Origin of the sequence: Hymenobacter sublimis, assembly GCF_023101345.1 — a bacterium.
Classification (GTDB): Bacteria; Bacteroidota; Bacteroidia; order Cytophagales; family Hymenobacteraceae; genus Hymenobacter; species Hymenobacter sublimis.
The window spans coordinates 708,874-824,216 of the sequence record NZ_CP095848.1 but is presented as its reverse complement, the minus strand read 5'-3'; the positions used below and the strand labels follow the sequence as shown (position 1 = coordinate 824,216).

General features: G+C 57.3%; 101 protein-coding genes and 3 tRNA genes (1 of these 104 running past the window's edge). 69 read left to right on the top strand and 35 right to left on the bottom strand.

The window, feature by feature from the left end; all coding sequences use genetic code 11:
* The first annotated feature begins 39 nt into the window (after positions 1-39).
* Positions 40-621 (top strand): DUF6799 domain-containing protein, encoded by a 582-nt coding sequence (locus MWH26_RS03585; protein WP_247976076.1) that lies wholly within the window; start codon positions 40-42, stop codon positions 619-621.
* Positions 622-742: 121 nt separating this feature from the next.
* Here MWH26_RS03585 and MWH26_RS03580 read toward each other — a convergent pair whose 3' ends face one another.
* Positions 743-1,762: a dipeptide epimerase gene (locus MWH26_RS03580; RefSeq protein WP_247976075.1), complete on the bottom strand. Its 1,020-nt coding sequence runs from the start codon at positions 1,760-1,762 to the stop codon at positions 743-745.
* 243 nt (positions 1,763-2,005) lie between these two features.
* On the opposite strand from MWH26_RS03580, the gene MWH26_RS03575 reads away from it, so the two are divergent.
* The 5 genes from MWH26_RS03575 to MWH26_RS03555 all read left to right on the top strand — a co-directional run bounded on the left by MWH26_RS03575 (position 2,006) and on the right by MWH26_RS03555 (position 8,909).
* Entirely contained in the window at positions 2,006-3,427 is a 1,422-nt protein-coding gene (locus MWH26_RS03575) for a dicarboxylate/amino acid:cation symporter (RefSeq protein ID WP_247976074.1), read from the top strand.
* 333 nt (positions 3,428-3,760) lie between these two features.
* Positions 3,761-4,432: a hypothetical protein gene (locus MWH26_RS03570; RefSeq protein WP_247976073.1), complete on the top strand. Its 672-nt coding sequence runs from the start codon at positions 3,761-3,763 to the stop codon at positions 4,430-4,432.
* Between the two features lie 370 nt (positions 4,433-4,802).
* Positions 4,803-5,681 carry a T9SS type A sorting domain-containing protein gene (locus MWH26_RS03565; RefSeq protein ID WP_247976072.1) on the top strand — a complete coding sequence of 293 codons (879 nt, stop codon included), beginning with the start codon at positions 4,803-4,805 and terminating at the stop codon, positions 5,679-5,681.
* A gap of 158 nt (positions 5,682-5,839) precedes the next feature.
* Positions 5,840-6,412: a hypothetical protein gene (locus MWH26_RS03560; protein WP_247976071.1), complete on the top strand. Its 573-nt coding sequence runs from the start codon at positions 5,840-5,842 to the stop codon at positions 6,410-6,412.
* 172 nt (positions 6,413-6,584) lie between these two features.
* The gene (locus tag MWH26_RS03555) at positions 6,585-8,909 is read left to right on the top strand and encodes a GAF domain-containing protein (RefSeq protein WP_247976070.1); all 2,325 of its coding nucleotides are present in this window, start codon (positions 6,585-6,587) and stop codon (positions 8,907-8,909) included.
* 190 nt (positions 8,910-9,099) lie between these two features.
* On the opposite strand, the gene MWH26_RS03550 is transcribed toward MWH26_RS03555, so the two are convergent.
* The 3 genes from MWH26_RS03550 to MWH26_RS03540 form a co-directional block, all read right to left on the bottom strand.
* Positions 9,100-9,768, bottom strand: coding sequence for a phosphatase PAP2 family protein (locus MWH26_RS03550; protein WP_247976069.1), 669 nt, complete (start codon positions 9,766-9,768; stop codon positions 9,100-9,102).
* A gap of 116 nt (positions 9,769-9,884) precedes the next feature.
* Positions 9,885-9,966 (bottom strand) — tRNA-Leu (locus MWH26_RS03545).
* A 131-nt stretch (positions 9,967-10,097) separates the two neighbouring features.
* Positions 10,098-10,814 carry a phosphatase PAP2 family protein gene (locus MWH26_RS03540; RefSeq protein ID WP_247976068.1) on the bottom strand — a complete coding sequence of 239 codons (717 nt, stop codon included), beginning with the start codon at positions 10,812-10,814 and terminating at the stop codon, positions 10,098-10,100.
* Positions 10,815-10,892: 78 nt separating this feature from the next.
* Here MWH26_RS03540 and MWH26_RS03535 point away from each other — a divergent pair, with 78 nt between their 5' ends.
* Both MWH26_RS03535 and MWH26_RS03530 read left to right on the top strand, forming a co-directional pair.
* Positions 10,893-11,537, top strand: a complete 645-nt coding sequence (locus tag MWH26_RS03535; protein ID WP_247976067.1) for a class I SAM-dependent methyltransferase — start codon at positions 10,893-10,895, stop codon at positions 11,535-11,537.
* A 142-nt stretch (positions 11,538-11,679) separates the two neighbouring features.
* Positions 11,680-13,521, top strand: a complete 1,842-nt coding sequence (locus MWH26_RS03530) for a M61 family metallopeptidase (RefSeq protein WP_247976066.1) — start codon at positions 11,680-11,682, stop codon at positions 13,519-13,521.
* 195 nt (positions 13,522-13,716) lie between these two features.
* On the opposite strand, the gene MWH26_RS03525 is transcribed toward MWH26_RS03530, so the two are convergent.
* Positions 13,717-14,448: a Bax inhibitor-1/YccA family protein gene (locus MWH26_RS03525; RefSeq protein ID WP_247976065.1), complete on the bottom strand. Its 732-nt coding sequence runs from the start codon at positions 14,446-14,448 to the stop codon at positions 13,717-13,719.
* Between the two features lie 97 nt (positions 14,449-14,545).
* On the bottom strand, positions 14,546-15,199 hold the full coding sequence (locus MWH26_RS03520; protein ID WP_247976064.1) for a hypothetical protein: 654 nt from the start codon (positions 15,197-15,199) through the stop codon (positions 14,546-14,548).
* A 120-nt stretch (positions 15,200-15,319) separates the two neighbouring features.
* Between MWH26_RS03520 and MWH26_RS03515 the strand changes: the two genes are divergently transcribed.
* From MWH26_RS03515 to MWH26_RS03485, 7 genes are all read left to right on the top strand, one after another.
* Positions 15,320-15,892 (top strand): hypothetical protein, encoded by a 573-nt coding sequence (locus MWH26_RS03515; RefSeq protein WP_247976063.1) that lies wholly within the window; start codon positions 15,320-15,322, stop codon positions 15,890-15,892.
* Positions 15,893-16,067: 175 nt separating this feature from the next.
* Positions 16,068-17,084: an MBL fold metallo-hydrolase gene (locus MWH26_RS03510; RefSeq protein WP_244695256.1), complete on the top strand. Its 1,017-nt coding sequence runs from the start codon at positions 16,068-16,070 to the stop codon at positions 17,082-17,084.
* 133 nt (positions 17,085-17,217) lie between these two features.
* Positions 17,218-18,699, top strand: a complete 1,482-nt coding sequence (locus tag MWH26_RS03505) for a sodium:solute symporter (RefSeq protein ID WP_247976062.1) — start codon at positions 17,218-17,220, stop codon at positions 18,697-18,699.
* 174 nt (positions 18,700-18,873) lie between these two features.
* Complete coding sequence (locus MWH26_RS03500) at positions 18,874-19,365, top strand: energy transducer TonB (protein ID WP_244695254.1); 492 nt, start codon at positions 18,874-18,876, stop codon at positions 19,363-19,365.
* A gap of 84 nt (positions 19,366-19,449) precedes the next feature.
* Positions 19,450-21,276: an ABC transporter ATP-binding protein gene (locus MWH26_RS03495; protein ID WP_247976061.1), complete on the top strand. Its 1,827-nt coding sequence runs from the start codon at positions 19,450-19,452 to the stop codon at positions 21,274-21,276.
* 106 nt (positions 21,277-21,382) lie between these two features.
* Positions 21,383-21,934 carry a hypothetical protein gene (locus MWH26_RS03490; RefSeq protein ID WP_247976060.1) on the top strand — a complete coding sequence of 184 codons (552 nt, stop codon included), beginning with the start codon at positions 21,383-21,385 and terminating at the stop codon, positions 21,932-21,934.
* A gap of 103 nt (positions 21,935-22,037) precedes the next feature.
* Positions 22,038-22,931, top strand: coding sequence for a DUF2911 domain-containing protein (locus MWH26_RS03485; RefSeq protein WP_247976059.1), 894 nt, complete (start codon positions 22,038-22,040; stop codon positions 22,929-22,931).
* Positions 22,932-23,051: 120 nt separating this feature from the next.
* Here MWH26_RS03485 and MWH26_RS03480 read toward each other — a convergent pair whose 3' ends face one another.
* The 4 genes from MWH26_RS03480 to MWH26_RS03465 all read right to left on the bottom strand — a co-directional run bounded on the left by MWH26_RS03480 (position 23,052) and on the right by MWH26_RS03465 (position 28,380).
* Complete coding sequence (locus MWH26_RS03480; protein WP_247976058.1) at positions 23,052-24,761, bottom strand: sodium:solute symporter family protein; 1,710 nt, start codon at positions 24,759-24,761, stop codon at positions 23,052-23,054.
* Positions 24,758-24,901, bottom strand: coding sequence for a hypothetical protein (locus tag MWH26_RS03475; protein ID WP_244695249.1), 144 nt, complete (start codon positions 24,899-24,901; stop codon positions 24,758-24,760). The genes MWH26_RS03480 and MWH26_RS03475 overlap by 4 nt, the downstream gene beginning before the upstream one ends.
* A 41-nt stretch (positions 24,902-24,942) precedes the next feature.
* On the bottom strand, positions 24,943-25,548 hold the full coding sequence (locus MWH26_RS03470) for a phosphatase PAP2 family protein (protein ID WP_247976057.1): 606 nt from the start codon (positions 25,546-25,548) through the stop codon (positions 24,943-24,945).
* 186 nt (positions 25,549-25,734) lie between these two features.
* Positions 25,735-28,380: a PIG-L family deacetylase gene (locus MWH26_RS03465; RefSeq protein WP_247976056.1), complete on the bottom strand. Its 2,646-nt coding sequence runs from the start codon at positions 28,378-28,380 to the stop codon at positions 25,735-25,737.
* 596 nt (positions 28,381-28,976) lie between these two features.
* Between MWH26_RS03465 and MWH26_RS03460 the strand changes: the two genes are divergently transcribed.
* Positions 28,977-30,644 carry a S8 family peptidase gene (locus tag MWH26_RS03460; RefSeq protein WP_247976055.1) on the top strand — a complete coding sequence of 556 codons (1,668 nt, stop codon included), beginning with the start codon at positions 28,977-28,979 and terminating at the stop codon, positions 30,642-30,644.
* Between the two features lie 116 nt (positions 30,645-30,760).
* On the opposite strand, the gene MWH26_RS03455 is transcribed toward MWH26_RS03460, so the two are convergent.
* Positions 30,761-31,108: a DUF805 domain-containing protein gene (locus tag MWH26_RS03455; RefSeq protein ID WP_247976054.1), complete on the bottom strand. Its 348-nt coding sequence runs from the start codon at positions 31,106-31,108 to the stop codon at positions 30,761-30,763.
* A gap of 152 nt (positions 31,109-31,260) precedes the next feature.
* Here MWH26_RS03455 and MWH26_RS03450 point away from each other — a divergent pair, with 152 nt between their 5' ends.
* From MWH26_RS03450 to MWH26_RS03435, 4 genes are all read left to right on the top strand, one after another.
* Positions 31,261-32,226 (top strand): YitT family protein, encoded by a 966-nt coding sequence (locus MWH26_RS03450; protein WP_244695242.1) that lies wholly within the window; start codon positions 31,261-31,263, stop codon positions 32,224-32,226.
* A 319-nt stretch (positions 32,227-32,545) separates the two neighbouring features.
* Complete coding sequence (locus MWH26_RS03445) at positions 32,546-33,379, top strand: MOSC domain-containing protein (RefSeq protein ID WP_247976053.1); 834 nt, start codon at positions 32,546-32,548, stop codon at positions 33,377-33,379.
* A gap of 268 nt (positions 33,380-33,647) precedes the next feature.
* Positions 33,648-34,448 (top strand): DUF547 domain-containing protein, encoded by an 801-nt coding sequence (locus MWH26_RS03440; RefSeq protein ID WP_247976052.1) that lies wholly within the window; start codon positions 33,648-33,650, stop codon positions 34,446-34,448.
* A 99-nt stretch (positions 34,449-34,547) separates the two neighbouring features.
* On the top strand, positions 34,548-35,222 hold the full coding sequence (locus MWH26_RS03435) for a DUF2461 domain-containing protein (RefSeq protein ID WP_247976051.1): 675 nt from the start codon (positions 34,548-34,550) through the stop codon (positions 35,220-35,222).
* A gap of 227 nt (positions 35,223-35,449) precedes the next feature.
* On the opposite strand, the gene MWH26_RS03430 is transcribed toward MWH26_RS03435, so the two are convergent.
* A complete protein-coding gene (locus MWH26_RS03430) occupies positions 35,450-36,073 on the bottom strand; it encodes a deoxynucleoside kinase (RefSeq protein WP_244695238.1) in 624 nt (207 codons plus the stop codon).
* Positions 36,074-36,203: 130 nt separating this feature from the next.
* On the opposite strand from MWH26_RS03430, the gene MWH26_RS03425 reads away from it, so the two are divergent.
* Positions 36,204-36,671 (top strand): hypothetical protein, encoded by a 468-nt coding sequence (locus tag MWH26_RS03425; RefSeq protein WP_247976050.1) that lies wholly within the window; start codon positions 36,204-36,206, stop codon positions 36,669-36,671.
* Positions 36,672-36,836: 165 nt separating this feature from the next.
* On the opposite strand, the gene MWH26_RS03420 is transcribed toward MWH26_RS03425, so the two are convergent.
* Positions 36,837-37,514 (bottom strand): DUF6565 domain-containing protein, encoded by a 678-nt coding sequence (locus MWH26_RS03420; protein WP_247976049.1) that lies wholly within the window; start codon positions 37,512-37,514, stop codon positions 36,837-36,839.
* A 155-nt stretch (positions 37,515-37,669) separates the two neighbouring features.
* Here MWH26_RS03420 and MWH26_RS03415 point away from each other — a divergent pair, with 155 nt between their 5' ends.
* Both MWH26_RS03415 and MWH26_RS03410 read left to right on the top strand, forming a co-directional pair.
* Positions 37,670-38,185, top strand: coding sequence for a GNAT family N-acetyltransferase (locus tag MWH26_RS03415; protein WP_247976048.1), 516 nt, complete (start codon positions 37,670-37,672; stop codon positions 38,183-38,185).
* A 177-nt stretch (positions 38,186-38,362) separates the two neighbouring features.
* Positions 38,363-38,650: a CDGSH iron-sulfur domain-containing protein gene (locus MWH26_RS03410; protein ID WP_262921984.1), complete on the top strand. Its 288-nt coding sequence runs from the start codon at positions 38,363-38,365 to the stop codon at positions 38,648-38,650.
* A gap of 91 nt (positions 38,651-38,741) precedes the next feature.
* On the opposite strand, the gene MWH26_RS03405 is transcribed toward MWH26_RS03410, so the two are convergent.
* On the bottom strand, positions 38,742-38,993 hold the full coding sequence (locus MWH26_RS03405) for an acyl-CoA-binding protein (protein WP_188556845.1): 252 nt from the start codon (positions 38,991-38,993) through the stop codon (positions 38,742-38,744).
* A gap of 158 nt (positions 38,994-39,151) precedes the next feature.
* Here MWH26_RS03405 and MWH26_RS03400 point away from each other — a divergent pair, with 158 nt between their 5' ends.
* Entirely contained in the window at positions 39,152-40,450 is a 1,299-nt protein-coding gene (locus MWH26_RS03400) for an amidohydrolase family protein (RefSeq protein ID WP_247976047.1), read from the top strand.
* Between the two features lie 118 nt (positions 40,451-40,568).
* Entirely contained in the window at positions 40,569-41,096 is a 528-nt protein-coding gene (locus tag MWH26_RS03395; RefSeq protein WP_244695233.1) for a CinA family protein, read from the top strand.
* 190 nt (positions 41,097-41,286) lie between these two features.
* Here the strand turns inward: MWH26_RS03395 and MWH26_RS03390 are convergent, their stop codons facing one another.
* A complete protein-coding gene (locus tag MWH26_RS03390) occupies positions 41,287-42,327 on the bottom strand; it encodes a hypothetical protein (RefSeq protein ID WP_244695232.1) in 1,041 nt (346 codons plus the stop codon).
* A 258-nt stretch (positions 42,328-42,585) separates the two neighbouring features.
* Here MWH26_RS03390 and MWH26_RS03385 point away from each other — a divergent pair, with 258 nt between their 5' ends.
* From MWH26_RS03385 to MWH26_RS03375, 3 genes are all read left to right on the top strand, one after another.
* A complete protein-coding gene (locus MWH26_RS03385) occupies positions 42,586-43,830 on the top strand; it encodes a zinc dependent phospholipase C family protein (protein WP_247976046.1) in 1,245 nt (414 codons plus the stop codon).
* A gap of 350 nt (positions 43,831-44,180) precedes the next feature.
* Positions 44,181-45,086 (top strand): manganese catalase family protein, encoded by a 906-nt coding sequence (locus MWH26_RS03380; RefSeq protein ID WP_247976045.1) that lies wholly within the window; start codon positions 44,181-44,183, stop codon positions 45,084-45,086.
* A gap of 149 nt (positions 45,087-45,235) precedes the next feature.
* The gene (locus tag MWH26_RS03375) at positions 45,236-45,997 is read left to right on the top strand and encodes a peptidylprolyl isomerase (RefSeq protein ID WP_244695227.1); all 762 of its coding nucleotides are present in this window, start codon (positions 45,236-45,238) and stop codon (positions 45,995-45,997) included.
* Positions 45,998-46,007: 10 nt separating this feature from the next.
* Here MWH26_RS03375 and MWH26_RS03370 read toward each other — a convergent pair whose 3' ends face one another.
* Both MWH26_RS03370 and MWH26_RS03365 read right to left on the bottom strand, forming a co-directional pair.
* Entirely contained in the window at positions 46,008-46,448 is a 441-nt protein-coding gene (locus MWH26_RS03370) for a hypothetical protein (protein WP_247976044.1), read from the bottom strand.
* A gap of 110 nt (positions 46,449-46,558) precedes the next feature.
* Entirely contained in the window at positions 46,559-48,670 is a 2,112-nt protein-coding gene (locus MWH26_RS03365) for a M13 family metallopeptidase (RefSeq protein WP_247976043.1), read from the bottom strand.
* A gap of 478 nt (positions 48,671-49,148) precedes the next feature.
* On the opposite strand from MWH26_RS03365, the gene xseA reads away from it, so the two are divergent.
* The 8 genes from xseA (at position 49,149) to MWH26_RS03325 (ending at position 54,553) form a co-directional block, all read left to right on the top strand.
* The gene (xseA, locus tag MWH26_RS03360; protein ID WP_247976042.1) at positions 49,149-50,639 is read left to right on the top strand and encodes an exodeoxyribonuclease VII large subunit; all 1,491 of its coding nucleotides are present in this window, start codon (positions 49,149-49,151) and stop codon (positions 50,637-50,639) included.
* Positions 50,640-50,652: 13 nt separating this feature from the next.
* Positions 50,653-50,871 (top strand): exodeoxyribonuclease VII small subunit, encoded by a 219-nt coding sequence (gene xseB / locus MWH26_RS03355; RefSeq protein ID WP_244695223.1) that lies wholly within the window; start codon positions 50,653-50,655, stop codon positions 50,869-50,871.
* Positions 50,872-50,951: 80 nt separating this feature from the next.
* Positions 50,952-51,335, top strand: coding sequence for a hypothetical protein (locus MWH26_RS03350; RefSeq protein ID WP_247976041.1), 384 nt, complete (start codon positions 50,952-50,954; stop codon positions 51,333-51,335).
* Between the two features lie 11 nt (positions 51,336-51,346).
* Positions 51,347-52,027, top strand: coding sequence for a hypothetical protein (locus tag MWH26_RS03345; RefSeq protein WP_247976040.1), 681 nt, complete (start codon positions 51,347-51,349; stop codon positions 52,025-52,027).
* A gap of 51 nt (positions 52,028-52,078) precedes the next feature.
* Positions 52,079-52,498 carry a hypothetical protein gene (locus MWH26_RS03340; protein WP_247976039.1) on the top strand — a complete coding sequence of 140 codons (420 nt, stop codon included), beginning with the start codon at positions 52,079-52,081 and terminating at the stop codon, positions 52,496-52,498.
* Between the two features lie 74 nt (positions 52,499-52,572).
* Positions 52,573-53,274, top strand: a complete 702-nt coding sequence (locus MWH26_RS03335; protein ID WP_247976038.1) for a hypothetical protein — start codon at positions 52,573-52,575, stop codon at positions 53,272-53,274.
* 44 nt (positions 53,275-53,318) lie between these two features.
* A complete protein-coding gene (locus tag MWH26_RS03330) occupies positions 53,319-54,131 on the top strand; it encodes a sensor histidine kinase (protein ID WP_244695218.1) in 813 nt (270 codons plus the stop codon).
* On the top strand, positions 54,128-54,553 hold the full coding sequence (locus MWH26_RS03325; protein WP_244695217.1) for a response regulator: 426 nt from the start codon (positions 54,128-54,130) through the stop codon (positions 54,551-54,553). The genes MWH26_RS03330 and MWH26_RS03325 overlap by 4 nt, the downstream gene beginning before the upstream one ends.
* Positions 54,554-54,650: 97 nt before the next feature.
* Here the strand turns inward: MWH26_RS03325 and MWH26_RS03320 are convergent, their stop codons facing one another.
* Entirely contained in the window at positions 54,651-55,007 is a 357-nt protein-coding gene (locus tag MWH26_RS03320; protein ID WP_244695216.1) for an MGMT family protein, read from the bottom strand.
* Positions 55,008-55,289: 282 nt separating this feature from the next.
* On the opposite strand from MWH26_RS03320, the gene MWH26_RS03315 reads away from it, so the two are divergent.
* The 4 genes from MWH26_RS03315 (at position 55,290) to MWH26_RS03300 (ending at position 61,605) form a co-directional block, all read left to right on the top strand.
* Complete coding sequence (locus MWH26_RS03315) at positions 55,290-56,465, top strand: efflux RND transporter periplasmic adaptor subunit (protein WP_247976037.1); 1,176 nt, start codon at positions 55,290-55,292, stop codon at positions 56,463-56,465.
* 110 nt (positions 56,466-56,575) lie between these two features.
* Entirely contained in the window at positions 56,576-59,656 is a 3,081-nt protein-coding gene (locus MWH26_RS03310) for an efflux RND transporter permease subunit (RefSeq protein WP_247976036.1), read from the top strand.
* 56 nt (positions 59,657-59,712) lie between these two features.
* Positions 59,713-61,137, top strand: coding sequence for a TolC family protein (locus tag MWH26_RS03305; protein ID WP_247976035.1), 1,425 nt, complete (start codon positions 59,713-59,715; stop codon positions 61,135-61,137).
* A 285-nt stretch (positions 61,138-61,422) separates the two neighbouring features.
* The gene (locus MWH26_RS03300; RefSeq protein ID WP_247976034.1) at positions 61,423-61,605 is read left to right on the top strand and encodes a hypothetical protein; all 183 of its coding nucleotides are present in this window, start codon (positions 61,423-61,425) and stop codon (positions 61,603-61,605) included.
* A gap of 163 nt (positions 61,606-61,768) precedes the next feature.
* Here MWH26_RS03300 and MWH26_RS03295 read toward each other — a convergent pair whose 3' ends face one another.
* Positions 61,769-63,046 carry a zinc dependent phospholipase C family protein gene (locus MWH26_RS03295; protein ID WP_247976033.1) on the bottom strand — a complete coding sequence of 426 codons (1,278 nt, stop codon included), beginning with the start codon at positions 63,044-63,046 and terminating at the stop codon, positions 61,769-61,771.
* A 482-nt stretch (positions 63,047-63,528) separates the two neighbouring features.
* Between MWH26_RS03295 and MWH26_RS03290 the strand changes: the two genes are divergently transcribed.
* From MWH26_RS03290 to MWH26_RS03275, 4 genes are all read left to right on the top strand, one after another.
* Complete coding sequence (locus tag MWH26_RS03290; RefSeq protein WP_247976032.1) at positions 63,529-63,945, top strand: hypothetical protein; 417 nt, start codon at positions 63,529-63,531, stop codon at positions 63,943-63,945.
* Positions 63,946-64,156: 211 nt separating this feature from the next.
* Positions 64,157-67,318: an efflux RND transporter permease subunit gene (locus tag MWH26_RS03285; protein ID WP_247976031.1), complete on the top strand. Its 3,162-nt coding sequence runs from the start codon at positions 64,157-64,159 to the stop codon at positions 67,316-67,318.
* Between the two features lie 223 nt (positions 67,319-67,541).
* Positions 67,542-68,795, top strand: a complete 1,254-nt coding sequence (locus MWH26_RS03280; protein ID WP_247976030.1) for a TolC family protein — start codon at positions 67,542-67,544, stop codon at positions 68,793-68,795.
* A 102-nt stretch (positions 68,796-68,897) separates the two neighbouring features.
* Positions 68,898-70,067, top strand: a complete 1,170-nt coding sequence (locus MWH26_RS03275) for an efflux RND transporter periplasmic adaptor subunit (protein ID WP_247976029.1) — start codon at positions 68,898-68,900, stop codon at positions 70,065-70,067.
* 204 nt (positions 70,068-70,271) lie between these two features.
* Here MWH26_RS03275 and MWH26_RS03270 read toward each other — a convergent pair whose 3' ends face one another.
* The 7 genes from MWH26_RS03270 to mltG form a co-directional block, all read right to left on the bottom strand.
* Positions 70,272-71,540: a PAS domain-containing protein gene (locus MWH26_RS03270; protein WP_247976028.1), complete on the bottom strand. Its 1,269-nt coding sequence runs from the start codon at positions 71,538-71,540 to the stop codon at positions 70,272-70,274.
* Between the two features lie 35 nt (positions 71,541-71,575).
* Positions 71,576-71,935 carry a hypothetical protein gene (locus tag MWH26_RS03265; protein WP_244695208.1) on the bottom strand — a complete coding sequence of 120 codons (360 nt, stop codon included), beginning with the start codon at positions 71,933-71,935 and terminating at the stop codon, positions 71,576-71,578.
* 194 nt (positions 71,936-72,129) lie between these two features.
* A tRNA-Ser gene (locus MWH26_RS03260) sits at positions 72,130-72,214 on the bottom strand.
* Positions 72,215-72,288: 74 nt separating this feature from the next.
* Positions 72,289-72,375, bottom strand: a tRNA-Ser gene (locus MWH26_RS03255).
* A gap of 122 nt (positions 72,376-72,497) precedes the next feature.
* Positions 72,498-73,460, bottom strand: a complete 963-nt coding sequence (locus MWH26_RS03250; RefSeq protein ID WP_244695207.1) for a YihY/virulence factor BrkB family protein — start codon at positions 73,458-73,460, stop codon at positions 72,498-72,500.
* 97 nt (positions 73,461-73,557) lie between these two features.
* Positions 73,558-74,043: an acyl-CoA thioesterase gene (locus MWH26_RS03245; RefSeq protein WP_244695206.1), complete on the bottom strand. Its 486-nt coding sequence runs from the start codon at positions 74,041-74,043 to the stop codon at positions 73,558-73,560.
* Between the two features lie 73 nt (positions 74,044-74,116).
* Entirely contained in the window at positions 74,117-75,193 is a 1,077-nt protein-coding gene (gene mltG / locus MWH26_RS03240) for an endolytic transglycosylase MltG (RefSeq protein WP_247976027.1), read from the bottom strand.
* A gap of 130 nt (positions 75,194-75,323) precedes the next feature.
* Between mltG and MWH26_RS03235 the strand changes: the two genes are divergently transcribed.
* Together MWH26_RS03235 and MWH26_RS03230 are read left to right on the top strand one after the other, a co-directional pair.
* Positions 75,324-76,343 carry a T9SS type A sorting domain-containing protein gene (locus tag MWH26_RS03235; protein WP_247976026.1) on the top strand — a complete coding sequence of 340 codons (1,020 nt, stop codon included), beginning with the start codon at positions 75,324-75,326 and terminating at the stop codon, positions 76,341-76,343.
* Between the two features lie 203 nt (positions 76,344-76,546).
* The gene (locus MWH26_RS03230) at positions 76,547-77,176 is read left to right on the top strand and encodes an L-threonylcarbamoyladenylate synthase (protein WP_247976025.1); all 630 of its coding nucleotides are present in this window, start codon (positions 76,547-76,549) and stop codon (positions 77,174-77,176) included.
* 77 nt (positions 77,177-77,253) lie between these two features.
* Here the strand turns inward: MWH26_RS03230 and MWH26_RS03225 are convergent, their stop codons facing one another.
* Both MWH26_RS03225 and MWH26_RS03220 read right to left on the bottom strand, forming a co-directional pair.
* Positions 77,254-78,171, bottom strand: coding sequence for a lysophospholipid acyltransferase family protein (locus MWH26_RS03225; protein ID WP_244695202.1), 918 nt, complete (start codon positions 78,169-78,171; stop codon positions 77,254-77,256).
* On the bottom strand, positions 78,168-79,052 hold the full coding sequence (locus MWH26_RS03220; RefSeq protein WP_247976024.1) for a hypothetical protein: 885 nt from the start codon (positions 79,050-79,052) through the stop codon (positions 78,168-78,170). Before MWH26_RS03220 ends, MWH26_RS03225 begins: the two co-directional genes overlap by 4 nt.
* Before the next feature lie 250 nt (positions 79,053-79,302).
* On the opposite strand from MWH26_RS03220, the gene MWH26_RS03215 reads away from it, so the two are divergent.
* The 5 genes from MWH26_RS03215 to MWH26_RS03195 all read left to right on the top strand — a co-directional run bounded on the left by MWH26_RS03215 (position 79,303) and on the right by MWH26_RS03195 (position 86,531).
* Positions 79,303-79,950, top strand: coding sequence for a WbqC family protein (locus MWH26_RS03215; protein WP_247976023.1), 648 nt, complete (start codon positions 79,303-79,305; stop codon positions 79,948-79,950).
* Between the two features lie 122 nt (positions 79,951-80,072).
* Entirely contained in the window at positions 80,073-82,697 is a 2,625-nt protein-coding gene (locus MWH26_RS03210; protein ID WP_247976022.1) for an ATP-dependent Clp protease ATP-binding subunit, read from the top strand.
* Between the two features lie 168 nt (positions 82,698-82,865).
* Complete coding sequence (locus tag MWH26_RS03205) at positions 82,866-84,434, top strand: acyl-CoA carboxylase subunit beta (protein ID WP_247976021.1); 1,569 nt, start codon at positions 82,866-82,868, stop codon at positions 84,432-84,434.
* Positions 84,435-84,541: 107 nt separating this feature from the next.
* A complete protein-coding gene (locus MWH26_RS03200) occupies positions 84,542-85,612 on the top strand; it encodes a M42 family metallopeptidase (protein ID WP_247976020.1) in 1,071 nt (356 codons plus the stop codon).
* A 115-nt stretch (positions 85,613-85,727) separates the two neighbouring features.
* Complete coding sequence (locus tag MWH26_RS03195) at positions 85,728-86,531, top strand: helical backbone metal receptor (RefSeq protein ID WP_247976019.1); 804 nt, start codon at positions 85,728-85,730, stop codon at positions 86,529-86,531.
* Positions 86,532-86,607: 76 nt separating this feature from the next.
* On the opposite strand, the gene MWH26_RS03190 is transcribed toward MWH26_RS03195, so the two are convergent.
* Complete coding sequence (locus tag MWH26_RS03190; RefSeq protein WP_311136879.1) at positions 86,608-87,924, bottom strand: 3-phosphoshikimate 1-carboxyvinyltransferase; 1,317 nt, start codon at positions 87,922-87,924, stop codon at positions 86,608-86,610.
* Positions 87,925-87,981: 57 nt separating this feature from the next.
* Positions 87,982-89,010 (bottom strand): 3-dehydroquinate synthase, encoded by a 1,029-nt coding sequence (aroB, locus tag MWH26_RS03185; RefSeq protein ID WP_311136878.1) that lies wholly within the window; start codon positions 89,008-89,010, stop codon positions 87,982-87,984.
* A 136-nt stretch (positions 89,011-89,146) separates the two neighbouring features.
* On the opposite strand from aroB, the gene MWH26_RS03180 reads away from it, so the two are divergent.
* The 7 genes from MWH26_RS03180 to lysS all read left to right on the top strand — a co-directional run bounded on the left by MWH26_RS03180 (position 89,147) and on the right by lysS (position 98,124).
* The gene (locus MWH26_RS03180; protein WP_247976018.1) at positions 89,147-89,602 is read left to right on the top strand and encodes a hypothetical protein; all 456 of its coding nucleotides are present in this window, start codon (positions 89,147-89,149) and stop codon (positions 89,600-89,602) included.
* Positions 89,603-89,898: 296 nt separating this feature from the next.
* On the top strand, positions 89,899-91,089 hold the full coding sequence (locus tag MWH26_RS03175) for a proline dehydrogenase family protein (RefSeq protein WP_247976017.1): 1,191 nt from the start codon (positions 89,899-89,901) through the stop codon (positions 91,087-91,089).
* A 220-nt stretch (positions 91,090-91,309) separates the two neighbouring features.
* A complete protein-coding gene (locus MWH26_RS03170; RefSeq protein ID WP_244695192.1) occupies positions 91,310-91,582 on the top strand; it encodes a hypothetical protein in 273 nt (90 codons plus the stop codon).
* A gap of 193 nt (positions 91,583-91,775) precedes the next feature.
* Positions 91,776-92,615: a hypothetical protein gene (locus MWH26_RS20230; RefSeq protein ID WP_375374029.1), complete on the top strand. Its 840-nt coding sequence runs from the start codon at positions 91,776-91,778 to the stop codon at positions 92,613-92,615.
* A gap of 323 nt (positions 92,616-92,938) precedes the next feature.
* The gene (locus MWH26_RS03160) at positions 92,939-95,086 is read left to right on the top strand and encodes a carboxy terminal-processing peptidase (RefSeq protein WP_247976016.1); all 2,148 of its coding nucleotides are present in this window, start codon (positions 92,939-92,941) and stop codon (positions 95,084-95,086) included.
* A 226-nt stretch (positions 95,087-95,312) separates the two neighbouring features.
* Entirely contained in the window at positions 95,313-96,350 is a 1,038-nt protein-coding gene (locus tag MWH26_RS03155) for a hypothetical protein (protein ID WP_244695190.1), read from the top strand.
* 211 nt (positions 96,351-96,561) lie between these two features.
* The gene (gene lysS / locus MWH26_RS03150; protein WP_247976015.1) at positions 96,562-98,124 is read left to right on the top strand and encodes a lysine--tRNA ligase; all 1,563 of its coding nucleotides are present in this window, start codon (positions 96,562-96,564) and stop codon (positions 98,122-98,124) included.
* A gap of 552 nt (positions 98,125-98,676) precedes the next feature.
* On the opposite strand, the gene MWH26_RS03145 is transcribed toward lysS, so the two are convergent.
* Complete coding sequence (locus MWH26_RS03145) at positions 98,677-99,036, bottom strand: YtxH domain-containing protein (protein WP_247976014.1); 360 nt, start codon at positions 99,034-99,036, stop codon at positions 98,677-98,679.
* 194 nt (positions 99,037-99,230) lie between these two features.
* A complete protein-coding gene (locus MWH26_RS20185) occupies positions 99,231-99,665 on the bottom strand; it encodes a CsbD family protein (protein WP_311136877.1) in 435 nt (144 codons plus the stop codon).
* 251 nt (positions 99,666-99,916) lie between these two features.
* On the opposite strand from MWH26_RS20185, the gene MWH26_RS03135 reads away from it, so the two are divergent.
* The 5 genes from MWH26_RS03135 to MWH26_RS03115 all read left to right on the top strand — a co-directional run bounded on the left by MWH26_RS03135 (position 99,917) and on the right by MWH26_RS03115 (position 104,308).
* Positions 99,917-100,177 (top strand): Kazal-type serine protease inhibitor domain-containing protein, encoded by a 261-nt coding sequence (locus MWH26_RS03135; RefSeq protein ID WP_247976013.1) that lies wholly within the window; start codon positions 99,917-99,919, stop codon positions 100,175-100,177.
* A 181-nt stretch (positions 100,178-100,358) separates the two neighbouring features.
* Positions 100,359-100,730: a cupin domain-containing protein gene (locus tag MWH26_RS03130; protein WP_247976012.1), complete on the top strand. Its 372-nt coding sequence runs from the start codon at positions 100,359-100,361 to the stop codon at positions 100,728-100,730.
* Positions 100,731-100,811: 81 nt separating this feature from the next.
* Positions 100,812-101,672: a dienelactone hydrolase family protein gene (locus MWH26_RS03125; RefSeq protein ID WP_247976011.1), complete on the top strand. Its 861-nt coding sequence runs from the start codon at positions 100,812-100,814 to the stop codon at positions 101,670-101,672.
* A 136-nt stretch (positions 101,673-101,808) separates the two neighbouring features.
* Positions 101,809-102,354: a hypothetical protein gene (locus MWH26_RS03120; RefSeq protein WP_247976010.1), complete on the top strand. Its 546-nt coding sequence runs from the start codon at positions 101,809-101,811 to the stop codon at positions 102,352-102,354.
* Positions 102,355-102,850: 496 nt separating this feature from the next.
* Positions 102,851-104,308 carry a carbohydrate-binding protein gene (locus MWH26_RS03115; protein WP_247976009.1) on the top strand — a complete coding sequence of 486 codons (1,458 nt, stop codon included), beginning with the start codon at positions 102,851-102,853 and terminating at the stop codon, positions 104,306-104,308.
* Positions 104,309-104,553: 245 nt separating this feature from the next.
* On the opposite strand, the gene MWH26_RS03110 is transcribed toward MWH26_RS03115, so the two are convergent.
* A complete protein-coding gene (locus MWH26_RS03110) occupies positions 104,554-106,125 on the bottom strand; it encodes a M28 family metallopeptidase (protein WP_247976008.1) in 1,572 nt (523 codons plus the stop codon).
* A 159-nt stretch (positions 106,126-106,284) separates the two neighbouring features.
* Complete coding sequence (locus MWH26_RS03105; protein WP_247976007.1) at positions 106,285-108,525, bottom strand: xanthine dehydrogenase family protein molybdopterin-binding subunit; 2,241 nt, start codon at positions 108,523-108,525, stop codon at positions 106,285-106,287.
* Between the two features lie 244 nt (positions 108,526-108,769).
* Between MWH26_RS03105 and MWH26_RS03100 the strand changes: the two genes are divergently transcribed.
* Entirely contained in the window at positions 108,770-109,564 is a 795-nt protein-coding gene (locus tag MWH26_RS03100; RefSeq protein WP_247976006.1) for an alpha/beta fold hydrolase, read from the top strand.
* 126 nt (positions 109,565-109,690) lie between these two features.
* The gene (locus MWH26_RS03095; protein WP_247976005.1) at positions 109,691-110,662 is read left to right on the top strand and encodes a proline iminopeptidase-family hydrolase; all 972 of its coding nucleotides are present in this window, start codon (positions 109,691-109,693) and stop codon (positions 110,660-110,662) included.
* 140 nt (positions 110,663-110,802) lie between these two features.
* On the opposite strand, the gene MWH26_RS03090 is transcribed toward MWH26_RS03095, so the two are convergent.
* Entirely contained in the window at positions 110,803-111,282 is a 480-nt protein-coding gene (locus MWH26_RS03090) for a hypothetical protein (RefSeq protein WP_247976004.1), read from the bottom strand.
* 283 nt (positions 111,283-111,565) lie between these two features.
* Between MWH26_RS03090 and MWH26_RS03085 the strand changes: the two genes are divergently transcribed.
* The 4 genes from MWH26_RS03085 to MWH26_RS03070 form a co-directional block, all read left to right on the top strand.
* Entirely contained in the window at positions 111,566-113,377 is a 1,812-nt protein-coding gene (locus MWH26_RS03085) for an ABC transporter ATP-binding protein (RefSeq protein ID WP_247976003.1), read from the top strand.
* 57 nt (positions 113,378-113,434) lie between these two features.
* Complete coding sequence (locus MWH26_RS03080; RefSeq protein ID WP_244695177.1) at positions 113,435-113,929, top strand: hypothetical protein; 495 nt, start codon at positions 113,435-113,437, stop codon at positions 113,927-113,929.
* A 142-nt stretch (positions 113,930-114,071) separates the two neighbouring features.
* Positions 114,072-114,335 (top strand): barstar family protein, encoded by a 264-nt coding sequence (locus MWH26_RS03075; RefSeq protein ID WP_244695176.1) that lies wholly within the window; start codon positions 114,072-114,074, stop codon positions 114,333-114,335.
* A gap of 97 nt (positions 114,336-114,432) precedes the next feature.
* A protein-coding gene (locus MWH26_RS03070) for a hypothetical protein (RefSeq protein WP_247976002.1) crosses the window boundary here: on the top strand, positions 114,433-115,343 show its 5' portion. 94 nt of this gene lie beyond the right edge of the window; 911 of the gene's 1,005 nt are visible here — the first part of the coding sequence; its start codon is at positions 114,433-114,435; its stop codon lies off the right edge, out of view.

Genomic DNA, 115,343 nt, shown 5'->3' with positions numbered 1-115,343 from the left:
CGCGTACATAGCGCAAACCCCTCCTCTACCCTACGTCCCATGAAAAACCTCTTGTTGCTTCCCGCGTTGGCCGTGAGCCTACTAACTGCTTCTCTGGCCACTGCCCAAACTAGCTCCGGATCCACGGTGGCCGGCCCGGTCGCCACAGCCCCCTCTGACCGTTTTATGATGCAGAACGGTGAAGTAGTGCTGGTGCAAGGCAAGCGCCCCACCCCGCTCAACAAAAACGTACTACTCTCCAATGGCACCAAAATCAACTACAAAAGCGGCATTGTGGAGTTGCCAGGCGGCAAAAAGACCACGCTGAAAGAAGGCGACTACGTGCGCCCTAATGGCGACATTGTATTTGCTACCCCCGCCAGCGCAGCCCAAGCCCGCGGCGACAACTCTGTACCTGCCGGGGCACAATTCGAAACGTACCTAGACCCGCGCCCGGCTCCTTCGACACCCGCCGCCATGGAATCCCGCCTGTCGGAGATGAACACCAAAATCAGCCTGATGGCAGAGAAGATTCAGCTACTCAATCAGAAAATTAGCCTCCTAACGAACAGCAGCCAGCGCCCAGCTGATACAGCCGCCCTGGACAAGCAAATTCAGGCCATTGATGCCAAGCTGAAATAAGCGGGGGTATGTGGTGGCTAGGAATTATACCGGTTAGCTTACCCAAGGCAATTACTATCCACATAGCTCACGCTAAGAACTAAAAAGCCTGCTGAACACTGTTCAGCAGGCTTTTTAGTTCTTAGCCTTGGTGGCCTTGTCTGGCAACTAAATGGCCTTGCGTTTCCTGCACTAGCCCAAACGGCTCATTCCGCACAACCAAGAAGCCATCCAAGTCGCAGACGTCGGCTAGGGAGCTTACCTGCAGGGCCGACCAGATGCCCAAGGAGGTTTCCACCATGCAGCCGAGCATGGTTTGCAGCCCGTGGCGACGTGTTTCGCGCAGAATTCGCAGGCCGTTGAGGTAGCCTCCGGCTTTCATCAGCTTCATGTTCACCCCATCAAACTGGCGGGCAATGTCGGCGAAGTCGGCCTCATCCGTTACCGATTCGTCGGCGAATACGGGCGTGCCCAGGCGGCCTTTTAGGTGGCGGTAATCATCGGCGCGGGCGGCGGGTAGGGGCTGTTCGAGCAGGCGCACTTGCAGTCCCGGCAGGGCCCGAATGGTTTCCCAGCTCTGGAGCAAGCTGTCGGCATCGGGCCAAGCCTCGTTGCCATCAATAAGCAGGCTGCGGCCGGGCAACAGGCGGGTTACTTCCCGCAGCAGGTCTGCGGCTCCTTCGCGGTTTACCTTAATCTTGAGCAGAGGAAAGCGGTCTAGATGCTGTTCCCGCACAAAATCAGCCACCTCGCCCGGCTCCATAATGGGTAGGGTCATGGCCGTGGGTACTGGCCGGACTGGGGGCTCCAGCCCAAGCCACTGCGCCACCGACTGCTGCTGCCGACTCGCCTCCCAGTGCACCCACGCCGATTCCAGGGCAAAGCGCAGGGCGTGGGCCGGCGGGTGAGTTGCCAGAAAGTCGGTGAGTTCAGGCAAGGTAGCGCACTGGCTTAGCCCAGCTGCCTGCAACTGCTCAAACTCGGCCTGCAAGCTCTCTGGGGTTTCGCCGTACCGGATATTAGGCGCGGCCTCACCCGTTCCGCTGCCCTGAGCATCCGCTACGCGCACAATCAGGTTGGTTTTGGCGTCAGAGGCATTGCGGGAGATTTTCCAGGTGTAGCGCAGGGGCAGCAGCAGGGAGGTTAGCGTCCAGGTAGGCATAAGCAGCGGAAAGGCAAATTTTGGCGGAAGATAACGCGCAAACCGAGTTGGGCACGCCGTGGGCGCCTAGACAGCTGCTCTGTACGTTGCCCCCGTTCCAGGCAGCTGAAAAGGCGCTAATTCTTGTGGCAGCGCCTTTTTTTCGCTACCAATCGGAAGCTCCGGGGTAGGCCGCACTACTCCGCCTGCAGAAACCTATCTTTGTGGCATTCCCGCTATTTCCTTTTCCCTGAACTGCCGCGCATGAAGTTTTCGCGACTCGCCCCCCTTGTTCTGATTCTGTTTCTGGTGGCTGCCTTCCTGACGGTGGCCGCCGCTCAGGGCTGGCTGGCCCTCGACCCCGTTATTCCCATGACTGCCCGCTGGCTGGCCATCCTGGCCACGGTGGCCCTGGCCGTGCAGCGCCGCTCCATCACCTTCTGGATTGTGGTCAGCATGTTGGTCGGCGCCGAAATTGGCCACGACTTCCCTACCCAGGCCGTGCAGCTTAAAGTGCTCAGCGACGTGTTCTTGCGGCTGGTGAAAACCATCATTGCGCCCTTGGTATTCGCTACCCTGGTGGTAGGTATTGCCGGCCACGCCGACCTGAAGCAGGTGGGTAAAATGGGCCTAAAGGCACTGATTTACTTTGAAGTTGTCACCACCTTTGCCCTGTTTATTGGGTTGGGCGCCATTAACCTGACCCGCGCCGGCGAAGGCGTGGACCGTAGCGGCATTGCCGCCGACACGGAGCAACTGCAAACCGTGAAGCAAAGCACTTCGGATATAATCCTGCACATCTTCCCCGAAAACATTGCTAAATCGGTGGCCGAAGGGCAAGTGCTTCAGGTGGTAGTCTTTGCCATCATCTTCGCCATTGGCCTAGCCATGGTGCACCAAAAGCACCGCCAGCCCCTGCTGCAAGTAACGGAAAGCCTGTCGGAGGTGATGTTCAAGTTCACCAACGTGGTCATGTTCTTTGCCCCACTGGGGGTAGGCGGCGCGCTGGCGTACACGGTAGGTAAAATGGGCTTTGCGCCCCTGCTCAACGCCTTTAAGCTGCTGCTGACTTTGTACGGTGCGCTAGCTGCCTTCGTGCTGGTGGTGTTGGTGCCCATTGCCCTGATTGCCCGCATTCCACTCAAGCGCTTCGTGCAGGCCATTGCTGAGCCGGTGAGCATAGCATTTGCTACTACCTCCTCGGAGGCGGCCCTGCCCCGGGCCATGGAGGCCATGGAAAGCATTGGGGTACCGCGCCGCATTGTGGCCTTCGTAATGCCCACGGGCTACTCGTTTAACCTCGATGGCACCACGCTTTACCTTTCCCTAGCCGCAGTATTTGTGGCTCAGGCCGCGGGGGTAGAGTTGTCGTTTGGTCAGCAGTTAGTGATGGTATTTACCCTGATGCTGACCTCGAAAGGCGTGGCGGGCGTGCCGCGTGCTTCCTTGGTAATTCTGCTGGCTACGGTGGCTTCGTTTAACCTGCCAGCCTGGCCCGTATTCATCATTCTGGGTATTGATGCGCTGATGGACATGGCCCGCACCGCCGTAAACGTAATGGGTAACTGCTTGGCCACGGCCGTGGTAGCCCGCTGGGAAGGCGAATTCGTGGACAACTACGTGGCCCCCGACCCAGTGCTGGACCTGGCCGAAGCTGATAGCGCTCTGGCGCATCAGCCTCACTAATACATAAGCGTCGAGCCCAAGCACGTTTACTTACCCCTGCAGTGGGTAAGCACCAAAGCGAAGGGAGGATAACATTCTACTCTTCGGGCCGATTTTCCTCACCTGATCAGGTTGCCGATATTCTTTGCTAGCAAAACGCCTTGTAGCTATCGACGCTACGAGGCGTTTTGCATTTAGCCAGCATTAGTTTACATTCCTGCAATAACTCCACTTTCAATACAGGAAAATTTATATATTTTAGTTTTATATCATAAATCAAATCCTATTCTTCTGGCGTTCTTCTGCTGTAATTTTGTATTCCGCTGGAGCGGTAGGAATTTGATAATGATACACATGACTCGTTTTTACCCCCATGCTGTTGTACTGATGCTAGGCTTAGGGCTCGGCAGCTGCAAATCCGCCGAAAAGGCGGTGTTTCACACGGTACGCTCCAATAACTCTGTAGCCCTGGGCCGCCTACCCCAATTAGATGCGGTAGTGGAGCCCGGCCCGCTCAACACCACGGAAGGTGCCCTCCCCGACGACGCCAGTAAGGTATTTCGACAGGAACTGTCCTTTCATTTCGCTGAGCCGCAACCCGACACGGTTAAGTTTGGCTTTGCCAAGCTGGTTGTCACCCAAGCGGAGGTGCAGCGCACCGGCCGGGTCCTGCAGGCTTTCCAGATGCTTACTCTCATGACTCCCAGCCTGCTGGGCATGCCTCTGGAGTGGTACCGCACGAATGTGAAAGCGGAAGTACAGATCATCAACTCCAAGGGAGAAGTAATCGGCACGTATGCCGGCACCGGCCGCAGCAAAGTGCGGGTGGCCATGTACCACGGCTACAGCCAGACCAAAGCGGCCCGCCTCTCCGACGTGCAGGCCCTGCGCCTAGCCCTCGACCAGATCCGGCCCCAGCTGGATGCCGACGCCGATACTTTACGTAAGCAACTGGTAAGCTCCGGGCCCCTGGAAGAAATTATCGGTCAGTCAGCGCAATCAACTGACACAACCGGAGTAAACTAACCCAGCGGCTTTCTTCTTGGCATTAGTTGCCTTCCCCGCGCACCCGGCCTACCTATCCGAGTGCGCGGGGAATTTTTATGTGCACCTGACCCCACGCACTAAAAAAGACACATCCGAAAGCTTCCGCTTCTGGCTGTTATGCTGAGCAGAAACGAAGAACTTGGGTTATTCTTCGGAAGGTAAACTCGGATTCTTCGTTTCTGCTTGAGGCGCAGAATGCTCGGAATAAAGGTGCGGAATATAGGAAAACCGCTTTGGAGCAATCTGAAGCAGTTTTTTCTTGCCCTGATTAAACCCTACCGCAGTGGGGGCATCTATGCCAGTGAATCCGGATACTACCTCATTTTCCCACATTAGCATTTCACTCTGTATGAAAGCCATTACGCTCGCCTTGGCCTTGTTCCTGCTCCTAGGAAACTCGGCCGTGCAAGCCCAGAACACGCAGGCCCACCAGGGCGCTCCTGCCCGCAAGGAACTCCGCGAGTACTACCAGCAGAATGTGCTGCCTACGGTGCGCCAGCAGCGGCAGAAGCTGGAGGCTCAGCTGACCACCTCCGACAAAGCTCAACTCACGCTTTACCGGGCCCAGCTCAAGGAAACTCGTCAGAAAGGCAAGGCGCTTCGCCAGAGCCTCCGCCCCGCTGGCACGCCCGCCGGCACCCGTCCCGAGCTTACCGAAACGCAGAAGCAAGAGCTCCAGCAGCTGCGCGCCGAAACCAAGGCCATACTACAGAATGTAAGCCAGCTGGCTCAGAAGTACGAAGGCGACATTGCCAAGCTGGCGCAGGAAGTACAGCCCCAGCGCGAAAAATGGGCGGCCGACACCAAGGCTATTCTGGCCCGCACTGCTACTCCTGAGCAGCAACAAAAACGCGCTGCCTGGTTGAGCAAGCGCCAGCGCCACGCGGGTGCCCGCCGGTATTTCCAGCCCGTTACCTTTCTGCTGCTCAACCCTAATGCTTCCACGAAAGCCGCCGCTGGAGTTGAGCGTACCAACAATTTAGGCGTGTATCCAAACCCGGCCGTGAGCACCAGCCAACTGGAATACGGTGTAAAAAAAGCGGGCCCGGTAACCGTAGAGCTGCTTGATGGCCGCGGTAACACCCTGCGTACGGTGGCCCAGGAAACGAAAGTGGAAAAAGGAGAGCACACCTTGGCAGTGAATGTAGCAGACCTGCCAGCGGGCACGTACTACTTTAAAATTACTACTTCTACCGGCTCAGAAACTCGCCGCTTTGTCAAGCAGTGATCGAGTGCACAAGCAGCCAATATCTGGGCTGCGTATCCGTTAGATAAGCCGGTTGGCCTGCGCCAGCCGGCTTATGCTGCTTTTAAAGGCTGGCCGGGGGGCCACCTTTCCGCTTGCTGCCGTGGGTGGCCAAGGGCAGCCCATTATCTTTGCGCCCTATGCTGCGTTCCGTTTTTACCTGGTTATTGGTTTTGGCTACTACCGTGCTGATGGCGGCCTGCTGCGGCTCCGTATCCTGTGAGTGCGAAGATGCCTACGCGGATGCCATTGGGTTAACTTTCAGCCCCACCGATTCTGCCTCAACTAATCCGGCCCAAGGTTTCCGCTCAGCCCAGCTCACTACCGTGTTTTTGGTACGGGTACCCCGCGATACGGCCCAACGCCCCAGCGCCGATACGATAGCCATTACTCGGCCCCGCGCTACGGTGTACACTCAGCCTATTGTTATCAACAACGCTGCTCCTTTCACCCAGACTGGTAACCGTCGGCTTGATCAGTACACTTACAAACTTTACCTGGCGCCCAGCCGACGGGCAGCAGCCACCTACACCTACCTCATTACCGACATCAGCCTTACTACCGACTACCAGGCCGATGGCTGCTGCACCTGCTATCAGAACACCCGCAAGCAGGTAGTGACAACGAACAACAAAGGGGTTAGGCAGCAGTTTGATTTAACTGATCCGGCTGCCAGCAACCAACTCATCCCGATTATTCTTACCCGCCAATAGTAGCTCCCAAGCGCCACAGTAACCACGGCTAGCCGCCAAGCCGGTTCCCGGATGACTTATGTATCGTTCCCCTAACCGGGGTACGACCGCCAAGCAGGAACAACCGTATAGGGGGTAGCGTTATTCTCTGCCGTACCTGTTCAGTAGCCCAGGGGTAGTGTCGCTGTTTATTATGCTGAAAGAACCTACCGCGGCCGTTACGCCTACTTTTCCGTTTAAAACCACGCTCAGCCTGGAGCCACTGATTGACTACTGGCGCGCCGGCGAAGAATCCCAGAACGTAGGGGTAGCCATGCTGGCCCGGGCCGTGAGCGAGCAGGTAGCCAACGCCGACTGGTCGCGCGGGACCATCACGGACCTGAAGCTGCTGGAATGTAACTGCGACTTAGTGGAGGCGCTGATGCTGGCCGTGTTTCCGCCGGCTTCCTTCGATACGGACATTGCCGGGGCCATTGCACCGTTTCAGCGCCACAGCTTTTATCATACCCCGCGCTTTGCGGAGGTGCTGCTGAACCCGTCCAAATCCATCAAGCAGCCTTTAAATATTGATATGCGCACGCTCGAGGTGTACACCACTCGCATGGCGTATCAGTTAATTCTAGAGAAGATTTACGGGGTGCACCTACCCCTGCAGGGCACCATCATCTTCACCGTGCCCGATTATAGCATTGGTCTTTACCGCCACTATGGGGTAGAGTTCAATTCTACCTTCGTGCAGATTCGGGTGCACGGCGACAAGCCGGAGCTGACTCCGCAGCAGCTCGACCAACTGGCCCGCAACCCCCACCGCGCCGATTTGTGGCAGCAGATGCTCCCCCCCGAGCACTTTGAGCTAGTGGGTTTTAACATTCTGCACCTAGTAGATGTAACGGAGCAGGAAATATTATCGGAGCTGAAATACGACTTGCTGGAGCGGGACGTGCTGCAGGCCTCCGACCGACTGGAACAGATCCAGGAAAAGCTACGGGTGCTGTTTGGACGGCCGTTTCTGCAGCTGGGCATTGCGGCCTACGATGAAAAGAAGCGAGCTTTCGTGGATTTCGGGCGCAAAATCAACCACAGCTTCCTGACCAAGCAGCTCCACAGCCCCGACGCCGGCTCCGGCTTCCGGCAGATTTACAGCCGCCTCTGGGCTGACCGTCAGCCCCTAGTACTGGAAGACGTGGAGCAAGCCGACATCCCGGAGGACCTGCGCCAGCAGATTCTAAGCCTGGGCATCCGCTCCGCCATTCTGGCCCTGCTACCCTACGGCGACGATATTGTGGGGCTGCTGGAGCTGGGCTCGCCCAACGTGAGCGACCTGAACGAGTTCAGCCTCGAAAACGTGAACCAGTTTGTACCCTTGTTTGCGGTGGCGGTAAAGCGTAACGCCGAGGATATTCAGACGCGGGTACAGGCCATTATCAAGGAGAAGTTCACGGCCATTCACCCCACCATGGAATGGCGCTTCACCGACGCGGCCCAAAACCTACTCCAAAAGCTGGAAGACGGCAACAAAGGCGCCGAAATGGAGGACATCGTGTTTCATGATGTGTACCCCTTGCATGGCTCCAGTGACATTCGCGGCAGCAGCACAGCCCGCAACGAAGCCATTCAAGGCGACCTGATTGAGCACCTCACTCTGGCGGGAAAGGTGCTGAAGAAAGCCTCCGAGTTTCAGCAGCTACCCATTCTGGATGAGCTGAAGTTCTACGTTAATAAAAACCTGCGTCGCCTGCGCCAGGGCATTCTAACCGGAGATGAGGTAAGCATTTTCGAGTCGCTGAGGACGGAAGTAGAGCCCTTGTTTGAATACCTGGGTCAGAACAACGCGGAACTGCGGCCCATTATCAGCCAGTACTGGTCCAACATCGACCCTGAGTTGGGCATCCTCTACAAGCGGCGCAAAGCCTTTGAGGAAACCACTACCCTGCTCAACGACGCCGTCAGTAGCTACCTAGATGAGGAGGATGCCAAGGCCCAGGCCATGTTCCCGCACTACTTCCAGCGGTTTAAAACCGATGGCGTGGAGCACAATATTTACGTGGGTGCTTCCTTGGTAGAGAACAAGCCTTTTGACTTGGTTTTCTTGAAAAACCTGCGTTTGTGGCAGCTTCTAGTGATGGTAGAAATTACCCGCCGCACCGCCGCACTCAAGCCTACCCTACCCGTGCCGCTGGAAACCACTCAGCTCATTCTCATCCATAGCCAGCCCTTGAGCATTCGCTTCCGCCAAGATGAGCGCCAGTTTGACGTGGACGGGGCCTACAACATCCGCTACGAAATCATCAAGAAGCGCATCGACAAGGCAACCGTACAGGGCACCGGCGAACGGCTTACCCAACCCGGCAAAATTGCCCTAGTGTACTCTCAGCAGCGCGAAGCCGACGAGTACATTGAGTACATCGACTACCTCCAAGACCGGGGCCTGCTGGAACCCGAGGTAGAACACCTGGAGCTAGAGGAACTGCAAGGCGTCAAAGGCCTACTGTCCCTACGGGTACAGGTGAAACTGTAATTTGTATTGGCCGAGATACCGACGTCATCCTTCCTGGCCACCGTGCTACCCTTCTAGCGTGACAAGCCCTTACCTCCAACACGGACGTAAGGGCTTGTCACTTTATCAAGCTAGTCACAACTGAGAAGAAGACTCGCTTCGTCACTGGCTTGATGCGCCACCTGCTCGCCAGGACGCTTCGCTTACCATCTTACAATTTCACTTCTTCCCGCCACCAAAGCCGCAGGGCGCTGCGCAACAGAATCAGCCAGAACAGACCCGCCGCAAAGCCTGCAGCCACGTCGGTAGCGTAGTGAACGTGCAAGTACACTCGGGTTAAGCCGATGAGCACGGCAAACAGTAGCAGCAAAATAGCCCAGGCCGGGTGGCGGCGGTGACGCCACAGCAGCCAGGCCAGGCAGCCGTATAGAGCCAGACCAATCATAGCGTGGCCGCTGGGAAAGCTTAACCCCTGCTGAAACACCAGGGCCGAGCTAGGCCTAGCACGCTGGAAGTGGGTTTTCAGAAGTTGATTTAGCAGTGCCGCGCCGGCCACAGCCAAAAATACCTCCAGCCCTTCCCGGCGGTGCCCCCGCAGGCGCAGCGTAATCGGAATGCCGGCGCCGGCCACCACTAGAAACGGCAGGGAGGCAAAAAAGGTAAGGCCTGCTACCAGCGGGGTGAGATTAGGACTAGCAGCACGCAGGGCATCCATCTGCTGAAAAGCCCACTCATCAAACTGGACCGAGTGCGCAATGAACACCACTCGGGTTAGGTAGAAAAACAAAAGCGCCGCCCCCAGAAATACGCCACCAACTACCGCTACTTCAACGGTCAGGAAGCTAAAAAGCGCAACGAGCCGAGCAGGAAGAAACTTCATATAGCGCAGAGGTAGCAAGCTGCCCGAAAGTACGCCAACCACTTTCATACTGGCTAACCACCAAGCCAAGAAGAGGCCCAAACAAAAAAGCCGACCCATTTCTGGATCGGCTTTCGTGCGCTCGGAGAGACTCGAACTCTCACACCTTTCGGAACTGCCGCCTGAAGACAGCGCGTCTACCAATTTCGCCACAAGCGCAGCAATTTTATCATCTGACTACCACAGTGGGGGTCATTTGATGCTGCAAAGATAGGTGGCTTTTTTGACGTGTGTCAAGCTTTGCCGCAAAAAAACCTGAAAAATATCTGGCCAAATATTTCGATTCTGCTCTATGTAGGCTGTTTTTCAGCTGATTGCAGCCGATTTTTGAATTGTTTTTTTACTAGCATCTCTACCTTTTTCAGTAGCGGAATAGCTACTATCAACCACGCAGCTCCGGCCGTAAAGCCCGCCAGTACATCCGTGGCGTAATGCACCCGCAGGTACACGCGCGTTAAGCCAATGAGTAAAATAAGAACCAGCAGGGCGGCCACCAGGGCATAGCGTGGCCCAGGCCGGCGCACGTGCGTCCATACCAAATAGATGAGCAGGCCATAGAATGAGGCCGATATCATGGCATGCCCGCTGGGAAAGCTCAGGCCCGAAGCCGACGTAAGGGGCAGCAGTGGGCGGGGCCGCTGGTAGAGCTGTTTCAGCACCAAGTTCAGCGTGATGCTACCCAAGGCAACTACTGGGATGAGCAGGGAATACCAGCGGTGGCGCCGCACCAGCAGAAACCAATTGATGAGTAAGCCAGCCGCCCCAGAAATGAAGTTGCGGGAGGCCAGAAACGTTATTCCTTCTACCCACTGCTGCCGCTCGGCCCCCAGCATTTGTCTTGACCAGCGGAAAGCCTGCGCATCAAACGTGGCGGCGTCCTGGTCGAACACCTCCCGGCCCAAAGCCAGAAAGATGACGACGCCCAGCGTACCCAAGGCCAGCGTGATGGCAAACTCCGTCAGAAACAAGGTGATGCCGGCCAGCAACCGGCGCAGATGACTAGTCATAGCCTCTGCATACGAAACCAGCGCCGGTTTGGCGGCCAGCGCGGCTTTACTACCCCGAATATGCGGTTAGCATTGTGCATGCCTCGCCCTACTGATTCGGGTTTTGATGTTGTGGCTTCCTTCTATGACCCGTTGGCCCGGCTGGTGTACGGACGCGCCTTGCAACGGGCCCAGGAGGCTGCCCTGGATACGGGTTTGCCCAGCGGTAGGCCCCGTATCCTCATCATCGGCGGAGGTACGGGTTGGGTGCTGGGCCAAGTGTTAAAGCGCCAGCCGAAGGCGCGGGTGGTGTACGTGGAAGCATCGGGGCGGATGCTGGCCCGCAGTGAAGCTTGGGCCCGGCGGCACCTACCCCAGCACCTCAGCCAGATTGAGTTCCAGTTAGGCACCGAGGCCTGTCTGCCCCCGACGGCCTGCTTTGACGCCGTCGTTACGTTCTTTTTTCTCGACTTGTTTACGCCCGTCCGCCTTCGGAGCATCACAGCGCGGGTAGGTGCCGTGCTCGTTCCCGGCGGCCGGTGGCTGCTGGCTGACTTTGCCCGGCCCCGCAGCTGGTGGCAGCACACGTTGCTTAAGCTGATGTACTGGTTTTTCGGGTTCACGACGGGTATCAGCGCTCGGCACCGGCCCCCAATTGAAGACGAGCTAGCCCAGTTGGGACTGTCACCCCAGCTCGCGGGTCAGTTCTTTGGCGGTATGGTAGAAGCCAGTGTGTGGCGGTAATAACTAGTTGGAAAAGCGACGAGAAATGCGCCTACAGCTTATTTCGAGGCTGAGCTTGGGCAATTCTGACAAATAACTGCTTTAGCTCTGGTCAAGACCTGTTAGGTTAGCGTTTCCTTTCTTCTCCTCTATTTCTTTGCGTATGATCATGCGGAAATTCGCCGCGCTGTGGCTGCTGGCCCTGCCCCTAGCGTTCAGCCAACCAGTTCAGGCCCAGGCTCCGGTTCAATACAAACTTGCCTTCCCAAATGCGGTGCACCACGAAGCCCGCATCATAGCCACGTTTAAGGAGCTGCCCGCCGGGCCTCTGCAAGTGCGCATGGCCCGCTCCTCCCCTGGCCGCTACGCCCTCCACGAATTCGCTAAGAACGTATATGACGTGCAAGCTACTGACGCTAAAGGCAAGACTTTGACTGTGAGCCGCCCCGACCCCTACGGCTGGACTGTGGCCGGGCACGACGGCACGGTGATTTTCACTTATACCTTATTTGGTGACCGGACCGACGGTACCTACGCCGGTATTGATGCCCGCCACGCCCACCTGAACATACCGGCTACCCTGGCCTACGCCCAGGGGCTAGAGCAGCGCCCGGCCCAGGTTACGTTTGTCCTTCCCCAGGGCTGGGCGGTGGCCTCCCAGCTACGGCCCGACGCAACCAACGAAGTCTGGATGGCTCCCAACCTGCAGTACCTCATGGACTCGCCTACCTCCCTAGGCCCCCAGCAGGTGCGCTCCTGGCAGGAACAGGGTAAAACCATTGAAATGCAGGTGCTACACGAGGGCACGCCGGCCGAGCTCGACGCTTACGTGGCGCAAACCAAGAAGGTAGTCAAAGAAGCCGCCGCCATTTTCGGGGGCTTGCCCGACTACGACTTTGGACGTTACACCTTCGTAGCCAACTATCTGCCCCAAACCAGCTCCGACGGCATGGAGCACCGCAACTCCACCAGCCTCACCAGCAACCGCCCCCTGCGCGGCTCCGGTGCCCTGGACAACCTCGGTACCGTGTCGCACGAATTTTTCCACAGCTGGAACGTGGAGCGCCTTCGTCCTCAAGATTTGGAACCCTTTGACTTTCAGCGGGCCAACATGAGCAGCAATCTGTGGTTTGCTGAAGGCTTTACGCAGTACTACGGGGAGCTGCTATTGCGCCGAGCCGGCGTGTATACCGACGAGCAGTACTGCCAGGAAGCTCTCAGTGGCATTGTGGACGCCATGCTGACCATGCCGGGCCCCAAGCGCTATTCGCCGGTGCAGATGAGCCAGCAGGCGCCTTTCGTGGATGCCGCCGCCGCCATTGACCCCAACAACCGCTCGAACACTTACCTGAGCTACTACTACATTGGGGCAGGCAATGCACTGGCCTTGGACCTAGAGCTGCGCCAGCGTTTCAAAACCGACCTGGACACCTACATGCGCACGTTGTGGCAGCAGCACGGTGCCCAGCAGAACTACGCCCCGGCCAAGCCCTACACCCTGCGCGACCTGCAGCAGGTGCTGGGCGAAGTAACCAAGGACACAACCTTCGCCGGCCAGTTTTTCCGCCAGCACATTACCGGGCATGAGTTGCCCAACTACGAGGCCTTATTGGCTCCGGCCGGCCTGCTGATGCGCCGGGCCCAAGCCGGTCAGGCTAGCTTGGAGGCCCGCTTGCAGTTCAACCCTGACAGCAGCGCCACCTTGGGTAGCACGCTGCTAGGCAGCCCGTTCTACCTCGCGGGCCTCGACCGAGAGGACGTGGTACTGAAGCTGGACGGCCAGAAGCCCACCAATGCCAAGACCGTGCAAACCTTTCTCTCTACCCACAAGCCCGGCGACGTGATACAGGTGCAGGTGCGGGCCCGGGACGGAGTGCGGACCGTGCCCATCACCCTCCAGGAAAACTCCGACCTAGCGGTAGTACCTTATGAGCAGGCTGGCCGGCCACTGTCCAAAACCCAAAAGAAGTTCCGGGCGGCTTGGCTTAGCGGTAAAGCCAAATAGAACGAGCACCATTTAGTCGGTCCCCGAAAACGGCTATTCGTCGCCTGACTTTTCCCGCTATATCCGGTACAGATAAGCCCCTACCCTCGCGCAGAGAGTAGGGGCTTGTTCTGTTTTGCAAGGAACTGAACTGGTGCAGGATGCAAGCGGGCTACTGCTGAAAATGCACCATTTCACCACCTCACCCTTGCACTTTTACCGCCGCCGACCGAAGATGCGGAGCAGCAGCAGGAACAGGTTGATGAAATCGAGGTAGAGGATGAGGGCACCTAGTACGGCCGCTTTGCGGTCGGTAGCTTCATCTTCGAGGCCCATGAAAGCCAGCATTTTCAGCTTCTGGGTATCGTAAGCAATAAGGGCCACAAAGACGATGACGCCGACGAAGGTAGCAACCCAGTACAGCACCTCACTGTGCAGAAACAGGTTCACTACGGACGCCAGAATCAGCCCAATTAGCCCCATCATCAAGATGTTACCCCAACGGGAAAGGTCCGTGCGCGTGAAGTAGCCGTAGAGGCTCATGACGCCAAATGTACCAGCCGTGATAAAGAACGTGGAGGCAATGGAGCCCATAGTGTAGGCCAGGAAAATAACGCTCAGCGTTACCCCACTCACTACCGCGTAGGCCATGAACACGCTCGAGGTAACGCCCACTGACCATTCCAGGGCCTTGCGTGAGAGGAAGCTTACCAGCAGCACTTCCACCAGGAACAAGCCCAGAAACACGCCGATATGGTTAAAAATAAATTCCAGGGCCACTTCAGAAGATGCTACCAACATGGCTACACCGCCGGTAAGGGCTAGGGCCCCGGCCATCCAGCCGTACACTTGCTGCATAAAGGCGCCCTGAATCCGGGCCGCGTCTTCGGCGCTGATGCGGAGGGTAGGCTGCGTGTTTTGTTGCTCGTCGGGTACAAATTCTTCCATGGAAGCGGTTAAAAGAAGGGTTAGAATAATGCTGTTGTTCGGGCCAAAATACAAGTTTATGCTGTCATTTGACTTGGCGCTGAGCTTTTTGCCTCCATTAATCGTCTAACAGGAACCGGAACGCCAAAGCCAGGAGGAAACATACGCTGCCCAGCACCAGAATACGGAAGCCGTGGGCCCGGTCGCGGGGCTGGAAGGCCAGCACCTGCTGGCCATTGGGCAGTTGCTTTTTGTGCGAATACAGGTGCCAGCCAATAAATACGGCCACAATGCCGCCGAGCAAGGCCATGGCGTAGCCAAACAGAATCCAGGCCTTTTGTGACGGTTCGGGCCGGGCCAGATCCTGGAGGCGCTGCTGGCGCAGGCGCTCCATCAGGGCCGGACTCACGTCGTGGCCGCGCTGGCGCAGGATGCGGCGGGCCAGGGCTACATCGAAGCTGTTCCACTCATCGGGCTTGAGTAGCACATCGAGCAACTCCTCATCGGGGAAGTTAAACAGGTAGTGGTCGGGAGCAGCGCTGGCCGTTAGCGCATCGTTGGCGTCCAGTTCCAGGGTTTGCGCAACCTCAAAATCCTCGGGCCGCAGTTGCACCACGAAGTAGGAGTTGGTAGGGTTGAAGGCAAACGACGGATCGATGCGAGGCTGGTCGAGCTTGGTTTCGTAGGGAATGTTGTGCTGATGCAGCAGTTGGAGCAGGGGTTGCGCAACTTCCACGTTTGCAAAGCGCTGGTAAGATTGAAATTCCGACATAAACTTGACTATAACTTTAAAGCGAAGTTGGCTGTTTTTTTGGACCCGGGCACGCTGACGGGCCGCCCGGCGTTTCGTACCTTAGTTGCCGGTTCACCCAACGGCTCCGGCCGCCTCGCTATGCTTCGTTTTCTTTTCCTTCTGCCTTTTGGTGTGCTCCTAATGGGAGCCGCGCAGGCCCAGGTGCAGCCCGAGGTGCCCGCACCGCGCCTGGGGCTCCGGCCTTCGTATAGTCTGAACGCCGGCGCCATGTTTGCGGGCCGCTACGGCTCGGCTACCTACCTCAGTCCCACCGTATCGGTGCCGGTTACGCCGCGCTTGTCCGTGTTCGGGGGCGTTACTTACCTGCGCACGGTGCCGGGCAGGGCCTATGCTCCTTTCGGAGAAGGTAACCGCCTGGCCACTACGACCCAGAACCGCTACCTGCTGCAGGGCGGCGGTCAGTATGCACTGTCGCCGCGGCTGCTGCTCACAGGCTCCGCCTGGAAAGACCTTACCCCTACCGCTGGCGCACCAGTAAACCCCTACGCGGGCTTTGGCGGCAACCTGGGCTCTGGCGTGAACCTGCGCGCCGACTACCATATCACGGAGAATTTCTCTGTCTCGGGCGGGGTGCGTGTCAGCAACGGAGCCAGCACCTACCCTGGAGCTTACTCGCCGCTGTACAATTCGGGTGCCCCTTTTGGGTTTTAATATTCCGACCGAGAAGCATTTGTCATCCTGAGCGCAGCGAAGGACCTGCTTACGCCAGCCCGAGCCGTTCGTACGATTACCGGGCTGGCGTAATTAGGTCCTTCGCTGGGCTCAGGATGACGGCTTTTTAGCGTTTCTTTGACCGATTTCTACCGCTTCTTTTCTGCCGCGCTTCATGGCCTCCACTCCCCGCTTTGTCAGTAATCCTCAACTGCCCATTATCAAAAAAGGCTACCTCGGCAATAAGATGATAGGGGCTGAGTACTGCAACGGAGAGGAACTGTACGAGCCCAGCTTCGGCACAGTCATTAAGTGGCAGCTAAGTGAGAATCCGCAGAAGGAGGAAAAGAAGACCGATACCTGGGTGCCTGAGGTAGTAGACTGCACAGCTTTTCTGCAAAGCCAAGATGAGGGCTTAGTATGGCTAGGACACGCCTCGTTTCTGCTGCGGGTAGCGGGCAAAACCCTGCTCTTCGACCCGGTGCTGTATTCGTCCTTGGGGCTGCGCCACCGCCACCCCTTACCCTGCCGGCCCGAGGACCTCACCGGTCTCGACTACCTGCTGCTCAGCCACGGCCACCGCGACCATCTGGATGAGAAGTCGGTGAAGCTGCTGGCCCGCCAGAATCCGCAATTGCGGGCGTTTGGGCCCCTGGGTATGGCGCGGCTGGTGCGAGGCATGGCCCGTAACCTGCCCGTGCAGGAGGCTGGCTGGTGGCAGCAGTTCGATTTGGGCCCCGAGGCGCCGTTTGAACTGTTTTACCTGCCTGCTTCGCATTGGCACCGCCGCGGCTTGTTCGATATGAACCGGGTGCTCTGGGGCTCTTTTCTGCTGCGCCTACCCGATGGCCGCACCATCTACTTCATGGGCGACACGGCCATGGGCGGCCACTTCGAGGAAATAGAAAAGCAGTTTGGCCCCCTTGATATTGTATTGCTGCCCATTGGGGCCTACAAGCCACCCTACATGATGCAGCTCAGCCACGTAAATCCTCATGAGGCAGCCAAAGCGGCCAACTTGCTGCGCGCCGGCCACCTCGTGCCCATGCACTACGGCACCTTCGACCTCTCCGATGAGCCCGCCTCCGAGCCTATCCGGGAGCTGCAGTTAGTGGCTAATGGCCAGATGCTGCGCGGCGAGTTGCACGTGCCGGCCGTGGGCCAGGTGCTCCGCTGGGCGGAGTGGGAGTAGGAAGCGGACTATTAGCTTTTGGCTATTAGCTGTTAGCTTTGATGTCTGTTTGCTGACGTTGCTACGCGTACTGGTGTTTGCATCCTTACCCGAAAAAGCCAACAGCTAACAGCCATCAGCTAATAGCTAACAAATGTCCCCTACCCTTGTGCTGAGCCTGATTGCGGGCTACTTCGTGGTCCTCATCATTATTGCCTACCTCACTTCCCGGAAGGCCACCAGCGAATCGTTCTTTATTGCCAACCGCAACGCGCCCTGGTACATGGTGGCGTTTGCCATGATTGGCACCTCGCTGTCGGGGGTTACGTTTATTTCGATTCCGGGCATGGTGGCCTCCCAGAGCTGGAGCTACATGGCGGTGGTGTTGGGCTACACGGTGGGCTACGTGGTAATTGGCACGGTGCTTATGCCGCTCTACTACCGCATGCGGCTGGTGAGCATTTACACCTACCTGGAGCAGCGGTTTGGCTTCTGGAGCTACAAAACCGGGGCTTTGTTTTTCCTGATTTCGCGGGCGGTGGGGGCGGCGTTTCGGCTGTTCCTGGTGGCGGGCGTGCTGCAGTTTGCCGTATTCGACCAGCTGGGGGTGCCGTTTGCCGTTACCGTGTCGGTCAGCATCTTCCTGATTTACCTGTATACCTTCCGCGGGGGCCTCAAAACCATCCTCTGGACCGATACTTTCCAAACCATGGCCATGCTCGTGTGCGTGGCCGTGAGCATTTACCTGATGGCCGATGAGCTAAACCTGGGCTTTGCCGGACTGGTGAAAACGGTGAAGGAAAGCGCCATGTCGCAGGTGTATTTCTCTGACCCCAAGGACGATAAGTTCTTCTGGAAGCAGTTTGCCTCCGGGGCCTTCATTACCATTGTGATGACTGGCCTCGACCAGGACCTGATGCAGAAAAACCTGAGCTGCCGCAACCTCCAAGACGCCCAGAAAAATATGTTCTGGTTTACCATTGCCATTGTGCTGGTAAACGTGTTTTTTCTTTCCCTGGGCGTGTTGCTGTATCAGTTTGCGGCCGCCAAAGGCATTGCCCTACCTACCAACCCTGCTACCGGCAAAGTCATTGGCGACAATGTGTTTCCGCTGCTGGCTACCAACCACTTCTCGCTGTTTGCGGGCATCGTGTTTATCCTGGGCATTATTGCTGTTACCTACGCCTCCGCCGATTCGGCCCTGACGGCGCTTACTACCTCCTTCTGCGTGGACATGCTCGTTATCAGCAAGTACCCGGAGGATCAGCAGAAGCGCATTCGGCAGTATACTCACTTTGGCTTCTCGCTGGTGCTCATCGTCATCATCCTAATTTTCCGGGCCATCAACGACCAGAGCGTAATTACCTCCGTGTTTAAAGCCGCCGGCTACACCTACGGGCCGTTGCTGGGGCTGTATTCCTTCGGCATTTTCACCAGCCGCGGCCTGCACGACAAGCTGGTGCTACCCGTGTGCATTGTGGCGCCCCTGCTGACGTGGTTTATCAACGCCAACTCAAAAACCTGGTGGGGCTACGAATTCGGGTTTGAGATTCTGATTCTGAACGGATTGCTTACCTTCCTGGGCCTGCTGGCAATTTCGCGCGCCCGCAATCTGGAATTGAACCCTGTTGCATAGGGGTTGTTTAGAGAGCGTACCTTTGCCTTGTGTAAGAGTCCGTTGAGCGTCATGCAAAGGCGCAGCCGCAATTCGCCCGGCTGACGTTGGCAAGTACGATGTTTCGGCTGCACCGCTGCACAATGCGCCGGGGTTCGACTTTTCTACCACGCCACGACCTACCTCACCAACCCTATGAAACATCTGTTCTTCCTCTTTCTGCTCGTAGCTTCGGCCGCCGGTGCAACGCAGGCCCAGCAAACCACGTCTGGCTCAACCATTACCAAGCAGCCCATTGAGCTGAAAGCCAATCGGATGCAGCCCCAGGCCAAGCCAGCCCCCAACCGCCCCGACGCGCCCCCGCAGTTTCCGGGCGGGGCCCAAGGGCTGAACACGTTTTTTCAGCAAAACTTAAAGTATCCAGAAGCGGCCAGCGTCAAGCAAATCAGCGGCAACGTGGTTATGACCTTTACCGTGGAAGCCGATGGGCACCTGACCAACCCTTCCGTGGTGCAGCCCCTCTCCCCGGAGTGCGACACGGAGGCCCTGCGGGTGCTGGGTCAGATGCCCTCCTGGAAGCCCGCTACCCGCAAGGGCCAGGCCGTTCCTACCCAGGTGCGCCTGCCCATCCCGTTCGGTAACTCCGAGGGACTGAAGGTAGAACAGGGCAAACCGAAATTTGAATAACTAGGAAGCGAGAAAGCAAGAGCTCAACTATTCTATCGTCTACCGCTTAGCTCTCAACTTCTCGCTTTCACCTTTTACTACACAATGGCCCGAAGTGGACTCAACAGTAGTGGTACCGATGTGAATTCGGAACTGCCCAAAAAGAAACTAACCAAGCAAAGCTTTCAGCAGGGGCTGCGAATTTTTCGCTTCACCCTACCCTACCGCGCTAAGTTCAGCATCGGCACGGTACTCCTGACGCTGTCCAGCGCCACCACCATGGCCTTCCCCTGGATTATTGGCAAACTAGCCGATACGGCCAGCGGCAAGCCCTTGCTACTGCCTAACGGCTCGGCCGTAACCATCAACCAGATTGCCCTCGGCTTTGCGGTTCTTATTCTGTTGCAGGGCCTGTTTTCCTTTGGGCGCATCTGGTTTTTTACCCAGGTAAGCGAGTTCACGGTGCGCGACATTCGGCAGGCGCTGTACCAGAAGTTCGTTTCCCTACCTATTCCTTACTTCGAGAAGAACCGGGTAGGCGCCATTACCTCGCGCATTACCTCCGACGTGGGCATCATTCAGGACTCATTTTCCCTGACTCTGGCCGAGCTGTTTCGGCAGGTAATGACGCTGATTGCGGGCATCGTGTTTATCATGGTTGTGTCGGTGAAGCTGTCCATGTTCATGCTCCTAACGTTTCCGCCCATTGTGGTGCTGGCCATGGTGTTCGGCAAGAAAATCAGGGTGCTGGCCAAGACTACCCAGGACGAGCTAGCCAAAACCAACGTCATCGTGGAGGAAACCCTGCAGGGCATTAACACGGTGAAGGCATTTACCAACGAGCAGTTTGAAACTGGCCGCTACACCGCTTCGCTTACCAATACGGTGCGGGCCGCCCTGAAAAGCAACCTCTACCGCGGCGGGTTCGTGTCCTTCGTGATTATTGGCTTGTTTGGCGGCATCGTGCTAGTGCTGTGGCGAGCCGCTACCCTGGTGCAAGCCGGTCAAATGACCATCGGCGACCTAACCCAGTTTGCCTTGTACACTATGTTTATTGGGGCCTCGGTGGCTGGCCTGGGCGAGCTGTACGGCAAAGTGCAAAGCACCCTGGGCGCCTCGGAGCGCATCCTGGAAATCCTGGATGAGCCCACCGAGCCAACTCACCAGCCCGGTGCCCTACCCCTGCAAGTACACGGTAACATTGAGTACCGGCACGTCGCTTTCAGCTACCCCACCCGCCCCGATTTGCCCGTACTCCAGGATATTAGCTTTGACATTCAGGCCGGGGAGAAGATTGCCTTAGTGGGCCCGTCGGGAGCCGGCAAGTCCACGATTGTGCAGCTGCTAATGCAGTTCTACGAGTTGAGCGGGGGTAGCATAGTGGTGGATGGGCGCGACATCGGGCAGTACGACCTCACGGAGCTGCGCCGCCACATTGGCATTGTACCCCAGGAAACCATGCTGTTTGGCGGCTCCATCCGGGAGAACATTGCCTACGGCAAGATTATCGCCACCGACGAGGAAATTGTGCTGGCGGCCCGCAAAGCCAACGCCTGGCAGTTTATCAGCTCCTTCCCCGAAGGCCTGGATACGCTAGTGGGCGAGCGAGGCATTAAACTGTCCGGGGGCCAGCGCCAACGCATTGCCATTGCCCGCGCCATCCTGAAAAACCCCGCCATCCTCATCCTCGACGAAGCCACTTCCTCCCTCGACAGCGAATCGGAAAAGTTGGTGCAGCAGGCCATGGACGAGCTTATGCAGGACCGCACCAGCATCATTATTGCCCACCGCCTCAGCACCATCCGCAAAGTCGACAAGATTCTCGTTATCGATGGCGGCCGCATCGTGGAACAAGGCACTCACGATGAGCTGGCCCACAGCGAAAATGGCCTCTACGCTAACTTGCTGAAACTGCAATTTGAGCTGACGTAAACTGCGCTGAGTACAGTACTTTAAAAGAGCGAAGCCGTGGCTTCGCCCTTTTTCATGCCCTCCCGCGTCGGGAAGTTGCGGCGGGGTGCGCTACTTTCGCGGGGCTATGCCAGCTCCCGCCCCCAACACCCCGCCTACCTTGCTCCTGCCCCACGTTCAGATGACGGCCGAGGACTACGTGGCCATAAACTTTCGATTGTGGAAGGCGCGTCCGGCGACACGGCGAGCCCAGTGGCTTTTGGGGGCGGCCATGGCGCTCCTGGCCTTAAGCGTAGGGCTGGAAGTGCGGGAACAGGGCAGTATTCAGAACTGGTCGACGGTGGTGTTGCTGGCGGTAGCGGTGCTGTACGCCGCGTTTCGAATGGCATTGGTGCGCTACCAATTGCGCCAGGGCTACGCCCGCAACCCGGCCGCCCCGGCGCCGATTGACTTCACGTTGAACGCCAAGGAAATTCGCGGCAGCAGCTCGCAAGGCTCTTTTTCCACTTCTTGGGCCCACGTCAAGCGGGCCGTATGGGTGCAGCCCCAGTGGCTGCTGCTCTACCCCAATGACGCGGCCTGCTACTACCTCAACCTGCACTGCTTGCAGGCCCCGGCTACCCCCGCCGACGTGGAACAACTCCTGCACCAACACCAGATTGTTCTTCATCGCCTATAAACCAACCCGATTGCAATTAGTAGTTGGCTAAATTTCTGAGCTATGTGCCGGTTTTAGCTATTTTTACTTCGCAATTTATTCTCTCTCACTTGCCGTTTTTGCCATGTCAACCTCGACTTCCCTGACGCTTACTTCCCGCTCCCTGGGTGCTACCCTGCTAGTAAGCGGCCTACTGCTGGCCAGCGCCGCCCAGGCCCAGATCAGCACGCCCGCCGCCAGCCCCAAGAGCACCATTCAGCAGCGCGTGGGCCTCACCGATATAACGCTGGTGTACTCCCGCCCCAACCTGCGCGGCCGCGCAGCCTTCGGCAATCTGGTTCCGTTCAGCAAGCGGTGGCGCACCGGTGCCAACGCCACCACTAGCATTAAGTTTTCGGACGACGTGACGGTAGAAGGCAAAAAGGTACCGGCCGGCGAATACGGCATCTACACCATCCCCAGCAAAACGGAGTGGATTGTGGTGCTGAACAAGAGCACCAAGATGGGCGCCAACGTGGATGGCTTCAAGGACGATGAGGACGTGGCCCGCTTCACCATCAAGCCCTACAAGCTGGCCTCCAAGGTAGAAACCTTCACCATGAACTTCACCGACCTCACTCCCGCTACCGCCAACCTGGACATGCAATGGGAGCTGACCGGTGCTAAGTTCAAGATTGCCACCGACGTAGAAACGAAGGTGATGGCGCAGATTGACGAGAAAGTCATCAAGAACGCCAGCCCGAGCAACGGCGACATGGCTGCCGCCGCCGTGTACTATCTCGACAACGACAAGGACCTGAAGCAGGCCCTGGCCTGGATGCAGAAGGCCAATGCTACCGATCCTAAATTCTGGAACGTCCTCACCGAAGCCAAAATCCGCATGAAGATGAAGGATTACAAAGGCACCGTAACGGCAGCCGAGCAGTCCAAGAAGCTGGCCCTCGAAGCCAAAAATGCTGATTACGTTAAGATGAACGAAGACCTGATTATGGAAGCTAAAAAGGCTGGTAAGCTGTAGTCGTTTGTCGCTGACCCACAAAAAGGCCCTGGACTTCACGTGAAGTTCAGGGCCTTTTTGTGGGTAGTAAACGGTGCACTTGCGCTGTTATGCCAGCTGGGCACGGCAAGGAAGCGGAGCCTATCCCGGATGCGGAATTTTTGCAATGGAGCCTGTTTGGCGCGGCCACAGCAGGCTACCCAGCACTACTACCCCGCACCCGAGAATGTTGTACCAGAGGTAGCCGATTTCCGTGGTGAAAAAGAGCACCAGCACCACCAACTGCGCTACCACCGCCGACCAAAACACGGCCTTGCTGCCCACCGATTTCAGGAAAAAGGCCACCATGAAAATGCCCAGGATGGTACCGTAAAACAGGGAGCCAAGGATGTTCACGGCCTGAATTAGGTTTTCGAGGCGGGCAGCGAAGGTAGCAAAGCCGATGCCCAGCACGCCCCAGGACACGGCCGCCAGCCGGGAAGCGCCCACGTAGTGCGTTTCAGACAGGTCCGGGCGGCGGGGCTTGTATAGGTCGACTACTGTAGTGGAAGCCAGGGCGTTAAGGCCAGCGGCGGCGGAGCCCAGGGCAGCACTCAGCACCACGGCAATCAGCAGGCCCACCAAGCCCCGGGGCAGGTAGTTCAGCACGAAGGTTAGGAATACGTAGTCGGTGTCCTTGGCTTCGGTGGAGGGCACGGCCTTTTTCAGTAGGGCCTGGGCCTCTGTGCGCAAGCCCTGGGTGGCAGCCTGGGTAGCCTGCACGTGAGTTTGGGCGGCGGCCGCGGCTTCGGAATTATCGGTTTGCAGGGCCGTTACCAGCGCGCTGGTTGCCTGGCGCCGAGCCTGAAACAGGGTAGCGTGCTGGCGCTCCAGCTCCCGCAGGGCCGGGCCGTACTGCTCGGAGTGGGCCACCTGAATGTAGACGGGCCGGTTGAAGGTAAGCGGGGCCAGGTTGAACTGGTAGAACACGAACAGCAGCACGCCCAGCAGCAGAATCCCGAACTGCATCGGGATTTTGAGCAGGCCATTCATGAGCAAGCCCAGGCGGCTCTCCGTGATGTCGCGGCCGGTGAGGTAGCGCTGCACCTGGCTTTGGTCGGTGCCGAAGTACGAGAGGGCTAGAAACAAGCCGCCCGTCATGCCCGACCAGAAATTGTAGCGGTCCTTGGGGTCGAAGTGAAAATCGACGAGGTTGAGTTTGCCTTGATGACCAGCAAGGCGCAGCGCATCCGTAAAGCCCACTTCGGCCGGTAGGTAGTGCACTAGCAAGTAGCCGGCCACCAGCAGCCCCACGAAAATAACCAGCACCTGCCCTTGCTGCGTCACCATGACGGCCCGCGTGCCGCCCGACACGGTGTAGGCAATCATGATAATGCCCAGCAGCCAAACGGTAAGGTGAATATTCCAGCCCAGAATGGCCGAAAGCACCAGGGCCGGCGCGTACAGGGAAAGGCCGTTGCTGAGCCCACGCTGCACCAGAAACAGCAGGGCCGTGAAGGTGCGCGTACGCCGGTCGAAGCGGCCTTCCAGGTATTCATAGGCCGTAAACACCCGCAGGCGGTGGTAAATAGGCACCGCGAAAATGGCAATCAGCACCATGGCCACGGGCAAGCCAAAGTAGAACTGAATAAAGCGCATGCCGTCGTCGTAGGCCTGCCCAGGTGTACTCAGAAAGGTAATGGCCGAGGCCTGGGTCGCCATGATGCTCAGCCCGATGCCCCACCACGAAGCCTGCCGCCCACCCAGCAGGTAACCATCCAGGGTGTCGCCGGCCCGGCGCGTGCGCCAGGTGCCGTAGCCCACAATGAATAATAGCGTGCCGCCCAGCACCAGCCAATCTAGCCCGCTCATGCAAACAGCCGCGTCAGGTAGGTGAAGAAGGCTACTTCCGCCACCAAGGCGGCCAGCACCAGCCAATACCAGGCGCGCCAGGAGGGTAGGCCGGGCGGCTTGGGATGCTGCGGTTCAGAAACGGAGGAAGGCAAGGACACGGGCGGTAAAAGCGGGAAAATGAAAAACGAAAGATACGTAGTCAACGGGCATTCGGCGCAGGAGCCCCGGCGGGTTTTGGCCGCAACCACCATGTCCCAATTTCGACGCTGCAGGCAAGCAGCAGCGCCAGATATCCGGCTCCTACCACGTCGCTGAGCCAATGAGCTTCCAGCACTACCCGGCCCGCCGCTACCAGCCCCACCAGGCCCAACAAAGTCGGCCGCAGCTTCGGAAACCGTAGTGCCAGGGGTAGCAGCAAACCCGCCACCCACGCCGTGTGGCCCGAAGGAAACGCATCAAACCGACCACCTGGCTGCCAGAAACTGGCATTGGGCGCATGATGGGCGAATACATCCAGCGGTCGGGGGCGGTTGCTGTATAGTTTCAGGAGGTTGCTCAGGCCTTCGCTCCCTACCATCGTGAGCAGCACAACCAGCCAGGTGGTAGCATGGGGCAGGCGCCGCACCCAACTCAGCAGAAAAAGCAGGAGCAGCAACAGCCACACCCCAGGCACTCCTATCAGGCTAGGCACATGGAAAAGCCACGACAAGTAATCGGTTGCCAGCATTACACCGGCAAAAAACGGCCGGAGCGATTCGCCAGGCTGGTGTAGCCACACGGCAAGGGGCACGTCTACCCATTTCATCAGCAGGAGAATAATCGGGGAAGTACATAGCGCGATTAGCAATAGGCGTAGATAATAGCGGACAGTCATATCAAGGATAGGTGCAGAGGCGCGACACCTCGCGGCTTCTCGTTGAACGGTCTGGCCTAAACAACGTCAGCAACGAGGAGACACAACGGGACGCGCCTCTGCAAGCGAGCAGGCCAGCTATTTGCCCAATGACACCATGTTGGTGAGCAGGCGGTAGGCACCGGGCACCCCGGCGGGCAGTTCCCGGAACAGCGAAAGACCAGTGTAGATGTAGTGCCCCTTGCCATAGTTGGCCACCAAAATGGCGCTTTCCTTGGCTTTCTCGCCGGGGTCGGCGGAGCTGATGACGGGTTGGTACTTGGGGTCCCAGGCGCTGGGGTAGTACAGGCCCTGCTCCTGCACCCAGCCCTCGAAGTCCTGGGCGGTGATTTTATTGGGCGAGTTCAGCAGGGGTTGCTGAGGATTCAGGAAGGTAACAGCCGCATTTTCTACCGTTACCCTATCGGAGGATAAGGTAAGGGGGTAGGGCCCGATTTGAGGAATGACGGTGCCGCGGTTGGTTACGTATTGCACCACCAGGTTGCCGCCGTTTTCTACGTAGCGGAGCAGAGTAGGCTGGAGGGTTTTAAGCCGGTCGACGGTATTGTAGGCCCGCACGCCCAGGACCACGGCATCAAAGCGGCGCAGGTTCTGGTCGGTGAGGTCTTCGGGCTTGAGCAGGTTGACGGTGTAGCCGATCTGGCGCAGGGCATCGGGCACCTCGTCGCCGGCCCCCATGAGGTAGCCGATTTCCTGGCCCTTGCGCTTAAGGTCCAGCTTCACCAGTGGGGCTACGGCTTCGGGAAAGAGCACCTGCGTCGGAATGTGGTTGTACTCGATGGCCTGGTAGCCGCGCGAATAGGTTTGCCCATCCACGGTAGCTACGGCCCGTAGCTCGGTTTTACCCTCCTGTGCCCCACCCCCCGGCTGCACCCGAAACTGCACAGTTTGCTCGGCATCTTTACTGGCGAGGTCAAAGGTAAAGCTGGCTGGCTCCGACTTCCAGCCTTGCGGCAACGTCAGGGCCACGGAGCCTTTCACGCCTGCCTTGCCGGCGCGCAACGTCACGGGAATGGTTTTGGGCTGGTTATCAGCGAAGACGTAGGCGCGCCCGCCGATGTTTACGGCCACGGGCGGCACCACCACCAGCGGGCGGTACTTCTCCCCTTCTACCGGGTCAGTGCTTTTGTATTGGACTGGTACGGTGAGGACAAGTAACTCTTTCCCAATCAGAAATTGGAAATACACCTTGGCTGCAGATTTATTCTCAGCAGTTCCAACTATCGATTGCCCAGTAATAACATTCAGCCCGTGGTCCGCTAACTGCTTTTCGTAAGATTCAGGGAAACCCTGATTGATTTCCTGAATAATAGCAGGGATTTTATACATCCCTGTCGTTCCGGACTCGCGCAACCAATATGGTTGCGAAACCAATTCTTGCGACGAAACTCTAAAACCCAATCTGAAATTTTTGCCTACTCCTGGTTTCAGCACCGTCCTGATCGACGAATCAACTGCTATCAGACTTCCTTTCTGAAAAGTATTAGGCCTGCAAAAAGCATGTTTCAATATCACTGATTCAATGGAACGATTAACTACTTCGACATTTAGCTTTACGGAGTCGCCTTGCGAAACGGCGCTTTGCGAAGCATTTGCTTCTATATGTAAGCCAAGGGCAGATTGTATCAATATATCGACTTCAGCTATTTTTGTTTCGCCCCAAAAAACGGTTTGTGGTTCAGGCGCAGAATGACGTGGTATATATGTTGTTTTAAATTCTAGCAACTCCCGCACCTTCAGCAGCCCTGCTACGCTGGCGCTGGGGTTGCTGGGGTCGTACTTGCGGATGACTTCGTCTATCAGCTTTCCCACAGCCGCGCCGCCGGGCACCCGGTTCCAGCTCATGTCAATGCCCTCGAAGGGGTCGGACTTGGGCTTGTCGCCTTTCACGTATTGCAGGTACTCCAGGGCCTCGCCGCGCTGAGCCGCCGAGCCGAAGCCCTGGCTTTTGTGTTGAGAGCGGCTGCGGGCGGCAATTTCGCCGTAGCTCTGGCCTAGCAGGGGGTTGTAGGCACCGGCATCCACTTTCAGGTAGCCGCTCATGTCCTCACCCTGCTTCACGAAGAAGGAGCCGGTGTTCCAGAACAGGCGCTTGGGTTTCCACACCTGCACGTATTTGAGCTGCTCGGGGAAGCGTTTAGGGTCGCCGGCGGCCTCGAAGGCTTCGGCGGCTAGAATGGCGGAGGCGGTGTGGTGGCCGTGGCCGGCGCGGCTGTCGGGCGGGAAGCGCGTGATGAGCACATCGGGGCGGCGCTGCCGAATCACCCACACCATATCGGACAGCACCTGCTCCTTATCCCAGATGGTGAAGGTTTCATCGGGGGTTTTGCTGAAGCCGAAGTCGTTGGCGCGGGTGAAGAACTGCCTACCCCCATCAATGCGCCGGGCGGCCAGCAATTCCTGGGTGCGTATCACGCCGAGCTGCTCGCGCAGTTCCGGCCCGATAAGGTTCTGGCCCCCGTCGCCGCGGGTACAACTGAGGTAGCCGGTTTCCAGCAGGCGGCCGTTGGCCATGTAAGCAATGAGGCGGGTATTTTCGTCGTCGGGGTGGGCGGCAATGTAGAGCACCGAGCCCAGCACGTTCAGCTTCTTGAGGCCCAGCAGAATTTCGGAGGAAGAATACGTTTTGGGCGCCTGGGCCTGTGCAGCGAAGGAGTAAATGAGTGCATGAGTGAGCAAGGCCAGCAAAGCGGCACGGAGGGGGCGCAAGGAGCGAATACGCATACGGAGGGGCAACTTGAGAGCGTGAAGATAACCGCACGCCCGGCACACTGTTCGGATGAGCGGCACGGAGGGTAGAAAAAGCCCCGATCAGAACCCTTTATTTCATCAACACGCAACGAATCAAGACTGCTGACATCACAACCCTAGATCCTCTACCCGAAGATTATTTGCACAGACTAGGCAGCAGAAGATGTACCACGAGTAAACGCTACCAAAACGTAAGGGCATTACGCAATAAGATCGTCCTGCAAAGGCAGCGCCGAAGCTTCCCACGTGCTGACATAGGGGAATAACTCAACGTGTTCGAGCGAGCTGCTTTCCTTCCCTCGGCATGACCCGTTTGTGCTTCCATCAATAGCCAGCTTGTTTACCTAGTCCAAGACTTTAGCGCAATGATGAAGGCCAAATGCAGGTCTGCGCCTGGGGTCTAATAGCGGCCTAATGCAGCTACTGGGCGCAATGCGGGTCTGTACAGTGGCTGACCGGAGCTAGCGCGGATACCGGAATGAGAACGTTCGGGCTACCCTATAGCAGTGACGTTAGAATAAATTACCCCCGGCCCGATCCTTGCGTACACTCTGCTTTCCTTTCTGCTTTTGAGCTTTCCTTACATGGCGTTTCCTTCTCCTTCCCGGCTGCGGTTGCTGGGCCTTTCGTTTTTGTTTCCCGCCCTAGTTTCGGCCCAGACTACTCCACCGGCCGCATCGGCTCCTGCTACCCCCCCGGCCGCGGTGACCGCACCCCAGTGGCACTTACTCGACCCAGAGCAGGACGGGGGCGTGATGGGCATTAGTGCCCGCCGGGCCTACACGGAGCTGCTACAGGGCAAGGCCTCTACCCCAGTGCTTGTGGCCGTTATTGATGCCGGCATTGATACAGCCCATGTGGACCTAAAGCGCGTGCTTTGGCACAACCGCAAGGAAATTGCCGGCAATGGTCAGGATGATGATAAGAACGGCTACGCGGACGACGTACTGGGCTGGAGCTTCTTGGGTGGGCCCGACGGGCGCAACATTAACGTGGAAACCCTGGAGGAAACGCGCCTGATGGCCAAGCTTCAGCCCCTGTATGCGGGCAAGGTGCGTACGGCGGTGCCAGCGGCCAAACGGGCCGAGTTTGACCTCTACCAGAAGGTAAAGAAGAGTTACGACGCCAAGGTGAAGGAAAACGGCCAGCGCCTGAAGGAGTTCAGTCAGGCGTACACCGAAAATGCCCAGGGTGCCGAAGGCCTCAAGCAGGCCCTGGGCGTGTCGCGCCTCGATACGGCCACCCTGCGCAACCCGCCCACCCAGGATCCGCAGCTGCGTCAGATTACCCGGGGTCTCTACACCAGCCTGCAGCAAGCCGGCTTTGCCTCCCTGGATGATGTGCTGGAAGAAATGAAAAGGGGCCTAAAGGAAACCCAGGACCAGCTCGAGTACGGCCTCAACCTCAAGTATAACCCCCGCCCCATTGTGGGCGACCAGCCCGAGGATACCAAGCAACGCAACTACGGCAACCGCGACGTGCACGGTCCTGACCCCATGCACGGCACCCACGTGGCGGGCATCATTGGGGCCGACCGGGAAAATAGCCTCGGCGTGCTGGGGGTAGCCGCGAACGTGCAGATCATGGCCGTGCGCGCCGTACCTGACGGTGATGAGCGGGACAAGGACGTAGCTAACGCCATCCGTTACGCCGTGGACAATGGGGCCCAAATCATCAACATGAGCTTCGGTAAGTACTACTCGCCCCAGCGCCCAGCCGTGGAGGAAGCCATCAAATATGCTGCTACCAAGAACGTGCTGCTGGTGCACTCGGCTGGCAACGAAAACGCGGACCTCGACAAAACGCTCCAATATCCGGCCCCGGTGTACCAGAACGGCCAGCGCATACCCAACATGATTACGGTGGGCGCTTCGGCCCGCACGAATGACGAAAATCTGGTGGCTGACTTCTCCAACTACGGCAAAACCCAGGTCGACGTGTTTGCCCCTGGCAACCAGATCTATGCTACCCTGCCCGGCAGCCGCTACGGCAACCTAAGTGGCACGAGCATGGCCGCACCCGTGGTAGCGGGCATGGCTGCCGTCCTGAAATCGTACTACCCGCAGCTCACGGCCGTGCAGCTCAAGCGCATCATCCTGGATTCAGCGGTGCCCTACCACACCAAGGTCCGCAAGCCAGGCTCCACTACCCTCGTCGACTTCGCGGAGCTTTCCCGCACGGGCGGGTTGGTGAACCTGTACCGCGCCCTCCAACTGGCCCAGCAGCCTACCCCCTAACCGCGCCTGGAGTAGTTAAGCCTGTTCATCTAAAACCCGGGCCCCGCTGCAACGTCACTTGGCATAGTGACCGTTGCAGCGGGGCCCGGGCTTTTGGATGAATACGTAGCTTACACTCAGGCCACTGGCTGCCACCCAACCTTATGCCCGTGGCGGGTACAGCGGGGGTAGCTGGGTTGTAGCAGCAGCAGCACCAGCAGCACGCCGTTGAGGAAAGGCACGAGTAGTAACAGCGCGTACCAGCCACTATAGCCCACATCGTGCAGGCGGCGCACGGCCAGCACGGCCACCAGGGCTGTAGCAACCAGCCACAGCCCCGAGGCCAGCCACACGGGCGGTAACTGCCCGGCCGGCGGTAGCCCATAGGCCAGCACCAGCGGCAACAAGGCCGGTGCTATTTCAAATGCAAATTCCCTACGCCCCTGCCGTCCCCACAACACCGGATACTCCTGCAGCAATGCCATCGAATAAATCTGTTTCTGCGCCTAAAATGATTGGTATTGTCGCCGTTTCCAAATTCCGGGCCAGCCCAACGGTAGCGGATTAATTCACCCGAATTTTTAACATTCCCCTCCTACCCGGCGTACCCCTACTGTTCACTTTTGCAGTTTTGCCCATGCTACTTCCTCAACTCATGTTCCTGCGTAAGCTTCGCTCGGGCGCTACCGGCGAGCTACCCCGCCGACGGCGGCCGGCCCCAGGAGCCCGCCCCGCCAAGGACCGGCGTTGGTGGCGGCGACAGGTAGGCAATTCGCTGCTGATGGTAGTGGGGGTATTCTCGGCGGGCTTCGGACTAGAAAGTTTTCTGCTACCGAGCGGCTTCCTGGATGGGGGCGTAACGGGCGTTTCCCTGCTAATTACGCGGGTTTTTGGCTTGCCCTTGCCCGTGCTTATTGTGCTGCTCAACCTGCCATTTGTGCTCATGGCCTGGCGGCAGCTCGACCCCGGTGTGGCCATCCGTACCCTGCTCGGCATCCTGGGCCTAGCCTTGGTGCTGGCCGTGGTTCCCTTCCCCATTGTCACCAATGATAAGCTCCTGATTTCGGTGTTCGGCGGGTTCTTCCTGGGGGCGGGCATTGGCCTGGCCATGCGCGGCGGCGGCGTACTAGATGGCACCGAAATTATGGCCATCTACCTGAGCAAGCAGTCCAGCATGAGTGTCGGTGACATCATTTTGGTCTTTAACATTCTCATTTTTGGAGTGGCCGCTTGGGTGTTGTCCATGGAAACAGCTTTGTATTCCATCCTGGCTTACTTGTCAGCGGCCAAAACCATCGACTTCATTATTGACGGCCTAGAAGAATACACGGGCGTTACCATCGTATCGGGCCGCTCCGATGCTATCCGCCGCATGATTACCGAGAAGCTGGGCCGGGGCGCCACGGTCTACAATGGCAAGCGCGGCTTTGGCACCCACGGTCAGCAGCCCAACCCCGTCGATATTGTTTTCACGGTTATCACCCGCCTAGAAGTCTCGAAGCTCAAAGCCGAGGTAGAACAGATTGACCGGCAGGCTTTCATGGTCATGCACAGCGTCCGCGACACCAAAGGCGGCATGATCAAAAAACGCCCACTCCATTAGGTGAAATGGTGGGGTAGTGAAGTAGTGAATGAGTGAAGGTGAGCATTGTCATGGCACGGCGACACAACGACGCCACCCTTTCTCTCCTTGTGACTAACCTAATAAACTGACGAGCCCTTACTTCCAACGCGGAGGTAAGGGCTTGTCACGTTTGGAAGGGTAGCACCGTGGTTCGGAAGGGTGGCGTCGTTGTGTCGCCGTGCCATGACCCGTACAGTGTGGGCGAAAGGCGCCATATGCTTGCCGATATAGCACCTCACACAATCACGCATTCACCATTTCACTGTCCCACCACCTCACTATTTCCCATCTTTGCAGCATGGCTGCACCCCTACTTCTCTCCGACCTGTATATGTATCCGGTTAAATCCCTGGGCGGGATTCGCGTTACGGAAGCCGCCGTAGAAGCCCGCGGCTTACGCCACGACCGGCGCTGGCTAATTGTTAATGAGCGGAACCAGTTCATGACCCAGCGGCAAACCGCCGCTATGGCGCACCTGAAGGTAGCCTCCGCCTACAACGGCTTTTTGCTCAGCCACCAGGCCCGCCCCGATTTACTCCCCCTCTTCGTTCCCTTCGAAGCCACCCCGGAAAAAACGTTGTTTGCCACCATCTGGGACGATATGGTGTTTGCCTGGCGGGCCCGCCCGGAGTGCGACGAGTGGCTTTCTGAGGCCCTGGGTCAGCCCAGCAAGCTGGTGTATATGTCGGACATGGTGCGGCGCGATGTGGAGCCCGAGCATAATCCCGAAGGCCAGCTGGTTAGCTTCGCCGATGGCTACCCTTTCCTGCTTATCGGGCAGGAGTCGTTGGGAGAGTTAAACACACGCCTGGCCGAGCCCGTGGGCATGGATCGGTTCCGGCCCAATCTGGTTTTCAGCGGCGGACAGCCTTTCGGCGAAGATGCCTGGCACGACTTCCGGGTAGGTGAGGTGCCTTTCCGGGCCGTACGGGGCTGCGGCCGGTGCATTCTAACAACCATTGACCAGCAAACAGCCCGTAAAAACCCGCACGGCGAGCCGCTCCGCACCCTGGCTTCCTACCGCTCGCAGGGTAGCAAAAACAAAGTTCTATTCGGGCAGAATGTTACCGGTCCCGGCCAAGGCACCCTGCGTGTAGGCGACGTTATTAGCGTAGACAGCTTTAAAAGCTAAGCCACTTACATACAGACCGTTGCTAAATACATATGGCAACAGCCGAGCACTGCCTTACTGTTGAGCCCCCGCAGAATGCAAAAAAATTTAAGAAAAGATATAGGTTATTGCCATAATGCTATATATTTGATAATTCAATTGCTTCTTGGTCAAACCATACTTCTTGGAAACAAAAGTGCTTTGCATAGAAGTAGGGTTGGCTAGTAGGCATGTTCCTTCGGCAGAATTTGCCTGCTGATGGCTTATGTTGTTTTTGCGCCCCTATTGCATGCATCGCCCCCTGCCCCACCGCTTCCTTCTTCTGTTTCTGTGCTTGCTGTCGCCTTTGCTGCTACGAGCCGAGGACAACAACACCCTGCAACTCCTGCACGAGCCCTGGAGCGAACTGCTGCAACGGCACGTAACCGCCGACGGCCGCCTGAACTACGAAGGGCTGATTGAGGACGAGGGCCAGCTGCTGGGGTACCTGGAAAGCTTGCGCAAGGTGAAGCCTGACCCTATTTTCTGGAACTCGAACGACACGAAAGCCTTCTGGCTGAACGTGTACAACGCGGCGGCCACTTCCCTGATAGTGCAGTACTACCCCGTAGCCAGCATCAACGACATCCGGGTGAAGATGGTCAGCGGTCTGAAGTCGCCGTGGGAAGTGCCGGTAGTAAACGTGGGTGGCCAGAGCTACTCGCTAAACCAGATTGAACGCCTCATGCTCCGCGACCAGTTTCACGACCCGCGCGTGCATTTTGCCCTAATGTACGGGGCTGCTTCCGGTGCTCCAGTGCAGGCGGAAGCATACGCTGGCTCGCGGCTGACCGCGCAGCTCGACGAGCAAACCCGCCGCTTCATCAATGACCCTACCTTCAACCAGCTGGCCCCTCAGCACGCCCAGCTTTCTGGTTTGTTTGAAGCTTATTCCGCCGAGTTCGGGTCGGAAGCGCAGCTAATAGCGTTTGTTAACCGCTACGCCCGCACGCCCCTTTTGCCCACGGCGCAGGTGGAGTTTCAATCCTTTAGCTGGGCCCTGAACGACCGCACTGGCCTAAGCAACACGCAGGCGCTGAATAAGCGCTAGCGCAGCCTGCGGGTTAACCCCGGCAGTTATCGCCCCGTACCGCCTAGCGGTGCGGGGCGTTCTTGTATTTGCCTTACCCGTCTCCTTGGCTTATCTGCTATGAACCTTACCCTCGTTCTGGATTTTCTGCGCAACCTTGCTGCTAACAACAACAAAGCCTGGATGGACGCCCACCGCGCCGACTATCACCGGGCCCGCGCCGAGTACAGCTCCTTTGTGGCCACGCTGCTGCGCGACGCGTCCGCCGAGCTGGAGCCCGGCCTCCGGGGCCTCACTCCCCCGGACGTCATGTTCCGTATTAACAAAAACGACCGGTTTCAGCAGAGCGACGAGCCGTATAAGCGGCACATGGGCGCCGGCTTCAAGCCCGGCGGCCGGCACAGCCCCTGGGCTGGGTATTTTGTGGCCGTGGAGCCCGGCGGCGAAACGTACGTAGGGGCTGGCCGCTGGATGCCGGAGCCCGCCCAGCTGGCCCGCATCCGCCAGGAAATTCACTATAACGCCCCCGCTTTTCATGCGCTGCGCCAAGATGCTACGCTACTCAGCCAGTTTCCTGAGGGCTTGGACATGTCGCAGGCCCTGAAAACCGCACCCAAGGGCTATGACCGCGCCGACCCGGACATAGAGTGGATACGTCTGAAAAGCTTTTTCGTGTGGCGCTCCTTCCCCGACGCCGAAGTGCGCCGACCCGACTTCCCAGCCCGGGTACTAGCCGCGTGGCAAGCCGCACGGCCTTTTGTCGCCTTTCTCAACGAAGCTATGCGGGAAGAATAAGCGGTGAACCAGTAACCGAATGGCTGAGTGATTGAGTGAGTTGGCCCGGCGAATAAAGCACGGCCATCCGTCCTGACCACCGTGCTACCCCTGAAATACGACAAGCCCTTACCTCCGTGCTGGAGGTAAGGGCTTGTCGTATTATTAGGCTTCGGGCATAAAGCAGGAAGGACGCCTTCGTGCCGCTCGCCTGGGCAGCAAGGGAGACTTCCTTGCTTATTCACTGCTTAAAACAGCCCAAACAGGGTGCTGTTGATTTTTTCGATGATGACGCTTAGGTCCTCGGGCTGATTGACGTAATCGAGGTTGTTAACGTCCACAATCAGCAGCTTCCCATGCTTGTAGCCGCTGATCCACTCCTCGTAGTGCTCGTTCAGGTGCTTGAGGTAGTCAATCTTGATGTTGTTTTCGTAGTCGCGGTTGCGCTTGTCAATCTGGGAAACCAGCTTGGGCAGGTCGGCGCGCAGGTAGAGCAGCAGGTCCGGTGGGTTCACCATGCTGATCATGGAGTTGAACAAGCTCAGGTAGTTCTGGTAGTCGCGCTCCGTCATCAGGCCCGACTGGTGCAGGTTGGCCGCGAAAATATGGGCGTCCTCGTAAATCGTGCGGTCCTGGATTACTCCTTTGCCAGCCAGCTGCAGTTCCTTGATGCGCTGGGTTTGGTGAAAGCGGCTATTGAGGAAGTACACCTGCAGGTGAAACGCCCAGCGCGGCATATCATCGTAGAAATCCTTTAGGTAAGGATTGTGGTCCACATCTTCCAGAAATACTTCCCAGTTGAAGTGATGAGCCAATTTATTGGCCAGCGTGGTCTTGCCGGCGCCAATGTTGCCGACGATTGCAATGTGCATGAGCGAAGCGCAGAAAAAAACGGAGCGGTAAAAATAGCGGATGCCAGCCGAACCAAATAGCGAAACCTGATCAGGTCGAGTTAATATACTTTTGGGTATACTGCATACTCTTCACCCTACGCTGTTTGTTGTGGCCACGCCTTCGCTACCCCTTGAATTCCTGGGCTCCCTGCCCGATGCCCATGGCCACCCATTGGTAGAGTTTCACCACTCCCCCACTCACCAGTTGCTGTACGTGCAGTGGTTTGGCAACCTGACGGGCCGCGAGATAATTCGGGTAGCCCGGGACGGCCTGGGCCTGCACGCCCGCCTGCGCTACCCGCTGCTGCTCAATGATAAAAGCCAAGCCACCGGCGACTGGAGCGAGGCCATGGACTGGCTGGAGTACGAATGGCTACCCCAGGCCATGGACACGGGGCTACGGGCCATTGCCTACGTTTTCTCGCCCGAGGTGCACAACCAATTGGTCAGCGTTGACTTTTTTGAGCGGGTTCGCCAGCAGCTACCCATTCAACTTTTCCACAAGCTGCCGGCGGCTTGGGAGTGGCTGGCCCAGGAACACCACTCCCCGGATCCGGCGGTTCCGTCTCTGCCCTAACCGGAAGTCTGAAGCCATTCTTTCCACTGCTTGAAGAGCAGGTAACACCTTTTCTTGTAGTCTAACTACCAAGTTGTTAAGTGCTGGTGTTACCCATGTACACGCACAAGCGCCGCGCCACCCAACGGTAGCGCGGCGCTTGTGCGTGTAAGTAGGCCAACTACGTTACTCCCGGATTACGTCCTTCACGTCACGGGCTTTTTCCAGCGTACGGAACTCGCCCTGCAAGCTGCGGATGCGCAGGCGCTCCTCCAGGGGCAGTTGCTCCCGGACCTGCTCGTAGCGGGCATTCAGGCGGCTTAGCACGGCGCTGGCAGCGCTCCAATCGGCCTGGGTCCAGTTTCTTTTATCGGAACGCATGTTTTCTACCAGGCGGAAGTACAGGTCGGGCAGCTCCGTAGGGCGGGCCCGGCTGATGTTCACTTCTTCGCCGAGCAAGCGGCGCTGGGCTTCCTGGGTCGTGGCCGGGCGACGGGCGGCGGCATCTAGGCTATCCTGGCGGGTTGCCCACTTCTTATAGCGCGTCTTCTGGATGGTGTACTCGCGCTTGCCCTCCACCGTGAGGCTGTCCACGGCCTTGTCGATGCGGGTGCTCTGGCGGTCAAACTCCTCCGTGATGCGGGGCAGCTCGCGGCGGGCTGTGGTAGCGGCCTGCTCCACTTTGTCGTTGACCCAGTCACTAAACACGCGCAAGTCCTGCTCTACTCCGGAGGTAGTGGAGCTGGCAGACGGTGTTTTTGTGGTTCTGGGGGCGGGTTTGGGGGTTTGCTGGGCGAAGGCAGCCGAAGAGGCCAACAGGCCAGCCGCCGTCAGGAGCGCGAAGGAAAACAGGAAAGGCTTCATAGGGCAGGTAGGCGTCGGGGTGGGTGATGAAGTAAAGCGTAAAACGGCCGCGGGGCCGGAGTCGTGTACGTGACACACGCAATTTCCGACCCAAAACGAGCGAAACGGGGGGTGAGGTTCGGTTTTGCGCCGAATAATGCCGTTTTTTGCCCGCTATGTCCGTCCCCACTGCCGCTCCGCTTCGCATCCAGTCCGCTACGCTAGCTGATATTCCGACGATTATTGGGCTGGCCGAAGCCACCTGGGAGCCGACTTACCGCTTCATCATCTCGCGGGAGCAGATCGACTACATGTACCGCGTGATTTATACGCCCGCCTCCCTGGAGCGGCAAATGACGGAGCAGGGCCACACCTTTTTGCTCGTGTACGTAGACGGGGAAGCCAGTGGGTACGCTTCCTTTTCGGCCCAGCCGGGCGAGGGCTTGTACAAGCTCCATAAAATTTACGTGCTACCCTCGGCCCAAGGCCAGGGTTTGGGCCAGCAGTTGGTACAGGCCGTAGAACAGACCGTGCGCGAGGCCGGCGGGCAAACCCTGGAACTGAACGTCAACCGCCATAATCCCGCCTTGGCCTTCTACGAGCGCCTGGGTTTTAAGCTGCACCGCGAGGAGGACATTGCCATTGGGCCTTACTGGATGAACGACTACGTTATGCGCAAGGAGTTGCGCTAACGGTGCGGTAGACGAGACACCGAAAAGCAGCACATAAAGTATGTGCCATGCTTCGGCAACGCTTAGCACAAGCCCAACACGAGCTTTCCCTAGTGAAAGCAACCACTTCCTCCCAGCTACTTGGCCTAGCTCCTCCCTTGATTAACTCACAAATTCACCACTTCACCTTTCCAGCATATGGCTACCAAACTAACCGTACTTAGCAACGGCTCTCTCCGGGTAGAGGGCACTGATTTTGAGCTGGTTGACGCCCAGGGCCAGCCCTACGGCCTCGGCGGCCGGGAACGAATCAGCATCTGCCGGTGCGGGCTCTCCAGCAACAAGCCTTTCTGCGACGGCTCGCACAAGGGTCACTTTGAGCACAACGCCGTAGCCTTTGATTTGCCCACGCCTAGCGGGGCGCCGGCTGCGCCCGCTCCGGCAGCTCCGGCCACTCCGGATGCTGGCAATCAGCCCCTAGCCTAGTTGCTACTGCCTTTTGGCTACTCCTGACATAAGCAAGGCCCGCTACCAGTGTTGGTAGCGGGCCTTGCTTGCTATAAGGAAACCGGAACGCCTAAAACAGGGAATTCACGAAATCTACGTAATCCTGGCGGGCCTCATCCTGGGATTTGCCGCGCAGGCCAGCCCAGGCATCGTATTTGGCAATGGCTTTAAAGTCGAAGCCCCCGGGCCGGTCGCCGGTTACGTCGCCCTCACTGGCTTGCTTGAAGAGGGCATATAGTTTCAGCAGCGTGGTGTTATCGGGTTTGCTGGGGAGCTGCTGAACGCGCTGCTGGGCAGCTTCGAAGTCGGCGGAGGTAGCCATGACGGAAGGGTAAGATGGTTAAGGAGAGGAATAGCTGCCGCCTAAGCCCTAGAGTGGAGCGGGCGGCGACAAAAGATACGGATTGGCCGGCAATTAGGCTGCATGCAGCATTTTTCTGTATTGTATCTTCCCCTCCTACTTCTTACCTGTCTGCTGTTATGCTACAACGACTACTAGCTGGCCTGAGCCTGGGCGGCGCCTTACTGCTGGCGCCGGCGGCCCTAGCCCAAAAAACCTACCTGCACTGCGGCCGCCTCCTCGACATGCGCCAGGACCGGGCCCAAACCGAAATGACCGTGGTGGTTGAAAACGGCCGGGTACTGGCCGTGGAGCGCGGTTACACTACCCCCGCCACCAGCCGCGACAAAGTAGTGGACCTAAAAAACCGCACCGTGCTACCGGGCCTCATCGACTGCCACGTGCATTTGGAGGGCGAAACCAGCAAGGACAACTACCTCAAGGAATTCACTCAGAATCCTGCCGACGTGGCCTTTGGGGCCCTAGAGCACGCCCGCAAAACCCTGCTGGCGGGTTTCACTACCGTGCGCGACTTGGGCGGCTCGGGCGTCAATCTGGCGTTGCGTAATGCCATCAACCGGGGGCAGGTGGTGGGGCCGCGCATCTTCACGGCGGGCAAGGCCATATCGGGCACGGGCGGCCACATGGACCCAACCAACGGCTACCGCCTGGATTTGATGGGCATGCCTGGCCCCGCCGATGGGGTAGCCAACGGCCCCGACCAGGGCCGGCAGGCCGTGCGGGAACAGTACAAGCGCGGCGCCGACCTTATTAAGATTGCCAGCACCGGTGGCGTGCTCAGCGTAGCCAAAGACGGCTCGGCGCCCCAATTTACCGAGGAGGAAATTCGGGCGGTGGTGCAAACTGCGCGTGATTTGGGGCTGAACGTAGCCTGCCACGCCCACGGCGCGGAGGGCATGAAGCGGGCCATTCGGGCGGGCGTCACCAGCATTGAGCACGGCACCCTAATGGACGACGAAACCATCCAGCTCATGAAAAAGTACGGCACCTGGTACGTGCCCACTATCACGGCCGGCAAATCAGTTGCCGACTCGGCCGCTAAAAACCCGAACTACTACCCCCCACTGGTGACGCCCAAGGCGTTGGCCATCGGGCCCAAGCTCCAGGGCACATTCGGGCGGGCGTACAAAGCCGGGGTAAAAATTGCGTTTGGCACCGATGCCTCCGTGTTCCGGCACGGAGTAAATGCTTTTGAGTTTCGCTACATGGTAGAAGCGGGTATGCCTCCGCTGCAGGCCCTGCGGGCCGCCACCGTAAACGCCGCCGAGCTGCTGGGCCAAACCCCGGCCCTGGGCACCCTGGAGCCGGGCAAGCTGGCCGACGTAGTGGCCGTGGAAGGCGACCCGGTACAGGACATTAATGCCATGCAGCGCGTGCGGTTTGTAATGAAGCAAGGTGTAATATACCGTCAGGAATAGGGTTATGGCGGCTGGGAAGCCCACTTTGCACACACTTCGGCGCAAGGCCGGCTAGCTCGGCCATAACATTTAGGCGACTACCTGGCGTACAGAAGGCACTCTGTTCCTTAATCTTGCTATGAAGCCTTCCGACCTGAATTCCCTTGCGCAGAAATTTCTGCAGTATAAGCTCACCCTCGCTTTTGCGGAAAGCTGCACGGCGGGGCTGCTGGCTTCCGAGTTTGTTAAGGCCTTCGGGAGCAGCGAAGTGCTGCTGGGCTCGGTGGTTACCTACCACCCCATTGCCAAGCAGCGCCTGCTCGGGGTCAAGAAGGAGACGCTGGCCCTCTATACCGCCGAAAGCCAGCAGGTTACCAACGAAATGGTGATGGGCCTGCACAAGCACTTACCTACGGCCGACGTTTGCGTGGCCGTAACGGGTCTGTGCGGCGGCGGCGCCTCCGAGTCGGAGGACAAGCCGGTGGGTACGATGTACTTCACGGTGCTGCACCAAAACCGCGCTTACGAGCTACGCCAGGAGTTTGAGGGCAACTGTGATAAAGTGCGCCAATTAGCCGCCGACTACATCTTCGACTACCTTAACACCTTACTTGATGAACACGCCCAGCAACACGCTGGCTCCGCCGTTGAAGAGAAAATGAAGTAAGTAAAAGCTCTTTCCTCGCCTGCAAACGAGTCCTGACCTCGGTGCCCTCACCAGGACTCGTTTGCTCGAAGCCTGCTAATATGACAAGCCCTTACTTCTGTGCTGGAGGTAAGGGCTTGTCACATTGAGAGGGGTAGCACGTTGACCGAGACGAATGGCGGCGCCGTTCTTCCTCATCATGACACTTCACTCATTGTTTCACCGCTCGGTTGCGGCCTAACATGAGCAGTAGATTCAGGCGTACTAGGTCGCCCATGGTGCGGCAGGCGCTAAACTCCTCGGTGTGGTGGTGCTGGTTGAGCTGGGCTTTGAGCTGGTTGACTTTTTCCGGCGGCGACACCTCATCCCGGCGCAGGCAATCCATCAGATCTTTCAGGCGGTAGCGCTCGGAGCGGGCGCGCCGGGCCATGAGGGTGCGCTCCTCCGTTTGGTACTGCCGGATGGTTTCGGCAGTCAGCAGCTGGCTACACAGCAGCACCACGGCGCGGTTATCCTTGAAAAACTGCGGTAGGTACATGTTCTTCTTGCCCTCGTAGCACTGCTGGTCGAAGTCGATGGCCCGGACGCGGTACTGCTCATCCTCGAAGTCGGGCGTTACGTCGATGACGTAGTTGTAGGCGCGCATATCCCCGAGCAGGCGGGCAAAGCACCGCTCATTAAACTTGACGAACTCCTTGGCAATGCGCACCTGGTTGAGGTGAGGCCGCTGCAGATGGTCCCGGATAAAGTCGTCGCCGGGAATCCCAGCAATGTGCTCTTCAATCAAGGTAGCGCCGTGCACGAGGTAGTTCATACTATTGGGCGAGAGTAGGTGTTCCAACTCTAGGCCGTACACGCGGGAAGCATCGGCCCGCTTCACGTAGAAATAGTCGTAGTTATCGTTGAGCTGATTGACGATGCGCACCCGAAACGGATTGGAGTTACCGAAGCGGCAGTAATCAATCCGGTCAGCCAGCAGGTGGTCGGTGAAGGACAGGTCGCCGGCCGTTTTGAGTAGGGCGTATACCTGGGTAAGGCCTTCTCCCAACTCCCGCAGGGCCTGAGGCTCGTAGAACACAGTTTCCCAGAGCGTATCGCGGCCTTGCCGGTCCAGCAGCGGAAAGCTCCCGCTGATGCGCGTCAAGTCCAGGTACGTGACGGGCAGGTGGGTTTCCCGGTCATACTGGTGGAGGTAGCGGCGCAGCGGCTCGGCAATGGCGTAGGTAATCTTCTTTTTGGAAATCAGAGTCACGCGGGCAAACGAACAAGTGAGAGTTGGCAGCACAAGCTACGCTTTAGCCAGCGTACGCGCGGGCCCTTGCCTTGGCTGTTCCTACCGCTTTTCCTACGGGTGCACCGGGTTGCCAAGGGTTCCGCGGCCACCAGAAAAGGCTACGGTCAGCCGAGTTACTGCAGACGCCTGGCGCGCAGAACTTCCAGGCAAAAATCAGCACATCAAGTGCTTCCGTTGTAACTTTGCTGGTGGTTACCCTTGCCGCGCACTGCCGTTATGAAAAAACTTCTACTCACTCTTTTTGTCGTGCTGTTGTGCCCCATTCTGTCCCCGGGCTGGGGCTTTTTCGGTCACCGCACCATCACGCAGATTTCGGTGTACGCGCTGCCCTCAGCCATGCGCGGCTTCTACTACCGCAACCTGCCTCAGTTGATTCGGCTGAGCACTGCCGCCGACGAGCGGAGCAGCCAGGATCCACTGGAAGCTAGCAAGCACTTCATCCGCATGGACCACTACGGCGACGACCCGTTTGGGGTCATGCCCAAGGCCTGGGACAAGGCCGAGGCCAAGTACACGGCCGATACCCTGCGCAAATACGGCACCCTGCCCTGGGCCGTGCTAGAAACCAAAGCCAAGCTAACGGAAGCCTTCCGCCAGCGCGATACTACTGCCATCATCGCCCTTTCCGCCGACCTGGGCCACTACGTAGCCGATGCCTACGTGCCCCTGAATATGACGCTTAACTACAATGGGCAGCTCTCAAAGCAGGAGGGCATTCATGCCTTGTGGGACAGCAAGCTCCCCGAACGCCACATTGCCAAGTACAAGCTCGACAGCGAATCGGGGCACTACTCCAAGGATGCGCTGAAGGAGGTGTGGCAAGCCGTACAGGATTCCTATGGCTTTCTGGGAGATACCTTCGATAAGGAGGAAGAAATTACCCGCAAGTACACGCCCGAAACCAAGTATATCTTCAGCCACAAGTACGGCAAGACCCGCCGCTCTTATTCCGATGCCTTTGCCGACTCTTACCACGAAAAAGTCGGCGGCCAGGTCGCTTACCGCATTAAGTTGGCCCCTACCATGGTGGCATCTATGTGGATGACGGCCTGGAAGGATGCTGGCAGCCCTGATCTGAACGCCCTGCTGAAGAAAGCCCCCAGCAAGGAGGAAAAGGAGAAGCTAGACGAGGAAATGAAGATCTGGAAGGACAACGGGCTGGTAGATCAGCAGATGCTGCTGGCGTTGCAGAAGTTCAAAGAAGCCGAGCGGCCCGATATGATTAACGCGGCCAAAGACATGCAGGCCCTCCCACCCGACGCGGAGGCCTCACCGGTAGTAAATCCGGCGCCGGTAGCGGGGGCCCCTGCCTTACCCGCCGGTACAACCAAAGTTAAAACCAAGAGCAAGCCGGTAGCCTCTCCCGCCCAAAAGGAGAAGATGAAAGCTGAGAAGCCAGCCAAGCAAAAGAAAAAACCAGCCGACGACGGTTGGGGCTCCCCGGCGGGCTCAGGCTGGTAACCTCCTCAGCAGAAAGCGCAATTAGGCAAGTGCGGCCAGCTCCTCAGCTGGCCGCACTTTTTTTGTGGGTCCGATAAGCCGAAGTTGACGTTACCTATTTGACGGATAGCGCCTTACAGTTTACACGCTTGCACTAAGCGACCTTAAGCAAGGGTAGTCGTGGTAGTCTATCTATCTGAATTTGGTGCTATAAATCACACTACTGGCTTGACACAACTGTTTTATTATCAACCAGATATAAGCGAATAACTTTCGGGGATTGTGCTAACTCCAGCAGGAAAACATCGTTAGTGAAAGAGTCGGCGACAAACTGACGGATTAGTTGTCCTCCAACCAAACCACAACTTGCTATGATCTTGCGCTATGATCGGCTGGCCGTTGAGCTACCCAAACCGAAGAATCCCTCTCCCAACGATGCCGCCGCCATTCAGGAACTGCTGGGCGGTAAGTACGGGGAGATGTCGACCCTGATGAACTACACGTTTCAGTCGTTCAATTTCCGGGGCCGGAACCGGTTGCGGCCGTTCTATGACCTGACGTGCAGCATTGCCGCCGAGGAATATAGCCACATCGAGGCCCTTTCCTACGCCATCAACCTGCTGCTAACCGGCCAAACAGTACGCGGTAAGGACCCAGTGCCGGCACCGCTAGCCGACGCCAAGGATGCGCGCAACAGCTACCATTTCCTGACCAGCGCCCAATCGGCCCTGCCCGTCGACTCCATGGGCAACCCCTGGACGGGTCAGAACGTGCACGCCAGCGGCAACCTAAAGCTGGATTTGCTGCACAACTTTTTCCTGGAATGCGGGGCCCGCGCTAACAAAATGCGGGTATACGAAATGGTGTCGGACCCCTGTGCCCGCGCCGTGGTAGGCTATCTGCTGGTGCGCGGTGGCGTACACGTAGTAGCCTATGCCAAGGCCCTGGAAAAGCTAACGGGTGTGGAAGTTAGCAAGCTGGTACCGGTACCGGAACTTAGCAACGATGCCTTCCCTGAAGCCAAGAAACTGCAGGATCAGCAAAAGCTTCACCTGAAGTTATACACCTTCAGCCCCGACGACTACAAGACAGCGGGCGTTATCTGGGACGGCAAGCACCCCGAGGATGGTCAGCCTCTAGAGCTGATTCAGGGCGGTTTTGAGGGAGTTCCCTACCCCGTGCTGGAGGAAGAGCCCCAACTCAACTCGCCCGGCGCCGACGATTACGACCCGCAAATGTTTGCTGACATTGCCAAGAAAATGGGTATCAAGCTATAAAGCAGCTTCGGCCTTCATGACTTTATCCGGCTACTCCTGCTTTGCGGGGGTAGCCGGATTTTTTGCGTACTACCCCTGGATGTAAAAGTGTCCTATCGAACTACGGCGGGGTTCGTATCATTGCAATTCGCCATCTGTGCTGCTTTCCCATGCCCCAGTTCCTACCCTTGCGCCAGTTCCGATCTTGCACGCTGCTTGTCTCGGGCCTGTTGCTGGCCGCCTGCAACCGCACCCAACCCGAAACAGCGGCCGCCACGCCTACCCCGCCCCCACCCGTAGTACCCGGCCCCGACCTGATGAGCCTCACCGACTCCACGGCCGCGGAACTGCTGCTTCCCTACGGCCGGCAGTATCCCGGTCGCGAAGTGGTGCTGCAAACGCGCCATGGCAACATGCGCATCCGGCTCTACGAAGATACCCCGCTGCACACGGCTAACTTTCTGCTGCTCAGCCGCAAGGGCTACTTTGATCAGACAGTATTCAACCGGGTAGTGAAAGACTTTGCCATTCAGGGTGGCACCTCCGACCACCTGACCATGCGCCTGAGCCGCTACCGCCTGCCGCCGGAAATCCGGGCGGGGCACTTCCACAAGCGCGGCGCCGTGGGCATGGCCCGCTACGATGACGAGCAAAACCCCGGCAAACTATCTTCCAGCCACGATTTTTACATTGTACAGGGCAAAAAGCTTACCCCCTACCAGGCCCAGTCCAGCACCAACCGAGAGCTTACCCCCGCCCAGCTGCGCACCTACGCTACCCAGGGCGGCGTGCCCAGCCTCGACGGCGAATACACGGTATTTGGGGAGGTAGTGGAGGGCTTCGACGTCATCGACAAAATTGCCAACGAGCCCGTTGGTACTGACCACTGGCCTCACAAGGACGTGGATATTAAGGTGAAAGTAGTACGGTAGCCCTTCCGTTTTACTTTCCGCGTCGCACCGCTATCAGGCGGCTGTGCAGCACGTCGCCGGGTTGCTCCCGCAGCAGTTCCAGCGCTTCAGCGCGGGTGTAAGTCAGGCTGTTGTCGGCGAAGAAGCCGGGGGCGCTTACGTCGGCTGCCGGGTTAATGGCCTCCTGCCGGGCAGGGTGCAGATCCACGGCCTCGGGATGCACCGCGTATACCTGGTAGAAATAGTAGCGTTGTTGCTGCGTATCGCGGGGCTGAAACTGCACCACGTACACGTCGCCGACCTGGGGAGTACGGAGCCGCATTTCTGGCGTTTCGGCTGTGGCTACGGCCGTAGCCGCATCGGTAGCCGCAGGCGTTTGGGTGGCCGGCTGCTCAGGGTGGCTGCGGTTGCAGGCAGTATTCCAGACCGTGACCAGCAGCAGGCTACGCAGCAAATAAGAGGGAACAGACATAGAGGGAAGGTAAACGGCAATGGAGTCGTTATTCTACGAGTAAAATAGAAAAGGCGGCCCGCTTAGCACGGGCCGCCTTTGTAGTTGGTATCAAACCATACTTACCCAACTTACCAGACCTTGGCGCGGTCAGCCTGGGCGCGCACCATCTTGGCGTCGTCCTTGCACCCGAAAGCCTCGAAGAACTGGGGCATGTTCATCAGGGGGCCGCTGGTGCGGAATTGGGCCGGCGAGTGCGGGTCCGTCATGACTTGCTGGCGTAGGTACTCAGGCCGGGCATTGGTACGCCAAATCTGGGCCCAGGCCAGGAAGAAGCGCTGCTCCGGCGTGAAGCCGTCGTACTTGGGGGCGTTGCCGTTGGGATACTGCTTCTTGAGCTGCTTCTGCAGAGCCGTGTAGGCAATGTTCAGACCGCCGAGGTCAGCCAGGTTTTCGCCCATGGTCAGCTTGCCGTTCACGAATACCGAGTCCAGGGGCGAGAAGGCCGAGTACTGCTTGCCGACCATGTCGGCGCGCTGCTCAAACTTGGCGGCATCTTCCTTAGTCCACCAGTCGCGCAGGTTGCCTTCGGCGTCGTACTGGCGGCCCTGGTCGTCGAAACCGTGGGTGATTTCGTGGCCGATAACCGCGCCCATGCCGCCGTAGTTCACCGCGTCATCGGCCTTGGGGTCGAAGAATGGGGGCTGCATGATGCCGGCCGGAAACACGATTTCGTTCATCGGTGGGTTATAGTAAGCATTCACCGTGGGCGGGGTCATGCCCCATTCCTTGCGGTCAATCGGCTTGCCGTAGTGCGACAGGTTGTCCATGGATGCCCACTGCCGAGCAGCCAGCACGTTTTTCAGGTACGACTCGCGCGAAATGGTCAGGGCTGAGTAGTCCTTCCACTGGTCGGGGTAGCCAATTTTCACCGTGAAGGCGTTCAGCTTTTTCAGGGCTTCTTGCTTGGTGGTTTCGCTCATCCAATCCGACTGACGGATATGCTCGCCCATGGCTTCGCGGATGTTCTGCACCATTTCCAGGGCCTTCTGCTTGGTTTCCGGCGTGAAGGCCTTATCGACGTAGAGCTGGCCAAAAGCTTCGCCCAGGGCGCGGTCGGTGGCGGCATTCATGCGCTTCCAGCGGGGCTGCTGGCGCTTGGCCCCAGTAAGCACCTGCGAGAAGCGGAATGCCTCGTCGCCAAACGCTTTCGGCAGCGCCGAGGTCAGGGAAGATGCCATGTGCCAGCGCAGGTAGGTTTTGAGGTCGGCAAGCGGCTCCTGCTTCAGCATGGCGCTTTCCTCCTTGAAGAACTCCGGCTGACCAACAATCACCGTTTTGGCGGCACCCAGCTTCATGGCCTGCAGGGCCTGGTGTAGGCCCAGGTTCGGGAACTGCTTGTTGGCCTCGGCCACCGTCATCTTGTTGTAGTTGGCTTGCGGGTCGCGCAGGGCCACGCGGCTACGGCTGGCTTTGGCCAGGCGCGTTTCGAGGCGCATAACGGCCGCGGCGTTTTTGGCGGCAGTTGCCTCCGAGTCGCCGAGCAGCTTAAAAGTATTGGTGAGGTAGGTTTGGTAGGCGGTACGGATGCCCTTGGAGCGGGCGTCGTCCTTGAGGTAGTAGTCCCGGTCGGGCAGGGACAAACCGCCTTGGTAGAGCTGGAAGGCGTACTCCGTGCTTTTCTTCTCGTCTTGCCCTACGCCCGCGCTAAAGAACGCGCCGGTGCTGTACAGCTGCTGCCGCACAATTTCGTTTTGCAACCCTTTCAGGTCTTTAATGGCATTGATGCGCGCCAACTCGGGCTGCAAATACTTCAGGCCAGCTTGCTCAATGGCCGCGGAATCCATGGCCGTAGCGTAGTAATCACCGACGCGCTGGGCGTTGGTGCCCTTGGCAGCTGAGGTGTTGGCTGCCGCTTGTTGCAGAATCTGACGCATGACGGCGTTGTTCTGGTCGGCTAGCAGGTTAAACGAGCCCCACCGTACTTCAGAAGCCGGAATAGGGTTGTTCTTGAGCCAGTTACCGCTGGCGTACTGGAAGAAATTGTCGCAGGCGGTAACGGTATTGTCGATGTTTGCCACGTTCAGGCCAACTCCTTGAGGGTCAGCCACCGGGGCGGGGGTAGTGGGAGCCGGCGTGGTAGCGGCCGCCGTGGGTGCGGCGGTTTTGCTAGAGGCGCAGCCCGCCAGCGAAAGGCCAGCCGCCGCTACTACCGCCAACGTCAGGCTATTGCGGTTTTTCATGGAAAAGAAAATGGTAAGGTGGAATTACGATTCGGTTAAGCAAGGTAAAATAAATTCCTGGCCGCGGCCACTCGTTGGGCGGAACGCAATGACCACACCCTACCGTTGCACGTTGCCCGCAAGGCGGTGAAATGCTGAAATGGTGGTTCGGTAACTAAGTGATTGAGTTAGTTAAAACTGCCTGTCATTCTGCGCTTGCGAAGAACCTTACACAGGAGCACGATATCGTAGCAATGACGTGCGTTAGGCTATGTGAACAGTTGTTTGAAAGGCCGTTATGCTTCGCCTCCGGCTCGGCATGACGGCCTTTTTTACCTCAAAAGTCTTTACTATCCACACAGTTTAGTGTAGTAAGGTGCTCCACACTCATCAGGATGACAAGTCAGGACGATAAGCGGTTTTAACCTGCCTAATCACCGGCTCACCATTTCACTAACTCACGATTTCACCACCTGCTTCTGCGTAACTTGCGCACCGGATGCCACTGTATAACCGCCGCCCCGAGCCGGGGCCTTCCTCGGCCAACTCTCCTGCCTTGCCACCCGCGGCCCTGCCCCTGAGCGAGCTGCTGGCCCGGGTGCGCCAAACCTTGAGCGAGCGGTTCGCGGATTCTTACTGGGTAGTGGCCGAAATTGCGGACCTCACGCTGCCGCGCTTCGACGGGGCCCACTGCTACCTTACCCTTACCGATCAGCACACAACTGGCCGCGGGGCCCAGCTGAAAGCCCAAGCTCGGGCCACCATCTGGAGCCAGCGCTTCCAGCAGTTGAGCGCCGTATTTGAGGAGCAAACCGGCCTAACCCTGCGCACGGGCCTAAAGGTGATGCTGCGGGTGCAGGTGAAATTTCACGAGCAGTTCGGCCTCAGCCTCGATGTGTTGGCCCTCGACCCCACGTATACGGTCGGCGACCTGGCCCGGCTGCGCTTGGAAACCCTGCGCAAGCTGGAGGCTCAAGACCTATTAGAGCGCCAGAAACGGCTAACCCTGCCCATTGGCGTGCAGCGGGTAGCCGTCATTTCGTCGCCTACCGCTGCCGGCTGGCAGGACTTTGTGCAGCAACTGCAGGAGGCTCCCTACGATTTCTCGCTAACTCTTTTCCCGGCCCTGATGCAGGGCGACGACGCTCCGGCCAGCATTAGGGCGGCGCTGGATGCCATTCGGGGGCGGCGGTTGGAATACGATGCCGTGGTTATCATCCGGGGCGGGGGCTCGAAAACCGACCTGTTGGCCTTTGATGATTACGGACTGGCCGCGGCCGTGGGAGCCTTCCCGCTCCCGGTGCTGACGGGCATTGGCCACGAGCGCGACGAAGCAGTAATTGACCTCACGGCCCACACGGCGCTGAAAACCCCCACGGCCGTAGCTGCCTTCCTAATTGAGCGCTTGGCCCGCCTGGAGGCGGCGCTGGAAGGCTACGGCATCCGCATTCGGGAGTTGGCCCAGGCCCGGGTGCAGGTAGAAAACAGCCGGCTTAGCCGCTTACTACGCCACGCTCACCTAGCGGCCCACGGCCAGTTGCAGGACCAGCGCGCGGCCCTGCACCAACGCATCCGGCAGGCGGCCGCTACCCCGCGCGCCCAGCTGCGGCAGCAGGAACACCAGCTGACCAAGCGCCGCCACCAGCTGCAACGAGCCGCCCGCGGCGCCGTGCGCCACCACGAGCAGGGGCTGCGCCGCCGCGGACGCCTTCTGGCCCGCCACTTCCGTCGCTTGCACCGGCGGCGTTGCGAGCAGCTCCTGAGCCAGCGCCACGCCCTGGAGCTAGCCGCCACCCGTTTGCTGCACCGCGCCGAGTTGCGCCTGGCGCAGCTTAACACCCAGCCAGCAAGCGGAACCATTCGCCTGCTCACGCCCAAGGGCCAGCCCTTTACCGGTCCGTTGCGCGCGGGCCAGCAGGTGCTGCTGCGCCTCCCCGATGCGGTAGTACCGGCCCGCATCGGCGGGCAGCTACCCCTGTTACTTTCTTAGCTCTGCACTCCTTATGCCTTCTCAAAATCTTACGTATCGTCAAGCCATCGAGGAACTCGAAACCATTCTGCGCGCCCTGGAAACCGACGCCGTAGACGTGGACGACCTAACGGCCCGCGTGCAGCGCTCCGCCGAGCTGATTCGGCTCTGCAAACAGAAACTACGCTCCGCGGAGTCAGCCATTGATCAGGTGTTCGAGAACCTGGAGGAAGAAGACGAAGACGGGGAATAGAAAAGGGCCGCAGCTTGCGCTGCATACCTAATCTGGTATATTTGAAACCAGTAATTCTGCCCCTTCCTCCTGTTGCCGTTATGTCCTCCTCACCTGAACCGCTACCCTCTTCTTTCACCCTGGATCAGGCCAGCGACTGGACCCGCCGTTACCGCAGCCAACATGCGGATGGCGTGAAAGGCCACTGCTTTTCTCGAGCCACGTTAGAAGCCATTCTGGCGCAGCCAGGCTGCACGGGAGTTCGGGCGTACTACGGGCGCGACGCGGAGAATCAGCGGCGGCTAGTGCTGGTTGGAACCGATGAGCAGGAAAACGATATCCTACCGACCTCGTCTTTGCTGCCGGCCGACAGCCTAGTGGCCGAAAGCAACTCCTTTGCCACTACTACCAACGACGACGGCATTATTGGTCCGGGCAAAATATGCCCCCCCAGTTGTAGTGTACAGAATACCCTAAATAGCTAGTACTAGCGCGTATGGAAGCATCGTCTTGGCTGCTGCGGCTCGCTGACCAATCAGAGCCAGTAGCGTATGCCGGCATGCTTGTTCCCTGTATGATTGGCCTCTGGCGGTGGTCCCAATTGCCGGCTTCCCTACGTGCCTTAACAGGGTTAGCAGGCTTCATGGCCCTGCATTTTGGCCTGCTCAAGCTGGCCGGATATTTATGGCGAGAAAATATGATAGTTGGCCATTTATCAGGGGTCGGCGAAACTATTTTTTATTTACTTGCTTTCCGACACGCGCTGCGGCTATCTGCCCATTGGTTTTATTCCCTTCTGGTAGCATTTCTGCTATTTGCCGCGCTAGATTCTTTTGTTCTGGAAGGGTTTGGCCAGCTGAATTCCTACACGTTAGCGCTAGAAAGCTTTCTGGGTATCTCATTCGCTTTGCTTTATTTCGAGCAGGAACTTCACAAGCCTGCCATACGCCCTATACTGGAAAGGCCATTTACGGTAGCGTGCATCGGCATTATTCTTTATTTGGCGGGCACTATTATGGTGTATAGCCTCAGCAACCATTTTGTTGCCACCAACGACAGTGTAGGAAACACCCTGCTGTATTCCGTAAATAATATTATGCTGTTCGTGTTATCAGGTTTTTTAACTCAGTCATTTCTGTTGTCTAAATTACCTGCTGGGCAACCTACCAGGTGCTAATTGTTAGCCAGCCCCCTCCCGCACTTCCATTTGTCCTACTTTCCTTTTGCAATGAACCTCGACGACCCAATTCCTGGCTTTAATCCCAACGCGGGTGCGCCCATTCCGGCTGGCACGGCAGAGCAATGGACGAAGAACTACCGCCGCGAGCCTGGCAATGGCCTTGATGCCGCGGGGCGCCAAAAGATTAACGCCTACTACTTTAGCAATGCTCTGCTAGATCAGATTCAGGCCCAAGAAGGCTGCGTAGGCCTCCGGTTTTACATGGGCATAGAGGAAGACCTGTCGGGCGATAAAAGCAAGGACTCGTACCAATTACTGGTAGTGGGCGTTGATGCCAACGGCTACGATATGGTACCTCGGCCCGCTGCAGGTGGGCAGCCAGCTACCGATGATGGAATTGTGGGAGATGGTTCGTCGAAATGCCCTACGGTGTGTGACCCAACCAGCCCTTTGCAGACGGGGGCGTGAGCTTTTGGCTTTCTTGCCTCTCTATTGTAATCAGGATATGCAGCATGCTATCTGTAGTACCGCTTGCAGTTTACATGGGCCGAAAAGAGTTTATCCCTAACTCTTTCCGGCCTCTTTTTTATTATTTTATTTTAGATGAGCTGTGCGTTATTATAGATGCTGCTTGCCGGAGAATATTACACAATAACAGTCCCGCTTTTCATATATCTACTGTTTTTGATGTCACTATGCTTTGCATAGTTTTTAATTCTATTTATACTAAAAGAAAATATATCATAAAATTAGCGTGGCTACTATTTATAATTGTTGAAGTTGTTAGCGCCTGCACAGTCGACCCATTCCTGACTAGCATTAATATTATTGGGCGATTTACGGGCAATTCTCTGTTGGCGCTACTGGCTCTAGTGCATGCCTGGCAACTTAAACCAACCACGCATACCTACCCTGAAAAGAATCCTGAATTAGTTTTTTCTTCCCTTGTGTTACTGTATTACACAAGCACAGTTCTGCTTATTACTGCCCAGGAGTTGTACCAACGAGGCTGGTTTACGGGCTTTACTTCCCTCTCAGATGTTCAGTTTGAGTTATTGAGCTTAGCCCTGTATCCGCCCATCCGGATTATGCAGATTGCGCTGGTGTGTTATTTACTCTACCTGTTTCCCGGACGCCGTTCTGTTCGGCAGGGCTTGCCCCGCTGGTTGCGCTTCCGGTTGGGTTGGCGCCCACCCACCGAGCCGCCGCAGTATCGGGTGCTTTCAGAGCATCTGATCAAGTAAAACCCTGTATCTTGGACAGGAAAATTTGGCTTTTGCTCCTTTCTATGCCCGACGCGCTTATCCCATTGGTCCTCGTGACACCCATTCTGCTGCTACTGGCGCTGGGTATCGTGGGCTTTGTGGTGCGCTACCAGCGGCGCCTGATTCAGCAGCAGCTGGAACTGCAGCAGCTCCACGAGGCCGCCCAGCAGCAGGCCCTGGAAGCGGCCCTGCTGGCCCAGGAGGAGGAACGCCGCCGCATTGCCGGCGACCTGCACGATGGCGTGGGCACCACCCTGGCCATTGTCAAGCTCCACCTCAACACCCTAGACCAGCCGGAGCTTACCCAGGAGGCATCCTCTTTGCTGGACCAGGCTATTAACGAGGTTCGGCGGATTTCCCGAAACCTGCTGCCGGCGGCCCTCCAAAAATTCGGGCTGCCTTTCGCCCTGGAAGCCCTGGCCCGCACGGTGCCCGTCGATGGTCCTACCCAGGTAGAGGTAGAGCAACGAGGCCAGCCCCGCCGCCTCGACCCCAAGTATGAGCTGATTGTGTACCGGGTGGTGCAGGAGCTGCTGGGCAACGGTTTGCGCCATGCCTACGCCGCCCATATTCATATTGTGGTTGAATTTGGGTTGGAGCAGCTGGCCCTACGCTACTCCGACGACGGGGTAGGCTTTGACCCTACCTTACCCGACCAGCCGCCCGCTCCCGGAACTCGTACTGGCCTGGGATTAACCAACTTACGCAGCCGAGTTGGCGTACTACGCGGAACCCTGCGCCACGAATCAGCGCCGGGGGAGGGAACCCGGGTTTGGATTTCCTTACCCATTCCGTACCTTTCTACAATTCAAACCGCTCCCTCCTCAGTCCTATGAGTGCCACCACCATTCGCTTAGCCGTAGTTGACGATCATATCCTATTTCGTAAGGGGTTGCGGGCCCTTATCAGCGGTTTTCCTGGGATGGAGGTTTTGTTTGAAGCCGGCGACGGGCAGGAACTCTTGGAGCGCCTCGACCAAGGTAACATGCCGGACGTGGTGCTGATGGACCTGCAAATGCCCGTGCTAGACGGGCTGCAAACGGTGCGCCTGCTACGGGCGCAGTACCCGCAGGTGCGCGCCATCATCATTTCCATGCACGATGAGCCCGAACTAATTGATTCTCTGCGGGCTGAGGGAGCCCACGGCTACTTGCTCAAAAACGCTAGCCCGGAAGAAGTGCGCGGAGCCATACAAAGCGTATTTGATAACCGCCCGAACCCCGGCAGCTCCCGCACCCTGCTAACGGCCTCGTTCTAACGAGATACTTGCCATCGGCCCCTCGCCGAACCTTATTCGAGTACTTACCTCTACCCCTGCAGTACGGAAGCAGCCGCTTTCCTGCTGCAGGGGTGTTTTATTCTAGCTCTGCTAGCGGGTCCCAAAACAACCGTTTGAAGTCCACTACCTGATCTTCCTGCACCGCGGTGCCTTCGGCCTCTAGGGCTTCCTGCATGGCCGTGGGCGACGCGAAGTGCTGGCGCCCCGTGAGCAGGCCATTGCGGTTCACGACCCGGTGCGCCGGTACGTAGGCATGGGCCGTGTGCGCGGCCATCATGGCCCAGCCTACCATCCGAGCCCCGTGCCGGGCGCCCAAGTAGTGCGCAATGGCGCCATAGGTAGTAACCCGGCCCGCGGGCACTAGGCGCACTACCTCATGTACTTCCTGAAAGAAATTGCGCTGCTTTTCGGTGGGGTTACGCGGAATGGACATGCTGCTTGCCTTCTGTTTTGGACGCGAGTTTCTGGTTTTTTAAGGGAAGAAGCTACCTCAGCCGCTGGCCTCCGTGCTTAGTCCCGGATGGCCCGTTACTGGCCTTGGGTACGGGTAGGGAGTACGTTGTGGTAAGCAACCCACTCAATTTTTCTGTGTCTTACCCCCATCATTCGCCTTCCCCTCCTCCTGCCCCAACTTAATGCCAATGGTTAGCGTTCTGACGGTTGCACCTTTCATTACGCATGGCACTGGGTCAGGCACCTCACTTGTAGTAGCTACATGCAAACGCAGCAACAAACCGAACAAGAAGTAACTGAAACCCGCTCCGGTGGCGCGGGCCGCCGCATCATCTGGCTGCTGGTAGCCCTAGCCGTTGTGGGCGCCCTGGCCTTCATCAAGATAAAATACTTTCCCTCCCAGAGTGCCGAAGGCAAAGGCGGCGGCGGAAAAGGAGCCGGCGCGGGTGGTGGTAAAGGTGCCCCCGGCGGTGCGGGTGGCAAAGGCGGGGCCGGCGGCGGCCAGAAGTTACCGGTGCAAGTGTACGTAGTACGGGCCACGAACCTAGCTGATGAGGTAGCCGCAACGGGCTCTATTCTGGCCGAAGAATCGGTAGTTATTAAAAGTGAAATTTCGGGCAAGATTACCAGCCTCAACATCCGGGAAGGCCAGCCAGTAAGCAAGGGGCAATTGCTGTTCAGCATCAACGCCGACGAAATTCAGTCGAACCTGCGCAAGCAGGAGTACAACATCAAGCTCTACCGCGACCAGGAGCGGCGCCAGCGCACCCTGCTCGACAAGGAATACATCAGCGCCCAGGAATACGAGCAGGCCAACAACCAGCTGCTCACGGCCCAGGCCGACTTGCAAACCTTACGCGCCTCCCTGGCTAAAGCCTACGTGCGGGCTCCGTTTGCCGGGGTGCTGGGCCTAACTACGGCCACAGTGGGCACTTACGTTAGCCCCGGCGCCGAAATAACAACCCTTTCCAAGGTCAAGCCGGTGAAAATTAACTTCACGGTGCCCAGCCGCTTCTCCAACCTAGTGCGCACCGGCGACCCGATTATCATCACCGACGAGGCTTCCAACAAAAAGTACGAGGCCAAGGTCTATGCCCTCGACCCGCAGATTGACCCCGTGAGCCGCACCCAAACCGTGCGCGCCCGCTACGCCAACACCAACAATGAGCTGCGCCCCGGGGCTTTCGTGAAAGTAAACCTGCAGTTAGGTGAAACGTCGAGTGCCCTGCAGGTGCCCACCGAAGCCGTGATACCGGAAGCCAATGGCTACAGCGTGTACACGGTGCAAGGCGGCAAAATGGTCCCGAAGAAGGTGAAGATTGGCGTCCGCTCTTCCCGCCTGATTCAGATTACCGACGGCCTGGCCGTCGGGGACTCCGTGATTCGGACTGGTATTTTGCAGGTTAAACCTGGCGACGCCGTACGAGTCACTAAGTAAGATTTCACCCAGTGTCTCGCAGTGGAAAGCGTGATGGTTTCGTGCGAACCGTTGCCCCTTGCTGCGAGACACTGCGTTTCCCACTGCGAACTTCTGCGTGAAAACAACTCATGAGCTTATCATCAACTAGCATAAATCGGCCGGTGCTCGCCATTGTGATGAGCCTGGTCATTGTGATTTTCGGGGTGATTGGGTTTCGCTACCTCAGCGTCCGGGAATACCCCAGCGTCGACCCGCCCATCATCACGGTATCGGCTTCCTACACTGGCGCCTCCGCCGACGTAATGCAGGGCCAGGTGACGGAGCCGCTGGAAGAAGCCTTGAACGGTATCCAGGGCATCAAAAACCTGACGTCCAACTCCCGCGACGGCCGCACCCAGATTACCGTGGAGTTTGACCTCGACGCCGACCTGGAAACCGCCGCTAACGACGTGCGCGACAAGGTTTCGGGGGCCCAGGGCCGCCTACCCCGCGACATCGACCCGCCTGTGGTGAGCAAGGCCAACGCCGACTCCCAGCCCATTGTCATGACCTACCTTAGCTCTAGCCGGCGCAACCTGCTGGAGCTAACCGACTACGCCAACAACACGCTCAAGGAGCGCCTCCAAACGATTCCGGGCGTGTCGGAGGTGCGGGTGTACGGGGAGCGGAAGTACTCCATGCGCCTGTGGCTGGACCCCGTGAAGCTCTCGGCCCTGGGCGTAAGCCCCGTGGATGTGCAAGCCGCCCTAACCCGCGAAAACGTGGAGCTGCCCAGCGGCTCGGTGCAGGGCGAGGCAACCCAACTGACCCTGCGGACCATGGGCCGCCTAAGCACAATAGAAGACTTCAACAACCTGATTATCCGCCAGGATGAATCGTCGTTGGTGCGGCTCTCCGACATTGGCTACGCCGAGCTCTACCCCGAAAACGACCAGACTATTTTCAAGGTAAATGGCGTGCCGATGGTGGGTTTGGCGGTAATTCCGCAGCCGGGCTCTAACCAGATTGACATTGCCGACGAGTTCAACCAACGCATTGCCCTCTACGGCAAGGACCTACCCAAGGACCTCGTGCTCAAGCCGGGCTTCGACAACTCGGTATTCATTCGCAAGTCCATCAATGAAGTGGAGCATACCATCATTGAGGCCTTCGTGCTGGTAGTTATCATCATCTTCCTCTTCCTGCGCGACTGGCGCTCGACCATCATTCCGGTGGTAGCCATTCCAGTGTCGCTGGTGGGGATTTTCTTCGTGATGTACCTGATGGACTTCTCCATCAACGTACTCACGCTGCTGGCCGTGGTACTGGCCATTGGTCTGGTAGTCGACGACGCCATTGTGGTGCTGGAGAACATTTACTCCCGTATTGAGGCGGGCGAAGACCCCAAGACGGCCGCCATCAAAGGCTCCGAAGAAATTCTGATGGCCGTTATCAGTACGACCATTGTACTGGCGGCCGTGTTCCTGCCGGTAGTATTCCTGACCGGTATTACCGGGCGTTTGTTCCGGGAATTTGGCATTGTGGTAGCCGGCTCGGTACTGATTTCGGCTTTCGTGTCCCTGACCCTGACGCCGATGATGTGCTCCGTGCTGCTCAAGCGCCAGGAAAAGCATAACTGGTTTTACCGCAAAACTGAGCCCTTCTTTGAGAAGATGATTGGGGGCTACCAAAGCAGCCTGGAAAGCTTTCTGCGCAACCGCTGGATGGCGTGGCTCATGGTAGTAGGTACGGGCGTGGGCATTTGGTTTTTCATGAAAACAATTCCGTCTGAATTGGCGCCAATCGAAGACCGTAGCCGCGTAAACATCAATGCTACTGGCCCCGAAGGCGCTTCTTTTGAGTTCATGGATGCCTACATGGCCCAGCTTACCAAACTGGCCATGGACACCACCGGGGAGCAAAACCTGAGCAGCGTATTTGCCGTGACCTCGCCGGGCTTTGGGGGCGGCTCTAATTCGGGTACGGCCCGGGTGCTCCTGCTGGATGCTGATGAGCGCAAGCAAACCCAGCAGCAGCTCTCCGACAAACTCAGCGCTGGGGTAAAGAAGCTGACCGCCGCCCGTACTTCCGTATCCCAGGACCAAAGCATAGGCGGGGGCGGAGGCGGCTTGCCGGTACAGTTTGTTATCCAAACCCAGGACTTTGATAAGCTACGCACGGCGGTGCCCAAGTTTCTGGATGCTGCTCGCCAAGACCCTACCTTCCAGTTCGTGGATGTAAACCTGAAGTTCAACAAGCCCGAGCTGCGCGTAAACATCGACCGGGAGAAAGCGCAAAGCTTGGGCGTATCAGTTCAAAGCATCAGCCAAACCCTGCAATCTGGCCTGAGCGGGCAGCGCTACGGCTACTTTATTCGGGAGGGCAAGCAGTACCAAATTATCGGGCAGGTGGCGCGCGAGGACCGCAGCCAGCCCCTGGATGTACGCTTGCTTTCGGTAAAGAATGCCGATGGGGAGCTGATCCAGCTTGACAACGTGATTCGCTTGCAGGAAAGCAGTACCCCGCCCCAGCTCTACCGTTTCAACCGCTACAACTCGGCTACCTTCTCGGCCTCCCTGGCGCCCGGCCGCACCCTCGGCGACGGTATTGCCGCCATGCAAGCCGTAGCCGACAAAACCCTGGACGACACCTTCTCCACCGAGCTGGCCGGCGCCTCCCGCGACTTCCAGGAAAGCTCTTCTTCCCTGGTCTTCGCCTTCGGCCTGGCCCTGGTGCTGATTTACCTGGTATTGGCTGCGCAGTTCGAGAGCTTCCGCGACCCGGTAATCATTATGGTGACGGTACCGCTAGCGTTATCCGGGGCGCTGCTGAGCCTGTGGTACTTCAACCAGACGCTCAACCTGTTCTCGCAAATCGGCATTATCATGCTGGTGGGGCTGGTGACAAAAAACGGTATTCTCATTGTGGAGTTTGCCAACCAGCAGGTTGAGAATGGCAAGGACTACATGACCGGCCTAATTGAAGGCGCTACCGCCCGTTTCCGCCCCATCCTGATGACTTCGCTCTGCGCCATTCTGGGTATTCTGCCGATTGCCGTAGCTACCGGGGCGGGGGCATTGAGTCGCCGGGCCATGGGAATTGGGGTAGTGGGCGGCTTGTTTTTTGCTACGGCCCTAACCCTGTATGTGGTGCCCGTTATGTATTCCTACTTCGCCACGGCCAAAAAGCACAAGCAACCGGCCGCCGAAGAAAAAGCAGTTGCGGCGTAATCGTGCCCTCTTTCGTTCTATCCCAACCGCTCGGTTTTCAGCCGCTGATTTCCCCCATGCGTCGTTCCTTTCTTGTTGCTTTTTTGCTGGCCTCTCCCCTCCCCTTGCTGGCCCAGCAGCCGGTGCTACCCACGCGCCAGCCCACCACCCAGCCCCAGAGCAAACCCCAGACGGAGAAGCCCGAAACCGTAGCCGCTGCGCCCTTTCTTACCCTAGCCGATGCCATTCGCATGGGGGTAGAAAACAACTACAACATTCGGCTTTCCCGCCAGGATGTGCGCCTGGCCGAGAACAACGTCACCCGCGGCAACGCCGGGCAGCTTCCTACCGTCAACGGCAACTTCATCCGCACATTTAACCGCAACAATGTGCGGCAAGAGTCCTCCAGCCGACCCGAGCCCAGCATTGCCAATGGGGCTCAATCCAACTTGCTGAACGCTAACGTAGCGGCTACCTGGACCATTTTCGACGGGTTTGGGATGTTCATTGCCTACGACCGGCTGCAGGCGCTGGAGCAGAGCCAGCGCCAGCTTACCCGCGCCACGGTGGAAGAAACCGTGGCCGATATAACGGATGCTTACTTTGTGGTTGTGCGCGAATCAGGGAAGATCAACTCCATCGAAGAAGCCCTGAAAATCGGGCAGGCTCGAATTGATTTAACCCAAGCCCGCGTGGACGTAGGCGTCAGCGCGAAAGTGGAAGTACTGACGGCCCGCGTAGATTATAACGCCGACCGTTCGGCGCTGATTCAGCAGCAGGAAGCCCTAAAAACTGCCAAAATCACTCTTAACAACCTGCTGGGCCGCAACCCCAACCTTAACTTTCAGCCCCAGGATTCCATTGTGGTAACCCAGGATCTGAACCGGGATGTAGTGCTTCAGGCCATACGGCAGAACAACCCCCGGCTGCAGCAAGCCCGGACGAACACGGAAGTGGCTACCTACGACCGGCGGCTGGTGCGCGCCTCGCGCTTTCCGCAGATCGGGCTTACCTCAGGCTACGGTCTGAACCGCAACATCAACGGCGCCGCCTTCTTTGGCACCCAGCTAGTTACCAACACCAGTCGCACCTTTGGGCTTAACTACGGGGTAGTGGCCTCGGTGCCCATCTTCGACGGCTTCAACCGCAACCGCCTCGAGCAAAATGCGCGCATTGCCGAGGAGCAAAGCAAGCTTCAACTCGACCAGACGCAGTTACAACTGGATGCCGAGGCGGAACAGGCCTGGGCCCAGTATCAAAACCGCTTGCAACTGCTGGAGCTGGAAGAGGCCAACATCCTATTGGCCCGCGAAAACGTGGCCATTGCCTTGGAGCGCTACCGCCTAGGCCTGCTAACGCCCTTGGCCCTACGGGAAGCCCAGCGCACCCAACTCGACGCTGAAGTGCGCCTACTCGATATTCGCTACCAAGCCAAACAAGCCGAAATTGTGCTGCGCCGCTTGAGCAGCGGACTAGTGCAGGAAGGCACTACGCAGCCGTAGTGCGAGCTGGGCTTTTGGTGCTAGCTTATCATTCAGGTCTACGAATTAGGCGGTAGTACCTACCGCAAGCCAGCGGTACACGGAATCCTTTTTTCAGCGCCCTGACCTTTAACAGTCGGGGCGTTGTTGCTTTTCGGCTCGTTTATTCTCGGATAGAGAATTCCTTCAGCCAAAAAAAACCTCCTTTCAGTGGGCAGTTAGCCTGGTCGAACGAAGAAAGTCCCTGGATGGGAAGCGGTACAGTAGTTTTGATTCATCATCAGCGCCACTACCCATCTACTGCACATGTTTGCTTCTGTACTTCGCCTCAGCCTTGTCCTTTTTGCCCTCTCGTTCTGCCTGCTTGCTGAATCGTCGGCGGAGGCGTTGGGTGGCCGCGGTTTGCTGCCCGCCGTGCGGGCCAAACTGAAAGGACAGTACCACCTGCACCGCCCCAATTACCGCCCCTACCGGGCCAACCGGCGCTAGTAAGCTGCGCTGTTGTGGCTATAATGGTGGGCCTGAAGTAAGTAAGCACACCTACGCACCATATACGTCCGTCGCCCCGGCTGCTGCATCCCTACCACCTGCTAAGGGTTAGAAGATAAGCGGCTGGGGCGGCAGGTTTTTAAAGCCAAGACAAAGCCCGAACCTACGGTGCGGGTTGCACCTGAGCTGTCCGCAATTGTTCTAAGGCCGCCAGCGTTTCCTTGCGTTTCTCTTTCTCCTTTTCTTCCTGAGCCACTGGCTCTTGAACCGGCGTGCTAAAGAAGGCCAGCAAGTGTTGGCGCTGGATGGCCGTTAGGTGGTCAAACTTTTTGTCAGCCAGCTTCCGGAGCCATTCGCCGTAGGTTTCATCGGTTAGGGCGTACTCCCCTAGCTTGGTGGGTTTACCTGTGTCGAAGTCGGCATTGGGTAGCTGGGGGCCTACTGCCACAGCCGTATCCTGAGGTTCCTGCTCCAGCAGGGTGCAGTAATTGCGCATCACGGTTCGGAAGCTGGCTTTGAATAACTCCTGGGCTTCGGGAGTAGGCAGCTTAAAGGCAAATGGCCGCAGCGGCCCAATTTTCGGCAGCACCCGCACGAAGTACGACAGGATGCGGGCCCCAGTGCCGGGGTGCTCGTAGTCGGTGCCGTAGCGCTGACGGTACTCCCGCTCACTTTCCTTGTACACGTATTCGCGGCGGCGGGCCTGGGGGCTCAGCTTACGAATATCCTTTTTCTGGGACTGCCAGGCGGCCCGGCTAGCAATGGGAATCAGGCTGCGCACAGCAAACCGAAATGAGCTGATAGCCAGATCAACATTGAACACCACCTGACCTAGTTCCAGCCCGTAAGTCTTCAGGAAAGCCCGTTCCAGCACTGGTTTACTCACCTGGAACCCGATGTAGCGCTGGTAGTCGGCGCTGCGGTAGCGGCCGGCCGCTACCTGCACCACATCGAAAGCAAACTCCAATTGAGTGTGCTGAATGGGCGCTTCCTCGTAGGTGATGACGTCACCAAACTTGGCCTTCAAATCGGGGTAGACGCTGGGCATGGCCCGGTTGGTACCTTCCGGGTGGCCGTGAATATCGGCGGCGTAGTGCGCCAGGGCCCCAAGGGCAAACGCGTACTCGTTTCGGTCGTGGGCCTCGTCGAGCAGGTTGCGTACAAAGTCGCCAGAGCGCACGTAGTGGGTCAGGTTAGTAAATAGCTCGGAGCCAAAGGGATAGTAGCCCATGTCCTGCAGAATGGAGCCCCCGTAGGCGTAGCTTTTGGCCTCGTTGAGCTGCTCCTCAGTAGCTCCGGGATAGCGCTGTTGCAGCAGCGGCAGCAGGCAACGGGCCCAGCTGGAATCCACGTTGGCCTGGTGAGTAAGCACGGAATAGGCCGAGGCCGGCTGCGTAGCTAGCCCCAGCAGGACCACTACGCCAACAATCCATTTCAGCATAGAACAGTAGGCCTGGCCGGGCAAAGTAGCTCAACCGCAAGCTTTGCCTTTACGCGGGCCTGCAATTCATGGTTGTAGCTACATACAAGCAAGCTGAACCGCGCTTTGCCGCGTTGGCTTGCCAGCTTCAGTTACAGAAGTTTAAATTACTGATCAGGTTCCCCTCCTTTTTCTAGCAAGGGGTTAGGCTAGTGCAAAAATCTTTAGGCTGCGTTGGCAGTAAGAAGCTTTAATTCAAAAAAGCTCGTCATGCAGAGCGTAGCGAAGCATCTCGCGTGCTGATGTTGTGGTAGTAAACCAACGATTCGGGCGAGATGCTTCGCTGCGCTCTGCATGACGGGCGTTGAGCTAGATATTCACACAGCTTGCGAGGTCACAGCCCGGCTATTTTTCGCCGGTCCTGAATTCATATTGATTCCAAATTCCTTACCCCTCATCCTTTTTGCGAACAACTCCCTGCCCCAGGAGTTACCTTTGTCGTGATGAAACCCGTGGTAGCTTTCTTTCTGGGAGTCCTGATGCTCGTGGGTAGCCTCGTGCCGCAGGGCGACTTATCGGAGCTGGGGAAGCTGCCGGAGCTGGCCCGCCACTTCCGCTACCACCGCGCCTTATCTGGCGGCCGCCTCTCGCCCCTGGCGTTTCTGGTGCTGCACTACGGCCCCCACGGCGCCGACCACCGCCGCAACCCCTACTCCCAGCGCGACGCCCAGGACCACCACAAGCTCCCCCTGGAACAGCACCACCACGATTGCGTGATGGTCAGCTTCGTGCTACCCACGGGCCGCGTGCTGCTGCCGGCGCCACCCCAAAGCTGGCCGACGGCTGGCTACCACAGCACAGCCGGGCCGTTGTACACGTTCAGCGTCAGCGGCTCCTTGCTACAACCACCCCGAGTATAAGCAGCTACGCCCCCGGACGGAGTGCGTCCGGCGACTACGTGCCTGTTTTCTCTTTCTGCTGATTTTGCCTCCGCCGCTACGGTGTAGAGACGCGACACTTCGCGTCTCGGCGCGTGCTGACGTTGTTGTAACCGCCTAGGCGTAGTCGCTCAGGCGCCACGACGCGAATATGCGTCTCTACAACCCGCGAGGGCAGCACTCCTTTTCTACTATGCTTTCCCGCATTATCCGGGCTAGCATCCACAACAAGCTGTTTGTGGTGCTGATGCTCGTGGCGTTGGTGGGGTGGGGCGGCTACTCGGCCGTGCACCTACCCCTCGATGCCATTCCCGACGTTACCAATAACCAGGTTCAGGTTATTACTCAAAGCCCCGCGCTGGCGGCTCAGGAGGTGGAGCAACTGCTCACGATTCCGCTAGAACTAAGCTTGCGCACCATTCCGGGGGTAACGGAAATCCGGTCTACCTCGCGCTTCGGGCTTTCGGTGATTACCGTGGTCTTCGAGGACGACATCAGTACCCTGCAAACCCGGCAGTTGGTGGCCGAGAAGCTGCGCACCGCCGAAGCCGAGCTGGGCGCAGGCCTCGGCCGGCCCGAAATGGCCCCCATCACTACCGGCCTCGGCGAAATCTACCAGTACAGCCTCGGCATCAAGCCCGGCTACGAAAAGCGCTTCTCCCTGTCCAAGCTGCGCGAGGTGCAGGACTGGATAGTGAAGCGGCAGTTGGCCGGCGTGCCGGGGGTAGTCGATGTCAGCAGCTTCGGGGGCTACGTGCGCCAGTACGAGGTGAGCGTGAATCACGAGCGCCTCAACGCCAGCGGCGTGACCATGCGCGAACTGTTCGAGGCCCTGGAAGCGGGCAACGCCAACACTGGCGGCTCCTACCTGGAGCGGGGCCGCAATGCTTATTTTATTCGGGGTGAAGGCCGGGCGGCCTCATTGCAGGATGTGGGCAGCATGGTGATTAAGCAGGTGAACAACGTGCCCCTGCTGGTGCGCGACGTGGCCGAGGTGCGCTTCGGCCACTCCGTCCGCTACGGGGCCATGACCTTCAATGGCCAGGGCGAAACCGTGGGCGGCATTGTGCTCATGCTCAAAGGCGCCTCCTCGGAGCAAACCATCAAGGGCGTAAAGGCCCGGGTAGCGGAAATCAACCGGCTGCTGCCCCAAGGCGTCTACGTGCGCCCCTTCCTCGACCGGACCAAGCTGGTAGACACCGCCATTCACACCGTCGCCAAAAACTTGATTGAGGGCGGCGTGATTGTGATGGTCGTGCTGCTGGTGCTGCTGGGCAACTGGCGGGCCGGGCTGGTGGTGGCCTCCATGATTCCGCTGTGCATGCTGTTTGCTCTAGGGCTGATGCACACGTTTGGCGTATCGGCCAACCTCATGAGCCTGGGCGCTCTGGACTTTGGGCTGATTGTGGACGGGGCCGTGATTATCGTGGAAGCCATGATTTTCCACCTCGTGCATTTCCGCCAGAAAGCCGAGCACGAAACCATGGACCAGGTAGCCGAAACGGCCGCCACCCGCATGATGCGCTCGGCCTTGTTCGGGCAACTCATCATCCTCATCGTGTACCTGCCCATTTTGGCCCTGACTGGCATAGAGGGCAAGATGTTCCGGCCCATGGCCCTGACGGTGAGCTTCGCCATTGTGGGGGCCATGCTGCTGTGCCTGACCTATGTGCCGGCCGTGTCGGCCTGGGCCCTGCGCAAGGACATCCAGGAGGAAGGCACCGTGGCCGACCGTATCATGAAGTTCTTGTACCGCGGCTACCAGCCCATCATTCACGGGGCCCTGCGCCTACGCGGACTGGTAACGGGGGCCGCCGTGGGCTTGCTGGTGCTGGCGGGGGTAGTGTTTGCCGGCATGGGTGGCGAGTTTATCCCCCAGCTCGATGAGGGCGACTTTGCCGTGAACGTGGCCCTCACGCCCGGCTCCTCCCTCAACCAGAGCATTGCCACCACCACGAGGGTGCAGCAGATTCTGCTCCGTCAATTTCCTGAAGTAGAGCAGGTAGTGGGCAAAATTGGCACCTCCGAAATTCCTACCGACCCCATGAGCCTGGAAGATTCCGACCAGATTGTCGTGCTCAAGCCCCAAACCCAGTGGACCTCGGCCAGCTCGCGAGAGGAACTGGCGGGCAAGATGAGCGAGGCCCTGGCCAGCGTGCCCGGCGTAAGCCTGGAGTTTCAACAGCCCATTCAGATGCGCTTCAACGAGCTGATTTCCGGCGTCAAGTCCGACATCAGCATCAAGATTTACGGCGACGACCTAGGCTTGCTTTTCGACAAGGCCAATGAAGCCGCCGCCCTTATTCGCCCCCTAGCGGGCGTCGGCGACCTGAAGGTGGAGCAGATTGCGGCCCTACCTCAACTGCGCGTGACCTACAACCGCCAAAAGCTGGCCCAGTACGGCCTGCGCGTTTCAGACCTGAACACCCTGCTGCGCGCCTCCTTTGCTGGCGACGTGGCGGGCCAGGTGTACGAGGGCGAGCGGCGCTACGACCTGGTCGTGCGCCTCGACAGCACCAACCGCCGCAGCATCCAGGATTTGCGCGGCCTTTACGTGGATTTACCGGGCGGCGAGAAAGTGCCCCTGGAAGAAGTAGCCACCGTGGTCTTCCGCAACGCCCCTATCCAAGTGTCGCGCGATGATGCCCGCCGCCGCATCAACATCGGCGTGAACGTGCGCAACCGCGACGTGGAAAGCCTGGTGGCCGATATTCAGCAGCAGCTCACCGCCAAGCTGAAGCTACCGGAAGGCTACAGCCTCAAGTACGGCGGGCAGTTCGAGAACCTGCAGCAGGCCAAGTCACGCCTAGCGGTGGCAGTGCCAGTGGCCCTCCTGCTGATTTTCGTGCTGCTCTACCTCTCCTTCCACTCCGTTAAACAAGCCCTGCTGATTTTCACCGGCATTCCGCTAGCCGCCATTGGGGGCATTCTGGCCCTGTGGCTGCGCGGGATGCCGTTCAGCATATCGGCGGGGGTAGGCTTCATTGCCTTGTTTGGGGTAGCCGTGCTCAACGGCATCGTGCTGGTTGCCAGCATCAACGAGCTGGCCTTGATTGGCATAACCTCGGTGCGGGAGCGGGTGCTGAAAGCCACCGCCGAACGATTCAGACCAGTGCTGCTCACGGCGGCCGTAGCGTCCTTAGGGTTTCTGCCCATGGCTCTGAGCAACTCCGGTGGCGCCGAAGTGCAGAAGCCCTTGGCCACGGTGGTCATCGGCGGACTGATTTCGGCTACCCTGCTCACGCTCGTTCTGCTCCCGGTGCTCTACACGCTTTTCACCAAAGACGGTGAGGCCAGCCCCGTAGAATCTACCCCGGAAGCCTTGGCCGATGCCCGCGAAAACCATGAGTTGTAGCCGGCTACCCTCAGCACCCGGCCGAGACGCATCCCTTAGCGTCTCAGCGGCAGCACAACTAGATACGGTACGGCTCCTACCTGTCATTCCGAGCCCAAGCGAGGAATCTGGGTTCCGGCTAAGAAGCTAACCCAGATTCCTCGCTTGGGCTCGGAATGACAAGGTAAACTACCTCAGCAACGATTAAGACGCGAAGTGTCGCGTCTCTACAGCCATATGCTCCATGAGAATTTCACTCCTCATTTTCCTATTTTTCTTACCCAGCCTGCTCCTTGGTCAGACGACCCCGCGCACCTTACCCCCGCCTACCCCAACTGGCCCCGTTGCACCTGATGGGCCGCTTACCCTGCAGCAGGCCCTGCAAACCGGCTTGCGTCAGAGTTTGCTGGTACAAACGGGCAGCCTGGAAATAGAGCGGCAGCGCGTGCTGGCCCGCACCGGCTACGACCTGCCGCGCACGGTAGTCGATTTTCAGGTGGGGCAGATTTCCGGGCCTTTGCGCGACCAGAGCCTGAACATCGTGCAGCAGTCGGCGCTGCCGGGCGTGTACGGCGCCCAGCGCCGACTGCTGGAAGGCCAAATCCTGACGGCTGAGCAACGGGCCCGCGCCCAGCGCCGGGAGCTGACGTACACCATTCGCAGCACTTATTATGAGCTGCTGCTGAACTACCGGCGAGCGGCCCTGCTTCGGCGCCAGGACAGCCTGTACCGCCGCGCGGCCCGGGCGGCCCGCATCCGCTACCAAACCGGCGAAACCAACCGCCTGGAGCAGGTATCGGCCGAGGCTCGGATGCGGGAGGTGCAGAATCAGCTGGCCCTCATCCTTACGGATCAGGAGGTGCAACAGCAGCAGCTAGGCGTACTCCTGAACCTGGGTCGCCCCGCCACCATCGATACGACGGTGGCGCCCGTGGTCGTGCTCAGCCCCGCCGATACGGCCGGGCTCACGGCCGCCTCCAACCCTACCCTGGCGCTGCTGGAGCAGGAAATTGACGTGAGCAAGCGCCAGACGCGGGTGGAGCAGCTCCGCCGCCTACCTGACGTGCGCGTGGGCTACTTCAACCAGACCATCAATAAGGAACGAGGCTTTCACGTGGCTCAGGCGGGCATTGCGGTGCCGCTGTTGGGTGGCATTCAGAAGGCGCGCATCCAGGCCGCGCAGTTGGGGGAGCAAGCCGCCGAGGCTCAACTGCGCTATGCCACTACCCAGCTCAGCGGGCAGGTAGCGGGCCTGCGCCGTCAGCTTACGCGGGCGCAAACTTCGCTCACCTACTACGAGCAAACCGCCTTGCCCCAGGCTCGCCTCATCCTAGATACCGCCGAAAAAAGCTTCCGTGCTGGCGACATTGAGTACGTGGAATACGTGGTGAACACCGAGCCCTCCTGGCAAATCCGCACGGCCTACCTCGAGCAAATCCGGCAGTACAATGAGTTGGCCCTGCGCCTGCAAAACCTGGCCGGCCCCGACGTTCCGTAAGCTGCTGCCACCCGTCTCGCGCCGTTCGTTGCATCGTAATAACTGTCCATAAAAAAGCGCGCTCTGGCTTTAGTAAGCATGCTATTTTCGCTTTCCTCCCATATGAAATATATTCCCTACGTGCTACTGAGCAGCCTGCTGGCGGCCTGCGGCCCGAATACTTCTGACCAACCGGCAGCCGCTACAGCTTCCGAAGCGGCGGCCCCGGCCACAGCCGTCAGTCCCGATGAGGTGCGCATAAGTCCAGCCCAAGTGCAGGCCGCGGGCGTGGAAACCGGTGCCTTCGAGTGGAAAAACATGACTACCGACGTACAGGCCAACGGCAGCATTGATGTACCGCCGCAGAACCGGGCGTCCGTGTCGGCGGTGATGGGCGGCTACGTGCAGTCGGTGGCGGTGCTGCCGGGGCAGCAGGTGGCGCGCGGCAGCGTGGTTGCCGTGCTACGCCACCCCGATTACCTGAAGCTGCAGCAAGACTACCTGCAAAGCAAAGCCCGCGTCATCTTCCTGCAGAAAGAGCTACAGCGCCAGCAGATCCTGGATGCCGAAGATGTAGGAGCCAAGCGCAAGCTTCAGCAGGCCCAGAGCGAGTATGCATCGGAACAGGCCACCCTGCGCGCCACGGCCGCGCAGCTCCGGATGCTGGGCCTTTCTATGAGTCGCTTGGATAAGGGAGAAATTTCGCCCACGGTGCCGCTGGTGTCGCCCATCAAAGGCTACGTCAAGACCGTGAACATCAATCCGGGGCAGTTCGTGAACCCGCAGGATGTGCTGGTGGAAATCGTGGACCGCTCCGACCTACACTTAGAACTCAAGGTGTTTGAGCGGGATATTGCGCGTGTAAAGAATGGCCAACGCATCTTGTTCAAGATTCCCAGCCGGGGCTCCAACGAGGACATGGGGGCCCGGGTATTTCTGGTGGGCAAGGCCTTCAACGACGACGCTCGCACGGTAAGCGTGCACGCCCACCTGGAGCCGGAGCGCGACGATGTGCTGCCGGGTCAGTACGTGTCGGCCCACATCCAGACGGCCGGCGCCCGCCAGCGCACCCTCCCCGAAGATGCCGTAATTCAGGCCGGTGAGTTCAGCTACATCTTCGCCCAAACCGGTCCCGCTGCCTACCGCCGCTACAAAGTCCAGACCGGGGCCACTGAAAACGGCGACGTCGCCATCATCCCTCTAGAACAGCTACCCGACACTACCCGCCTAGTCCGGCACGGCGCGTATTTCCTGGACGCCGAGCTGAAAAAAGGCCAAGATGCGGAGGAGTGAGGTGGTGAAATAGTGAGATAGTGAGTTTGCTGTTCTGACGGTAGCCCCAGCGGGACAACAGATTGGTAGGACACCCCAGTACAGAAATATTCAGCCCCAGCGGGGCGGCACCGCTCGTTGAACGATTGGGTGTCGCCCCGCTGGGGCTGCTATTGCCATTAGACTAGGCAATTATACAACTCACTATTTCACTATCTCACCATTTCACTCTCCTATGCGCTGGCGTAGCTCCTGCACTTCACGCTCCAGGTCCAGGGTGCGGAATATAACTTTGGCCTCGAGGTCGGAGTAGGCGCGTTCGAGCTGTTCCTGCAGCTGCTTTTGTTCGGTTACGTCGGTGTTGGTGCCGCACCAGCGCACGATGCGGCCTTCCTCGTCGCGCACGGGCAGGGCCCGGCTTAAAAACCAACGAAACTCTCCGTCGTGGCGCCGGAGCGGGAAGGTGTCTTCCCACTTTTCCCCGTCGAGGAGGGCTTGCTTCCAGCCGTTGGTTATTTCATCCACACGGTCAGGATGCATGACTTTCTGCCAGCCCCAGCCCATCATTTCCTCGTGTGTTGTGCCCGTGAAGCGAAACCATCGGTCGTTGTACCAAACAACAGCGCCGGTTTCGTCGGCCATCCAAGCCAGCTGGGGAATGGCATTGGCCAGGGTCATAAAGTCCTGTTCCCGCTTACGCAGGGCCAATTCCTGCATCTTCTGGTCGTGAATGTCAGTGCACGTCCCGAACCACTTGATGATTTCGCCCGCCTCATTACGCACCGGCACTGCCTGGCCCAGAAACCAGCGGTAATCGTTCTGCCGGGATTTAAAGCGGTATTCAATTTCGTAGAAGTCGCCAGTGGCCAGGGAGTGGCCCCATACTTGCCGCGCCCGCGCCTGGTCGTCGGGGTGGAGCAGGTTATTCCACATATCTGGGCCTACGCTGTCGGCCAGCGTGTACCCCGTAAAATCAGTCCAGCGCTGGTTGAAATAGGTATGAAAGCCCGTGGCATCCGTCGTCCAAACTAGCTGCGGAATCAGTTCGGCCAGGGAGTTGAAGTCGGCCCAGGAGCCTATACTTTCCGAGTGGCTTTGCCGCAACTGCTCCACATCCACCATGTTAATAACCCACTGCTGCACCTGGTTGTGCTCGTTGAGCTGGGGGTAGCCCATGCTGCGCACCCAGCGGTACTGGCCATCAAAGCGCCGAAACCGAAACTCTATCTGGTACGCCTGCCGGGCAGCCAGGGCCTGCTGCCACTGGGTGGCCGTGCGGGCCACATCGTCTGGGTGCACTTGCGCGGCCCACTCCGTGGCAATCTGCTGTAGAGTTAACCCCGTGAAGGCCAGTAGTTCCGAGCTGACGTACACCACGTTGCCCGCAGCATCTGCGATACCAAGTAGCAAGGTTGAGGCCGGGGTAGTAACAGGCTGGTGGGTTTCTTCGGGGCGTGAAGGACTGTTGGGATTTTCAGAATTGGCAAAGGCCATACGAAAACATACAGTTAGCAGAGGTGATAAGGGAATTACGGGCGGGTTAGCTGCATTTCCATCCCCGACTGAAAGTACAGGGACAGTTGGCTGCTGGTGCCGTCGCGGGAGCGGCGCAAACGCGTAACCAGGGCGCGGGTTTGCTCCTGCTCCATGTTTAATTCCAGGTACGGACGGTTCAGCAGGGTATCTCGCTGCACCAGCCAGTTGCCCACATCCTGCTGCCCCGGGGCCTGAATAGCTACCCGTCCGGGCTCCAGGTGAAAACGCTCGGCGCGGGCCAGGGTAGTGGCCGGGTTAGTGCGGTTGAGCACCCGATCAGCTACGTGCCAGTCCCCCGTCAGATAATCGTCGGGCAGTTGCTGCAGGTTAACGTCGAAAAGCAGTTCAGACATAGACACCATAAAGGTACGGCAGGAAGCTCAACAAATACTACGCCACGGGTTTGTGTATAGCAACTAACCAAGAAAATATGTGCTAAAGATGAAGATACTCTTACAGTTATGTGTGGGTAGTAACCATAGCAAAACAGCCTCCCAACCGTACGGCTGAGAGGCTGCTTATTTCTTGCTGGTTTCTGCACCGGTTGCAGAGGAGGAGGGATTCGAACCCCCGGAGGTTTAACCCTCAACGGTTTTCAAGACCGCCGCAATCGACCACTCTGCCACTCCTCTAGGGTTGGGCTGGATGCATCGTTGCAGAATACAGCAAGCAAAAAAGGCTTTTTCACGCTTTGAAAAAACCAGTGCAGAGAGGGGGGGATTCGAACCCCCGATACCCTTGCAGGTATAACGGATTTCGAATCCGTCGCATTCGACCACTCTGCCACCTCTCTAACAGGTCCCAACTGAGTGGTTTGGGATGGCAAAAGTATTCATCAACACCTAATGGACAATACGACGGCTGAAAAATTTCTTTGATAATTTTCTTATTCACTCAGTCCCAGTCAGTAAGGGTTTACTTAGAAGCAGGTACCGGTAGTTGGCGCTTCAGCCGACCCGTAACGGCGTCAATGCTCACGTTCACCTCAAAGCCCAGAATCAGGGTCATGCACACAAAATCTAGCCACACCATAAACCCTACCAGCGTGCCAATAGAGCCGTAGAAGTGGTTGTAGCTGTCGAATATCTTCACGTAGAGAATGAAGAGAAAGGACACCAGAAAGATGAGCAGGGTAGCTACCACAGACCCAGCCGATAGAAAAGGCCACTTATCGTGTACTGGCGGTACATAGTAGTATACTAGGCAGGTAGTAAGCAGGAAAAGCCCCACCACAGAACCGTAGCGCAGCAAAGCAATTAGCTGGTCGGTCAAGTGTTCGGGCACGATTTCGTGGTACACCAGCGCGTCAATAATGTAGGTTCCGAAAAAGATACCCGCTACTGAGAACAGCAGCACCGACGACAATACTACCGTCAGCAGGGTGGCAATGACGCGCTTGCGCACGTAAGTGCGCTTCTTGAAGGAGGGGTACTTTTTCTCGAAAGCGTCGAGCAAGGCCATGATGCCGTTGGAGCTGAGGACCAGCGCGGTAGCAAAACCGAAGGACAAGAGTCCGCCGTGCGGAATGTTCACAATATCCTCAATGGTACCAGACACGGCCAGGTACATTTCCCGCGGAATTAAATCGGACAGGAACTGGAGAATATCCAGGTTCAGGTTCGGGACGGGAATGTAGGGAATGAGGGTAAAGAGGAAAATGATGGTGGGAAAGATGGCAATGGTGAAGTTGAAGGCCATGTAGCTGGCCCGTTTCGCAATGCCATCGAGCTTGATTTCCTGCAGTAGCCGGTCGACCACATCATACACCGAAGCCCGGCCGCCATGAAACCGGAGTTGCTTCAGGAACACGATAAACCGGCGGTAGCTTCTTCGCCGGCGCACATCGGGCATTCGGTATCGGCGAACGGGAAGGCGCATAAGTAGAAGGCGGAAAAAAGTATGGGCAGCTGGTTAACTACGCCGGTGTGGGGAGTGGTTCCGGGCGCACGTTTGGCGGGGCGGCCTCCCTCCTATGCTATTTCAGGAAAGCGGCTGGAGCAGGCGGGTTCACCGGGGCCTTGGGTGGAGTTAGGGGCCCGGCCGTCTCGTCGTCGGTGAAATACGGGGCCAGCTTGGTTTGAATGTGAGCCGGAATAGCCACCGGTCGCCCTGTAGCCATGCTCACGAATACCATCAGGGTGTGGCCTTCGGTGAGAAGCTCTTGGGCCTCATTGTAGATTTCGTACTCGAACAGAATGCGCGAGCCCTCGGCGGGCTGCTTGAGCAACAGGCGCACCGTTAGCAAGTCATCGTAGCGGGCGGGACGGCGGAAGCGGGTCCGGATTTCGCCCACCGGCATCCCTACCCCATCGGCCTCCAAATCCTTATAGCTGATGCCCAGCTGGCGAAATGCTTCCGTGCGGCACACCTCAAAATAGGCGGCGTAATTACCGTGGTACACGTAGCCCATCTGGTCGGTTTCGGCGTACCGAACGCGAATATGGGTATCGGACTGATACATGGGGTAGCGTTTGGTTATCAGTTGGTAGCAGGCAGCTAGCAGGGCAGAACCGTAGTAACTGCACACTACCTGCTTACTTCATAATTCCGGCCCGGCTAAGGGCGGCCTGGTAGCGGCGGGCGTTTACGAGGTGCTCCTGCTCGTTGCGGGCGAAGGCGTGGTAGCCGCTGAAATCCTCTTTGGCGCAGAAATACAGGTAGTCGTGGCTTTCCGGATTCAGCACGGCATCAATGCTGGCAATGCTGGGCAGGTTGATGGGGCCAGGTGGCAGGCCCGCGTACTTATAGGTGTTGTAGGGCGAATCCTTGGCTAGGTGCACGTTCAGCACGCGTTTAATGGTGAAGTCGTGGTTGGCATACACGACCGTAGGGTCGGCCTGCAGCTTCATGCCCCGCTTGAGGCGGTTGAGGTAGACACCCGCCACCCGGGGTCGCTCATCGGCGTGCTGCTGCTGCTCGGCTTCCACAATGCTAGCCAGTACGCTTACCTGCTCACGGCTAAGCCCCAGCTTTTTACGCTTGGCGTCGCGCTCCGGCGTCCAGAACTTCTCGTACTCCTTCTTCATGCGGCGCATGAGGTTGTCGGCGGACGTGTTCCAAAGCAGCTCGTACGTGTTCGGAATAAACATCGTCAGGATGCTGGTAGTATCGAAACCCAGGCTTTTGGTGTACGCAGGCGAGCTAAGCAGCGAGTCAAACTGGCTGGGCTGAGCATCAATGGTGGTACTCAGCTTGCGGGCTAGGTCTTCACGCAACCGAATGTTCTGAAAGGTCAGGAGTAAGGGTAGCTTGTTGCTACCCGTGCGCAGGTCGTTGATAAGCTGGCGGTTGGTATAGCCGTCTTTGAGCTCATAGCGGCCGGGCTTCACCAGCTGCTCATACTTCATGAGGCGGGCCACAAAGTGCAGGCTGAGCTTATCCACAATCACGCCCGTGGCCTCAATGGAGTCAAGCACGGCCTTGGCCGACTCGCCGCGGCGCACCACCACGTAGGTGGGCCGCCCTTTGGTTTCTACGTTCGGGGTGAAAAAGACTTGGTAGAAATAATATGAGAACGTAATGAGCAGCAACCCGATAACGCCGGTGACGTAGGCAAAACGGTTGCGGCGGCGTGTGGCCTTGGCTTTGTAATCGATGCGAGTGTTGGCCATGAGCAGAGAGGGTAGTAACAAAACGGTAACATTGCTCGTCGCGGCCAAGCTGGATTAGCCAACGGATTCGAGGTAGTTTTGAACTTCAAAAGTACAGTTTCTTCATTTCTCCTTTTCTTCTTTCACACCTATGGCACACCCCTACTCTTTCGGATTTTTTATGCGCGGCCTGCTGGGCCTAACCCTGAGTGCCAGCGCCGTTTCAGCTTCGGCCCAAAATACGCCCACCGGACCTACTCCTGTTAGCGTTACGGCCGGCGCTGTTTACTCTCAGAATTTTGACGGCATGGGTGCTACCGGCACCGCTTATCCGGCCGGCTGGGCAGGCCTACGCTACGGCCGTGGCGCCACTAACACCACGGCTGTTATCAATGAAGCCCTTACGCCCACTGTACTAGCCGACGGTAGCACTGCAGGAGCCGTATACAATGCTGGCCCCAACGCGGGTACTGACCGCGCACTCGGCACGTTGGGTTCAGGTAGCACCATACCTGCTTTCGGTGCGGCCTTCATTAACAACACGGGTGCAACCGTTACGCAAGTGAACATTGCAGCCCGCTTAGAGCAGTGGCGTGCAGGCAGCAATAACACGGCTAATGAAACGGTGGTATTTGAGTATAGCCTGAACGCTACAAACCTTGAGAGTGGCACAACTAGCACTTGGACGCCTGTAACCGCCTTGGATTTAGTTGAGCTGGCTACCACCACGACTACTGCAGCACCCTCAGATGGCAACGCGGCAGCGAATAACCGAGCTATTAGCGGTTCTATTACCAACCTAAACTGGCCCGTTAACACCACTATGTGGATACGGTGGCGCGACAACGACGACGCGGGGTCTGATGCCCTGCTCGCGGTTGATAATTTTGCTTTGTCCACGGGCACCACTACCCTCAGCAGTCGCAAGGCAAGTGGCGCGGGCAACGTAGCAGTTTTCCCTAACCCCACTTCAGAGGTTGTGACCATTCAGGTAGCGGGCCGCGCTGAAAAAGCCGCCGTAACCGTATCCGACCTCACGGGCCGGGTAGTGTTGCGCGGCACTGCCGCTGCCGATGGCACGTTTAGCCTACGGCCTTTGCAGGCTGGCAACTATATTTTGCTGGTGCAGAACGGCGACACGTTCACGACCCACAAGGTAACCAAGCAATAAGGCTACCATGCCCCAACAAAAAAGCCCCGGCACTTTGGTGTCGGGGCTTTTTTGTAGGAACTGCGGAGCCATTGACAGCCGGAGGGCAACCCCACGGGTGTTTTTATCGAAAAGAGTAGCAGGTTCCTGCTTCTGCTTGTACCTTGACCGCCCCGCCGCTAATTGGCCCCGGGCTGACTGCTCATCCAACCCACGCTTCCGCTATGTCCGCAACCTTGCTCCGCATCCACCCCGACAATCCGCCCCAGAACCGCTTGGCGCAAGCTGTAGAAATACTTCGCAAAGGCGGCGTCATTATTTATCCTACCGATACGGTGTACGGCCTAGGCTGTGATATTCATAATGCCCGGGCCGTGGAAAAGCTCTGCCGCATCAAGGGCCTGCATCCGGAAAAGGCCAACCTTTCCTTTATCTGCTCCGACTTATCTCACATCACCGACTACGCTACCGGCATTACGACGCCCGTGTACAAGGTGCTGAAAAAAGCGCTACCTGGTCCTTTCACCTTCATCTTTGAAGCCAGTAACAAGGCCCCTCGCTACGGCGGTGTGAAGCGCAAAACCGTGGGTATTCGGGTGCCCGACAATAACATCTGCACCGGATTGGTGCGCGAACTGGGCAACCCCATCGTTTCGACGTCTATTCACGATGAGGATGAGATTCTGGAATATAGCACCGACCCTGACCTCATCTTCGAGAAGTACCGGCCGCTGGTAGACTTAGTGATTGATGGCGGCTTCGGCAACAACATCGCCAGCACCGTCGTCGACTGTACTAATGAAGATTTCGACATCGTCCGGCAGGGTGTGGGAGATATTGAGCAGTACTTGTAACCATCCCCCAGGCAACAGAAAAGGCGCGGGCGCATCCTACTCAACGGATGCGCCCGCGCCTTTTTCATACACGTATACTACGCTTTGCTTTCCAGTGCTGGCCTCTTGTGCTTCCACCGGCGGTGAGTCCAGAGGTAGTCCGCGGGAAAAAGACGAATATCCCGCTCTAGCTGCTGCACAAAGGCATCGGTAATTGGGAAGCTGCCGGCCGGGAGCGGGGCGTCTCCATCGTACAGCTCCGTAAGGATGATTTCGTAGTAGCCGCGCCGTAGTCGCTGAATGCTTACGTACACTACCGGGCAGTGAAAGCGAGAGGCCAGTCGCTCAGCGCTGGTGTAAAACCCAGACTCCTGGTTCATGAAAGTCGTCCAGTACGGCCGGTCCTCGGGGCCAGCGGCCTGGTCAGAAAGCATGCTCACTACCCGAACTTCGCCCTTGCGCTGCACCATGTCGCGTAGGGTATCCCGCATCGGAATCAGCCCGGAGCCGGTGCGGGTGCGCAGGTGGTACAAAAAGCTCTCGAAGAACGGGTTGCTCAGGGGCTTATACACGCCATCCGTATGGGCCGATAGCCAAGTAGCCCCCGACGTTAGAACCCATTCCCAGTTGCCCGCGTGCGAGGAAAGCCCAAGCACCGTGCGCCCTTGGGCGAAGTGCCGCTCCATTACCTCCACGTTACGGAACAGGACCCGCTGTTTTAGCTCGGCGGCGGGCATGGTAGCTAGCTTTAATATTTCTACCATTACCTCGGAGAAGTGCCGGTAGAATTGCCGGGCCAACTGCGCAATTTCAGCGTCTGACTTTTCCGGAAATGAGTTGCGCAAGTTTTCCAGCACCACCCGCTGCCGGTAGCGCACGACGTAGGCCATCAGCAGGTACAGGCCAGAGGAAATCCCATACAACACCGATAGCGGTAGGCTAGAGAGGCCCAGCAACAGCCACTCCAGCGGGCGGTAATACCACGGGTAAGGCTTGATAATAGGTGTTTTTTTCATCGGGGCATTACTGCCCCGGCGGGCGCATAATCGGCCGGGTTACGGCGCAGGGAGGTTGTTTGGATACTAAGCACTTGATTTTTGGAATTACGGATTTCTACGCTCAAGCTATAGTCGCCAGCGGGCACCTTGCTCAGGTCTAGCTCCCCAGTTACTACCGTGGGCTTGCCCTGCGCAGCCGTAGCCGAGGCCTGCCCGGTAGTAACGTCCTTCGAACCTTTCGGTGCCCGAAGCCGGTAGCGCACGTTCAGGGCCTGCCCGGCCGGAGCGTTGTACAGCTCGGCGTAAAAATACAGCTTATCCATGCCGCGCGCATACAGTCCGCCAGCTGCCCGGGTTAAGCTCAGTCCATTACGAATAAAATTATTGGCCTCTACTGCCGAGCGGCTCGCGGGCCGACTCAGCAACACCACGCTACTTAGCAGGGGCTTTCCTACCCCAAACTCCACTATTAGAGGCACTTCCACTATATCCACGTTAGCGGCACGGTACTGGTCGCGCATGTGGGCCCGCAAGGTGTAGCGGCCCTCCGGCAAGCTGATGCGCTTCTGAAAGCTCAGCGGATTTTTGATGGCAGCCGTAGTATCGCGCAGTACTGGCGGCTTGAGCGTTACTGTTTCCTGGTAGACGGCCGTGCCGTCGTTGCGCACTGCCTCCAAGGTAACGTTGAATGCGGCCTGAAATAGTTTGGGCCCGCGCCGCTGGTACGTAAGGTTTTTGCCAGAAACCGTCACGTAGATTTCCACTACGCCTCCCTTCACGGCTATGTCATCGTTGCGAAAGGAAGCCACATCCAAGCGCACCTGATGCTGGGCGGTGGCCGACCCCATACTTAACCCCAGAACTCCCAAAAGCAGCAGGGCACGAAATAAAAACGACATAGTGTCAGAGTAACAGGCTGAATGTATTCCCCAAACGCTTACGTGGGGAAATATGTACGGGCAAACGCGCCAGCTTAAAGCAGCGTTTCAATTGCCTCATCCCAGTTTTGTCATTGGCAGGTTCATATTTGGAAAGCAACCTATCTGACCTGAGTTTGCTGCAACTTCCAACTCTGTTTAGGTATCTACTTTTCTGTTTCGCAGCTCACCCTTTACTTTCCCAGCTTACTGTTTCGCGTTTCCCTTTTACATGCCTTCCGTTCTATTTGAGTCGCAGTACAACCCACCCGCTGCTTTTTTTGCCGAATTGCTCGGGGCCGACGCCTTATGGCTGGAAGCTCACGATAATTACCGCAAGCAAACCTACCGCAACCGTTGCCTACTCCTGACGGCCCAGGGAGTGCAGCCCCTCACGGTACCCGTAGTGGATGGCAACCGCAGCGAAAAGGTCCTGACTTCGGCAATTGAAATAGATTACCGCCAAAACTGGGTGCATCGGCATTGGCGCACCTTGCAAACCGCGTATGGTGGTACACCGTATTTTGAATATTATGCCGACTATCTGCACGACATCTACGTACAGAAACCTCAGCTTCTGTTCGACCTCAACTTGCTGCTGATTAGGTTCTACCTGCGCTGCCTACGGCTGCGGCTACCCGTTCACCTGACGGCAGAGTACTCCCCTCCCCTCCTTCCTGCTTTCGACTCACCCTTAGCCCCCGATTTTGTGCGTGACCGGCGCGATTGGCTGACACCAAAAGACTCCGCCTCGTCCGGACCTGACAGGAAGTCGGTTCATCCCTACCCACAGTCCTTTGGTAAAGATTTTGTACCGGGACTCAGCATCTTAGACCTGCTATTTATGCAGGGCCCGGCCGCCGGCAGTTTTCTTGCGTAGTGCTATTGCCGCCTCCGAACCTTCGCCCGACACAATCTGTTTTCAGGTTACATCGGCCAAACCCGTTTTAGTGGCTTCTTTTACCCTGGCGGGGTTCCGTTTTTCTTCACTACCTTATCTGCATGGAAGCTAAATTCTCAAATCGAGTCAAGGAGGTCATCTCCCTGAGCCGGGAAGAGGCCATCCGGCTCGGGCACGATTATATCGGTACCGAACACTTATTGCTGGGCATGATTCGCGAAGGGGAAGGCACGGCCATTGGTCTGCTCAAGAAATTGGGTGTATCGGTGGACGAGCTGAAGTACGCCCTGGAGCAAGCCACCCGCAACACGGCCACGCAGGGCACGAGCATCACTGGCTCCATCCCGCTCACCAAACAGACCGAGAAGGTTCTCAAGATCACCTACCTCGAGGCCAAAATCTTCAAGAGCGAAATTATCGGCACCGAGCATTTACTGCTGTCGATTCTGCGCGATGAGGATAATATTTCGTCCCAAATTTTGAGCAAATTCAACGTGAACTACGAATCTGTGCGCGATTCGCTGGACTACCACGGTAACACGGCGAACAACCCCACCAACGGCCCCGAGGCCGACGACGACGATAACGACCGCCTCTTCGGAAGCGGCGGCCAGGGCCGTGGTGGCGCCGGGGCCGGTGCGGCACCCAAGAAAGGCAACGAGAAGTCGCGCACGCCTGTGCTCGACAACTTCGGCCGCGACCTGACCAAGCTCGCCGAGGAAGACAAGCTCGACCCCATTGTGGGCCGCGAAAAGGAGATTGAGCGTGTTGCTCAAATCTTGTCGCGCCGCAAGAAGAACAACCCTATCCTGATTGGTGAGCCTGGCGTTGGTAAAACGGCTATTGCCGAAGGCCTTGCTCTGCGCATCATCCAGAAGAAGGTGTCGCGGGTGCTGTTTGGTAAGCGCGTAGTTACGCTTGACCTTGCTTCATTGGTAGCTGGCACTAAGTACCGTGGCCAGTTTGAGGAGCGCATGAAGGCCGTGATGAACGAGCTGGAAAAGTCGCCCGATGTTATCCTGTTCATCGACGAGCTGCACACAATTGTAGGTGCTGGCGGTGCTTCCGGTTCGCTGGACGCTTCCAACATGTTCAAGCCAGCCCTAGCTCGTGGCGAAATTCAATGCATTGGCGCTACCACGCTTGATGAATACCGCCAGTACATTGAGAAGGATGGTGCTTTGGCTCGTCGTTTCCAAATGGTAATGGTAGACCCCACTACCCCCGAGGAAACCATCGAAATCCTGAACAACATCAAGGACAAGTATCAGGACCACCACCACGTTCTGTACACCGATAAGGCCATCGAGGCCTGCGTGAAGCTGTCGGACCGCTATATGTCGGACCGTTTCCTGCCAGACAAGGCCATCGACATTCTTGACGAGGCCGGTGCCCGCGTGCACATCAACAACATCGTGGTACCCGAAGATATTCTCAAGCTCGAGGAGCAGATTGAGAACATCAAGGTGGAGAAGAACCGCGTGGTGAAGTCGCAGAAATACGAGGAAGCCGCTAAGCTCCGCGACACTGAGAAGAAGCTCATTGATCAGCTCGACCAGGCTAAGAAAGACTGGGAAGAGGAGACCAAGAAGAAGCGCTACACGGTGAAAGAGGAGAACGTGGCCGAGGTTATTGCCATGATGACCGGTATTCCCGTTTCCCGCGTTGCTCAAAAGGAGAGTCACAAGCTGCTCAATATGGGCGAGGAGCTACAGGGTAAGGTGATTGGCCAGGATAAGGCCATCAAGCAGTTGGTGAAAGCCATCCAGCGTACCCGTGTGGGCCTGAAAGACCCCAAAAAGCCGATCGGTTCGTTCGTATTCCTGGGCCCAACCGGCGTAGGTAAGACGGAGCTGGCCAAAGTATTGGCTACCTACCTGTTCGATAAGGAAGATTCGCTGGTGCGGATTGACATGTCGGAGTACATGGAGAAGTTCAGCATCTCGCGCCTAGTGGGCGCGCCTCCCGGCTACGTGGGCTACGAAGAAGGTGGCCAGCTGACAGAGAAAATCCGCCGCAAGCCGTATTCTGTCATCCTGCTCGACGAAATCGAGAAGGCCCACCCCGACGTATACAACCTGCTGCTGCAGGTGCTGGACGACGGTATCCTGACCGACGGCCTGGGCCGCAAGGTGGATTTCCGGAACACCATCATCATCATGACCTCGAACATCGGGGCACGTGACCTGCAGGACTTCGGCGCGGGCATCGGCTTCGGCACGAAGGCCCGTCAGGAGAATATGGATGAGCTGACCAAGGGCACTATCACCAATGCCCTGCGGAAAACCTTCTCACCGGAGTTCCTCAACCGTTTGGACGACGTGATTGTCTTCAACTCCTTGGAGAAGGCCGATATTCACCGCATCATCGACATCAGCTTGCATAAGCTGTTGAGCCGTATCCAGACGTTGGGTTACCGCGTAGAGCTGACCGATGCCGCCAAGGACTTCGTGGCTGAAAAAGGCTACGACCCCAAGTACGGTGCGCGTCCCCTGAACCGGGCTATCCAGAAGTATATCGAAGACCCGATTGCCGAGGAAATCCTGAAAGCCGAAATTGCGCAGGGCGACGTCATCACAGCCGACTACGCAGCCGGCGCCGAGGAGCTAACCTTTGCCGTGAGCAAGAGCGGTGAAACGCCCAACCTCGCCAGCGACGAGCGGCCGGAGGAAACTCCCGAACCAAACGACGATGAGCCGAAAGACTCGAAGAAGAAAGGCGAGTAATTGTCCTTGATGAATGAAAACGGCCGGTTCCCATTCGGGAATCGGCCGTTTTCATTTTTCACAATTTCCCTAAAGCCCCTCAGAATTCGGGTGTGGCTTTTCTTGACCGGTGTGTACCTTTGACTTCTTACCCGTAGTTGCATATTTGACCTCTCTCAAGCCCACCCAATGTCTGAATCCCGCACGGAAGCCCAATTGAGCAAACTCGAAATCCTCGACCGCAAAAACCAAGAGGCCCTGCTTGGTGGGGGCCAGGCTCGCATTGACGCCCAGCACAAAAAAGGCAAGCTTACGGCCCGTGAGCGGATAGACCTACTGCTAGATGAAGGCTCGTTTGAGGAGATTGGCAAATTCGTTATGCACCGCTCCAAGGACTTTGGGCTGGACAAAGAGTACTACCTCGGCGACGGGGTAGTGACAGGCTACGGTACCGTAAACGGCCGACTGGTGTACGTTTTCTCCCAGGATTTCACGGTTTTCGGTGGCTCGTTGAGCGAGACCCACGCCGAGAAAATTGTGAAGATTATGGACTTGGCTATGAAGAACGGCGCGCCGGTAGTTGGGCTGAACGATTCGGGTGGGGCCCGTATCCAGGAAGGAGTGGTTAGCCTCGGGGGCTACGCTGATATCTTCTACAAGAATACCTTGGCTTCGGGGGTAGTACCGCAGCTTTCGGCCATTATGGGACCCTGCGCAGGTGGCGCAGTTTACTCGCCAGCCATTACCGACTTCATTCTGATGGTGGAAGACACGAGCTACATGTTCGTGACCGGGCCGAACGTAGTGAAGACGGTAACGCACGAAAACGTCACTAGTGAAGAGCTAGGCGGGGCTAGCACCCACTCCACCAAGAGCGGCGTCACGCACTTCACGGCTCCGAACGAGGTGGCCTGCATTAATCAGTTGAAAGCCCTGCTGAGCTACATGCCGCAGAACTGCGAGGAAACGGCCCCGGCCCTACCCTATGAAGCTGGCCCGGATGAGTCGCGGCCGGTGCTGGATACTATCATCCCCGAAAACCCTAATCAGCCCTACGATATTCGGGAAGTGGTGGAAGGGATTATTGATGCTGGCTCCTTTATGGAAGTGCATCAGAATTTTGCCGAGAATATTGTGGTAGGCTTTGCCCGTTTGGGTGGGCGTAGCATTGGCATTGTGGGCAACCAGCCGGCCGTGCTAGCCGGCGTGCTTGATATTAATGCCTCCACGAAAGCGGCGCGCTTCGTGCGGTTCTGCGACTCGTTTAACATTCCGCTGTTGGTGCTGGAGGATGTACCCGGTTTCCTGCCCGGCACCGACCAGGAGTGGCGCGGTATTATCACCAATGGTGCTAAACTGCTGTACGCCTTCTGCGAAGCCACCGTGCCGCGCATTACCGTCATTACCCGCAAGGCCTATGGCGGAGCCTATGACGTGATGAACTCCAAACATATTGGGGCTGATATGAACTACGCCTGGCCCACCGCGGAAATTGCGGTGATGGGTGCCAAAGGGGCGGCCGAAATCATCTTCAAGCGCGAAATTGCCCAGGCCGAAAATCCGGAGGCCAAGCTCCAGGAAAAGGTGGATGAGTACCAGCAGAAGTTTGCTACTCCTTACCGCGCCGCCCACCGCGGCTTCGTGGATGAAGTCATTTTGCCCTCGCAAACGCGCCAGAAGCTCATCCGGGCGTTTAAAATGCTCGAAAACAAAGTAGATACCCTACCGCGTAAGAAGCACGGGAACATCCCACTCTAATACCCTGGCAGGGCTGACCGCCCTTATTCTGCTGCCCTGTCATCGTGAAAAACCTCATTTGCAGCTAAAACTTCACCCGTTTTGCTGCGCCTGAAATGACAATCCGTATGCGTCAAGAAAGCTTCGACTTCCTTCAGAAATACCTGAACAACCCCTCCCCCACTGGCTTCGAGAAAGAAGGCCAGAAGCTATGGCTCGACTACATCCGGTCCTACATCGACGAGTACTTCGTGGACACGTACGGAACGGTAGTGGGAGTAGTAAATCCGGAGGCCAGCTATAAAGTAGTTATTGAAGCGCACGCCGATGAAATCAGCTACTTTGTTAACTATATAACGAAGGAAGGCTTCATTTACTTACGCAAAAACGGTGGCTCTGACCCGTTGGTAGCCCCAAGCAAGCGGGTGAACATTCACACTAAAAACGGCCTGGTGAAGGCTGTTTTCGGCTGGCCAGCTATTCACGTGCGCAAGGTTGAGCAAGACAAGGCCCCATCCATCGAAACCGTATTCCTGGACTGCGGCGCTGCCAGCCGGGAGGAGGTAGAGGAAATGGGCATTCATGTGGGCTCCGTAGTGACCTTCGAGGATGAGTTTTCCGTGCTTAATGACCGGTTCTACGTGGGTCGGGCGCTGGATAACCGCGTGGGGGGCTTCATGATTGCCGAAGTAGCCCGGATGCTGAAGGAAAACGATAAGAAGCTTCCCTTCGGCCTCTACATTGTAAATGCGGTGCAAGAGGAAATTGGCCTGCGCGGAGCGGAAATGATTGCTCACCGGATCAAGCCCGATGTAGCCATCGTGACCGACGTTATTCACGACACGCAGGCGCCGATGTACGAGAAAAAGACTTCCGGCGACCTGCACTGCGGCAAGGGCCCAGTGGTTACCTACGGGCCGGCCGTGCAAAACAATTTGCGCGACCTTATTATTGAAACGGCGCTGAGCGCGGAGATTCCCTTCCAGCGGGCAGCCGCAACCCGGGCTACTGGCACCGACACCGATGCCTTTGCGTACTCCAACGCGGGGGTAGCCTCCGCCCTGATTTCCTTGCCGCTGCGCTACATGCACACTACAGTAGAAACAGTGCATAAAGATGACGTAGAGAACGTAACAAGGCTGATTTACGAAACCCTGCTGCGCATCGAAGACGGCCACGACTTCCGATATTTTAGCTAGCCGGAAGCCTGTTTTCTCACTTTACTCCCCAGGTCTGCTCCCGGTCAACACGTCATCGTAGAAACGATGGAGTTGGCCGGGAGCAGGCGTTTTGCAGAGCGTCTTAGTTCATCTTATGCTACCTCCGGCTGAGCTTAGCCTTCCGCTTACTGTCACGGACCAGATGGGCCGTCGGGTGGTTGTGCCCTTTCCGCCCCAACGAATTGTGTCGTTGGTGCCTTCCCAGACCGAATTGCTTTACGACTTGGGCCTGGGCCATCGGGTAGTGGGCGTCACCAAATTCTGCATTCACCCCGCCGAGGCTCGGCAGCAGGCCGCGGTTGTTGGGGGCACCAAGAATTTCGACTTTGCCAAAATTTCCGCTTGCCGCCCCGATTTAATACTTGGCAACAAAGAGGAAAATTATCAGGAGGGTATTGAGGAGCTGGCGAGGCACTATCCGGTCTGGATGAGTGATATTACTACCCTAACGAATGCTTTGGAGATGATTCGGCGGGTAGGGCTACTCACAGGCCAGCAGCACCGGGCCGAGCCGATGGCTGCGGCAATTGCGGGTTCCTTTGCCGCTTTGGCAGCAGCGGCGCCTATTCCGGCAGCGTACTTCATCTGGCGCAAGCCCTACATGGTAGCAGCCGCCGGAACCTTCATCGACGAGTTGCTGGCGCGGGCAGGCTACCAAAACGTATTCGGCCACTTGAGCCGCTACCCTGAAATTACCGCCCAACACCTGCTGCAAGCCGCACCCCGCCAGATTCTGCTTTCATCGGAACCCTACCCCTTCAGTGCTAAGCACCTATCCGAGTTTCAGGCGCTTTGCCCGGAAGCGGAAATACGTATCGTTGACGGGGAACTGTTCAGCTGGTACGGCAGCCGCTTGCTGCATTCAGCTGCTTATCTGCAGCAGCTTGTCACCTCGTAGCAACAGAAAGGCCCGCCGTTTACACGTCGGGCCTTCCCATTTTATATCCTCTGGTCTGCCTCTACTTGACTGGTTATTAGTAAACCGGGGCGGGCGTGGGGTCAGTTACGAACCCCACTTTTTCCAGCTCTTTCCAAAACTGCGGGTAGGACTTGCGCACTACCTGCGGGGCTTCCACGGTTAGGGCACCGCGCAGGGCCAGGGGCGCAAAGGCCATGGCCATTCGATGGTCGTGGTAAGTCGCCACTTGTTGGCCTGCTACCTGAAAATCCGGGGCTTCCACGCGGAAACGGCCACTTCCTTCATCGGTGAGGTAGCCCCCAAACTTGGCCAACTCGGTTTGCAAGGCCGCAATCCGGTCGGTTTCCTTGATGCGCAGGCTTTCCAATCCGGTCATTTCTACCTCTACCCCTAGCGCCGCCGCTACTACCGCTACGGTTTGGGCCAGATCCGGGCAGTCGGTAAAATCCTGAGCAAAGCGGCTTACGGAGTTTGTTTGGGTTAGTCGCACGGCTTCATCGGCCAGAAACTCCGTGCGCACTCCCAATTTTTCCATGATACCAACAATGGCTTGGTCACCTTGCAAGGAGTAGCGACGCAGAGTGGGCAGCGTTAGGTGAGAACCAGCCGGCCCCAGCGCCACCATGGCGTACCAATAGCTAGCCGCCGACCAGTCGCCTTCTACCGTGTAGTCAGTGGGCTGATAGGCCTGCGGGCGTACTTCCAGCACCTCTCCCAAGTCGCGGCACTGCGCCCCGAAGTGCTGCATCAGGGCCTGGGTCATGCGGATGTAAGGGCGGGAGCCTACTTTGCCCGTCAGCCAGATCCGGAGGCCATGGGGCAGCATGGGCCCAATCATTAGCAGGGCGGAAATGTATTGACTGCTGATGTCGCCGCGCACGGTGAGTTCAGTGAAATCTGAGTCTTCCGTGGCCGATTCGGGCGTGCGGCCGAGCAAGCGCAAGGGGGGGTAGCCTTCCTGGCCGGTATACTCGATACGGGCTCCTAGCTGGCGCAGCGCCTCTACCAGTACCTGAATAGGCCGCTCTTGCATGCGGGCGGTACCGGTTAGCGTAGCCTGCCGGCCGGTCATGGCCAGGTAAGCCGTCAGAAAGCGCATTACGGTTCCTGCATCCTCAGCATCGACTACTGAGGCGGCGGGCTCCTGTAACAGCCGCTGCATCAGTTGGGTATCGTTGGCATCGGACAGGTTAGACAAGGTACCGCCCCCAGCTAGAGCTTGAATAATCAGGGCGCGGTTGCTTTCGCTTTTAGAGGCCGGAACCTGGGCCGTGCCCCGCAGCGGGTGGCCGGGCCAGGAAAGTGCAATGGAGGAGTTGATGATGCGGAAGGCTTGTAGAGCAAAGCTCCAGCTTCGCCCTCGATGTAACACGTGCTGTCAGCTGCCTATAAGCAGCCTTCACGAAGCTGGAGCTTCGCCTTACTTTTCTTACAAGCGGTGATAGTACCGCAGGGATTCCGCAATTTCCGCTACTGTGACGGGCTGGTTGTACACTCCCTGACCGATGCCTTCTAGCAAAGTACAGTTGATGGTCGAGCCTGCATTCTTTTTGTCTTGCCTCGCAAAATCTGCAATAGCCTCCGTTTCCAGAGTCACGAATTGCACCTTATCATAAATTGAGAACAGGAAGGTTTCGATTTGGTCCAACTCCAGGTCGCTGAGGAGGCCCTTGTGGTGGCTTAACCACGCCTCGCAGATCATGCCCGCTGCAACGGCTTCACCGTGCAAAATCTCACGACCGGGCTGCGTGAGCAGGTAGCTTTCCAAGGCGTGCCCAACGGTATGTCCGAAGTTAAGCAGCTTGCGCAGGCCGCTTTCCAGTGGGTCCTGGGCCACAATACGCTGCTTAAGGGCTACGGATTCCTGAATAAGCGGAGTCCAGTCGTCCACTAGGATACCAATCCGGCGGTTACGGGCAAACGCGGCGGCATCGGCAATCAGCCAGTGTTTTACTATTTCGGCATAACCAGCCTTCAACTGGCGAGGATCCAGGGTTTGCAGAAAGCGCGGCTCAATGCACACGGCCATCGGCTCCTGAAAAACTCCCAGCTGATTTTTAAAGCCTAAGAAATCAACGCCGGTTTTTCCGCCCACGCTGGCATCTACCTGGGCCAATAAGGTGGTAGGCACTTGCACAAACGAGATACCGCGCTTGTACAGAGCCGCGCAAAAACCGCCAAGGTCCGTCAGGACTCCGCCCCCGACGTTTACGAGCAGGGCGTGGCGGTCGGCACGGGCCTCCGTGAGTACTTCCCACACGGTTTCGCAGGTAGCTAGCGTTTTATATTCTTCTCCCGCCGAAATTTCAATAGGGGTAAACCCCGTCGGCAGCTGTCTTTCCAGTAGCGGCAGGCAGTAGCGAGCAGTATTCGTGTCTACGAGCACAAATACCTGAGTTACTGCGGGCCGGGAAACCAAAGCGGCAAGCGTTGCTAGGGCCTCGGTTCCTAAGAACACGTTTTCGTTCAAAATAAAATGTGTTTAAAAAAACTAGTTCTCCCGTTAAAAGAAATCGGACAAAAATAGCTTGCTTTGATGCAACTATTCAGCCTGGATTCCGATCATCCTAATGCAACTTACTTTCTATTCCGTTATGACTAGTTTTACTCGTGGCGTATTCGTCATGCTTTTAGCTGGTAGCAGCTTCCTGCTGGGGGCATGTAACCGGGACTCCGTACCGACGGTGGAGGAGAAACTGGTTGGTCGCTGGGAGTGGCAACAAACCGCCAATGACAGCCAACACAGCCTCACCCCTACTAATACGGGCCATCGGGTAATTGTAGAGTTTGACCGCCGGGGCCGGGCCCGCTTCTACCAGGATGGGCAGTTGGTAAGTGCGGCTGCTTTTTCGGTCCGTCGGGTTACCAGTGGCTTCGGCAAGCCGGCTCGTCACGTCATTATCTATCGGGGTTATCAGAACAACCAATTTTACTCTGTATCAGGTAATCGGCTGCACTTGCAGGATGCTAGTGGTAAGACATCGGACCACATGTACATCCGGGCTACTCCCGAGGTTTCAGTGCAAGCCAGTGAGCAGAAAGGCTTATAAAACATTAGCAGGCAATACTATACCTAAGCAAGTACTTTGTGTAGTTAGGATAACCTAGTGACGGATACAGCTGCACTAGGTAGTGGAAATTGCAAGCAGGCATTACGGTAACTACCCTGCTCAGGTAGCTAACAAGTCCTTTTCGGAACGGCACATTAGCGGTGGGGCTTTTCGTCTGGCTTGCTAGCCAACGGGCAGCAGGGTACGGGGCAACTATCCGTCCGGAAACAATGTTTAGCGGCTATCTTTGCAGGCAGATTTTCTACCCGCTGGCCACCCTACCTCACCACCCACCGATGCCCGTTACCCAAGCCCCGCCTATTTCCTTCGACGATACCGCAGTTGCTTTCGCTTCCAAGTCTGATGGGGAGCTGCGCAAAATGTACGCGTTGTTCGCCGCCATGAATAATAATTCGTTGGTTAAAACCGGCGGTGGCCTCATGAAGGCTGCGTTGAAATGGCACCTGCCCGGTACTAAGTTTCTCATTAAGAAATCTATTTTCGAGCAGTTCTGCGGGGGCGAGTCCATTCAGGAGTGCTTACTCGTAATTCAGGAACTGGGCCGCTACCACATCGGCACCATCCTCGACTACTCGGTGGAGGGAGAAGGCGATGATAAAAGCTTTGATGCCACCACTACCGAGCTACTGGCCACTATCGATTTGGCGCACCGCTCGCAAAATATTCCCTTCTCTGTATTTAAAGTAACGGGAGTCGGCGACGCGGCTATTTTGGAGAAGGTGCAGCGCGGCACAGCCCTCTCCCAGGCTGAGCAGGCCAGCTTTGAACGCACCAAAAAGCGAATTAACGCTATTTGCGCACGGGCTCATCAGTATGGTGTCCGGGTGTTTGTTGATGCGGAGGAAAGCTGGTTTCAGGAAACCATCGATCAGCTGGCCTACGAGATGATGCAGCGCTACAACCGCGAGTCGGCCATTGTGTGGAACACCTATCAACTCTACCGCCACGACCGGCTCGACGCCATTAAAAAGGCCTACGAAAGTGCTGTACGCGGAGGGTACTACCTGGGGGGCAAGCTGGTGCGGGGCGCCTACATGGAAAAGGAAGGCCGTGTGGCCAGCCAACAGGGCCGCATGAACCCCATTAATCCCAGCAAGCAGGCCACCGACGATTTGTATAATGAGGCCCTGCGCTACTGCATCGAGCACGTGGACCGAATTAGTATCTGTGCCGGCACACACAATGAGGCCAGCTCCTTATTACTCACAGAGTTGATGCAAGAGCACAACTTGCGGCCCAATGACCCCCGAGTATGGTTTGCCCAACTCTATGGCATGAGCGACAACCTAAGCTACAATTTGGCGCACGCGGGCTATAACACGGCTAAGTACGTGCCCTACGGACCTGTAGAAGCAGTAATGCCTTACCTACTTCGCCGGGCCGATGAAAATACTGCCATTGCTGGCCAGACCAGCCGGGAGTTCCTGTTGATTCAGAAAGAAATGAGCCGCCGAAAAGCATCTTAGCTATTGCTATATAGCTGAACGGCACAGTTTTGGTTAGCACCCGCCCGCTACCGTGGTTTTGTCCTACGGTAGCGGGTGTTTTTTTCACTACATTCCGCTTTCCATTTCCCACCACCCCCTGCTCATGATCGGCCGAGTACGCAGCCATTTAATTCGTTTTGCCCGCACTCAGGTAGGCACCACTAGCTACCTAAACCTAGTTCAGGAAGCTGAACTAGGCTTGAACCTGGATATTTCACATGAAAAAGCCCGTCTTAACGAAATTCTGGCCGAAATCTCGGAAACTGAGTTTCGGGCGGGCCGGCCTATTTTGAGTTGCCTAGTAAAGGTAGAAGGCTCAAAAGGCCAAGGTGATAACTTTTACAAGCTCTGCGAACGGCTGGGAATGGGGGAATGGCGCAGCCTAAAGCAACAGGAAGATTTTCTGAAAACCACGCGCCGAGAATGCCGTGATTTTTGGAAGGATAGCAGCAATTTTGAAAAATTTGCGTGAGCGAAAAGCTCTTTACATGTTCGTAGAGGCGTTGTTTGAGTGGTTTTGTTAAGGAAAGGCAGAATTATTTCTGCAACCTGAGTTGAGGAGCTACCGTTAAGCACTCCTGAAACCGATGTTGGACTTTTCTTTCCATTTATAGTCCACTTCGGAGTACTCTCTCCTTTTCCATTCAAACTCAACTCCACCCCTCATGAACACCAACGATTCAATCAACCCGACGAACACTGGTACTGGTTCAGGCGCTAACTACGGCAGCGACACCCCCGGCACTGGCTTTGGTGCCGGCACGGGCAGCAGCACTTCGAGCGGCAACATGGGCAACTCTAGCACGGGTAGCTCGGCTAACCAGGGTGGTGTAGGTTCTTCTTCGTACAGCAACTCTGACAGCAACCCCAACCACGACTACAGCGCTACCCAGAAGGGTGCTGCTATGGCCGGTTCGGCTGGTGCAACAGTAGGTGCTGGCATTGATGCCGTGCAGAATGCCGCCAGCGACGCAGGTCGCGCCATGACGGGCAATAGCTCTACCTACGGTTCGTTCCGCGACCGTGCTAGCGCCGAGCGTGCTTATCAGTCGCTTTCTTCGCGCGGCTACAGCAAAGATGATGTAAACGTGCTGATGTCGGATGACACCCGCAAAACTCACTTCGGTGACCACACTCCTGACACTGAGCTTGGCGACAAGGCCATGGAAGGTGCTGGTGTAGGCTCGGCCATTGGTGGTACCGCTGGTGCTATTATCGGTGCCATTGCTGCTATCGGTACCTCGGTAGCACTGCCCGGTCTTGGTCTTGTAATTGCTGGTCCTATTGCTGCTGCTCTGGCTGGTGCCGGTGCTGGTGGCCTGACGGGCGGCTTAGTAGGTGCTCTGGTAGGCTCCGGTATTCCTGAGGAGCATGCCGCTGAGTACGAAAGCGACGTGAAAAACGGCAACATTGTAATGGGCGTACGTCCTCGTAACGAGGATGATGCTCGCTACTTTGAAGAAGAGTTCCGCCGTAACAGCGGCGACAAAGTACGCCGCTACTAGTCTGGCAACAGATTTGCCTTAGAAAATGCTCTTCCTATTCAGTTAGGAAGAGCATTTTTTTGTTTTAACTCCGCGCTGCTTGTTTCTCATTGACCATTCTGTGCTTACTTGCTGATCCACTATATAGGATTAACTCAATCTAGCCGGTGATATGCAACCTCTGTTGTTGTTTCTCTACCCTTGGATAGGAATTCGCAAATGCACGAGGGCACTTATTTAACTGCCATCGACGTTTTCCTATAAAACCGCTGCTCTATACTCTGCGTAGCCTGTAGCAGTAGTTCGTCTCTGTTTGACTTTCCTTCATTTCACCCCGATAATTCATGTCTTCCCCCCGACTCAAGATAGGCCTTTATGCCTCGGTGTTGCTGGCGGTATTCGTACTGGCTTCCTACAAGCTGTACCGGCGCAACGATGGCCGCTCTCCTCAGAAAGACGAAGTACTCATCAAGGCCATGTTGCAGGGCCTCACGCAGGCGCACTACCAGCCCGAGCGTATTGATGACACCTTCTCCAAACGAGTTTTTGATTTGTATCTGAAGCGCCTAGACAGCAGCAAGAAATTCTTGCTACAGACGGACGTTGAGCAGCTACACAAGTATCAGTTGGATATTGACAACCAAGTGCAGCGTGGCACCCACGAATTCATGGACCTGGGTAACCAGCTTATGGCGCAGCGGGTAAAGGACATTCAGGGCTTGTACCGGGATATTCTTTCTAAGCCTTTCGATTTTACTACCGAGGAAAGCTTCGAGACAGAATCAGACAAAGTAACCTTCGCGGCGAATGCCGCTGCTCAGCGTGAGGAGTGGCGCAAGTTCTTGAAGTACCAGACCATGGTACGGGTGTCAGAAATGATGGATGAGCAAGCTAAGAAGAAGGATAAGCCACTGGCCTCAACTTCGGCCACTCCTTCGCCAGCTACCACTTCTGAACCCATGCGTACCCCGGCCCAAATGGAGGCTGAAGCCCGCAAGCGCGTAATGAAGTACTTTGATGACTACTTCAAGGACTTGCAGCAGACGGACGCTAACGACCGGTTAGCCATGTACGCCAACACCATTGCCAACACCTACGATCCGCACACGGAGTACTTCGCGCCCCGCGACAAGGAAACGTTTGATATTGCCATGACGGGCCGTTTCGAAGGTATTGGCGCTTCTCTGCAGGAGAAAGATGGTCAGATTAAAGTATCTGATATCATTCCGGGCAGCGCCTCTTACCGCCAAGGTGAGCTGAAAGCCGGCGACATTATCTTGCGAGTTGCCCAGGGCGCTGCTGAGCCCGTTTCAGTGGAAGGAATGCGTCTCGATAAGGCCGTATCCATGATCAAGGGCAAGAAGGGTACGGAAGTACGCCTGACGGTGAAAAAGCCCGACGCTAGCACCAAGATTATCTCCATCATCCGCGACGTGGTGGTAATTGAGGAAACCTACGCACAATCGGCTACCATTGAAGACAATGGCAAGAAACTAGGCTACATCAAGCTCCCTAATTTCTACGCCGACTTCAATGACAACGGGGGCCGTAGCTCGGCTGCCGACGTGAAAAAGGAACTAGAGAAACTGAAAGCCGAAAACGTGCAAGGCGTTGTCCTTGATCTGCGTTTTAACGGGGGTGGCTCGTTGCAAGATGCCGTGGAAATGGCTGGCCTCTTCGTGGACAGCGGCCCGGTGGTACAGGTGCGTAACAGCCAAGGTGCCCCTACCATCTTGAATGACCGTGATCCTCGTATTCAGTACGGTGGTCCGCTGGTAGTGCTGGTAAACAAGTACAGTGCTTCCGCTTCCGAGATTTTGGCTGCTGCCATTCAGGATTACAAGCGTGGGGTTGTGATGGGCTCAGCCAGCACCTATGGCAAAGGCACCGTGCAGCGCATCTTTGATCTGGACGAGGCTATGCCCGCAGAATTCAACAACATCAAGCCTTTTGGCTCGCTGAAGTTGACTACCTCTAAGTTCTACCGCATCAACGGCGGTTCGACCCAGTTCAAGGGTGTCATTCCGGATATCATTCTGCCGGATGCTTACAGCTACCTCGATCAGGGCGAGAAGGAAACGGACTACCCGCTGAAGTGGGACGAAATTACGCCTGCCCGCTACCGTGCCTGGAATGCCCCTCCTGCCATCGACAAGCTCCGCCAAGCGAGCACTGCGCGCGTAAACGCCAGCCTTAGCTTCAAGCAGCTCTCAGATATGGTGCAGCGCATGGTAAAGCGCAAGGATGACACAAAGGTGTCTCTGAAACTGGCCAACTACCGGGCAGAGCAGGTTCAGGCTAAAGCAGAATCGGACAAGTATGAAGCTGTACAGAACGCGGCTCAGCCCATTGCTATCAGCCCCTTGGCCTTTGATCTGCGTCAGTTGGGTACTGATACTATTAAGGTAAACCGCGCGTCGCGCTTTGTAAAGCCTTTGAAGAAGGACATCACGTTGCGTGAAGCCGTAGCCGTACTGAAAGACCAGATGTAAGGTTCATTTAGCCCCTTTACAAAGCCCTTCCGCGCACGTGCGGAAGGGCTTTTTTGGCTTCACACCCAAGCCATTCATTCGTTAGCAAACAGCCTGTAAACATTTTACGATTACAAGAATTATTTATCACTATAACTACCTGATAAATAGACACTTATTTTTAGTAAATCATGTTAAAAAAATTAGCAAATAAGAACTCAAAACGTGCTACCTTGGTTTACTAAGCATGACAACGACGAACATGGAAACGACCATCATTCCGCTCGTAACGGACGAGCAGAAGCAGGCTGAGGAAATCTGGCGCAAATCCATTCCGGCCCAGGTGTTCCTGAACTACTTCTTCGCTATTAACTACCACATTCAAGAGGCTGACGACGCCATGGGTGGCCTGCAGCATCTGCCTTATTTCCGGGCTCACCAGGCCGAGCTAACCGACGCTGATGTGCAGGCAGTTACCAAGCTGCTACACGCTAGCTGGAGCACGGAGTACGCTTTGCGGGCTACTGCGGAGCTCGGCGACGAGGACTACCTACGTAACGCTCTGCACTGGACTTTCCCGCAGGCGTACCATACCATTATGGCGGGCTTGCAAGCCTTCTTGTACACCGCTGGTGTGCGCAGCAGCAACCCGTCTTTGATTCGCCGGGAAGTTGGCCGCTTGGTTGTGCGCAACGCCTATCCGCGTCCTATTTCCTTCTATGCTGCCGGCGCTTACGGCGACTTCAGCATTCACCGTCTGCCGCTGGCCGGTTATAAAGCAGGTTTACACATTGCCGGCAAAGAGATTGACGCGCAGGCTCAGATCGGGCAGTTCCTCCGCACTACCCGCAAGCTGAAGGCCCAGGCCACCCGCCAGCAAGTGCAGGCTAACCCAAACACGGCTTTGCGTAGCCAGAAGACCGGTAAGGTGCTTGACAAGTGGACGGCCGCTCACTGGCAGCAAATTACGTGGCGTCTCGGCTACACCACCATTTTTGACCTGCTGGGCCGCCTGCGGATTTCCCAGACCAGCCGTGAGATTGAGCGCTTCGTGGAGGCCGAGATTGACTTCAAACTCTTCCACCAGTCGTTGCTCAACATCGTGAGCTACCTCAACGGTATTCACGAAACCTACGTGGCCAAGGCCATGGGCGTAGAGCGCTACCAGCAGCTGGTTGCTGAGCTGCCGAAACACTTGCAGAACTCCTTTGTGCAGGAGCGCCTACAAACCCGCGTTGAGCCCATGCTCCGCGACGACGAGCCGACCATGCGTATGGCGGCCTAAGGTTCCGAACTTTTTAGTAGTCCTACTGCATATACACGTAAGCGCTGGTCCATTGGGCCGGCGCTTTTTGTTTGTGCGGATCCTATTACCCATGCATTTTCGGCAACTATCCAACTCTTCGGGAGTTTATGCAAATAAGTGTTGGAGCCGCGCTATTTTTGCGGCTTGACTTTATTGGCCCCGTGTGGGCCTTGTTTTTACCCATCGCACCATGCAGCACCTCAGCGAACAGGAGATAATCCGTCGTGGCAAATTGGAAGAGCTCCAGAAGCTCGGCATTGAGCCCTACCCCTCCGAGCTGTTCGACGTGAACTTCTACGCCCAGGAAATTCTCGAGAACTACCACCCCGAGCTCAACAACTTTCAGGACGTAAGCCTGGCCGGCCGCCTGATGTCGATTCGGGTGAAAGGCAAAGCCTCGTTCGCGGAGTTGCAGGACGCTTCGGGCCGTATTCAGCTCTACATCAACCGCGACGAAATCTGCCCGGGCGAGGACAAGGAGTTGTACAACACCGTCTTCAAGAAACTGGTAGACCTTGGCGACTTCGTGGGCGTGAAAGGTCACGTATTCAAAACGATGGTAGGCGAAACCTCCATCCATGTAACCGGCTTCACGCTGCTAAGTAAGAGTCTGCGCCCCTTGCCTGTGGTAAAGGAGCGCACCGATGAGGCCACCGGCGAGAAAATCACCTACGATGCCTTTTCCGACCCGGAGCAGCGTTACCGCCAGCGCTACGTGGACCTAGTAGTAAACCCGCATGTGCGCGACGCCTTCGTGAAGCGGACCCAGCTGGTGCAGGCCATGCGCAACTACCTCAACGACAAAGGCTACCTGGAGGTAGAAACCCCTATCCTGCAGCCCCTATACGGTGGGGCCGCCGCCCGGCCCTTCAAAACCCACCACAACACGCTGGACATGACGCTCTACCTGCGCATTGCCAACGAGCTGTATCTGAAGCGCCTGATTGTGGGCGGTTTCGATGGGGTGTATGAATTCTCAAAGGACTTCCGCAACGAAGGCATGAGCCGGTTCCATAACCCGGAGTTCACCCAGATGGAGCTGTACGTAGCCTACAAGGACTACTACTGGATGATGGACCTAGTGGAGGAAATGGTAGAGCGCGTAGCCTTGGCCCTGCACGGCAAAACCGAGGTGCAGGTGGGCGAAAACCTCATCAACTTCCAGCGCCCCTGGAAGCGCTTCACCATGGCCGAATCCATCGAGCACTTCACGGGCTTCAACATCGATGGCAAGAGCGAAGAGGAGCTGCGCGCCGCCGCCAAGGACCTGAAAGTAGGGTTGGACCCCAGCATGGGCAAAGCCAAAATCATCGACGAAATCTTTGGGCAGCATGTGGAGCCCAAGCTGATTCAGCCCACCTTCATTACCGACTACCCCGTGGAGATGTCGCCGCTGGCCAAGAAGCACCGGAACAAGCCAGGTTTGGTAGAGCGGTTTGAGGCCATTTGCAACGGCAAGGAAATCTGCAATGCCTTCTCGGAGCTCAACGACCCTATTGACCAGCGCCAGCGTTTTGAGGACCAATTGGAGCTTGGTAAGCGCGGCGATACGGAAGCTATGGTGTTGGACGAAGACTTCCTCCGGGCCCTGGAATATGGTATGCCCCCTACGGCCGGCCTAGGTATTGGCATCGACCGGTTGAGCATGATTATGACCAACTCCAACTCTATTCAGGACGTGCTGTTCTTCCCGCAAATGAAGCCGGAGTACACAAAGTCCGAAAATGCACCGAAGCCGGAGGCAGAAGCGTAGTCGCCTACCCACTAAAAGTCAGAAAGCCTCCCGCTGATATAGCGGGAGGCTTTCTTTTTTAACTGACTAATTCTGTCCGTTGAATAGCCTTTGCCTGAAGAAGCTTGCGATGAGCATGTACGATTTTACTGCCAAGGTTTGTTAACCATTCCCTTGCAGAAGCTCTACAGCCGGCAATTTTACAACAGGTGAGTATCCAACTTCTTGTAAGCCGGTTATGTGCTCTTTAACGTGGCAGGTAAAACAAGGTTACATCGGAGGAAAAATTTCTTCACAAGGCGAACCGATCTAAACTAAGAAAGCCTCCCGCTGTATGAATGGCGAGAGGCTTTCCGTTTAGTACAAATGGCTTACCCTTCCGATTGGGGTTACACAAGAAGCTTGCGATGGACAGCATTCGATTTTACTGACGGGCTGTTTAACCATATCCTGTCAGAAGCTCAACGAGTCGGCAATTTTACTTGCTATAACTTCTCCAATCTTCTTTCAAGCCGATTGTATATTCTTTAACGGGGTTGTTGGCGTGGGGTTACAACATTCCTAAAAAAATTATCAGGACTTATAACCTGGGTAGTGCCGGGAATCGCCCCCTACCCCATCGTAGTCAGAATCAACCTCATTAGAAGTTGATATCTCATAGGCCGAATCACTGAGTGAATTCAGCAGGCTGTCAGCGGCCGTGCGGTCAGTGTGCAATTGCTCGGAAATGGCACCTTCGCTCTGCAGGGCTCCCAAACGAGCCTGCCCCTGCTTGAGCAGCTTGCTTAGGTCGTCCGTCCATTTGGCGGCCGATTTCTTGAGGTTGCTGCGCGTGTCGTCGCCAGTTTCGGGGGCCAACAGTAGCCCGGCTACTACACCAGCCGTAGCCCCGACCAGCAGGGAGAGTATTACTTTGCCTTTCGTGTCTTGCATGAGGCGGAAGAAATTGAGGTGAGAATACAACCGTCCGGCGACGCACCGGGGTAGTAGTAACGCAAATAAAGAGACAGTTGTTTTGCCAGGACCATGCGGAGCAGAGTAGGTGTACCTACTTGAAGCCACTGGGCAGCAAAAAGCCCCAACCTCATTTAAAGGTTGGGGCTTTTTCGGTTGCTTGCAAGCTTGGCTTACAGGTCGTTGAGCAGCTTTACTACTTCTTGCTTGGCTTTGCCGAGCTTGTTCTGCAGGCGGCCGATTAGCTCATCGCCTTGGCCTTCAGCGTACTCCAGGTCTTCGTCGGTGAGCTGAGCGTACTGCTGCTTCAACTTGCCTTTGGCTTCATCCCAGTTGCCTTTCAGCTTCAGCTTGGAGCCAGCCCCAGTGATGCCCAGGTCTTCCAGCTTTTCGATGTAACCTTTGAACTTCGAGTCGAGGTCTTCGCCGTATTTAGAGAGCTGCTCGCCCAGCTGACCGCTGTATTTGGTAGCAGCGCTGCCCAGCTTGCTGCGGGTAGCCGTGCCTTTATCGGGAGCCATCAGCAGGCCGGCAATGATACCAGCACCGGCACCGGCCAGAGCAGCGAGGAGAATTTTGCCCGAGTTGTCTTCTTCGTGATATGACATGATTCGTAGGGGAGAGAAAGGGAGTGAAAAAATAGGGTTCAAGGGTAAACCCCGGTATTCCAGGCCACTAAGGACCAGTTGCTACCCCGTAATGAGGAGATTGGGTACCGGATATGGGCAGCTATACGGACAGATGTTACCGAGGTTTTGCCTCAATATAAAAATTAGCAACTTATAATATTGCCCGAATCTTATTCGAAGCTCACGGCTTGCCGTAGTCTAAATTCTAGAACTCCTCTTTCCTTTGCCTGATGCACAAAATCTTCCTTCTTGCCTTGTTTTTACTTCCCTTGGGTGCCTGCCAACAAGGGGTAGCACCTTCTGCGCAAGCACCCTGCATTGATGCTAGCAAAATCCGAAAGGATGCCATGTGTACCATGCAGTACGACCCAGTATGCGGCTGCGACGGCAAAACTTATGGCAATGCCTGCCAGGCTACTAACGCAGGCGTGACTAGCTCCACTAAAGGCGCCTGTGCTGGCACCGGGCAACCCCAAGGTGGTAGTAAATAAGGTGTTCATCTGTAAGATGAGCCGAAGAAGCTACTGCCGCATTGGGTAGGCAGCTTCCGCTTACAGGGTTTGCTGGTTTGGGCTGTCGGTGCAAGCTGCTGGGAATACATTCTCCTGGCGGGTTGTAGCTTGCAGGACCAAGGCCCTTTGAGGTGCCTTTTCATTCTAGATTTTCCTACCTATGGCTGAGAAGCGTTATTTCCGTCAGCAAAACCCATTTGTGGTACCTACCACCGATGGTAAACTTATAGAGGAGCACATTGGCCATGCCAGCACAGGCACGGGCCAGTACAGTGTAGCCCATATGGTGGCTCCGCCCCAGTGGAGTGAACCTCACCAGCAGCCGGAATTTGATGAAGTAACCGTCATCGTGCGGGGCCGGAAGCGGTTTGAGGTAGATGGCGACGTGATTGAGCTGAGTGCGGGTGAATCGTTGCTAATTAAGGCGGGTGCCCGGGTGCGCTACTCAAACCCGTTCGATGCCGAGTGCGAGTACTGGTCGATTTGCGTGCCGGCCTTCAGCCCGGCTACTGTGCACCGGGAGGACGAGTAACCTTATATAAGCCGGGAGGAATTGCCCTATCTTCCTGAGGTCTACGCTAAGTAGCCTTCCCTGTCACTCACCCTCTTGCTTATGGATCAGCGCATTATCAACCTTTTCGACGAGTATACGCACGCTCCCCTGACTCGTAAGGAGTTTCTGGACCGCCTAGTGAAGCTGGCGGGTGGTACGGCATTGGCGGTTGCAGCCCTGGCCGTGCTGGAGCCCGGCTACGCCCAAGCTGCTACCGTACCCACCGACGATGAAGACCTAGTGACCGAGGAAGTAACCTGGCCCGGCGAGGCTGGCGTAACCATGAAAGGGTATTTGGTGCGTCCTAAGGGCAAGAAGAAACGCGGGACCGTGGTAGTAATCCATGAAAACCGCGGCCTGACCCCGCACATCAAGGATGTAACGCGCCGCGTGGCTAAGGCTGGCTATCTGGCCCTGGGAGTTGATGCCCTGTCGGTGTTTGGGGGCACGCCGGCCAACGAGGACGAGGGCCGCACGCTCATCGGTAAGCTCGATAAGCAGCAGAACCTGGGAAACTACCTGGCGGCCCTGCGCTACTTGCGCCAACGGCCCGACTCAAATGGCAAAACTGGCTGCGTGGGCTTCTGCTGGGGCGGCGCCATGGCCAACAGTCTTGCTACCCATGATGCCCAATTGGACGCGGCCGTGGCTTACTACGGCACCCAGCCGCCCGCCCAGGACGTACCCAATATCAAAGCCGCACTGCTGCTGCACTATGCGGGCCTCGATGAGCGGGTAAATGCCGGCAAAGACGCTTATGAGGCCGCGCTGAAAGCAGCCGGCGTGAAGTACGAACAGTACGTGTACCCCGGCGTCAACCACGCTTTCAACAACGATTCCTCCCCGGCTCGTTACAATGCCGAGGCCGCTAATTTGGCCTGGAACCGGACCCTGAAGCTCTTTAAGAAGAAGCTAGGCTAACTGCTAATCGAGGTGTTTTCTCCCGCACGTTATTCTATTTCTATTTATGAGGAACCGGTTGGCTCTCAACATATACCCATTGTTGGTAGCTGGAGCACTGCTTATCAGCTGTCAAAAATCCGGCTCCGCTGATGGAATGCCGGTAGCAGCGCCAAGTCCGGCCGCCACCAATCCCGCCACTCATAGCCCGGCTCCACCTGCCCCTGGGCCTATTGAGTTTATTGATTCCGACGAGGTTACCCTGAATGGCACCCAGCATTTGGTAGGCACTACCGCCGGCCTATATAAGGTACTGGGCCGACCTGATAGCCTCGTGGCTCCGGACATGATGGACTATTGCATGCCTTATTATCACAACCGGCCATTTAAATGCGCATACTACGGCAGAAGCTGCACGGAGGTGTACGGCGACACAGCCGTTGTCACGTCGCTTGATTTCAACCGCCACCCGGGTCTGGAACTACGGAGTGCAGGCCTTCGGCTAAGTCGCGCTACTACCCTGGTAAGCCTGGCCAACGTATTTCCACAGGCCGTGAAAAAGCAGAGCATAGTGGATGTGTACAAGAAGGGCCAGCGCGTGCAGATATTGCTTGAAAGCGCGCAGGTTCCCAACGACTACACCTGGTCGCTGCTCTTTCACAACGGGCTCCTGGAAAGCATAGAACTTTCTACACCCTGCTAATCTGGAGTAGCTTTTCTTCTACAGCCTACCGCCTTCTACGCCGTGGGCTGTTTCGGTTTAAAGCGTAGCACCACCTCCAGGACCTTACCTTCTGCCAAACTGAGAGCGGTAAGGAATTGTAGAAAACTTTGGCAATTGGACAATTTTTTACGTGTTTTTTAGATGCCGGCACGGCTGAGCTATCCAGCTGGGTTGGGGCTTGCTGACCCGGAAAATGCGTGCGTTGGGCATGTGTTGTAAGTGTATAAACGGGTTGCTGCCTCCAGGCAGCACCGCGTGGTGGAGCCGTTTAGGGCCTTGCGTTTCTGCCTAGCCGGCCGATATATTTGGCTACTTCCGCCGGGTTATACACCTGGTTTTGCGCTACTTCAGGTTGTTAGGTTGCAGATGCGTGCCCTACCCTTGGGCGCTTCTACTGCACCTGCCCCTTGCGCTGCCGGCCGCTGCTGGCTTCCCCGCTGCTCTACTTACCAATCCACCAATTCCCACACAACCAATGAAACACCGGTTTACCTCCCTTTTTGGAGCGGCTGCACTATGCGTGCTCGGCTCCGCTCCTTCCCACGCCCAAACCTACCAGCAGGTATGGGCCGATGAATTCACCAACGGCATTAGCTCCAGCTGGGTATTTGAAACCGGCGGGGGCGGCTGGGGCAACAACGAGAAGCAGTATTACCAGCGCGCCAACACAACCGTTGTCAACGGCATCCTGCAGATTACAGCCCGCAAAGAAACTGTAGGCGGCATGCCCTACACCTCCTCGCGCATGAAAACGCAGGGGCTCAAGGAGTTTAAGTACGGCAAGATTGAGGCCCGCATGAAGCTGCCCCTGGGCCAGGGCCTGTGGCCAGCCTTCTGGATGCTGGGTGCCAACATCAACACGGTAAGCTGGCCGGCCTGCGGCGAAATTGACGTGATGGAGCACATCAACGCCGAGAATAAAGTGTACGGCACGGTGCACTGGGACAACAACGGCCACGCCGAATACGGTGGCAACATCATCACTACGCCCCAGGATTATCACACCTACTCCATTGAGTGGGAGCCTACCTACATCCGCTGGTTCGTGGACGGGGTGAAGTACCACGAAATCAACATCACGAACAGCACGGGCGGCACCGAGGAATTCCAGCGGCCCTTCTTCCTGTTGCTGAACATGGCCGTAGCCGGCAACTGGCCCGGCCAGACCGTGGACGAAAGCAAGCTACCCGCCACCATGTTCGTCGATTACGTGCGGGTGTATCAGAAGTCGGGCACTACCACTCCCCCACCCACTACCTCTAGCACCACCATTCAGGCCGAAAGCTACAGCTCCATGAACGGCGTGCAGCTGGAAACCACCACCGACGCGGGTGGGGGCCAGAACGTGTCCTACATTGATGCCGGCGACTGGATGGCCTACAACGCCATCAACTTTCCAACCACCGGGACCTATACCATTGAGTACCGCGTGGCCAGCCCCAGCGGCGGCACTCTTTCTTCTGATTTGAACGCCGGCGCTATTCAGCTGGGCAACACCACCATTCCGGCCACCGGCGGCTGGCAGAACTGGACGACCGTATCGAGAACCGTAACCGTGAATGCCGGTACCTACAACTTCGGCGTATTCGCCCAGACTGGCGGCTGGAACCTCAACTGGATCCGGATTACTAAGGCAGCAGCTCGTCCCGCCGCTATAACCGCCACGGCTACCGCCACTGAGCAAGACAAACCCTTCAGCGTCTATCCGAATCCTTACGCAGCCGGTTCCGCCCTTACCATCCAGCTTCCCACCGCCGAGCTACTACCAACCCAAGTGCAGATTCTGGACGCCCAGGGCAAGCAGGTGTGGCAGACGACAGCTTTCGGCTCAGAGGTGAAAGTAGGCAAAGACCTACCCCTGCGCAGCGGCTTGTACCTGATTCAGGTCAGCAGCGCCACCGGCAAATCGGTGCAAAAGCTGGTGGTGCAGTAAGCAGTGAAACGCTGACTGAGTGCCTGAGTGAGGTGCCACAATCAGAAAGCCCGCTACTTCGCTTCCTCCGGGAAGAAAAGCAGCGGCGAGGACACCGGCGCCCTATTCTCGTTCTTCTGCCAGACTTTACTTAAACAAACAAGCCCTTACCTCCGACATAGAGGTAAGGGCTTGTTTGTTTGAGTAGGGAAAACAGGGTTGGCCCTATCTACCCATAACAACTCACTTAGTCACCGTTTCACTGCTTACATCCGCTGTTCCGGCTTGGCGGCAGGTAGCGGCTTGCGGGGCAGCTTTTGGTCGCGCATGGCGGCCTGGTACACAAAGGAAGCCACCAGCACGGAGGCCTGCTTCATATCGTCAGCAGGTAGGCGCTCGTAGGTGTCCATGTTGGTGTGGTGGGTGCGGGTGCCGTAGTCCAGCGGGTCCTGAATAAACTGAAAACCCGGTAGGCCCACCGCGTCGAAAGAGAGGTGGTCGGTGCCGCCGGTGTTGCGCAGGGTAACGGTGGTAGCGCCCATATCGGCGAAGGGCTTGAGCCACTCCTGGAAGATGGGCGCCGCGGCCTCGTTGCCCTGGGCGTAGATGCCCCGGATTTTACCGGCGCCGTTATCGAGGTTAAAGTAAGCGGCCAGCTTTTCGTGCTCGGGCAGCAGTTTCATGGTAGCGGGGTCGGCGAAGTGGTTTTTCACGTAGCCCCGTGAGCCAAACAAGCCCTGCTCTTCCTCGCCCCACAAGGCAATGCGGATGGTACGGCGAGGCTGCACGCCCGCGGCCTTCAGAATCCGGACGGCTTCCATCATCACGGCGCAGCCAGCGGCATTGTCGGTGGCGCCGGTGGCAGCGTGCCAGGAATCAATATGCGCCCCCAGCATCACTACCTCGCTTTTCAGCTTCTTGTCGGTGCCCGGAATTTCAGCTACCACGTTGTAGCCCTTTAAGTCCTGGCTCTGGAAGCGGGTGCGGGTTTCGAGTTCCAGTTCCACGGGAATGCCGGCTTCGGCAAGGCGAATGAGGCGCAGTTGGTCCTCGGGAGCCATTTCCAGCTCAGGCAGAACCGGCTTGGCATCGGCGGCGTACGGGGCGCCGTTGGAGGTGAAGAACGTACCATCGGAGCCGCCCCGGCTGCTGAGAATGGCAGCAGCACCCTCGCTCAGAATCATATCCGACAGTTTGGTGCGCAAGGCTAGCATAGCCCGGCGGGCAGCCAAGCGCTGCTCCATTTCTGCCGAGGTGGGAGCAGCTGCCGCCGCTTCCAGCTTGTAGTCAGCCATTCTCTGCAGCTCCTCGGCCGTGTAGCGTTTGGCATCCGGCTCGAAACCAATTTTGGGAGCCGCTACATCTAGCAGCACAATTTTGTCGCGCAGTTGGCCTTTGTATTTGTCCAGCTCGGCTTCCGTGGTGGCTTTCACTACTACTACCTGCTTTTTCAAAGGGCCGTTGGTGCTGGGCGTCCAGGCTTTGGGAGCCCCGATGAGGGTGTGGTAGTAGGGGGCCGTCATGGCCACATACGACTTCTCAATGTCCCAGCCGCGGCCGAAAGTACCCCAGGGCTCAATAGTGGCTTTGGTGAGGCCCCAGCTGGTTAGCTGCTTCTGGGTCCACTGGTTGGCGCGGTTCAGGCCCTCGGAGTTAGCCAGGCGCGGACCGCATACATCCGTAAGGTAAAAGGCCGTTTCCATCACTTTGGAGCGGTTCAGGCCCTCATCCTTGATTTTAGCGAGTACGGTTGGGTCGGCTTTGGTGCCTTGCTGGGCCAAGGCCGGGGTAGCGGCCACCAGGCCCGAGGCCAGGGCAAGGAGTCGGAGTGTATGCATCGGAGAAGGAAGGTTGAGAAAATTAGTACCGCCTCTAAAGTACCGAAAACCCCGCGCACGTTGCGCACCCCCTCCTACCCGCCTCACCTGACTTACGCACTCAACCACCCTGCCCCGAAGAAACAGTCGCCAGCTACTGCTACCCTACCCGCCCGGCCATCAACTTCGGGCGCTACCTTTTAGCAGCTTATCAGGCGTGATAGGCAGCTCGCGGATGCGCTGACCGGTAGCGTGATACACGGCGTTGGCCACGGCGGCCGTAAAGCCGATTAACCCAATTTCTCCCAGGCCTTTGGCACCCATGGGGTTGAGGTGCGGGTCGGGCTCGTCGATGAATAGTACGTCGATGTCGGGCACGTCGGCACTGACGGGCACGTGGTACTCAGCCAGTTGGTTATTCACGAAGCGGCCGTAGCGGTGGTCCAGGCGCGCTTCTTCCAGCAGGGCCATGCCGATGCCCCACACCACGGAGCCGTACACCTGGCTGCGGGCGGTTTTAGGGTTGAGCACCCGTCCCACATCCAAGGCCGACACTACCCGGCTAACCCGCACCGTACCCGTCGGCTCGTGCACGCGCACTTCCACAAAGTTGGCGCAGAAGGACTTACCAGAGTGGGCTTCCTGCTCCGGCCCTTTATCCACTTCCCGCGACAGATCGAGGCCCATTAAGCTGTGTTCACGCAGAATGGCGGCGTAGGAAAGGGCTGTACCGGGGGTGCGCTTCATTCGTACGGCGCCGTCTTCGGCCACTAGGTCGGTGGGTTGTAGGCGGTACTTGGCCCAGGCAGGAGCGCGGGCAGCCAGCTCCAGCAGCTGCTCTTGCAGGGCCTTGCCCGCTGCGTGCACCGCGGCCCCTACCGAGGCTGCCGTGTGGGAGCCAAACTGCCCCGGCGCGGGCGGCAAAGATGAGTTGCCCAGCTCGAAGCGGATGTGTTGCACGGGTACCCCGCTGGCCGCGGCCGCAATCTGGCTCATGATGGTGGCCGTGCCCGGCCCTACGTCGGCCGTGGCGCTTTGCATCAGCAGGCGGCCATCGGCGAAAAGCTGGGCGCGGGCGGCGGCCTTAGTTCGCTCCGCCTTATAGATGCCCATGCTCATGCCCCAGCCCACCAGCCACTCGCCCTGCCGGGTAGCGCGGGGCTCGGCGGGGCGCTTGTTCCAGCCGAAGCGCTCGGCTCCGCGCTCATAACAGGCCCGCAACTGGTTGCTCGACCAGGGCTTGTTGCCCACGGGGTCGGTGGCGGCGAAGTTCTTCAGGCGCAAGGCCAGCGGATCCAGGCGCAAAGCCACCGCCAGCTCATCCATGGCCGATTCTAGGGCAAAGGAGCCGCTGGCTTCGCCGGGGCCGCGCGTCCAGGCGGGGGTACTCAGATCCAGGGGCACAAGCTGGTACCGCGTGTTGAGGTTAGCACACTGGTAGGCCGATTTGGTGGGGTCTACGATGCGCTCCGTAAACTCCTCGTGGCGGGACGTCTGCCCAACGGCTTCGTGAGTAATGCCCGTAAGCTGGCCGTCGGGGGTAGCGCCCAACCCAACTCGCTGGATGGAATGCGGCCGGTAGCCAACCAAATTAAACATCTGGCTGCGCGTGAGGGCCACCTTCACGGGCCGCCCTACCAGCCGCGCCCCCAGAATGGCGGCTACCTCCTGGGGCCAGATGCGGGAAGCGCCCCCGAAGGCCCCACCTACGAAGGGAGAATGTACCTGCACCGCATCCGGGGGTAGCTTAAACATGCGCATCAGGTCCTGGCGGGCCAGGGCCGGTGCCTGGGTTTTGTTGTACACCGTCAGCCGCGGGCCATCCCAGCGGGCAATAGCGGCGTGGGGCTCCAGGGGATTGTGCACTTGCACCGGCGTGCGGTATTCCTGCTCCACCCGCACCGGCGCCTGCTGGTAGGCATTGGCCTGGCCACGCAGGTAGTCGTCGGCTTTTTGGGGCTTGTGGGCCCGGGCGCGGTGCTCGGCCAAGTTGGTTTCGGGTGGGGTTCCTTCATACTGCACTCGCACCAAAGTGGCCGCGTGCTGAGCCTGCTCTAGGGTAGCAGCAATGGCCAAGGCTACGGGCTGGTTGCTAAAGTGTATCTGGTCGTCGTGGAAGACGCGCAACTCCTGCCCAGCCAGCCGAGGGTTGTTGTTGGCAGCGGCGTCCTGGTAGGCGGGCACGCCCGGCGAGTTGCGGTAGGTAAGTACGGCCAGCACCCCCGGCGCTTTTTCGGCCGCCTTGGTGTCCAGAGTTTTAATGCGGCCCCGGGCAATGGTACTGGTTAGAAGCACGCCGTGCACTACGCCGGGCACGGCGTGTTCGGCGGCGTACCGCGCCTGCCCGGTTACTTTCAGGTGGCCATCTACCCGGTTGAGCGGAGCTCCCAGGGCAGGAGAAGCAAAGAGGTGATTTTCCATGCGCACGACAACATATCCCACCGGCTCCGGGCCGGCACCCAACCGCAGGATAACCCGCGCCTTCTAGCCATACGGAGCAGCTGGCAGGAAAGCTGCAGAGCCGTTGGAACCTACTCCTTACCGGGCGTGCTTTACCTACCTAGGTAGTCTTCTTGTTACCTTATTGAAAAGAAAGGAAACTGTTTCTCGTATATCTGTGCGTAAGTTTCATGCAGCGTCTTATGCCGCTAGTCAGTAACTCACTATGAACATCCTCAAACGCAACAATGTGCGGGTGCTCGGGCATGGCCCCCAGACCTTACTTTTTGTCAATGGCTTCGGGTGCGACCAAAGCATTTGGCGCTATATTATTCCCGCTTTTTCCGAACAGTTTCAGCTGGTGCTCTTTGACCACGTTGGGACTGGCCTCTCGGACACCTCTACCTATACTTCGCAAAAATATACGTCTCTGGATGGTTACGCCCAGGATATTCTGGAAATTTGTCAGCACCTGCGTCTCACCCAGGTTACGCTGATTGGGCACTCCGTAGGGGCCATGATTGGGGTGCTGGCGGCCATCCGGGAGCCGGCTTATTTCCGGCAGTTAATGCTGGTTTGCCCCTCGCCGTGCTACCTGAACGAGGCCGAGTACCACGGTGGCTTCGAGCAGACGGATATTGAGCAGATGCTAGCCTACATGGAAAAGGATTACGTGGGGTGGGTAGATTCTTTTGTGCCGTTTCTGATGGGCTCACCCGATCAGCCTTCACTATCCGCGTCTCTTATTCATAGCTTCTGCCAGAACGACCCCTCCATTGCCAAGGAGTTTGCCCGCGTTACATTCCTCTCCGATAACCGCCTGGACGTGAAGAAGCTGCAAGTGCCTTGCCTGCTGGTACAATGCGCCCAGGACCTGATTGCCCCCTTGGAGGTAGGCGACTATCTGCGCGCGGCTATTCCCCACGCTACCTTGGTTACGCTGCCCGTGGCCGGCCACTGCCCCCACGTTAGCGCCCCAAGCGAAATGCTTAGCGTCATGGACTCCTTCGTTCACGCCTAGAAACCGGCAGCGGGTAGTCTGGCGGGCGGATGCCTGGCCGGAAATTTTGTGCATCTTCCGGGCCGTAACGGGCCACTGGGGCCTGGCTTCCGCGAGTTGCATCCTTGCCTACCACTGCCTTAGTTCATGTTATTCCGCACTTCTTTACTCGTCTTTCTCTTCTTAGCCCTTCCTTTTCTGGGCAGCGCCCAGGCCACAGACAGCAGCTACACGGCTAAAATGCAGGCGCCGGGAGTGAAAATGATAACCGTCGACGGTAAGTATAAGGTGTGGACCCAAAAGGTTGGGGAGGGAAAAATTAAGCTTTTGCTGCTGCACGGCGGCCCCGGCAATACGCACGAGTATTTCGAGAACTTCCCCGAGTATCTGAGCAAGGAAGGCGTCGAAATTTATTACTACGACCAGCTCAACTCCTACCATTCTGATAAGACCGAGGATAAAAGCGTCTGGAGCATTCCGCGCTTTGTGAAGGAGGTAGAGCAAGTGCGCCAGGGGTTGGGCCTGGATAATTTCTACCTGCTGGGCCACTCCTGGGGTAATATGCTGGCCCTGGAATATGCCGCCAAGTATCCGCAGCACCTGAAGGGCCTGATTACTTCCGACATCGGCTACAAAGCCACCGTCTTTAACAAGCACCGCTACAGCCAGTACGCCGACGTTATCCGCCGGCACGCCGCCAAGGAAGGCAAAACGGTAGCCGGCCTCGATACTATGGGGCTGAAAACGTTGTCGGGCTACATCACTCCCGCCGTGCAAACCGAATTCCGCAGCCTGCACATGATGCGCCGGACGCCGGAGCCACCCACCTTCACCCGCAGCCAAGCCCTCATTATCCGTAAATACGCGGCCCTTATGCTGCCTACCATGGTTTCCTGGGACTTCTCCGACCGATTGGCCTACATCAAGACGCCTACCCTGGTCATCGGCTCGAAGTATGACTTTGTGCCCACCGCGGACATTGCCTACATGCAAAAGCACATTCCTAATTGCCAGCAGTACATCTGCCCCCAAGGCTCACACTACGCCATGTGGGACGACCCAGAGCACTACTTCCCCGCCCTGATTACGTTTCTGCGGAAAACCGAGCGCAAGGGTTAATGTAAGTAGGCGGCAGGCTGGTTTCTAAGCTAACCAGCTACACCTTCTACTAACAGAAAAAGCTGCCTAAAGGCAGCTTTTTCTGTTATGTGCGGGCACCATGTAGTTGAGAATGGGCTGAAGTAAATTGAGTACCAGCGTTAGAAACGTGCTAGCTGCTTCCAGCTGGCACCTTCGGGGCGGGCATCGTAAGTGCGCGTGGGGCCAGCGTGTACTATCCCGTTCAAATCAACCTGCCGGAGCCGGTAGTAGGCGGTTGTTGCAAGCGGCTGGCGGTCCGTAAACTCGTGCGTGGTGGGGGCAATGGCCATATCGTCGCCGGGCACTTGGCCAATGGTCGTGAAGCTAATGTTGTCGGTGCTACGCTCTACCGTAAAATAAGCGCAACCTAACTCGGCTACCGTTTCCCAGTGCAGCTCCACTGCTTGCGCGGCGGGCGCAACGCTGAAGCTGTTCAGTTCCATGGGGGCTACCTCCGGAGTGCGCAAGCTGTTGCTTACGACTTGCGGCTGCTGGTATCCGCTGGCGCAGCTCTGCAAGGCGCCGGCCAGTACTACCACCAGCAGCTTGCGCAGCTTGTTACCAGATAAAGGTGAGTATAAGTCAATAAAAGAGAACATACGCGGGTGGGTTGGCTCTAATAGGAATACAATAATATGGTACAGTTGAAACATTATACCAAGTTTACATCCACGTATTTTACTAAAATTAGAACATCAACGCACGTTCTTGCTTAAGTTCTATTTCGCAGCTCACAAAAGGCCTCAGTAGCAAGCAGCTCAGCCTAGTTTTCCAGAGCATACGGCGGCAGCTTGGCGCTTAGGGTAAAGCCGGCTGGCCCTTGCATAACCCCTACCCCGCAACGCTCGTCTAACCGGCTACCCTTCACCTAGCCGATTCTGCATGAGCCTCTGGGAAATTATCCAGCGTTTGATTCCGTACGTGCGGCCCTACCGGGGGCTGGTCGTTGCTACCCTGCTGCTGACGTTGGTGGGCTCCCTGGCCGCTCAGGTAAACCCGTTTGTGCTGCGTTACACCGTGGATACGGTGCAAGGTATGCTAGACCGCCGCCAGGGCCTAACGGAGGGGGCCAACCTGCTGCTGCTAGTAAGTGGGCTGCTACTGGGCAAGGAAATCATCAACACGCTGATTCAGTTCGGGCAGAAGTTTTACGGCGAGAAAATCCGCATTAATGTCTCGAGCACCCTTTCTCAGGATGCGGTGCATAAGGTGCTTAGCTACCAGCTCGGCTTCTACTCCGACAGCGGCAACCAAACCGGCAAGCTGCAAACCCGCATTGATAGGGGCGTGGAGAGCCTAATGAAGCTGGTGCAGAATTTCTTCATTGACATTCTGCCCCTGTTTGCCAATTCCATTGTGGCCCTGGTGATTATGTTTATGGCTAACGTGTACGTGGGGTTGGTGGCCGTGGCCGTGCTGCCCGTGTACTTCTGGCTGAGCTACCGGCAGGCCGACCGACTCAACGGCACCCGCCGGGCCTTGCGCAGCCTGCGCGAGGCCAAAAGCCAGGGCCTCGTGAATCTGATTGACTCAGCGGTGGTCATTAAGAGCTTTGTGCGCGAGGACTACGAGGAGCAGAAGCAGGCCCAGGTGCAGCAAAACCTACAGGAAGCCCAGATGGAAACCCGCAAAATCAACTTCCTCTACGACGGCCTCAAGACTTTCACCGAGCAGATTGGGGTAGTGCTCATCATCATCCTGACTGCTTACCTGGTGCTTGATAGGCAGATTTCTATCGGGGCCATTATGTTCCACATTCTGCTGTTCAACAACGTATCGGCCCCTATCCGGCAGTTGCACCGCATCTACGACGAAATGAACGACGCCCTTACTTACTCCGAGGGCTTCTTTGATATTCTGGATGCCCACGATGCGGTGGAGCCCACCGGTCCGGTCCAGCCCACGCACCTGCAGGGCACCTTCGACATCTGCAACGTAGACTTCACCTACCCCAGCGGCACCCAGGCCCTGCACGACGTGTGCCTGACCATTGAGGCCGGCAAGACCACTGCTTTGGTGGGTCTGAGTGGGGCCGGCAAGAGCACCATCATTAACCTGCTCTGCAAGTTTTACGCCCCTGACCACGGCAAAATGCTCCTCGACGGCAGGCCCCTGGCCGACTACGACACCCATGCTTTGCGCCAGCAAATCGGGTTGGTACTCCAGAAAAACCACATCTTTAAGGGCACCATTGAGGAAAACATCCGCTACGGTGTCATGGACGCCACCCTACCCCAGATCCAGGCTGCGGCCCGGCAGGCCTACTTGCACGAGCAGATACTGGAGCTGCCCAATGGCTACCAGTCCGACGCCCAGCAGCTTTCCGGTGGGCAGCAGCAGCGCATTGCCATTGCCCGCCTGTTCCTGAAAAACCCGCCCATCATCTTCCTCGACGAGCCCACCGCTTCCCTCGATGCCATTGCCACCGAGCAAATCAAGAACTCCCTCGACGCCATTAAGCAGGGCCGCACGGTGGTCATCATCTCCCACAGCCTGGCCCAGATTGTCGATTCCGACTGCATTTACGTGATGAAGCAGGGGCGCATGGTGGAAAGCGGCACCCACGAGCACCTCTACGACCTGCGCGGCACCTACCGCGAAATCTTCGACGCTTCGGCCCGCTCCCTCAACATCGAGAAGCTGGCCCGGGTAATGGTGGATGATGAAGACGAGGTAGGCGACACGGCGGCGTAATAAATAGTAATGTTTCTTTTCTTAGTTTTATATAATCATCATTCCATTCTCGTAGCAATGAATGTCACAGAAGTATCTGTATCATTATCTGAAATATTCGCAGCTGTTTTTGCAGTAGCTGCTACTGCTCTAGGCTATGTCGTAAAAGAGCAAAGAGACAGAATTAAGAATATACAAAATCAAGTATCTGACAGAAAATATAAAGTATATCACGAAATATTTTCCTTCTTTTTTGATGTATTTAAATTACAGAAAAAACTAAATATTACGACGGAATCTGATCTGGTATCACGATTAATCGATATCAAAAAAGACCTCATTATATATGCCCCTGATCCGATTGTCAGAAAACTTATTGAATGGGATGTAACCAGGACGTCCTATCCTAACGACCCACGTCACTTAAGAACATTTCTTGAATTATTCATCCTTATTCGAAAGGATATGGGTCATCATAAAACTTTAATCATACCAGAAGACGTATTAAAATTTATCATGGCAGACGAAAAGGAATTTGAAGCAGCTAAGAAAATTATATTTACAATAGATTGATCTTTTAAAAAAATTATGCATTCTAGCTCGTAACCTATTTCGATGAGGTGGCCGTGCCTCTTATGTCGTCGTAATGGAAAGTCGATTCCACTTCATTAGGACATTATTTATCTTTGGTTTAGAGTTGTACTAGCACTTTACCATGACCCTTGACCTGACTGGCATTACCAGCAAAGTTGCCATTCACCAGCTATTTAAAGAGAAGCTGGGCTTTGAGGAGTGGTACGGTCCGAGTTGGGATGCTTTCTGGGATTCTATTGTAGCCATTGCAGAAATGCCGCCCGTGCTGACGCTCACCAACTGGGAAGAATTCGCCCAGCACTGTCCCCACGATATGGGGATTCTGCGGCGGGTGATTCAGGATTATAATCAAGAAATGGCGCCGAAACGCATGGCACTGGGCTGAGGGCAAAGCCGAAGTACGCTTGCAGGGGTAAGACGCGGGCGGCAGTTGCCAGATATGCGTCGTGGCCTACCTTTAGAAGCTAATTTGTCTTGCGTCTATGAAATATTTTCTGCTAGCTGCGCTGCTGTGTGGCAGTTTTGCCGTGTGCGCCCAGAAGCCCAAGTTCACCATTCAGGGCATTACCCTACCGGCGGAAATTGCGGACCGCAACAACCAGTTCTCCGGGCTTTATCGCCACAACAACCACTTGCTGCTACTCTCGGAGAGCCGCTTGCAGGAGCGCGCCGAGGCCAAGGTATATGCCCTGGATTTGGGTAGCATCAACGCCCAGCTGGCGAAAGAAACCCAGGCGTTAACCTACAAGAAGTACGCCCTACTGAATCTGGATAAGATCCGGGCCCGGTTGGACAGCGCCGGCCAGGTGTACGAAGGGCTGGAGGGTTTTACGATGGTGGGCGAGGTAGCCTATTTCTCCATTGAAACGGCCACAGCCTCGCCGTACTGCTACCTGATTAAAGGCGAACTACATGACGCAGCAGCGACTATCACCCTAGATACCCGCTACCTGGTGCCCTTGCCCAAACCTACTCTAACCAACAGCACGCACATCTATAACGCTGGTTTTGAGGCCTTGGCGAGCTACGACAAAAACCTGCTACTGCTCTACGAATACAATTACTTTACCCACGACAACTACGCTTTTACCCTGCCCGCTGCCGCAACCACCCCCGACATTCCGCAGTACATACCCCTACGCCGCCTGCCCTTCCGGGTCACGGACCTGGTGCACGAAGGCAAAAACCGCTTCACGGCCATTAACTACTTCTACAGCGGCAACGATGACAGCGTGTACCGCACCCCGGCCCCGGACCCTAACGCCCGGTTTATTCAGGCGGGGGCTGGTTACCAGAACTATTGCCGACTCATTAGCCTGCGTTACAAGCACCACCAGCTGCGCTGGAAACCGTTGTTTGAGCTGCCCGCGCAGTACCAAACCTATAACTGGGA

Coding starts and splice junctions, on each gene's coding strand:
- MWH26_RS03585 (WP_247976076.1), top strand. CDS start 40: ATGAAAAACCTCTTGTTGCTTCCCGCGTTGGCCGTGAGCCTACTAACT.
- MWH26_RS03580 (WP_247976075.1), bottom strand. CDS start 1,762: ATGCCTACCTGGACGCTAACCTCCCTGCTGCTGCCCCTGCGCTACACC.
- MWH26_RS03575 (WP_247976074.1), top strand. CDS start 2,006: ATGAAGTTTTCGCGACTCGCCCCCCTTGTTCTGATTCTGTTTCTGGTG.
- MWH26_RS03570 (WP_247976073.1), top strand. CDS start 3,761: ATGACTCGTTTTTACCCCCATGCTGTTGTACTGATGCTAGGCTTAGGG.
- MWH26_RS03565 (WP_247976072.1), top strand. CDS start 4,803: ATGAAAGCCATTACGCTCGCCTTGGCCTTGTTCCTGCTCCTAGGAAAC.
- MWH26_RS03560 (WP_247976071.1), top strand. CDS start 5,840: ATGCTGCGTTCCGTTTTTACCTGGTTATTGGTTTTGGCTACTACCGTG.
- MWH26_RS03555 (WP_247976070.1), top strand. CDS start 6,585: ATGCTGAAAGAACCTACCGCGGCCGTTACGCCTACTTTTCCGTTTAAA.
- MWH26_RS03550 (WP_247976069.1), bottom strand. CDS start 9,768: ATGAAGTTTCTTCCTGCTCGGCTCGTTGCGCTTTTTAGCTTCCTGACC.
- MWH26_RS03540 (WP_247976068.1), bottom strand. CDS start 10,814: ATGACTAGTCATCTGCGCCGGTTGCTGGCCGGCATCACCTTGTTTCTG.
- MWH26_RS03535 (WP_247976067.1), top strand. CDS start 10,893: ATGCCTCGCCCTACTGATTCGGGTTTTGATGTTGTGGCTTCCTTCTAT.
- MWH26_RS03530 (WP_247976066.1), top strand. CDS start 11,680: ATGATCATGCGGAAATTCGCCGCGCTGTGGCTGCTGGCCCTGCCCCTA.
- MWH26_RS03525 (WP_247976065.1), bottom strand. CDS start 14,448: ATGGAAGAATTTGTACCCGACGAGCAACAAAACACGCAGCCTACCCTC.
- MWH26_RS03520 (WP_247976064.1), bottom strand. CDS start 15,199: ATGTCGGAATTTCAATCTTACCAGCGCTTTGCAAACGTGGAAGTTGCG.
- MWH26_RS03515 (WP_247976063.1), top strand. CDS start 15,320: ATGCTTCGTTTTCTTTTCCTTCTGCCTTTTGGTGTGCTCCTAATGGGA.
- MWH26_RS03510 (WP_244695256.1), top strand. CDS start 16,068: ATGGCCTCCACTCCCCGCTTTGTCAGTAATCCTCAACTGCCCATTATC.
- MWH26_RS03505 (WP_247976062.1), top strand. CDS start 17,218: ATGTCCCCTACCCTTGTGCTGAGCCTGATTGCGGGCTACTTCGTGGTC.
- MWH26_RS03500 (WP_244695254.1), top strand. CDS start 18,874: ATGAAACATCTGTTCTTCCTCTTTCTGCTCGTAGCTTCGGCCGCCGGT.
- MWH26_RS03495 (WP_247976061.1), top strand. CDS start 19,450: ATGGCCCGAAGTGGACTCAACAGTAGTGGTACCGATGTGAATTCGGAA.
- MWH26_RS03490 (WP_247976060.1), top strand. CDS start 21,383: ATGCCAGCTCCCGCCCCCAACACCCCGCCTACCTTGCTCCTGCCCCAC.
- MWH26_RS03485 (WP_247976059.1), top strand. CDS start 22,038: ATGTCAACCTCGACTTCCCTGACGCTTACTTCCCGCTCCCTGGGTGCT.
- MWH26_RS03480 (WP_247976058.1), bottom strand. CDS start 24,761: ATGAGCGGGCTAGATTGGCTGGTGCTGGGCGGCACGCTATTATTCATT.
- MWH26_RS03470 (WP_247976057.1), bottom strand. CDS start 25,548: ATGAAATGGGTAGACGTGCCCCTTGCCGTGTGGCTACACCAGCCTGGC.
- MWH26_RS03465 (WP_247976056.1), bottom strand. CDS start 28,380: ATGCGTATTCGCTCCTTGCGCCCCCTCCGTGCCGCTTTGCTGGCCTTG.
- MWH26_RS03455 (WP_247976054.1), bottom strand. CDS start 31,108: ATGGCATTGCTGCAGGAGTATCCGGTGTTGTGGGGACGGCAGGGGCGT.
- MWH26_RS03450 (WP_244695242.1), top strand. CDS start 31,261: ATGCTACTTCCTCAACTCATGTTCCTGCGTAAGCTTCGCTCGGGCGCT.
- MWH26_RS03445 (WP_247976053.1), top strand. CDS start 32,546: ATGGCTGCACCCCTACTTCTCTCCGACCTGTATATGTATCCGGTTAAA.
- MWH26_RS03440 (WP_247976052.1), top strand. CDS start 33,648: ATGCATCGCCCCCTGCCCCACCGCTTCCTTCTTCTGTTTCTGTGCTTG.
- MWH26_RS03435 (WP_247976051.1), top strand. CDS start 34,548: ATGAACCTTACCCTCGTTCTGGATTTTCTGCGCAACCTTGCTGCTAAC.
- MWH26_RS03430 (WP_244695238.1), bottom strand. CDS start 36,073: ATGCACATTGCAATCGTCGGCAACATTGGCGCCGGCAAGACCACGCTG.
- MWH26_RS03420 (WP_247976049.1), bottom strand. CDS start 37,514: ATGAAGCCTTTCCTGTTTTCCTTCGCGCTCCTGACGGCGGCTGGCCTG.
- MWH26_RS03415 (WP_247976048.1), top strand. CDS start 37,670: ATGTCCGTCCCCACTGCCGCTCCGCTTCGCATCCAGTCCGCTACGCTA.
- MWH26_RS03410 (WP_262921984.1), top strand. CDS start 38,363: ATGGCTACCAAACTAACCGTACTTAGCAACGGCTCTCTCCGGGTAGAG.
- MWH26_RS03405 (WP_188556845.1), bottom strand. CDS start 38,993: ATGGCTACCTCCGCCGACTTCGAAGCTGCCCAGCAGCGCGTTCAGCAG.
- MWH26_RS03400 (WP_247976047.1), top strand. CDS start 39,152: ATGCTACAACGACTACTAGCTGGCCTGAGCCTGGGCGGCGCCTTACTG.
- MWH26_RS03395 (WP_244695233.1), top strand. CDS start 40,569: ATGAAGCCTTCCGACCTGAATTCCCTTGCGCAGAAATTTCTGCAGTAT.
- MWH26_RS03385 (WP_247976046.1), top strand. CDS start 42,586: ATGAAAAAACTTCTACTCACTCTTTTTGTCGTGCTGTTGTGCCCCATT.
- MWH26_RS03380 (WP_247976045.1), top strand. CDS start 44,181: ATGATCTTGCGCTATGATCGGCTGGCCGTTGAGCTACCCAAACCGAAG.
- MWH26_RS03375 (WP_244695227.1), top strand. CDS start 45,236: ATGCCCCAGTTCCTACCCTTGCGCCAGTTCCGATCTTGCACGCTGCTT.
- MWH26_RS03370 (WP_247976044.1), bottom strand. CDS start 46,448: ATGTCTGTTCCCTCTTATTTGCTGCGTAGCCTGCTGCTGGTCACGGTC.
- MWH26_RS03365 (WP_247976043.1), bottom strand. CDS start 48,670: ATGAAAAACCGCAATAGCCTGACGTTGGCGGTAGTAGCGGCGGCTGGC.
- xseA (WP_247976042.1), top strand. CDS start 49,149: ATGCCACTGTATAACCGCCGCCCCGAGCCGGGGCCTTCCTCGGCCAAC.
- xseB (WP_244695223.1), top strand. CDS start 50,653: ATGCCTTCTCAAAATCTTACGTATCGTCAAGCCATCGAGGAACTCGAA.
- MWH26_RS03350 (WP_247976041.1), top strand. CDS start 50,952: ATGTCCTCCTCACCTGAACCGCTACCCTCTTCTTTCACCCTGGATCAG.
- MWH26_RS03345 (WP_247976040.1), top strand. CDS start 51,347: ATGGAAGCATCGTCTTGGCTGCTGCGGCTCGCTGACCAATCAGAGCCA.
- MWH26_RS03340 (WP_247976039.1), top strand. CDS start 52,079: ATGAACCTCGACGACCCAATTCCTGGCTTTAATCCCAACGCGGGTGCG.
- MWH26_RS03335 (WP_247976038.1), top strand. CDS start 52,573: ATGGGCCGAAAAGAGTTTATCCCTAACTCTTTCCGGCCTCTTTTTTAT.
- MWH26_RS03330 (WP_244695218.1), top strand. CDS start 53,319: ATGCCCGACGCGCTTATCCCATTGGTCCTCGTGACACCCATTCTGCTG.
- MWH26_RS03325 (WP_244695217.1), top strand. CDS start 54,128: ATGAGTGCCACCACCATTCGCTTAGCCGTAGTTGACGATCATATCCTA.
- MWH26_RS03320 (WP_244695216.1), bottom strand. CDS start 55,007: ATGTCCATTCCGCGTAACCCCACCGAAAAGCAGCGCAATTTCTTTCAG.
- MWH26_RS03315 (WP_247976037.1), top strand. CDS start 55,290: ATGCAAACGCAGCAACAAACCGAACAAGAAGTAACTGAAACCCGCTCC.
- MWH26_RS03310 (WP_247976036.1), top strand. CDS start 56,576: ATGAGCTTATCATCAACTAGCATAAATCGGCCGGTGCTCGCCATTGTG.
- MWH26_RS03305 (WP_247976035.1), top strand. CDS start 59,713: ATGCGTCGTTCCTTTCTTGTTGCTTTTTTGCTGGCCTCTCCCCTCCCC.
- MWH26_RS03300 (WP_247976034.1), top strand. CDS start 61,423: ATGTTTGCTTCTGTACTTCGCCTCAGCCTTGTCCTTTTTGCCCTCTCG.
- MWH26_RS03295 (WP_247976033.1), bottom strand. CDS start 63,046: ATGCTGAAATGGATTGTTGGCGTAGTGGTCCTGCTGGGGCTAGCTACG.
- MWH26_RS03290 (WP_247976032.1), top strand. CDS start 63,529: ATGAAACCCGTGGTAGCTTTCTTTCTGGGAGTCCTGATGCTCGTGGGT.
- MWH26_RS03285 (WP_247976031.1), top strand. CDS start 64,157: ATGCTTTCCCGCATTATCCGGGCTAGCATCCACAACAAGCTGTTTGTG.
- MWH26_RS03280 (WP_247976030.1), top strand. CDS start 67,542: ATGAGAATTTCACTCCTCATTTTCCTATTTTTCTTACCCAGCCTGCTC.
- MWH26_RS03275 (WP_247976029.1), top strand. CDS start 68,898: ATGAAATATATTCCCTACGTGCTACTGAGCAGCCTGCTGGCGGCCTGC.
- MWH26_RS03270 (WP_247976028.1), bottom strand. CDS start 71,540: ATGGCCTTTGCCAATTCTGAAAATCCCAACAGTCCTTCACGCCCCGAA.
- MWH26_RS03265 (WP_244695208.1), bottom strand. CDS start 71,935: ATGTCTGAACTGCTTTTCGACGTTAACCTGCAGCAACTGCCCGACGAT.
- MWH26_RS03250 (WP_244695207.1), bottom strand. CDS start 73,460: ATGCGCCTTCCCGTTCGCCGATACCGAATGCCCGATGTGCGCCGGCGA.
- MWH26_RS03245 (WP_244695206.1), bottom strand. CDS start 74,043: ATGTATCAGTCCGATACCCATATTCGCGTTCGGTACGCCGAAACCGAC.
- mltG (WP_247976027.1), bottom strand. CDS start 75,193: ATGGCCAACACTCGCATCGATTACAAAGCCAAGGCCACACGCCGCCGC.
- MWH26_RS03235 (WP_247976026.1), top strand. CDS start 75,324: ATGGCACACCCCTACTCTTTCGGATTTTTTATGCGCGGCCTGCTGGGC.
- MWH26_RS03230 (WP_247976025.1), top strand. CDS start 76,547: ATGTCCGCAACCTTGCTCCGCATCCACCCCGACAATCCGCCCCAGAAC.
- MWH26_RS03225 (WP_244695202.1), bottom strand. CDS start 78,171: ATGAAAAAAACACCTATTATCAAGCCTTACCCGTGGTATTACCGCCCG.
- MWH26_RS03220 (WP_247976024.1), bottom strand. CDS start 79,052: ATGTCGTTTTTATTTCGTGCCCTGCTGCTTTTGGGAGTTCTGGGGTTA.
- MWH26_RS03215 (WP_247976023.1), top strand. CDS start 79,303: ATGCCTTCCGTTCTATTTGAGTCGCAGTACAACCCACCCGCTGCTTTT.
- MWH26_RS03210 (WP_247976022.1), top strand. CDS start 80,073: ATGGAAGCTAAATTCTCAAATCGAGTCAAGGAGGTCATCTCCCTGAGC.
- MWH26_RS03205 (WP_247976021.1), top strand. CDS start 82,866: ATGTCTGAATCCCGCACGGAAGCCCAATTGAGCAAACTCGAAATCCTC.
- MWH26_RS03200 (WP_247976020.1), top strand. CDS start 84,542: ATGCGTCAAGAAAGCTTCGACTTCCTTCAGAAATACCTGAACAACCCC.
- MWH26_RS03195 (WP_247976019.1), top strand. CDS start 85,728: ATGCTACCTCCGGCTGAGCTTAGCCTTCCGCTTACTGTCACGGACCAG.
- MWH26_RS03180 (WP_247976018.1), top strand. CDS start 89,147: ATGACTAGTTTTACTCGTGGCGTATTCGTCATGCTTTTAGCTGGTAGC.
- MWH26_RS03175 (WP_247976017.1), top strand. CDS start 89,899: ATGCCCGTTACCCAAGCCCCGCCTATTTCCTTCGACGATACCGCAGTT.
- MWH26_RS20230 (WP_375374029.1), top strand. CDS start 91,776: ATGAACACCAACGATTCAATCAACCCGACGAACACTGGTACTGGTTCA.
- MWH26_RS03160 (WP_247976016.1), top strand. CDS start 92,939: ATGTCTTCCCCCCGACTCAAGATAGGCCTTTATGCCTCGGTGTTGCTG.
- MWH26_RS03155 (WP_244695190.1), top strand. CDS start 95,313: ATGACAACGACGAACATGGAAACGACCATCATTCCGCTCGTAACGGAC.
- lysS (WP_247976015.1), top strand. CDS start 96,562: ATGCAGCACCTCAGCGAACAGGAGATAATCCGTCGTGGCAAATTGGAA.
- MWH26_RS03145 (WP_247976014.1), bottom strand. CDS start 99,036: ATGCAAGACACGAAAGGCAAAGTAATACTCTCCCTGCTGGTCGGGGCT.
- MWH26_RS20185 (WP_311136877.1), bottom strand. CDS start 99,665: ATGTCATATCACGAAGAAGACAACTCGGGCAAAATTCTCCTCGCTGCT.
- MWH26_RS03135 (WP_247976013.1), top strand. CDS start 99,917: ATGCACAAAATCTTCCTTCTTGCCTTGTTTTTACTTCCCTTGGGTGCC.
- MWH26_RS03130 (WP_247976012.1), top strand. CDS start 100,359: ATGGCTGAGAAGCGTTATTTCCGTCAGCAAAACCCATTTGTGGTACCT.
- MWH26_RS03125 (WP_247976011.1), top strand. CDS start 100,812: ATGGATCAGCGCATTATCAACCTTTTCGACGAGTATACGCACGCTCCC.
- MWH26_RS03120 (WP_247976010.1), top strand. CDS start 101,809: ATGCCGGTAGCAGCGCCAAGTCCGGCCGCCACCAATCCCGCCACTCAT.
- MWH26_RS03115 (WP_247976009.1), top strand. CDS start 102,851: ATGAAACACCGGTTTACCTCCCTTTTTGGAGCGGCTGCACTATGCGTG.
- MWH26_RS03110 (WP_247976008.1), bottom strand. CDS start 106,125: ATGCATACACTCCGACTCCTTGCCCTGGCCTCGGGCCTGGTGGCCGCT.
- MWH26_RS03105 (WP_247976007.1), bottom strand. CDS start 108,525: ATGGAAAATCACCTCTTTGCTTCTCCTGCCCTGGGAGCTCCGCTCAAC.
- MWH26_RS03100 (WP_247976006.1), top strand. CDS start 108,770: ATGAACATCCTCAAACGCAACAATGTGCGGGTGCTCGGGCATGGCCCC.
- MWH26_RS03095 (WP_247976005.1), top strand. CDS start 109,691: ATGTTATTCCGCACTTCTTTACTCGTCTTTCTCTTCTTAGCCCTTCCT.
- MWH26_RS03090 (WP_247976004.1), bottom strand. CDS start 111,282: ATGTTCTCTTTTATTGACTTATACTCACCTTTATCTGGTAACAAGCTG.
- MWH26_RS03085 (WP_247976003.1), top strand. CDS start 111,566: ATGAGCCTCTGGGAAATTATCCAGCGTTTGATTCCGTACGTGCGGCCC.
- MWH26_RS03080 (WP_244695177.1), top strand. CDS start 113,435: ATGAATGTCACAGAAGTATCTGTATCATTATCTGAAATATTCGCAGCT.
- MWH26_RS03075 (WP_244695176.1), top strand. CDS start 114,072: ATGACCCTTGACCTGACTGGCATTACCAGCAAAGTTGCCATTCACCAG.